This is a genomic window from Heyndrickxia vini, from assembly GCF_016772275.1.
Classification (GTDB): Bacteria; Bacillota; Bacilli; order Bacillales; family Bacillaceae_C; genus Heyndrickxia; species Heyndrickxia vini.
The window spans coordinates 2,536,788-2,652,130 of the sequence record NZ_CP065425.1; the positions used below are offsets into that span (position 1 = coordinate 2,536,788).

Consider the following 115,343-nt stretch of genomic DNA (forward strand, 5'->3'; position numbering starts at 1 on the left):
ACTGTGGGAGTAGTAATTTCCACCTTTTGTGATAATAGAGTAGATAATGCTGTAGCTGAACTGCCAAACGATATATTTCCTATCTCACCAAGAGCATCTCTTTCCATAGATGTTAAGTAATCATCCACATTTATTGTTTCTTTTTCTGTATTTTCCTCTCCATCATCCGCTGTACCACGTAAGAGAGCATCAATTTCATCTTGTGAGAGCATGTTATTCATCATCTTCTCCTCCTTTCACATCCTGTAATATTTGGACGGCCATTTTTTTGCCTCTTTTTCCTGTCTGTGCACTATATTTCGGAATTCCCTCCATTTTTACAATTACAGGGTCATTAATATTTTGATCCAATTGAATAACATCTCCTATATTTAAATTCAGAAAATCTTCAATTGTAATCTCAGTAGTTCCCAATTCAGCCACAAGTGGAATAACCGCTTGTTTAATATTTTTTTCAATTATCTCTGTTTCTTTAGGTTCTTTTTCTTTCAAGCTATTATTTTGCATCCAATAGTGGACTGATAGATTAGGAATAATTGGTTCCAACACGACATGTGGGATACAAAGATTAATCATTCCACTCGTTTCCCCAATTACAGTATTCATAGAAATAACGACAACTGTTTCATTTGGAGAAACCATTTGTAAAAATTGTGGGTTTACCTCAAAATCAACTAACATTGGCTCAATTTCAGTAATATTCGCCCATGCTTCAGTTAGATGTTCAAAGCCACGTTCAAATAAGTTCGACATAATTTTCTTTTCAATTTCAGTCAAATTATCAACCTTATTGACACTGGTCCCTTTTCCACCCATAACAAGGTCTAACATGGAGTATGCGATATTAGGATTGATTTCCATTATGATTCTTCCATCTAATGGCGGTACATCAAAGGAAGTTAATATTGTCATTTTCGGTACTGAACGAACAAATTCTTCAAATGGAATCTGATCTGTTGATGCTACCGATATTTGAACAAATGTCCGCAGTTGGGCTGAAAAATAAGTCGTTAATAATCTCGCAAAATTTTCATGTATTCTTGTTAAGCTTCTAATTTGATCTTTAGAAAAGCGCAAGGCCCTCTTAAAATCATATACTTTTACTTTCTTGGCTTCTTCCTCTTTTTTAATATCCTCAGCATTCATTTCCCCCGTTGACAAGGCACTTAACAGGGCATCAATTTCGCTTTGTGATAATACTTCACCTGACATCATTTACACCTCCCTTATTGGTTATTGGTTATTCATTGTATTACATAGGAGGTTATATATATTTTTACGACATTACCATTTTGTAAATAGTGATCAATTTTAGTTTTTAACGTATTTGTTAAATTTTCTTTGCCTTTTCTTCCTTTTAAATCATCAGAAGATACTTCGGAAAGTTCTTCAATAACGGAATCCTTCACTTGGAAATCACGTTTTTCTAACTCTTCTTTTGCTTTTTTATTATTTGTCTCTATTTTTAAGGCAATTTTAATAAAATGATTATCTTTTAAATTTGTCGTAATCTCAGGTACATCTAAAGAATTTTCTACAACTTCTTCAATAGTAGGCTCGGCAGTTTCTTTTTTTGTATCCATTTTATTAATAATTATAATTGCAATTGCACCGACTAATAATATTCCTAAAATAATCGTAATACTTGTGGCAACCATTTTATTCTTCATCATCTATCACCTCCTGATTTAACGTACCGATAATATTAATGGAACGGTAGAACTGATAGATTTTTTCTTGAATTTGCTCCACCGTTTCTAAAACGACGTATTTATGTCCATTTAATAATGTAATGGTCGTATCAGGAAAAGCTTCAATTGTTTCAATATAAAGGGCATTTAACATAAAACGTTGGCCTTTTAATTTTGTTACGCTAATCATATTTTTATCGGGACTAAGTCAAGAAACTTAGTCCCGTTCCTCCCTAATTATCGTTTTAGATTTATTAATTCCTGTAAAATTTCATCGGATGTTGTAATAATACGGGTATTTGCTTGGAAACCACGTTGAGCTACAATCATTTCAGTAAATTCTTCTGAAAGGTCAACGTTTGACATTTCTAGTGAACCGGATGCAAGCGTTCCGAGACCATTACCAGGGTTACCGTAATTTGCTGTACCGGAGTTAACAGTTGCTTGGAATGTATTGTTTCCGGCTTTTTGAAGCCCGGCTGGGTTGCTGAATTTGGCAAGTGCTAGTACACCAAGTTCAATAACTTTTCCGTTTGAGTATACACCGTTTACCTCACCCATCGAACCGATATTAAAGCTTTCGAGTGAACCTTGTTCTTGTCCATTTGGTGTAAACACAGCGTTTAGATTTTCTCCGCCATAGGTAAGTTTAGATAAATCTAAATTTATATTACCTGTTTCTGTATATTTCCCAGTGCCATCATTTAATTTTAGTTTTATATTAGTTCCATTTTGGGTCCATTTATTATTAGTTGCATCATAAGTAAGATTAATAGAAACTTTATTTGCATCAGGAGTATTTGCCGGTGGTGCATCTAATGATTTATCCTCAAACGTAAATTTCCATGACGTTCCATCACTTGAGCTAGTTTTTAATTCTAGTACATGTTTCACACCATTTCCATCAACCACTTCAATTTGTTGAGTTTGTTCTGTTGTTCCGCTAACACTTTTAGGCAAGTTACCAACTACTTTTATGTCGTCAGTCAGTTGTGAAGGAAAAATAGAATTCACATCTACGACAATATCTTTCAAATTCCCTGTACTATCGAATTGTTGAACTTTCAATCCATCACTATTTACTAGAGTACCAGTATTATCTAAATAGAAGTTTCCGGCACGAGTATATAGGTTTGAGTTGCCATTTTTCACGATAAAATAGCCGTCTCCGTCGATTGCTAAATCGAGTGATCGACCTGTTGTTTGTAAACTTGATTGAGTGTCAACGATGTCGATGGAAGCAAGGGTTGATCCTAAGCCGACTTGCATCGGGTTTTTACCGCCTTTTCCGGCAGTTGCTCCACTTGCACCTGAGACTGTTTGGTTCATTGTGTCTTTGAATGTGACACGACCTTTTTTAAATCCGTACGTATTTACGTTTGCAATATTATTTCCAATTACGTCTAATTTCGTTTGAAAATTTTTCATACCACTTATTCCTGAATACATGGAACGTAACATATTGTTTTCCCCTCTCGAAATGGTTTAGCTGTATCTGTCAGTCAACAGCTATCGACTTCCTTTTCGGTCCAGTCGATTAAATTAATTTACGATGATTGCACCGTTTATATTAGTGAATATTTGTTCACTTGCTTCTTGTAAATTCATTGCAGTGATAACCGTTTCATTTTTTGCACTGACAATTAATGCAGCATTTTTTACAATGACAAGCGATTCGCTTATCCCTTTATTTTTTGCTTCGGAAACTCTTTGACCAATTTTATCCCATTGTCCTTTGTCAATATGAATACCTCTTTGCATTAACCTTTCACTCGCATGTTTACTTATCGTCAATTTTGTTGATTGTTGCGATAAAGCATGATTTAAATGCTCTGAAAAGGGTGCTTGTACTTGATTTGACCTTCGTATTGAACTAGGGATTGTTTGCTTAGACGTAATTGGTTGTAATGGAACTTGACTAAATATTGGTCTATCCACTAAACCACATCCTTAATTTTCAATTTGTGTTAATTGCTCCGCTTTTATCTTTTTGTCATTATCTAAAACAAGCCACGTATTTCCGTCTTTTGCTGAAACAGATTTAACCTTTGCTTTTTGTTCTTTTCCGTCATCGTCAAGCCAAGTGACAGATTTTCCGATTAAATAACTTGCTTGTATTAATGAATTTTCTTTACTTTGTGTATTTACTTGGGAAATATTAGCGGGATCTAATTCAGTTCCATCGTCCAATATAAACTTGACTGAATTTTCAACAAAACGAACACCTTTAATAATTCCTTTCCCTTGTAAAATCTTCGTTCCATCTTCGGAATTTTTATCTTCCACTATTTTGTGCCATGTAATTTCTTTGCCAACGAATTGTGTATAAGTAATTAATTGGTTCTGCTGTTGCATCTCCACAAATGTTTCCATTGACTTACTCATATTAGTCATTTGCTCTAATGATGAAAAAGTGGCCATTTGTGCAATAAAATCTTTATCTTGCATTGGGTTTAATGGATCTTGATTTTGTAATTGCACCATTAATATTTTTAAAAAGTCATCTTTTCCTAAAATGTCCGAACCTGTTTTTCTTTTTGTATTTTGTGTACTAGAGTACATAAGATTTGGATCTATTGTGTTTGCCATATCATCACCTATATTTTCTCTTCTAGTAAACTTTCTTGTAAAAGGTCTGAAAAATGTATGTTATTTTCATCTTCCAGTTCATTAGTTTGTTTGGCTTGCTCCTGCTCGAATGCTTGTTTTCCAGATTCATTGCCGCCACGATCAAATCTTTGTGCTTCCGCCTCTCCATATATAACATCAATTTTGTCTACTTGAATATTCTGTTGTGTGAAAGCAGTTTTTAATTGATGTAGTTGAGAATCAAGTAATTCCTTAGCAGAACCAGTTGAGGCAAACATTTTTGCCGTTAACATTCCTTTATCCTGTAAAATCTCAATTCTCAATGAACCGAGATGCTCGGGATATAATTTAATTAACAGCTTGTTTGTGCCATCACCTTTAAGTAATTGTGATTTCCCAATGATATTAGAAAAATCTTTTATAAATTGCTGATAATCAACAGGTTTAGTTTCTTTATTTACATGAATCGTAAATTGCTCTATTTTTGACATGTGCTGCATTGCAACGGGATTTGATACTGGTTGCTCATGTATTTCAGTTTGACTACTACTTGAACTACCATTGGTGTTATTTTTAATAGCTTCTTGTTTATCGACAAGTACCCGTTGAAAGGTATTCTGTAAAATAGAGTTTTTATTATCATTGCTGTCTTTCGCAAGAATTGTTTCTAATTTGGAAATGACTGTTTGCATTGATTCTTTGAGAACCGATACGTTTTTTATATCACTTTTAGAAAGATCCATTTGTTTCGCCAAACCTTCAATCACTGCACCTGTTTTGGCAGCAACATGCAACAAATCCGGATTCAAATGTTTTAAAGTCTCCTTCGGCAAGCTTGAAAGAACGGTTAATAAATCCGCTGCACCTTTTATGTACTCACCGTCTTGCATTGATTTTTTCACTGACAATAATTGGTTTGATTGTATTGGATTATTTTTCATTAGTGAAAGAAGTTCATCAATGATTGCTGTTAATTGGTCTTTCCATTCATCTTTTTTCAAACCTATTACATCACTAATTTGATCCTCAGTCGGTTTTGTCTCATTAATTAATAATCCCGCACTATTTTCATCTTCCATGAATCCATTTTTTAATACTTTCAGGATTTCATTTAAAGCCTCTAATAAATTTTGTTCGCTATCCGCTGTCATTCCATTTTGTGAATTCGCAATCATATCAAATGCATTCTTGAATCCTTTTGGCTGTTGAATTTGACCAATTTGTCCTAATTTTTGTTGAACCGGGAGTTGAGCTGACATTTGTAATACTCCTATATTCACTTTTCCACCTCCTTCCAATCTCCTTAAATAATTTACCTAGTTTGTATTAGCACTAAGTAATTCAGTGTATTTAGCAGCACGGTCAGCAGGCATCTTTTCCATTACTTTTGCTAATACATCTGATTTCATATTTGATAAGATTTTTAATGCCTCTTTATCGTTCATATTCAATATGATCGGTGCTGCATTTTTAGCAGACATCGTTTCGTACGTACGGACTATTTCCGAAAAAGCTTTTTTGTTTTTTTCCTGAATTTGCTTCAATTCTGTAATTTCATCTTGAAGTCTCTTCTGTTCTAGCAAAAGTTGATTCTTTTCCGTATCCTGACTATCAATTTTAGATTGCAATTGTGTTAATTCAGCATTTTTATTCTCAATTTCTGCTTGTAAATCTACAATTTTATCTTCATATTTTTTTAGGCTTTTACCGCTTTTTGTTTCGCTATTTGCTGATGCAGCAAACGGAAGTTTTGTACTGATTTCTTTCGCCTTTTCAAATACATTTACACCAGCAACTTGAGCAACCACTAATCCGATAAAAATAGCAAATAATAGAGGAATTAAGACAACATATAAAAACCACTGAAACTTATTTTTTGTTTTTTTATCATTTTGTTCATTCATAACTTTGCCCACATGAATCACCTAGTTTCCACTGCGATGAAAATAAATTTGAGTTGAAATTTCATCAATTTGCTTGTTCTCCATTTCCTGTATTAGAAATAGATATTTTTCAAAATCTTTTTCTTTTAATTTTTCATATTTTTTCATTTCAATGTTTTTTTCTTGTAATTTCTGTTCATACCAATTCATTTGGTTTCTTGCATTTATGACTAGATCCTGATAGTGCTTAATAGATTTTTCTAAGTTGGTAATAAATCGTTGATGATGCCTAATTTCTTGAATAGATAGTCCGGTTTCTAATTTAGATGTTTGAAAGTCCAGCAAATCTTCCTTTTTCTTTAATAATTGATAAAGCTCTTCCGCTACATTTTCAAACCGTTTGACAGATTTCTGATAAGTTGAAAGGGCCTCATCTTTTTCCCTTTCTTTAAGGGATAATATTTTTTCGAATTTATATTGATATTTCATCAGCTATCCCCTATTCTGCAAGGTTTATAATTGCTTCAATGCTTTCTTCCATCGTAATTTTTTCATTTGTTTTTTGTTTTAAAAATGAAATGATTTCCGGATATCTTTCAATTGCTTCATCAATTTCTTTAGAAGCACCTCGTTTATAAGCTCCTATATTGATTAAGTCTTCCGAATTCATATACGTGCTTAAATATTCCCTTACTTTTTCAGCTGCATTTTTATGTGTATCTGTAGCTAAATGATTCATTAGTCGGCTAATACTTTTTAGTACATTAATGGCAGGAAATTGTCCTTTATTCGCTAAATTACGATCGAGTACAAAATGGCCATCTAAAATTCCTCTGACAGTGTCAGCTATGGGCTCATTCATATCATCACCATCAACTAATACTGTATAAAACCCGGTAATGGTTCCTTTTTCATTAGTCCCCGTTCGCTCCAATAATTTTGGTAAAATTGCAAAAACAGAAGGAGTGTACCCTTTCGTTGCGGGTGGTTCACCAACTGCAAGTCCGACTTCCCTTTGTGCCATTGCCACACGTGTAACAGAATCCATCATAAACATGACATTTAACCCTTTATCACGGAAATACTCTGCAATCGCAGTAGCTGTAAATGCACCTTTTATCCGCATAAGTGCAGGTTGATCTGAGGTGGCCGCTATAACGACAGATTTTGCTAGTCCTTCAGGTCCAAGGTCTCTCTCAATAAACTCCCTCACTTCACGGCCACGTTCTCCAATCAATGCAATAACATTAATATCCGCTTTCGTATTTCGAGCTATCATGCCAAGAAGTGTGCTTTTTCCTACCCCACTGCCGGCAAAAATACCGATTCTTTGTCCTTTTCCAACCGTTAATAAGCTATCAATTGCTCGTACACCCACTTCAATTTCCTCAGATATCGGGGGCCGTTTTAAAGGATTCGGTGGACTTTGTTCAGTCGGAACAGATTTCATCCCCTTCGGTAAGGAGGAACCATCCATTGGATTTCCTAAAGAGTCTATGACTTTTCCTTTTAGTGTTGGACCGACTTTTACCTCTAACGGCTTTGAAGTCGTTTCTACTAAACTACCAGGCGCTATTTCCTGTATATCAGAATAAGGCATTAAAATAACATTTTCGTCCTTAAAACCAACTACTTCCGCTTGGATTTTCCGAGTTTGTTTTTTTCCATTCAAATGAATCCAACATACATCGCCAATAGAGCTCTCCGGTCCTAATGATTCAATCATTAATCCGACCACACGTTTTACTTTTCCGTAACGCTTATATGTTTCAATTTCTGGAATCAATGATATTAAATCGCTTGCTTTCATGAGTGAACACCCTCAATAATTTCCATAAGTTTCAGCTTTAGCTCAGAAAGTTGGCTGTCAATACTTGCATCAATTCTTCCATGGCTCGTTTCTATCAAGCATTGATATTCATTTAATTGATCATCTGGATAAAGATAACATTGCTGATTATTTAGAAATAGTGCGTCTAATTCTTCTTTACTTTGAATAACTAGACTGAACTGATTTGGATGAATATAAATATGTACATCCTTATTTTCCCTTGCTTCTTTTACGACTTGTTTTACAAGAGATACGAATGATGAAGGATGTTCCATTAAGGTTTCCTGCAGTATTTTTTCGGCTGCCTTTATACCGAGGTCAAGAATTACCTTTTCGGACGATTCAATATGTCTTAGAAATTCTTGTCTCATTTCATCCGTAATTTGATTCGCTGTTTCAATTAGATGCTTATATTGGTCAAAGCCTTGTTTTTGCCCTTCCGAAAATCCATGCTGGTATCCTTCTGATTTGGCTTCTTCGACTAGTCTTGCTTTTTCCTCTATCCATTCATTTCGTTCAATCTCTACACTTTTTCTTATTTCTTCAGCATTTTGTTCCGCAGCAAGTAAAATCTCTTTCGCTTGGTGTTGGAAATGTTCAAGTATTTTCTTTTTTTCAATCTCCAACTGTCCGTCTAATTCAATCTCTCCATTTGGGTCGAATTGTGAAATGTCTTTAATTCCGATTACTTTTCCCACTCTATTTTCATTGACCGATGTACGTGATTTAATGATTCTAGACAATAATGTCGTCCCCTCCACCACGAGCAATGATAATTTCACCAGCATCTTCCAACCTTCTGATGATTGAAACAATTCTCGATTGGGCTTCTTCTACATCTTTCAAGCGGATAGGTCCCATATATTCCATTTCTTCTTTGAATGTTTCTACCATTCTCGTTGACATATTCCTATAAACAACATCTTTCACTTCATCACTTGAAACTTTTAAGGACAATAATAAATCTTCATTCTCACATTCTCTAATGACGCGTTGGATGGATCGATTATCCAATGTAACGATATCTTCGAAGACGAACATTCTCTTTTTAATTTCTTCAGCTAGTTCCGGATCTTGAATTTCAAGTGCATCCAAAATAGTTTTTTCCGTTGCACGGTCAACACCATTCAGCACTTCAACGACAGATTCGATTCCACCTGTTTGTGTGTAATCTTGTGTGACGGTAGCTGATAGTTTTTGTTCTAATATCGTTTCAACCTCACTTATAATTTCCGGAGAAGTTCGATCCATTAATGCAATTCGTCTCGCAATGTCTGCTTGAACATCCTGTGGCAATTCTGAGAGAATTTGCCCTGACTTTTCAGGTTCCAAATAGGAAAGAATTAAGGCAATAGTTTGCGGATGTTCATTCTGTATAAAATTCAGTACTTGTCCAGCATCCGCTCGTCTAGCAAAATCAAAAGGTCGAACTTGTAATGATGAGGTCAACCGATTAATAATTGTTGCAGCTTGATCTGCACCCAGTGCTTTTTCAAGCACTGTTTTCGCATATCCAATACCACCTTGAGAGATATAATCCTGCGCTAAAGCTAGATTATGGAATTCATCAAAGATGTCTTCCTTTGTATGAGATTCAACCTTTTTAACTCCCGAAATTTCCAAAGTTAACTTTTCAATCTCTTCTTCAGATAAATGCTTATAGACCGATGCAGATACATCTGGACCAAGTGATATGAGAAGGACAGCGGCTTTTTGTTTTCCGGTTAAACCTTTTTCTCTACTCGCCATTTTTATCCCCCTTTAATCCTCTGAAATCCAAGTTCTTAATAATTTAGCAAACTCATCTGGTTTTTCTTTAGCCATTTTTTCTAATTGTTTCTTTCTTAATGAGCTTTCTGTTTCATGTTCTTCATTCACATCAGCAATTCGAATTGGTTCCGGTTCATCGAGTATATCTTCATCTGTTGCTTCAGCATTTTTCTTTTTAGATCGGAGCATTAAAATAATTAGTACGATTATTACTAATAGAAGTAATCCACCAATGAGATACACCCACCATGGGATTCCCGTCTGATTGCTTGCAGTTTCTTTCATTTTTCCATCAAAAGGTTGAACAGAAACGGCAATTTTATTTTGAAGATCCTGATCGCTTATATTTGCAACTTCCTTTTTATCAATCGATGTTCTGATGATTGTTGATAATATTTTCGAAATGTCATCTCTTGTACTTTGTGGCAGTGAATTCAGATTTTTCGGATCTGGTGGTTCAAGCATTACTTGAATTCCAAGATCCCTTATTTTATATGGACTTTCTGCTATTTGTTTATGAATTTTATTCACTTCATAATTAACAGAATTCTGAACTTTTTCATAATCTCCGTTAGAATCGCTGCCAGCTACGTAACTACTTCCTAAAGAATCAGCTGGATCTTGTCCTTGAGGAACTCCTCCCGCTGCATTGCCTTTTCCTGAATAGGTTTCAGTAATGTTCTGAGCGCTTATTTCAAGACCCTTCATATTATCTTTATCGACTGGTGCAACTAAATTTTCTTCACGATTTTCTTGAGTAAAGTCAATGTCAGCAGTTACGGATGCTACAACTTTGTCATAGCCAATCATTGTTCCTAGCATCGATTGAACTTGCCTTTGAATGTCACGTTCAATCTGATGTTTTATATCCATTTGTTGAGTAAATGTATTTCCCGTACTATTGTCATTATTTAAATCAAAATACTCAAAATTCTGATTCATAATGACGATATTATCATTAGTGAGGTTAGGGACACTTTTCGATACCAAGTTATAAAGGGATTTTATTTGTGATTGATTAAATTCATAACCCGGTTTCGTTGTTAAAACAATTGATGCTGATGCCTCTGCATTTTTGTCATTTACAAATATTTCTTTCTTAGGCATATTAATCATTACCTTTGCATCTTCAACACCATCAATTTCCTTTATTAAGTTAGATAATTCTGTTTGCATAGCTTCCAATTTAACTACATCGAATTCATTATCAGTCATACCAAAACCTGCATTTTGGCTAAAGAAAGAATAATCAATACTTCCAGATTTAGGGATTCCCTCTGAGGCTAATTCAATTTTTAAAGAATCAACATTTTCTTCCGGTACTTTAATTGTTTTTCCACCATCGGCAATCTCTGATTGAATCCCTTTTGAATCAAGGCTTTCTTTGATTGAGCCTGCTTCGGTTGGTGATAAATTGCTATACAGCGGTACCATAGTCGTTCTAGTAGTAAAAAATGTAATAATTGCAATTAAAAATATAACTAGCAAAATGGAGGAGATACCTACTATCTTTTTTCTCTTTGATAAATTATTCCAAAACTCTTTCATCTTGACTGAATAGTTTTTTAATTTCTCATTCATTAACTATCCTCCAATATTAAACAAAAAAAGAATAAATATAAAAATGCGTGATTACAATTTATTAGACTTGCATTCTCATTGTCTCTTGATATGCTTCAACTACTTTATTTCTAATTTCCAATGCTGCTTGTAAGGTGATACTAGCTTTTTGAGCAGTTATCATTACTTGATGCAAATCAACATTCTCGCCTTTAGCCATTTTTTCTGTTAAAATATCTGAATCAATTTGTGACTGATTGACATCGTTAATGGACTTTTTTAGAAGATCGGAAAATTTGACTTGTGATTGTGTATTTGGCGATTGGATATTTTTTTGTTCCAACGGTCGTAAAATATTCGTAGCAACCGAATTAATATTTTGAATAGCCAATGATATTCCTCCTTTTATTTACCTATTTCTAAAGCTTTCATCATCATCGATTTGGATGCATTAAGAACGGTTACGTTTGCCTCATATGATCTGGTTGCACTCATTAAGTCCACCATCTCCCTAAGTGGATCAACATTTGGCAGGCTAACATAACCATCTTGGTTGGCATCAGGGTTCTCTGGGTCGTAAACTAATTTTGAAGGTGTATTATCTTCGACTATTTTAGTTACTTTTACTCCACCAGTACCGTTTTGATTATTGAGAGCTGTTTGAAAATGATTTGTAAAGGAATCAGATCTCGGCTCAAGAACGACCATTTTACGTTTGTATGGTTGCCAGACCCCGTTTACTAATTTTCCTCTTGTCGTGTCTACGTTAGCCATATTAGAGGAAATAACATCCATCCTTAAACGTTGAGCAGTAAGAGCAGAAGAAGTAATGCCCATTCCATTAAACATAGACATACTTATTTCCCTCCTCTAATCACTGTCTGTAAAGTTGAAAATTTCCCACTAATTCGATCAGATAACGCATCATAATATATTTGGTTCGTTGCAAGGTCGGACATTTCTTTATCAACATCCACCCCATTTCCATTTTCGTTATACTCAATATTTTGTTGTGTCGATATAAGGGAATCGCTTGCCATATTTTGAAATTCAAAGTGTCTTGAATCCGTTCGTATCGCTTCAAACGGTTGGTTTAACTGCTGATCAAACACCTGCTTAAAACTAACTTCCTTTGGTTTATAGTTCGGTGTGTCAACATTTGCTATATTATCGGCAATGACTTTTTGTTTTAATGAAGAATAATCCAAGGCACGTTCTAATGTATTAAAAGTAGTAGAAAATAAATTCAATTATGACACCTCTTACTTTTCTTAGACATTTTTTGATTTTTTATGACAATCTTCTTACAAACTATTATTATTTTAAAGTTAAATATACGGACTGTCCATGCTATGTATAAAAATTTCATTAAAATTTCCTTTATTTTAATTAAGATAGGACTTTTGGTATACGTCCGATTCTTTATTTAAAAACTCATTATTTGCTGATCTAATTTTAGCAACTTTTATTACTGTCAACTACTGTGTTTTATTGGTATTTTTTCATTTCATTTTTATTATAAAATTGCACTTTCATAGGTATTTATAACCATGTTTTTTTGTAATTGTTCCAAAGTTTTTTATTATTTAATATTATCCATGCATAATAAAACCACCAATGAATCAATCATTGGTGGTTGCATAATGTCGAGATTCGACGAAACCTTAATTTGATTTTAATTTTTCAAGTTCAACAAGGAATTTATCATTTAATACTTTGATATACGTACCTTTCATTCCTAAAGATCTTGATTCGATTACACCGGCACTTTCTAATTTACGTAGCGCATTGACGATAACAGATCGCGTAATACCCACTCTGTCAGCAATTTTCGAAGCTACTAGTAAACCTTCTTTGCCGTTTAACTCTTCAAAAATATGCTCGATTGCTTCTAGTTCACTATATGATAACGAACTAATCGCCATTTGAACAACCGCTTTGCTTCTAGCTTCAACTTCAATTTCCTCTGATTTTTCACGAAGAATTTCCATACCAACTACCGTTGCACCATATTCAGCAAGGATTAAATCATCATCATGGAATTTCTCTTGAAGACGAGCAAGAATTAAAGTACCTAATCTTTCTCCTCCACCGATAATTGGAACAACTGTTGTTAATCCACTTTGGAAAATTTCTTTATTTTCAACTGGAAATGCAGTATATTCACTATTCACATCTAAATTTGGCGATGTTTCATTTATGCTGAAAAGACTATTTGTATATTCTTCCGGAAATTGACGATCTTCTAACATCTTTGTCATACGCTCGTTTTCAACTTGTTGATTAATAGCAAAGCCCAATAATTTTCCACGACGGCTAACAACATAAACATTTGCCTCAATTACTTCACTTAAAGTTTGAGACATTTCATTAAAATTAACCGGTTTCCCAGCAGCTTTTTGTAACATTGCATTAATTTTTCTTGTTTTGTCTAATAAATTCATTTTTCTTCCTCCTAGTGGATTCATTACTTCATTTTGTATTTCATTTTTTTGAACTGATAAGGATTTTTTCATTTCTATGTTAATAATCCCGACTGTTGATTTTTCGCTCCAATCAACTTAGCAGCAAAATCAATAGTGTCCTTTAACATAGCTATTTCATTAAAGTATGAACTGACTTAAGTCTTTGTTTTGCGAAATTGCTCCGAGTTTTTCGTTTACATATTGAGGTGTAATATTAATTTTTTCCAGTGTTATGTCCGGTGCTTCAAACGATAAGTCTTCGAGAAGTTTCTCTAAAATTGTATGCAACCGTCTTGCCCCAATGTTATCCGTATTTTGATTTACTTCATATGCAATTTCTGCAATTCTAACAATAGCATCGTCAGAAAATTCAATTTGTATACCTTCTGTCTCCAATAATGCAATATATTGTTTTATTAATGCGTTATCCGGCTCAACTAAGATTTTCACAAAATCTTCAACAGTTAGTTTACCAAGTTCTACACGAATAGGAAAACGCCCTTGCAATTCAGGAATCAATTCGGATGGTTTCGCCATATGAAATGCACCTGCTGCAATAAATAAAATATGATCAGTTTTTACTGAACCGTATTTTGTCACTACAGTTGAACCTTCAACAATTGGCAAAATATCTCTTTGAACTCCTTCACGAGATACATCTGCTGATGAGGAGTTACTATTTTTACCGACAATCTTATCAATCTCATCTATAAAAATAATACCCATTTGTTCGGAACGAAAAACAGCTTCTTGTGTTACTTCATCCATATCGATCAACTTTTGTGCCTCATCGTTTGTTAAGATTTTACGTGCTTCCTTAACAGTTACTTTTCTTTTCTTCTTTTTCTTAGGCATTAAATTGCTAAATGCATCTTGCATATTCATTCCCATTTGTTCCATACCGGATCCTTGAAGCATATCGAACATAGAAGGTTGCTGTTCTTCAATCTCTACAGTAACTAATTCACTTTCCAGTTCACCATTGGCTAGTTTTTCTTCAATGCTTTTTCGGTATTCTTTCATTGGAACATCTTCTGAAGAATCTTCTTCCGATTCATTCGATTGATCATTTCCGCCAAAAATCATTTCAAAAGGATTTTTATAGTTCGATGATTTCTTTTTTGAAGGAACGAGTAATTCAACTAACCGACGATTCGCGTATTCTTCTGCTCTTTCCTTTACTTGAATCACTTTTTCTTCTTTTACTAAACGTACCGAAGTTTCAACCAAATCTCTCACCATTGATTCAACGTCACGGCCAACGTAGCCAACTTCTGTAAACTTGGTAGCCTCTATTTTTATAAAAGGGGCTCCAACTAACCGAGCCATTCTTCTTGCTATCTCTGTTTTTCCTACCCCGGTAGGTCCGATCATTAAAATGTTTTTCGGTATGATTTCATCACGAAATTTTTCATCTAAAAGGCTACGACGATACCTATTACGTAATGCAACTGCTACAGCTCTTTTGGCATCTTTTTGTCCGACAATATATTGATCTAATCGATCGACAATCTGTCTGGGCGTTAAACTCATTGCTTTATTCATATTGTTTGCCACATCAATTCACTCCTTAAATTCAGTTTAAATAAATTTCTTAGTGATTCGAGAAATGACATAACTTATTATAGTTCTTCGACAATAATATTAGTGTTCGTATACACACATATGTCTGCTGCAATATCCAGTGATGCCTTCGCAATTTCTTTTGCGGTAAGCATTTCACCTGCATGTTGTTTAAGTGCCCTTCCCGCCGATAGGGCATAATTTCCACCGAGCCTATAGCCAGAATTCCATCGTCCGGTTCAATTACTTCACCTGTACCGGAAATTAAAAGCATTTGGCTTTCATCCATTACGATTAACATCGCTTCTAATTTTCGTAAAATTTTATCGCTTCTCCATTGCTTCGCAAGTTCAACTGCCGCTCTTGTTAAATTCCCATTAAACTCCTGAAGTTTCCCTTCGAACATTTCAGATAAAGTAAATGCATCGGCTACGGAACCTGCAAAACCTGCCAACACTTTCCCGTTAAATAACTTTCTTACTTTTTTTGCGGTATGTTTCATTACTACTGCATTTCCAAAAGTAACTTGACCATCTCCCGCCATTGCTGCTTTACCTTTATGCTGAACAGCAAAAATCGTTGTTGCATGGAAATCTCCCATATGAACACCTCCGAATAATTAATGCAAATTAATTATTTATTTTTTGATTGGAACGAACTTATAGATTGACAGTTCTGAAAAAAACTTTATTTCATTTATCATCAATTTAAGCTCTTGGATGATAATTTAAATACGTTTTACGCAATTGTTCCTTCGTCACATGTGTATATATTTGAGTTGACGATAAATTTTCATGTCCAAGAAGTTCCTGTACTGTCCTTAAATCTGCACCATTATTTAGTAGATGAGTGGCAAACGTATGTCTAAGCATATGTGGATGCATTTTTCCAGTAAGTGCAGCTTTGCTAATCAAATTATTTAAAATATGACGAATTCCTCTAGTCGTTAACGGAGTTCCTCGATAATTGACAAAAAGATATTCGTGATTGGACTTGTTCATTAGTAAAGGTCTAGCATTCTTTATGTAATTGTTTAGTGCATCATTTGCAAAAGTCCCAAATAATACAATTCGTTCTTTTTTCCCTTTACCTTTAACATGAATCGTTTCAAAGTCAAAATCAATATCATTTAGTTTAATATTTGCACATTCACTTACACGAATTCCTGTGGAATACAACACTTCAAGAAGTGATAAATTTCTAAAGTCTAAGTTTGTATTTCCCTGACAAACTTCAAAAAGCTTTTCCATTTCCTCTTCATAAAAGAATTTCGGAATCTTTAGTTGTTTTTTTGATTGAGAAATTAACGTAAATGGATTTTCCTTAACTATCTTTTCCCTCATCAAAAATTTAAAAAAGCTTCGTAAACTAGAAATTTTGCGAGCTAAACTTGTTCTGCTATATTCCTTTTCATACAGTTTTGTTAAATACAACCTGGCATCAAAATATTCAACATCTTCAAGGTGTGAAATACCTTGTTCAACCATGAACATGTAAAAGTGTTCAATGTCTCTGCGATAAAATTTCACGGTGTATTCAGAGTAATTTCTTTCTACCTGAATATACTCAATAAAAGCATATAGATTCGTTTTCAAATCCTCATCCATATTAACACCTCATAAGGCTACTAAATATTATCACACTTTAGTAGCCCTTGCAATCAATGTTACAAACTTTTCACAAAGTTTTGAATTGTTCACTAAACAAGATTAATTAAATTCGACAAATTTTTTATTTATCCCCTAAAGCATTTTACAACACTCAATCAAAGAAATAAAGTATTTGCAATTTTTTTAGTTAATCAATCTTCTTAAATTTTTTCCCTTTTAGAACAAAAAAGGTGAGTATCGCAACTCACCCCACTACTTTAATTATTATTCCACAGTCTTTTCTTTATAATCACAATTCGTACATTGTACTTGGACACCTTTTTTTAGTTTCTTTTCAACTAAAAGCTGTTCACATTTCGGACATTTTCTTTCGATTGGCTTATCCCATGATAAGAAATCACATTCTGGATAACGATCACATCCATAAAAGATTCTTTTCTTTTTACTTTTTCTTTCAATTATATTTCCTTCATTACATTTCGGACATTTAACCCCAATTTCCTTTACGATTGGTTTCGTATTTCTACAGTCCGGAAAATTACTGCATGCCATGAATTTTCCGTATCGTCCCATTTTGAACACCATTGGGTTTCCGCATAATTCACAATCTTCGCCGGCTTCCTCATCCTTAATTTCAACTTTCTCCATTTCTGATTCGGCCTTCACTAGATTTTCATAAAAACCTTTATAAAAATCATCAATTATTTTTACCCACTCGATTTTTCCTTCCTCAATTTCATCGAGATTATGTTCCATTTTTGCTGTAAATTCCACATCTAAAATTTCAGGAAAGAATTCCATTATTAGCTCTAAAACAATTTCGCCAAGTTCAGTAGGGATAAATCTTTTATTATCAAGGGCTACATATCCTCTTTTTTGAATCGTATCTAATGTAGGAGCATATGTAGATGGTCGTCCAATACCTAGTTCCTCAAGCGTTTTTACTAAACGTGCCTCCGTATATCTAGGAGGTGGCTGTGTAAAGTGTTGTTTCGGATCAACCAAGTCTGATTTTACTATATCTCCTTCCACCATTTGAGGGAGAAATTTTTCCTTTTCTTCGGATTGGTCGTCTGTTCCTTCGACATACACTTTCATAAAACCAGAAAATTTCAATTTGGATCCATTTGCTCTAAAAACAATCTCACCATTATTTAAATCAACACTCATCGTATCCATAATCGCTTGAGCCATTTGACTAGCGACAAAACGTTCCCAAATTAATTTATATAATCTTAATTGATCACGGCTTAAAAATTCTTTAAGTACACTCGGTTCTCTCATCGTACTTGTCGGACGGATGGCCTCATGCGCATCTTGAGTATTAGATGATTTCTTTTCCTTTCGCTGCTCTGTGCGAATATATTCTTTTCCATATTGCTGTTGAATAAAATTTGCAGCTTCTTCTTGTGCAACCTCAGATATACGAGTAGAATCTGTTCTCATATAAGTAATTAGACCAACCGTTCCTTCTTTTCCTAAATCGATTCCTTCATATAGCTGTTGTGCTAACATCATCGTCTTTTTTGCTCTGAAATTTAGCTTTCTGGCTGCTTCTTGTTGAAGTGAAGAAGTGGTAAATGGCGGAGCAGGATTACGCTTTCTTTCCTTTTTTGATACAGAAGTAATTTCGAAATCTTTCCCTTTAATTTGGGAAAGAATAGATTTAACTTCCTTCTCCGACTTAAGCTCCACTTTTTTCCCATTTATACCGTAAAAGGAACCTTGGAATGTATCTTTTCCTTTTTTAAAATCGGCAACGATTGTCCAATATTCTTCAGGTATAAAATTTTTAATTTCATTTTCACGATCAATGATTAACCGAACTGCTACTGATTGTACCCGACCTGCACTTAATCCTTTTTTTACCTTTTTCCACAATAATGGACTGATGTTATATCCAACTAAGCGATCCAAAATTCGTCGTGCTTGTTGTGCATCAACTAAATCCGTATTGATTGGACGCGGATGTTTAAATGATTCTTTAATGGCATCTTTTGTAATTTCATTAAAAACAACTCGGCAATCAGAATGGATATCTACATCTAAACTATGTGCCAAATGCCATGCAATAGCTTCCCCTTCGCGATCAGGGTCAGCCGCCAAGTATACTTTCTTAGCTTTTTTTGCTGCAGTCTTCAGTTCCTTTAAAACAGGTCCTTTTCCTCGAATGGTTATATATTTCGGTTCAAAGTTATGTTCAGTGTCAACACCCATTTGACTTCTAGGTAAATCCCTAATATGTCCCATCGATGCTTTTACTTTATATTTCTTTCCTAAATATCGTTCAATGGTTTTCGCCTTTGCCGGCGATTCCACGATTACTAAGTACTCTGACATTAAGAAGCCTCCCAGAGGTTTTCATTATTTTTCTAGTTATATACTTTTCCAATATTTCCAATACGTAAAATCAAGTGTTCATATTAACCCTGATTTTTTTATTTGTCAATAAAGAGCAATAATTCAAAACTAGAAATCGTTTTCATAATTAGTTTTTTATTGCTAGTATCTGTTGGAAACAGTATAACAGATTTTCCAAAATTGCAACCTTTTTCTCTTAAACAGTTTATTTTTTATCATTTCATTCGAAAATTTTCAGTTTGTTTTCCTTAAGAAACTATAGATAAATCTAGATATATGAAAAAAAAGCAAGAAAATTACATCATTTAAATATTTGGCTTTGTAAAATCTTATTTGGTCATACAATAAGCAGATGGTTCACACCTATAGGTTAAGTTCAGTGATAATATCTTCACTTTTTAGTACCAATTTTGCTCCCTGCTGTATTAGCATATTTGTTCCTTTTGAAAGTGGGTCAAACATATTACCCGGTATTGCGAATACTTCTCTGCCTTCCTGTAATGCATATTCCGCAGTAATTAATGATCCACTTCTTTCCTCCGCTTGAATAATTAATGTTCCAATCGACAATCCATTTATGATTCGATTTCTCATTGGGAAATGCCATTTTTGAGGTTTTGTATGTGGAGGATACTCTGAAATAAGAAGATGCTCTTTTTTCATATTCTCTGCTAATTGTTTATTTTCCTGCGGGTAAACATGAAAAAATCCATTTCCTAATACACCAATTGTTTTTCCGCCAAATTGGATGGTGGTTTGATGTGCAATTGTATCTACCCCTTTTGCTAGACCACTGGTAATAATCACCCCTCTATTAATTAGACCAGGGAGCAGCTCTTCTATCACTTTTCTAGCATATCCATTTCCTTTTCGTGAACCTACAATTGCAAGGGAAGGTTGGTTTAGAAGGGAGGCATTACCTATTGTGTATAAAACGATAGGAGGGTTATAAACCTGCTTTAATCTAAATGGATATTCTTTATCAAAAATAGTTATTGGATGAATGTTATGGTTCATAAGAGTGGTTAAAATTTTGTCGGGATATAAATGGTGAAGATCGTTATAAAACTTGGAGAAGGCTTCTGATGAAAGCTGTGTGAGGTTTTTTAATGTGGGATCCGATAAGCGATATATATTTTTTAGACTTGGATCCGATTTAAGAATTGCTATTATTGCTTGCGATCCTATTCCCCTGCAATAATGAAGATGTATCAATTTTTTATTAAATTCTTCCATATAATTCTCCTTCGAATGGTAGTAAAATAGTCCCTCTTAAAAGAGGGACTATTCATTTAACTCTATCTTAATGTGTTTTACACTTTTCGTAAAGTCCTCTTTCTTTAAGAACTTCAATTAATGTTTCACCCATTACTGATGGTGTTGCTGCAACTTTAATACCGCATTCATTCATGACACGGATTTTTTCTGCAGCTGTACCTTTCCCACCGGAAATAATCGCACCAGCATGTCCCATACGTTTTCCAGGAGGTGCTGTTACACCGCCGATAAATCCAACAACTGGTTTTGTCATATTAGCTTTCACCCAGTTAGCAGCTTCTTCTTCAGCAGTACCACCGATTTCACCAATCATAATTACAGCTTCTGTTTCTGGATCTTCATTGAATGCTTTTAATACATCAATAAAATCAGTTCCATTAACAGGATCTCCACCGATACCTACAGCTGTTGTTTGTCCAATACCCGCTTGTGATAATTGATGAACTGCTTCATAAGTTAATGTACCAGAACGTGATACAACACCAACATGTCCTTTTGTATGAATGTATCCAGGCATTATACCGATTTTACATTCTTCTGGAGTGATAACACCAGGACAGTTAGGACCTACTAAACGAGTCTTTTTGCCTTCCATATAACGTTTAACTTTTACCATATCTAATACTGGAATATGTTCAGTGATACAGATTGTTAAGTCTAATTCCGCGTCAACAGCTTCCAAAATTGCATCAGCAGCAAAAGGAGCTGGAACATAGATAACAGAAGCATTAGCACCAGTAGCTTTTACAGCTTCTTCAACTGTATTAAATACTGGTACACCTTCAACTTCTGTTCCGCCTTTACCTGGTGATGTTCCACCAACGATTTTGGTACCATATTCTAGCATTTGTTTTGTATGGAAAAGAGCTGTTTTACCAGTAATACCTTGAACGATTACTTTTGTATCTTTATTAACAAAAACGCTCATTATATTCCCCTGCCTTTCTTATTATCTTGTTGTGCCTACTAATTCAACAATTTTTTGTGCACCGTCTGCCATAGATTCAGCTGCTACAATATTTAATCCTGATTCATTAAGAATTTTCTTACCTAAATCAACATTTGTTCCTTCTAAACGAACAACTAAAGGCAATTCTAAACCAACTTGTTTCGTTGCTTCTACAACACCTTCAGCAATAATATCGCACTTCATAATTCCACCGAAAATATTTACGAAGATACCTTTAACATTTTCATCAGATAAAATGATTTTAAATGCTTCAGTAACTTTCTCAGCAGTTGCACCGCCCCCAACATCCAAGAAGTTAGCCGGATCGCCGCCATAATGTTTAATGATGTCCATAGTAGCCATTGCAAGACCCGCACCGTTTACCATACAACCGATTTTTCCGTCTAATGCAATGTAGCTTAAATCATATTTAGAAGCTTCAATTTCTTTTGGATCTTCTTCTTCAAGATCGCGATATTCCAATACGTCTTTTTGGCGATATAGTGCATTAGAGTCAAAGTTTAATTTAGCATCTAATGCCATAACATTACCGTCACCAGTTACTACAAGTGGGTTAATTTCAGCAATAGAACAATCTTTTTCAACAAATGCAGTATATAATCCCATCATGAATTTAACCGCTTTATTTACAAGATTAGCTGGAATATTAATATTGAATGCAATTCTGCGAGCTTGGAATGCAGTCAAACCAACAACTGGATCAATTGTTTCTTTGAAGATTTTTTCAGGTGTTTTTTCAGCAACCTCTTCAATTTCAGTACCGCCTTCTTCGGATGCCATTAATACAACACGTGAAGTAGCACGGTCTAAAACAAGACCTACATAATATTCTTTTTGAATATCACAACCTTCTTCAATTAGAAGGCGCTTTACTTCTTTTCCTTCTGGACCAGTTTGGTGAGTTACTAATGTTTTTCCTAAGATTTCGTTTGCATATGTACGTACTTCATCCAAATTCTTAGCAACTTTAACACCACCGGCTTTACCACGACCACCAGCATGAATTTGTGCTTTAACGACACATACAGTAGTACCTAATTCCTTTGCTGCTTCCACTGCTTCTTCAACTGTGAACGCAACTTTACCATTTGGTACCGCTACCCCGTATTTTCTGAGGATTTCTTTACCTTGATACTCATGGATATTCATTTTCCATCCTCCTATCAAACTCTACAAAAAATAAACTGCGATTCCATTGTATAAAATGGATGAAAATATGTCTAGCTTTCTGACGAAATTAGAATGGTTTACAACGTTATTTTATCTATTTTATTACTAATTATTAATATTTTTCCGAACCATTCCATTTTTGGTAAGATAAAAACCCTTTTATATGAATATTTTGATTCATTTTACTAGTTTGCAATATTTCGATCTAAACGATAAATAAATGCAAAAACTTCTGCAACTGCCTCATATAATTCTTCAGGAATCGTTTCATTTAATTCCAGTTGTCCAAGTAATTCTACTAAATTATGATCTTCCTGGATTGGGATGTTTTTTTCTTTTGCGACCTCTATAATATTTTCAGCTGTTAAGCCTTTACCTTTTGCGATAACTTTAGGTGCATCCTGGACATCAGATTGATATTTTAAAGCAATTGCTTGTTGTCTTTTATTCGTTTCACTCATATTCGTATATCCACCCCTGAATATTGGTATTTCACTGGTTTAGAAAATGATTTTTGCACTTCATTATTAGTTGAAGACTCAAATTGGATGGATGATAATGAATAATTTAGATCTTTTAATCCTGTTTTTAACTTTGGAATAATTGATTGTGCCATTTCTTGAAGATGATCAATATTACTGTTTATTACCTTCATCGAAATAATTCGATTTTGTACCTTCATATCAACAATTGTTTCCTGCAAATTTTCCAGTTCTAAATAAAATAAAACATGGCAAAAATCAGGGTCTATTTTCCCGTCTTCTTTTCTCTTCCCGGACCATTGCATAGTTAGCTCGGTTTGAAATCCAAATAATTGGAATGGCATCTGATAAACAATATGTTGATAAGGTGTATTTGAGTTTGATAGCAATTGTTGTCCATTCATTTTATTGATAATCTGTTCCGCAAGTTCTTTTGTTTCCAATGAATGGTCAGTTTCTTGTACATACTTTACTAACAATGGCTTCATGCTATTTTCTAAATTTATTTTGCCTTCTTTATTTGCTAAAATATCCGCTTCGTAAAACAATCCCATTTTACTAGTTGTCTTTTTTAATAATGTTAATAAATTTTGTGGAAGAGTATTTTTATTCGTTTCTAAATCCTCTGATTGCAAGGACTGAACCACAGATAATAACTTCTGCTCATTCGTTTGATTTATGAATTGTTCCGCAAGCTTTTTTGCTACCAATGAATGGTCAGTTTCTTGTATATACTTTACTAATAGTGGCTTAATATTACTTTCTGTAATTATTTCATTATTTGTATTTGTTATGATATCCGAATTAAATAACAGTCCCATTTTACTAGTTGTTGCTTTTATAATTGACAATAAATTTTGCGGGATATTTTCTTTACTATTCGCTTCTACGTTTTTGGGTTGTAAAGATTCAATAGCCGACAATAATGATTGGACGGTTTTTGTTTTTGGCTCGGCATTTAATTGAGTTTCTAAATCGTTTAGCAATGTTTGTATTGGCGATTTTGGACTTAGTGCTTCTCTCAACGATTTATAAATTGACTCGGAAAAGGGATAATCTTTTTCCACCATATATTTTAACGTGTCCAACCCTTCCTTTGTATTTTGCTGATGCTCAATCCATTCCCCAACTCGTAAAATCGTTTCCTTTGGTAAAGGAATTTGTTCTTTTGCTAAAAATGCTGTCAATTCTTTAAATACTTTACTATTAGGAAGGGATAATTGTTTTAAAATTGAGTTTTGCGTTTGACTTTCAGTTGATACGGATGAAAGGATTTTAAGGTGAATTTCTCCCTCTTTTGTTGATGCTTGAAACCAATACTTACCCCCATTTATGATAGGTGCCTCAAGTTTTGCTAATATGTTTTGATTACCAACTTTAACAACTGCTGTTTGATTAGGATATATTTTACTAATATTTCCCACAAAAATGTCACCTGATTGGAATTCAAATAGATTTTGAAGGGGTTTCACATCTCCTCTTAAAATTGATTGGATATTCGATAAGATCATTCAATCCCCTCCATTTCACTAGAGTAATTATAATACTATCGTAAACTACTCTTTATATTTTTTTAAATATTTTACAAGAGTGAACAGTGGCCAAATATATTCGTAGCTATGATAATGAATATAAAATTCCCCACCCATTCCTTGACCTTTTGGATAGGAAACCCTCCAATCTTTAATATCGGCATGATTGATTAAAAAGTTAATTCCTTTTTGTATCGATGGAGTAACTTCGTCCGCTATAGTTATTAAAGATTCAAGTGCCCATGCCGTATGTGTTAGTGTGCTTACACCTAACGGGATATATCTTTTTATTTTATCACTATTGCATGACTCACCCCAACCCCCATCGACATTTTGGATGCCCTCAATCCATTTTTTGGCACGAATGATTGATGGATGGTTGGATCTCATCCCAACTGCCATTAATCCTTGGATCGCTGTCCAAGTACCATATATATAATAAATTCCCCAACGGCAATTCCAACTGCCATCATCTTCTTGGTGATGTATGAGCCATTTAATTGCTTTTTTAATCTGTACATCATCTTTATTAATACTTGTGTAATTACCCAGAAACTCTAAGGTTCTGCCCGTTAAATCTACGGATGATGCATCCAACAACAAACCTTCTCCATAAGGCAATAAATTCAGTAATGGATTATCAACGTTTTTTTCGAAAGCTGCCCATCCACCATCATCATTTTGCATGGATAATACCCAGTGAATTCCACGGTCCCACACGTTATAATAATATGGCTCTTCAATTACTAGTTGATGCAACGCACGCAAAGCTGCAATTGTATCATCTATATCTGGATTTATTGTGTTAACATTTGAAAATCCCCAACCACCAGGGAATATATTTGGATTATGCAACGCCCAATCCCCTAGTTTTACATGTTGTTTTTCTAATAAATAATTATTAGCTTGACGAATGTTTACCTCTGTATGGGGAATTCCGGCAAATTGGAGAGCCGACGAAATTAATGCAGTATTCCAAACATTGGCTGTCGTATACTGACAATGCTTATCCCCATTAATCGTGCAAATCATAGATTTCAGACCATCGATGGCTTTAATAATTTTTGAATCATTTTTATTCTTTCCCCGGGCAATGAATGCGAAAATCATATAGAAAGTTCCACTGAAATAGCTATAAAGTGTGCCATCCGGCTCGATATGGTCATTTAAATATTGCTCCAAATATTCCAATGCTTTTTCATGAACATCTTCCTTTAATTCCACAATTTGTTCAATTCCCTGTTCTATGAAATCAAAAATCGATCTCGTTTCATCGGTAAACTTGTTTTTATCGTTTGTTTTCCTTATCTTGAGATCAGCTAGAATTGGGGAATTTACCGGTTTCACAACTAATTTATAGTCTGCAATAATGAGTAAAGGAGCTAAATTTGCTCTGCCAAAAACAGATATATCAAAAAAATTAATTGGAAACTTTTCAGGAAGGAGGACTGCTTCTACTGGAATCGGAAAAGGCGAATCCCACTCAATTTGACCAGTTAACGATAATAAAGCAAGTGTGAACATATTTGCTTTTTGTAGTCCACCATTTATAATAATAAATTCTTTTGCTTTTATAAGATTAGAAGAATTCTTATCTACATAACCTGATAACAGCAATGCATAGTAAGCTGTAATGGTTAAGGATAAATTTCCTTTTCCTTCATCAACAAATAACTTCCAAGTCCCATCATTGTACTGTTCCTTTATAATACGATTAACTAGGCTTTGAATTAAACTTTCATCATTTTCCTCTAAAGTTCTTAATAATATAATCATATAGCAATCTGTTAATACCCCTGTTTCAAAAGGGTATTCCCAAGAACCATCATGAGATTGATCAGAAAGCAAACGCTCTATTATTTTATCCCTTTGTCTTACTACATTCTGCCTCATCCTTATCATCCTCTCTGGGAACTCATTATCTATATTTTTATTCTTAAAGACTCGTCTAATTTCCAAAAGAATTAGCTTTAGAATGTTGTTAATTAAACCGCAGCCTGAATACACTTCGCTTTCCGCGGGTGAGTAGTGAGCCTCCTCGCTCGTACCTCAGCACGGGGATCTCACATTGCTCACTTTTCCCGCAGGAGTCTACGTGTATTCAGGCTGCTCAGTACTTCTAAAATAGTTTTAATCTTATTAACAATAAACTAAAAAAGCCGCCTAAAATGAAATGAATGTAGTATATTAATAATGCTGCATTTTTGCATTTCTTATTTCTCTATTTCATAATGTAGGTAAGGAGTGATTGCAAATGGATAATTTTACATATTGGAACCCAACTAAATTAATATTTGGTAAGGGACAACTTGAACAATTGAAAGTAGAAGTTCCACAATACGGAAAAAAGGTGCTGCTTGTTTATGGTGGAGGCAGTATTAAGAAAAATGGTTTGTATGACCAAGTGGTAAGAAATTTAGAAGAAATCGGCTCACAGGTATTCGAATTATCTGGAGTTGAGCCGAATCCGCGAATCTCAACGGTAAGGAAAGGCGTAGATTTATGTAAAAAAGAGCAAATTGATTTCCTCCTCGCTGTTGGTGGTGGAAGTGTCATTGACTGTACAAAAGCAATTGCTGCAGGTGCAAAGTATGATGGGGATGCATGGGATCTCGTAACGAAGAAATCTTTTGCAAAAGATGCCCTTCCTTTTGGTACAGTATTAACAATTGCAGCTACCGGCTCCGAAATGAATGCAGGTTCGGTTATTACCAATTGGGAAACGAATGAAAAGTATGGCTGGGGTAGTTCGGTTACATATCCTAAATTTTCAATTCTTGATCCAGTAAACACAATGACTGTTCCAAAGGATCAAACAGTTTACGGCATGGTCGATATGATGTCACATGTGTTCGAACATTATTTTCATCTAACCGAAAACACACTTATGCAAGATCGGATGTGTGAATCTCTATTACTGACTGTCATGGAAACTGCTCCTAAATTAATTAATGACCTAGAAAATTATGAATACAGATCAACAATTTTATATACAGGCACGATGGCATTAAACGGAATGCTTTCAATGGGCTATCGCGGGGATTGGGCTTCACATAATATTGAACATGCCGTTTCAGCTGTATACGATATACCCCATGGTGGCGGATTAGCCATCCTGTTTCCAAATTGGATGAAACATAACTTAAAAGTTAAGCCTGCCCGTTTTAAACAGCTTGCTGTTCGGGTATTTGGCGTGAATCCTGATGGTAAAACCGACGAAGAAGCTGGTTTAGAAGGTATTGAAAAACTGAGGGAATTCTGGAATAGCATTGGAGCACCATCTCGATTAGGTGATTATAATATCGATGAAAATAAATTAGATGTTATGGCCGATAAAGCAATGGCTAATGGTGAATTTGGTAATTTCAAAAAGCTAAATCGTGAAGATGTTTTAGAAATCTATCGTCAATCATTATAAAAGAAAATAGGCTGACATTTGTCAGCCTATTTTCTCTTATTCACTTACTCTTTTCTTAAGTATGCCTACTAATAATGCTGTAACTACTGAACCAATTAAAATGGCTAGGACATACAAGAGAGGATTCCCATCAACTAAAGGAATAACAAATATTCCTCCGTGCGGTGCGCGAAGTCCAATTCCAAATAACATCGCTAATCCCCCCGCAATTGCAGATCCTACTACAGCTGAAGGAATCACACGTGCCGGGTCAGATGCTGCAAATGGGATGGCACCTTCCGTAATGAATGATGCACCCATAATATAGCAAGTAATCCCCGCTTCACGCTCTCTTTTTGTAAATTTATTACGAAATAGAGTTGTAGCAATTGCCATACCAAGCGGTGGCACCATTCCACCTGCCATAACAGCAGCATGTGGTGCATAATTTCCTGCGTCAATCATTGCAATTCCAAACGTAAAGGCAGCCTTATTAATTGGCCCTCCCATATCAACAGACATCATCCCACCAAGAATAATCCCAAGTAATACTAAATTTCCTGTACCTAAATTATTTAATAAATCGGTTAAGTATTCATTAAACAGACTGCAAGGTTTATTAATAACAAAGAACATGATGATACCTGTAATAAATATTCCAAATAGCGGATAAAGTAATACTGGCTTAATTCCTTCAAGGGCATCTGGTAATTTCGAGAATATTTTTTTCAGTAATACAACAACATAACCTGCTAGAAAACCTGCAATGAGTCCACCCAAAAATCCAGCTCCACCTTGGGCAGCCATAAACCCGCCAACCATACCTGGTGCCAAACCTGGACGATCAGCAATACTCATCGCAATAAAACCAGCTAAGACGGGAATCATTAAACCAAATGCATTACCGCCACCAATTGTATTAAGCGCTTCCGCAAATCGATTATATGTCTCATCCTTCGGATCAGCCGAGTGAATCCCAAACATAAAGGAGATCGCAATTAAAATTCCTCCACCAACAACAAAGGGCAACATATTTGATACACCATTCATGAGATGTTTATAAAAGCCGCTTCTTCCCTTATGGTCACTATTATCCTTTTTCTTTTCACCAGAACCGTTATAAATAGTCCCATCTTGTTTAACTGCTCTCTCTAGTAGCTCTTTCGGTTTACGAATTCCATCAGCAACTGGAACTTCAATAATATACTTGCCTTTAAAACGTTCCATTTCTACTTGCTTATCCGCAGCGATAATGATTGCGGAAGCTTGATTAATTTCTTCCTGTGTTAATACATTTTTTGCCCCACCAGAACCATTTGTTTCAACCTTAAATGGAATCCCTAATTCTTTTGCCTTCTCTTTTAACGAATCGGCAGCCATATATGTGTGAGCAATACCAGTTGGACAGGCTGTAACAGCAAGTACCATATTTTTTTCAATCGATGTTTCTACTGTTTCTTCCTCTACATCAAATTCATTAAATACAGCTATTATCTCTTCAGGAGAAGATGCACCCATTAATTTATTTCTAACCGCATCTTTCATTAATAACGAAGAAAGTTTTGATAGCGCCTCTAAATGTGTATTATTAGCCCCTTCACTAGCAGCTATCATAAAGAACAAATGACTTGGTTGTCCATCAAACGATTCATAATCCACACCTGCTGTCGATCTACCAAATGCGATGGCTGGTGACTTTACCGCATCTGTTTTTGCATGTGGGATGGCAATCCCGTCCCCAATACCAGTCGTACTTTGCTCTTCTCGCGCTAAAACAGCTTTTTCATATTTATCCTTATCATTTAATTTTCCAGCATGATAAAGGACATTTACCAGTTCATTTACGACTTCTTTTTTTGATGTTGATTCAATCCCCAATTTAATGGTTTCTAATGTAAGCAGTTCAGTAATTTTCATGTTGTTTATCTCCTTTTAAAGAGTTGTAACCTTTACTTGGTTTACTAGATTTGAAACCATTTCCTTTGTGCAAAGACCCATAGAAAACGCGGTTGCACTTCCTGAAGCAACTCCATTTCGAAATGCTTGTTCAACTTGCGCACCTGTTACAAAAGCAGCTAAAAATCCGCCAACTAAAGAATCTCCAGCACCAACAGAGTTTATCAGTGTCCCTTTTGGTACATTTGCATGATAGGCGTGTGTTTTAGTAATTAATAATGCACCTTTATCAGCCATTGAAACAATGACATTTTCAATTCCATTGTCCACTAATTTTTTTCCATAAAAATAAGCATCTTGAATGGTAGTAATTTCTTTATCAAAAAGTTCTCCAAGTTCATGATGATTAGGCTTAATTAAAAAGGGTTTAGCTTCTATTACATTTTTAAGGGCTTCTCCAGAAACATCCGCAACAAAAAGTGTCCCTTTCTGTTTCCCCTTTTCGATTAAGTCTTTATATATTGATGTAGGGAGTGTGCTTGGAATACTTCCTGAAAAAACGATAATATCTTCCGAATGAGCCGCGTCGAGTTTTTCTATGAATTTTTCAAATTCGGCAGGTCCAATATTGGGACCTGATCCATTAATTTCAGTTTCTTCATCTGCTTTCAACTTAATATTAATTCGAGAATCTCCAGCTACTTTCACAAAATCAACTTGGATTTGTTCGTCTTTTAAATAGTCTTCAATATACTTGCCAGTGAAACCGCCAACAAAACCAAGTGCCTTCGAATCTACTCCAAGTCTCTTTAATACTCGGGAAACGTTAATGCCTTTCCCACCAGGAACTTTATAATCTTCGTCTGTACGATTTAATGCTCCTAACTGAAAATCATTTACTTTAACGGTATAATCCAATGAAGGATTTAATGTTATTGTGTATATCATGATGTCACTACCTTAATGATTGTTTTTTCTTTATATAAATCTTGTGTTTCTTCATCTATATCATTTGTAATAATAGAGGCTTTAGAAATATCAGCAATTTCTGAAAAGGCGATTTCACCAATCTTTGAACGATCTGCAAGAACATAGCTTTCTTTTGAAAGTTCTAAAGCTTTTTTCTTCATAGCGGCTTCCTCTGGATCTGGTGTGGTAAAGCCTAGTGACGGGTGAATACCGTTCACTCCTAAAAAACATTTATCGAAACGGTAAGATTGAATACTAGCAAGTGCATCCTTCCCAATCATGGCATTTGTACTCGCCTTTAGAAATCCGCCGACCACATATGTTCTAATGCCTTTACTTAAAAGCGGCTCTATATTGGTTACACCATTAGTTACAACGACAATCTCCAATGCACTATCCAAGTATTGAATTAATTGGAGAGTTGATGTACCGGCGTCTAAATAAATACAATCACCATTTTCAATTAAACTGGCGGAGTATTTTGCAATTGCTTTTTTTGCCGAAAGATTTTTAGCTGACTTTTCAAGTATATTGGGTTCATCTAATTTCTTTTGAATTCGAGATGCACCGCCATGTACCCTTTTCAATGCCTTTTTTTCTTCTAACTGTACTAAATCCCGTCTGATGGTTGATTCTGAGGTCTTTGTTTCATCAACAAGCTCTTGGATACTTACAATATCTTTTTTCTTTAAAAGCTCAACAATCATTCGATGTCTTTCTGCTGTTAACATGGGTTTTTTCACCTCAGCTCCAATTGATAACGCATACAACTTCTTTCCTCTTTATAGTTTACATCCACTTTCGTTCAAAATCAACCACTTTCAGTCAAAATCATCCATAAACATTCAGGTTCAGTTACTAGCTTGTTGATTTCAAACACTAAAATTTAACAAAGAATACAATAAAAAACTATGAGAGTAGTCTCTCATAGTTGAAATTTTTATATATAGTTTTTTATCGGTGCAAAGGTTTTTCGATGGATTGAACATGGGCCGTATTTTTGAATTGCTTGGATATGTTCATTTGTACCGTAGCCCATATTTTTATCAAACAAGTAATTTGGATACTCATCGGCATATCGCTTCATTAAACGGTCTCTCGTTACTTTCGCGACAACGGAAGCAGCTGCAATCGATACACTTGATGCATCACCTTTAATGATAGCTGTCTGTGGGATCGGTATCGTTAATTTCATTGCGTCTATTAAACAATAATCAGGCATTGTTTGAAGGTCACTAATTGCTGCTATCATCGCTTTTTTCGTTGCTTCATAAATATTAACCTTGTCTATTTCTTGCGCCGTAATAATTCCCGTTCCTACTGCTACAGCTTCTTTCATGATGATCGTATAAAATTCATCGCGTTTTTTTTCAGATAATTGCTTTGAATCATTTAATCCTTCTAAGTAAAAGTGCTCAGGCAAAATAACCGCTGCCGCAATGACCGGGCCTGCAAGAGGCCCTCTGCCCACTTCATCAATACCAGCTATGTACTTAAAGCCTTGTTGCTTGATTTTCGTTTCATATTTCATCATCTGATCAAATTTTTTACGATTCATTTCCTTTACTTCCTGCTGCTTATTCCATTGATTTAGGAGATTTTGAACACCTTTACGTTCATCCATTTCTAGTATTTTAAAGAGCGGATCTTCCTTACTTACCACTGTTTTCAGCATTTCAGAAATATCTTTAATTGTCTTCGTTTTCATGGTCTGTCCCTCATCTTAATTTATAGAATAAAAAATCCCCACATTTAGGGGGATATAATTGCATTTTGTTCACCGGGTATATCGAATGACAAGGCTCCTAATTTATCCGAACGGATATCTCGAACAATTGTTTCTGCTGTTTTATCATAATCGACTTCCCCTTTTGCCATTAAACATCCACGTAATTCACCGATATGATTAAATAAATCGAGAACCTCAGAAGGTATTTCGGAAAAACTATATCTTTCCTTGAGTCGATTAGGATAATTTTCCTCAAGAAAACGTAATGCGTAAATTGAAATATCCTGAAGGTTTAAAATTGTATCTTTAATAGCCCCCGTTAAAGCTAATTTATACCCTACTTCTTGATCTTCAAATTTTGGCCATAAGATCCCTGGGGTATCAAGTAATTCCAATTCTTTCCCGACTTTAATCCATTGCTGTGATTTTGTAATACCTGGCATATTTCCTGTCTTAGCAATATTCTTCTTAGCAAGCCTATTAATCAATGTTGATTTCCCAACATTTGGTATCCCGATAATCATTGCGCGAATAGCTCTAGGTTTCATCCCTTTTGCTTTCATACGATCAAATTTAGGCTTCAATATTTCCTTAGCTGCATTTACAATCTCATGTAAACCACTGCCTGCTTGTGAATTTATTGATAAAGCTTTTCTGTCTAGCTCTGCATAATATTGCAACCATCTTTTCGTCGTATCGCGATCTGCTAAATCAGCTTTATTTAATAAAGTTAATCTCGGTTTTTGCTGGATAATCTCATCAAGCATTGGGTTTGCAGAGGAAACAGGAATTCTCGCATCCACCAACTCAAATACGATATCCACCAGTTTTAATTTCTCCGTAACTTCCCTGCGAGCTTTTGCCATATGCCCTGGGAACCATTGTATTGTCATGCTTTCAACTCCACATTTCTTATTTTACAAGGCGAATATCTGAAATTGGCCAATAAATTAATTTCGTATCACCAATTACTTTCTTCAATGGAACCGCACCAATATGCCGACTGTCTTTACTAAATCTGCGATTATCACCCATGACGAAAATTTCCCCTTCTGGAACCGTTTCTTGGCCGACTGGGGTATCTTTCAAAGTGAAATCTTCAGTAAGAGGACCTTCGGGTAAGTCTTTCTTATATTTATCTAAGTATGGTTCCTTATATGCTTTTCCATTTATATAAAGGGTATCATTTTTATATTCTATCTTATCCCCTGGCAGACCTATTACTCTTTTTATGTAGTCTTTCTTTTCAGGTGCATGGAAAACAACAATATCAAACCGATCTGGATTTCCTAGTTTATTAACGATCATCCGATCTCCATTTTGAAGTGTAGGCATCATGGAAGAACCATCTACAACAATTGGCGCAAATAAAAAATAGCGAATAATAACCGCAAGTGCCACCGCAATTAGTAGTGCTTTTGTCCATTCCCATAATTCGTTCTTTTGTTTTGACATGTTTCCACCGCCTATGTAAAATTGCCAAGCTATATATATTAATATATCAGCTAATCAATGATAAATGTAAATTTTTTTATGCCTATCATTATTTTATATCCAATTTACTTTATCCATAATCCGGATAAAAAAATTATTCATTAAAGTCGAAAAGGAGCTTGATATCAAGCTCCTTTTCTTCTTGTCCAGCACAAGTTGTCTATTAAAGACACTTACACTTTTCTTATTATCGAATTTCTTTAATACGAGCGGCTTTACCACGTAAATTACGTAGGTAGTAAAGTTTCGCACGGCGAACTTTACCGCGACGCACTACTTCAAGCTTCGCAATCTTAGGAGTGTGAACAGGGAATGTACGTTCAACACCAACACCATAAGAAATTTTACGAACTGTGAAAGTTTCGCTGATTCCACCACCACGGCGTTTAATTACAACACCTTCAAATAGCTGGATACGTTCGCGAGTACCCTCGATAACTTTAACGTGTACACGTACAGTATCACCAGGACGGAACGCTGGAAGATCAGAGCGAAGTTGATCTTTTGTAATTTCATCAATAATTTTGTGCATCGAATTCAACTCCTTCCAACAGATGCTCATACAAATCTTAACATGCAGCGGAACATCGTTTTCATGCGATTTATTAAAATAAATCACAAGGAATATCTTATCATATCAATTACTGTATTGCAATCACCTATTTATTATATCTTTAATCTTTCTTAGTCTGTTTCCACTCTTCAATCCATTTTTTGTGTTTCTCTGTTAATGGATAATTATCTAACAAATCAGGTCGTCTTTCATATGTTCGCTTTAAGGATTGTTTCTCTCTCCATTCATCAATATGCTTATGATTTCCTGATAATAGTACATCTGGAACACTCATCCCTCTAAAATCGGCAGGACGTGTATAATGAGGATGCTCTAACAGGCCTGAAGAAAAAGAATCTAGTATGGGAGAATCCTCATTTCCTAACACTCCGGGCAATAGTCGAACAACACTATCGATAATAACCATCGCTCCAAGCTCTCCACCTGTTAACACATAATCACCAATAGAGATTTCATCAGTTACGACATGCTCACGAATTCGTTCATCATATCCTTCATAATGTCCACAAACAAATATAAGATGCTGTTCCTTTGCTAATTCCTCTGATACTTTCTGAGTTAAAACTTTACCTTGAGGACATAAAAGAATCACTCTTGGTGGTTTACTATTTTCGTTATTTTGCGTTAGAGAATCAACCGCATCGAATATGGGTTGAGGCTTTAATACCATACCTGCTCCGCCGCCATAAGGATAATCATCAACCGATTGGTGCTTGTTGTCTGCAAACTCACGAAAATTAACGACATTGTATTGTACAGCATTTTTTTCTGCTGCTTTTTTTAATATAGAGGAACCGAAAACCCCAGAGAACATTTCAGGAAAAAGAGTAAGGACGTCTATTTTCATGTTAATAGCCCTTCCATTGGATCAATCGTTATAACTTTTTCTTCGATATCTACATTTTTTATTATTTCATCAATATACGGGATTAAGTATTCTTTTTTATCTGTACCTTTTACAATCCATACATCATTTGCTCCAGGTGTCAATATTTCTTTTACAATTCCTACTTCTTCTCCGTCTAGCGTAATAACTTTACACCCAATGATTTCATGAAAGTAATATTCCCCTTCATCGAGGTTAGTTAATTGTTCTTCAGAAATCTTTAATAATCCATTCTTCCATTTTTCAACCAAATTAATATTTTCGTACCCATCAAATTGTAATAGATCAAAGTTTTTATGTGTACGATGATTTTTAATCGTTAATTGAATGGGTTCTTGTTCATTTAGAAATAAATAAAGAAGATTTCCTTTTTGATATCGTTCTTCAGGAAAATCGGTTTTGGATATAACACGTACCTCTCCATTAAGTCCATGTGTATTTACAATTTTTCCTACATTAAACCAATTAGTCATGCACTCACCTCTAACGTATTTCTATGATGATTCCATCTTTGATAATAATCATTTGTTCTTTCACTAGTTTCTCCCAATCATCGCCAACTTTTACATCTACAATGGCTTGTACATCCTGTTCTTTAATTTCACTTCCAAGAGGCAATAGAGTTAGTTGCTCGATTTGAAAATCAACTAATTTTATTTTTTCTTTTCTGCTATTAATTTCTTTTTCAAAATGCGTTTTTAAACTAGTTGGAGAGAACTTTTTTGTACGTTCCAATTTTTTTAATTCAAAGCGTAATTGATCACATTCTTTTTGCATCGTGATTTTTTTTTGAATATACGATTGCTGCAATTCTTTTTTACTTTTTTCTGTGAGGACTTGCTTTATTGTTACCGTCTGAAGTAACTGCATTTTCCCCCTCCTTATTTGTTCTTTTACTAACTATTTTACTTTGGCATATGTGATGCTTTATTTTGATAAGGAGTTAAAAAGAGGTATGTATACGAATTTTGTATATAGAAAAAGGGAGGAATTGAACCCTCCCTTTTCTCATGCAGTGTAATAAATTCAGTGTGAGAATTCTTATTCTGCTTGATAAATCAAAGGAAATTATCCTTTGATTTCATTCGATAATTTCCAAATAAATTTTCTTATGATGTTTGGATCCTGCCGCAGCATAGACAACAGTTCGAATGGCTTTTGCAACTCGCCCCTTTTTTCCAATTACCTTTCCAATGTCCTGTTTATTAACTGATAGTTTATAAGTGATGTGATTATCTTCATCAGTTACAAAAACTTGAACATCTTCAGGAGAATCTACAAGAGGCTTTACAATCGTTTCAATCAACTCTTGCATTGAGTTCACGATTATTTGCTATATTTTGCGTTGTGGAATTTTTCCATGATGCCTTGTTTAGAAAATAGATTGCGAACTGTGTCAGATGGTTTTGCACCATTTTGTAACCATTTCATTGCTAGTTCTTCATCAATTTTAACTTCAGCTGGTTGTGAAACAGGATTGTAAGTTCCTACTGTTTCAATAAAGCGTCCATCACGTGGTGAACGAGAATCAGCTACAACAATACGATAGAAAGGAGATTTTTTTGCTCCCATACGTTTTAAACGAATTTTTACTGCCATTTTAAATAGCACCTCCGAATAGTTTTACACAAGATAGTATATTATCAAATATGTGTTTAGTTTGTAAAGTGTTTTTTCTTAACACTAAGTATTATATCAAAAATGATGAGAAAGGACAAACTACATAAATGGAAATTTAAAGCCTTTGCGTTTTCCTTTTTGTTGCATTCCTGTCATTTGTTTCATCATTTTTTTCATTTCTTCAAATTGCTTTAAAAGACGGTTTACTTCTTGGACCGAAGTTCCGCTCCCTTTGGCAATTCTCTTTTTTCTGCCAGCGTTAATAATCTCCGGATTGACTTTTTCCTTTTTCGTCATTGATTGAATAATCGCTTCAACATGACTAATCTGTTTTTCATCAATCTGAAGATTGCCCATGCCTTTAATTTTATTCGCACCAGGCATCATTTTTAATAGTTCGTCGAGTGGACCCATTTTTCGAACTTGACCTAATTGATCGAGAAAATCATCAAATGTAAAATTCATCGTCCTCAATTTCTGTTCAAGTTCTTTTGCTTTTTCCTCGTCAACATTTGCCTGAGCTTTTTCAATTAAAGAAAGCATATCCCCCATACCCAAAATACGGGATGCCATACGTTCAGGATGGAATGCTTCCAATGCATCTAATTTCTCACCCATACCGACAAATTTAATCGGCTTTTCTGTGACAGCACGAATGGAAAGGGCTGCACCACCACGAGTATCCCCATCGAGCTTCGTTAATACGACACCGGTAATGCCCAGTTGCTCATTAAAGCTATCAGCAACATTAACAGCATCTTGTCCAGTCATTGCATCAACAACGAGGAAGATCTCATCGGGATTAGATAGCTCTTTAATTTCTTTAAGCTCATTCATTAATTCCCCATCAATATGCAACCGACCTGCTGTATCAATTAATACATAATCATTATGGTCTTCTTTTGCCTTTTCAAGGGCCTGTTTGGCAATTTCAACTGGGCTGACTTGATCTCCTAAAGAAAACACAGGCATATTAAGCTGTTTTCCTAGCGTCTCAAGTTGTTTAATCGCAGCCGGACGATAAATATCAGCAGCAACTAACAAAGGATTACGATTGTATTTTTTTCGCAAAAGATTTGCAAGTTTTCCAGTCGTCGTCGTTTTACCGGCACCTTGCAAACCAACCATCATAATAACAGTTGGAGGGCGCTTCGATACTGCGATTTGACTTTGTTCCCCACCCATTAAATTCGTTAATTCTTCTTTAACTACCTTAATGACCTGTTGTCCAGGTGTTAAACTTTTCATAACTTCCTGTCCAACGGAGCGTTCGCTTACCTTTTTAACAAAATCCTTTACTACTTTGAAGTTAACGTCAGCTTCTAATAAAGCAAGGCGAACTTCACGCATCATTTCCTTTACGTCGCTTTCAGATACTTTTCCTTTGCCGCGTATTTTCTGTATTGTGTTCTGAAGTCGGTCGGATAGTCCTTCAAATGCCATTCATACCGCCTCCTATTCTAATATTTCAAGCGCTTCAATGAGTTTTGCTATTTCGTCCACTGAAGTAGTTTCCAATGCTTTTTTCATATTTTCAAGAATTACTTTTCTATCCTGAAACTTTTGGAATAATAATAATTTCTTTTCGTATTCCTCAAGCATGGCTTCTGTACGCTTGATATTATCAAACACTGCCTGCCTGCTCACTTCATATTCTTCAGCAATTTCACCAAGCGAGAAATCATCTAAATAATATAGGGACATATAGCTACGTTGCTTTGGAGTTAACAACGATTGATAAAAATCATATAGGTAATTCATTCTCGTTGTTTTCTCTAGCATTCTTCACACTCCCTTGTTAAGTGAAAAACCTTTACATATGAAGATTACACAGTATTTATTGATTTGTCAAGTAAATGTCCTTTATTCCTCGTTTTGCTCAATGATTGTTGAAAAAAGTCCATAAACATATTTTTCCGGATCAAATTCTTGTAAATCATCCATTTTTTCACCTAAACCAACAAACTTAACTGGGATTTCTAGTTCATTGCGAATAGCTAAAACAATTCCACCTTTTGCAGTTCCATCTAGTTTAGTCAATACAATACCGGATACATCTGTTACCTCTTTAAACGTCTTTGCTTGTACCATCGCATTTTGTCCTGTTGTTGCATCAAGCACAAGAAGTACTTCATGGGGTGCATTTGGAATTTCTCTTTCAATGACCCTTTTTACCTTTTCTAATTCATTCATCAAATTAACTTTGTTTTGCAAACGGCCCGCCGTATCACAAAGAAGAATATCAGCTTTACGAGCCTTTGCTGCCTGAATAGCATCATACATAACAGCAGCAGGATCAGAGCCTTCACCTTGTTTGATTACGTCTACACCAACACGTTGGCCCCACACTTCTAATTGATCGATAGCACCTGCCCTAAATGTGTCCCCAGCGGCCAAGATAACTTTCTTTCCATCAGTTTTATATTTATGAGCAAGTTTGCCAATTGTCGTTGTTTTCCCCACACCATTTACACCAACGAATAAAATAACAGTTAAACCTTCTGATTGAATATTGATAGTATTTGGTGTTTCCGTATCCCCTTGATAGATTTCAACAAGCTTTTCAGATATAACAGATTGAACTTCTGCAGGATCTTGAATATTCTTTTTCTTCACTTCCATTTTTAATTCTTCAACAAGCTCCATAACTGTATTGAAGCCTACATCTGCTCCAATAAGAATTTCTTCAAGCTCTTCAAAGAAGTCCTCATCTACTTTCCGATACCTTGCTACAAGGTCATTCACTTTAGAAGCAAAATTATCTCTTGTTTTTGATAAACCTTGTTTAAATTTTTCCGTTACAGAATCAGTTGATTTTGTAAATTTATCTTTTAGCTTTTTAAAAAAACTCATTTTTCAATCACTTCCTTGTTTATTCTTATTCGTCTTATGTTTCAACTAGTTCCTTAGATGATTCAAGTCTAACGGATACAAGTTTAGACACACCAGATTCTTGCATCGTGACACCGTAAAGGACATCGGCTTCTTCCATCGTCCCTTTTCGATGAGTGATTACGATGAATTGCGTTTCTTCGCTAAATCTTTTTAAATACTTGCTAAAACGATATACGTTCGCTTCATCTAGTGCAGCTTCCACTTCATCTAATATACAAAAAGGAACCGGACGAACTTTTAAAATTGCAAACAATAACGCAATGGCGGTTAATGCGCGTTCTCCTCCGGATAACAACCCCAAGTTTTGTAATTTCTTTCCGGGCGGCTGTGCAACAATATCTACTCCCGTATTCAATAAATCAGTTGGGTCTGTTAATTTTAATTCAGCACGGCCACCACCAAATAAAGCTTTGAAAATGGGTTCAAAATGGAACTTTACAGCTTGAAATGTTTGTTCAAAACGTTTTTTCATTTCTTCATCCATTTCATCAATAATTTGAAGTAATGTCTCCTTTGCCGAAACTAAATCTGATTGCTGTTCCATTAAAAACTGATATCGTTCGGATACGCGTTCATATTCATCAATTGCACCGATATTAACAGTTCCTAATTCTTCAATTGCCAATTTGATTAGTTTCACGCGTTTTCGAGCTTCTTCAATTGGAATTTGCAGTGGATATTTTTCTTTAGCCGCCTCGAAGGTTAACATATATTCTTCATTTAAGCGGTTAAGCCGGTTTTCTAAATCAACATCTATTCGATTAATTTTCACTTCTTCATCTTTAACTACTTCTACTAAACCTTTATGTTGCCTCTTTAGTTCCTTAATTGCTAATTCAGCATCCTCAAGTTTTGATTGTAATTGCATCCGTTCTTCTCTTCGAATTGAAATTAGCTTAGTCGTTTCAATCTTATCGGTTAGCTTTTTCTCTGCCGCCACTGACAATTCTGTTTCCCCAGAATGATTATTCGACATTTGGCCAACTAACCAGTTAAGCTCTTCTTCATAACTTGTTTTTTTCGTACTTACTTCTTCGCATTCCTCTTTTATAGTTGTAAGTTTTTCACGACTAGTTACAAGCTGTTCATTTTTCACTGCTAGTTCCGCTTTTAAATCACTGATTTCAGAAAGTAATTCATCCTTAGATATGTTTTGTGTATTTTTTTTCTTTGTTAAATTCTCAATTTCTTTATCAAGTTGTTCAATATTGTTGGTTATTTCCGTTAAAGTTGTAGTCAGTTCATTTATGCGGCGATCTACATTTTGAACAGTAGTATTCGATTCGTTTCGCTCCATATCGTAAATTTGGAGTTTTTCATTTAGATTTTTTTCGGCTAACTCAATTTGCCTCATTTCAGATTTCAATTCTTGTTGCTTTAAGCGAAGGATTTCTCCAGCACTTCTCATTTCTTCAAGTGCCTTTTCATTGCTATTTACATCTTGTTTAAGCGTTTTTACTTGCTGTTCAAGCTGATTTGTTTTTTCTTCCATCAATTTCGTTTTTTCTTTAAGATCTTCAAGCTCTCCTTTTCGGCTAATTAACGATGTAGAAGATTGTTTAACAGTTCCCCCCGTCATTGAGCCACCAGGATTAACAACGTCTCCATCCAATGTCACTAATCTATAGCGATACTGCAAAAGCTTGGCAATTTCATTTGCCCCTTGAAGATCTTTTGTAATGATTACATTTCCTAAAAGATTTGAAATGATTGTTTGATATTTTTGATTGATTTTTACAATATTAGCTGCAATACCAATAAACGCTTCATGCTTACCTATCAATTCCAATTGACTTGATGACAACCCTTTTCCTTTAATAATATTTAACGGTAAAAAGGTAGCACGTCCATATCGATTGGTTTTTAAATACTCAATCGCTTTTCTCCCATCGGCTTCTGTCGCAACAACGACATTTTGCATGGCTCCGCCTAATGCTGTTTCGATGGAAAGCTCATATTGCTTTGGAACATGAATAAGCTCTGCAACTGCACCTTCAATCCCCGAAAGCTTAGTATTTCTAGCTTTCAAAACTTCCCGAACTCCATGGAAGAAACCTGTGTAATCCTCTTCCATTTCCTCAAGGGTTTCTTTTCGGGACTTAGCTTTTTGTAAATATTGAAAAGCTTGATAAAGTGTCGTTTCTTGTTTTTGATATTGCTTTTTCAATGATTCTAGTTTTTTTTGATGTTCACGGAATGCATGTACTTGTTTCTCAATTTGAACATCGGCTATTTCTAGTTCGTTTTTTGTTTTCTGCTTCTCTTCTAAAATCATCTGTCTTTGTTCTAGATATTTTTTATTATCACCATCAAGCTTTACTTTTTTGGCTTCTTGCTGTCCTAATTGCTGCTCAAGTAAGGCCAACTCATTTTTATTAGTTGCCTTTTCATTTAAAAGTTCAATATAATCGCTTTTTAATGATTCAATCATTTCATCAATATTGATATTAAATTGATTCATTTGTTCGGTTTTTTCTTTTAATTTCTTTTTTAGTGAAGCAGCGGATATTGTGTGTTTATCATATTCTGCTATCAATGTTGTTTTTTGTTCTTCAAGTCTAATAAGCTTTGCCGAAAGCTCTTCAATATTTTTTTCGAATTGCTCTTTATTATTGCTTGCATTCTTTTTTCTTTCTTTTAAAACTTCCTTACGCCCTTCAAGTTTTTCAAGCTCTTCTGTCGCTGAAAGCAACACATTTTGCAAATCATTTATTGATTCATCCAACGCGGCAAGAGTATCGCGCATTTTTTCAAGAATAGCTTCTTCTTTTTGGATTTTAGATGACAGACCCAATTCCTTATCCTGATGATTTCCTAGCTCTTGCTTCAATGTTTCCCATTTTTGACTTAGCTCTTCGATTTCATGAACCGTTAGAGCGACCTCGAAATTTTCAAGCTCGGCTTTTTTATCTAAATATTCTTTAGCAAGGGATGCTTGGATTTTTAAAGGTTCCACTTGATTTTCCAATTCATGAAGAATATCGTTTACCCGATTTAGGTTTTCACCCGTTTCATTTAACTTCGATTCAGCTTTCTTTTTTCGGGTTTTATATTTAAGTACTCCCGCGGCTTCTTCAAAAATCGTTCTTCTTTCTTCCGCTTTACTGTTTAATATTTCTTCAACTTTCCCTTGGCTAATAATTGAGAAAGCTTCCCTGCCAAGCCCGGAATCCATAAATAAGTCGATAATATCCTTCAAACGGCAAGATTGTTTATTAATGGAAAATTCACTATCACCTGAACGATATACCCTTCTTGTTACACTAACTTCATTATAATCAATAGGTAATTGATGGTCTTCATTATCTAATGTTAAAGTCACTTCTGCGAAGTTTAATTGTTTTCTGGAATCACTACCAGCGAAAATAACGTCTTCCATTTTTCCGCCTCGAAGCGACTTTGCTGATTGCTCTCCGAGGACCCATCTGACAGCATCAATGATATTACTTTTTCCGCTTCCATTTGGGCCTACAACTGCAGTTACTCCAGAAACAAAATCGATCGTGATTCTTTCCGCAAATGATTTAAATCCGACAACATCTAAGCGTTTAAGAAACAAGAAACTCTCCTCCTATATCCTTTTCTTCCTTGCTGTTTTTTCTCTTAGGAGAAGTACAACATATTATTTTTCCTCGAGCGGTGATTTTAGTTTGCTTAAAGCAACTTGTGCTGCATGTTGTTCAGCCTCTTTTTTAGACCTTCCGGTTCCAATTCCTAATTCTTCCTTATTCAAAAGAACGCGTGAGACGAATTCTCTATTATGTGCCGGACCTCTTTCTTGAAGAACCACATATTCAAGTACACCAGCAGCATCCTTTTGAATGAATTCCTGTAGTTGACTTTTAAAATCCATCACATGAGAAAAAGCACCAGCATTAATTTTAGGGTAAACAACTTTTTCTAAAATTGAAATGACCTTTTCCAGACCTTGATCTAAAAAAAGAGCACCAATAAACGCCTCAAATACATCTGCAAGTAGTGCTGGGCGTGTCCGTCCACCAGTCAGTTCCTCACCCTTTCCTAATAATATAAGCTCTCCAAATTGTAATTCATTGGCAAAGGTTACTAGTGAAGGCTCACATACAATGGCAGCTCTTAATTTAGTTAACTTTCCTTCACTCATAGTTGGATACTTATTATAAAGGAATTGTGAAACAGTCAATTCAAGTACGGCATCCCCTAAAAATTCAAGTCGTTCATTATCCGCATGTAATTTCTTGCGATGCTCATTCACATATGATGAATGTGTAAATGCTTGCTTCAATAAGTTTAATTGATTGAATTGGATACCAATTCTCTCTTGAAATCGTTTGAATTTCTCATCTATCCTCATAGTTGTTTGTTTTTCTTTATCACGATTTATTTTACGCATAGGTCATCCACCTTGTTTATCTTTCTTTATTTAATACTTCATATAAATTTTATTAGAAAAACAGCCGAAGTGCAAAGTCCTCATTTAATATTTTTTTTAATATCATAGAAAAAGAGGTTGACCCTCCGAAAAAGTGTAGCACACCTTTGGGTCAACCTCGTTTTAGTAAATCGGAACGAACGATTATGCTTTAGCTTGTATGTAATTAACAGCGTCACCCACTGTAGCAATTTTTTCAGCATCATCGTCGGAAATTTCCATGTCAAATTCATCCTCTAATTCCATTACTAATTCAACAACGTCAAGGGAATCTGCACCTAGATCATCTTTAAAAGAAGCTTCTAAAGTAACTTTAGATTCCTCAACACCTAGACGATCCACGATAATTTTCGTTACACGTTCTAATACTTCTGCCATTCGGTTCACCTCCCCTCAAGACATTATAGAGGATATTATCGAAATAATAAAGCGAAACTTTACATTACCATTCCGCCATCTACATGAAGGGTTTGACCTGTCATATAATCTGAAGCAGAAGATGCAAGAAAGATAACGACGTTTGCGACATTTTGTGGTTCTCCAAAGCGTGCTAACGGAATTTGCTTCAGCATTTCACTTTGAACATCCTCTGGAAGTTTATCAGTCATTTCTGTAGTAATAAACCCAGGTGCTACTGCATTTACATTTATTCCTCGAGATGCCAATTCTTTTGCTGTCGTTTTAGTGAGTCCAATGACACCTGATTTAGCTGCAACATAGTTAGCTTGTCCAGGGTTTCCACTTACTCCAACAATTGAAGATATATTTATAATTTTTCCAGAACGCTGTTTCATCATTTGACGAGTAACACCTTTTGTACAAAGGAATACACCTTTTAAGTTTGTGTTAATAACATCATCCCACTCATCTTCCTTCATTCTCATTAACAAATTGTCACGAGTAATGCCGGCGTTATTTACAAGAATATCAATTTTCCCAAATAGGTCAATTGTTTCTTTTATCATTCCTTGTACTTCATCATTATTCCCAACATTGCACTGTATCGCCTTTGCTTCTCTACCTAAGCCTTTAATTTCCTCAACCACTTCATTTGCTCGTGCTTCACTGCCTGCATAATTCACTATTACATTAGCTCCTTCTCTTGCTAGTTCTAATGCAATTTCACGGCCGATTCCACGGGATGCTCCTGTGACTAAGGCTACTTTCCCTTCAAGTAACATCGTTTCTCCTCCATTCATTTTGCGGACCTAGTTACCGATTATAACTTTAATTCTTCGACGACTGATTGACAACTTTCAAAATCTTGGACTGAATAGGTTTTTACATTCCGATTAATTTTTTTAATTAAACCGGATAAAACTTTACCTGGGCCGATTTCAATAAACGTATCTACACCAAGCTCAAGCATCGTAAGCACGGAATCTTCCCATAAAACAGGAGAATACAATTGTTCAATTAGTTTTTCTTTAATATCAGATGCGTTGCTTATTGGTGCAGCAGTCACGTTGGCAATAACCGGAATATTTGAATCTTTCACCTTTACTTCATTAAGAACCTCAACAAATTTTTGTGCTGCAGGTTTCATTAATTCGGAATGAAATGGACCGCTGACTTGTAAAGGTAATACTCTTTTAGCTCCGTTTTCTTTCGCTGAAACACTTGCTTTCTCGACCCCTTTTACAGTTCCGGAAATGACAATTTGACCAGGGCAATTTAAATTAGCTAATTGTACAGAATCACCATTTGCTGTCACTTCATCGGTCACTTTTTGCAAATCGTTGCGATCCATACCCAAGACTGCCGCCATTGTACCTTCCCCATTCGGTACAGCTTCCTCCATATATTCTCCACGTTTATGTACCGCAAATACTGCATCTTCAAATTCTATCGCTCCAGCTGCAACAAGTGCTGTATATTCCCCTAAACTATGTCCTGCTGTGTAATCTGGACGAATGCCCGCTTCCTCTAAACATGTTAAAATTGCTATACTAGTCGTTAATAATGCTGGTTGTGCGTTAGTAGTTAAAGTTAATTTTTCATCCGGTCCATTAAAAATTATGTCAGATAATGAATAGCCTAATCGTTGATCTGCACTTTCAAAAATAGACTTCGCTTGATCGCTTTTTTCTACAACTGATTTCCCCATACCAATCGTTTGAGAACCTTGGCCTGGAAAGACAAATGCTATTTTCCCCATAATCATCTACTCCTTAATCGTTTCATTTTCTTTTTTGATTGTTTCTTTTATAATTCTCGTTACTTGATGACTGGCCATATCATTTGCTTGTCTAACTGCATTATAAAGTGCATTTGCATTGGATGAACCATGTGCCTTAATAACCGGTGATTTAAGGCCAAACAATCCCGCTCCGCCATATTCGGTATAATCCATCATATTTTTAAGATCCTTCAATTCATTTTTAACTAATCCGGCAGCTATTTTGCTTTTGAAATTTGTCATAAACGCTTTTTTTAATAATGAAAATAAAGATCCTGCCGTTCCTTCTATCGTTTTTAATACCATATTTCCGGTAAATCCATCGGTAACAACCACATCCGCAGGGCCTTGCAGCAGTTCTCTCGACTCAATATTACCAACAAAATGAAGTCCAGAATCTTTAAGTAATTCAAAAGCTTTCTTTGTTAACTCATTTCCCTTTTTCTCTTCTGTTCCAATATTTAACAACCCAACTCTTGGTCTTTCAATCCCACGTACCTTTTGTGCATATATTGAACCCATAATTGCATATTGAAGAAGGTGTTCCGGTTTAGCTTCAGCATTTGCACCAAGATCTAACATAACAAAACCTTTGCCATCCACTGTTGGTAAAGTTGGTGCGAGTGCAGGGCGTTCAATTCCATCAATTCTTCCTACTATAAATAGGCCGGCCGCCATTAAGGCACCTGTATTTCCAGCTGATATACAAGCATCTGCTTTCCCATCTGCAACCGCCTGTGCCATTAAAACCATCGATGCATTCTTTTTTCTGCGAACTGCCCTTACTGGTTCATCCGTTCCTTCAATCTTTTCATCAGTATGAACAATTTCCACACGAGAATTAGGTTCTAAATACTGTTGAATTTCCGATTCTTTTCCAAAAAGTATAATTTCAATATCTTTAAATTCTTTTATCGCTTTATTTACACCCAATACGATTTCTTTAGGGGCATTGTCTCCCCCCATTGCATCGATTGCAATTTTCATAATTTTCATCCCTTACTCATACTGTTATCGTTTCATAATTAGTGATCTTACTTACTATTACGAAACATTTCAAATTCACCTTTAAATACTAGTTCATTTCCAACAAAACTATCAACATTTACGATTGTATGATCCTTTTCATTATGTATATCACAAACCTTAGCTTTAGCAACCACACGTTCACCTTCCTTAACTGAACGAGTAAAATGAATATTAGCTTTTGCTGTTAATGCTAGCTCATCATTGATTACAGCAACTGCTAATGAATTTGCTTGAGCAAAAAGGTGATGTCCCCTAGCAATTGAATTCCGTTTAAAAACATGTTCTTTTTTCACTTCAAAAATTGAAATTGCGTTTTTATCAAGATCAATATCAATAATTTCACCAATAACTTCATCAATTGGCAGTGATTTTACTTCATCATCAAATCTTTTCTCAGCGACATTTTTTATTCTTTCCCTTAATTCTGGAATCGATAATTCTAATCGATCTAAACGAATGGTTTGCACGCTGACTTGAAATTGTTCTGCTAGCTCTTCATCAGTAATAAACGGATTGTTATTTATCGTATCCTGTAATCGTTTTTGCCGCTCTTTTTTAATCATTTTCATAAAAATCTCATCACCATTCACGATATTAGGACTTGGTACTAATAGTAGTATATAAAAAGAAAAAGCAGAATGCAAGAATGGAATTGCTATTCTGCTTCTCCTTTTAATCAAGTTTTTCACCGTCCATAACGCCGGATTCCTCTAAATACTTTCGTAAATAATGATATTTTTGATCCTGCCAAAAATCAATTTGGTTGATAAGTTGTACCGCATCGTTTCTAGCTACTTCCAAAGCCCGATAATCATGTACCATATCCGCTACTTTAAATTCTGGCAATCCACTTTGCTTCTTCCCGAAGAAATCACCAGGTCCACGCAATTCCAAATCTTTTTCACTCAAAACAAATCCATCGTTTGTTTCTGTCATAATCTTCATTCTTTCTTTCCCCACATCCGTTTTCGGATTAGCAAGTAAAAAACAGAATGATTGATCCTGTCCTCGTCCAACTCGTCCCCGAAGCTGGTGCAATTGAGATAGTCCGAATCTTTCGGCATCATAAATAACCATAATGGTTGCATTAGGAACATTCACTCCAACCTCGACAACAGTAGTAGAAACTAGAATTTGTATATCATTGTCACTATATGCTTTCATTACATTCTCTTTTTCGTCAGGATGTAATTTTCCATGCATTAGACCGACATTAAATTTGTCGTAATAATAATCCGAAAGCATTTGATAAACATCAATGGCATTTTGCAAATCTAATTTTTCAGATTCCTCTATTAAAGGACAAATGATATAGGCTTGTCTCCCTTTTACCAATTCCTTTTCAACAAAACGCAAAACCTTATCTAGCATTTCATTTTTCGCCCAATACGTTTCAATTTTTTTTCTTCCTGCGGGCATTTCATCAATAATCGAAACATCCATTTCACCAAAAGCTGTAATTGCAAGTGTTCTTGGAATTGGGGTAGCCGTCATGAAAAGTACATCCGGTGTTACACCTTTTTCTCTTAACACCCGACGCTGTTCTACTCCAAATCGATGTTGCTCATCCGTTATAACTAAACCTAGTTTATTGAAATGAACATCATCTTGAATAAGTGCATGTGTTCCAACTAAAACATTAATTTCACCTTGTTGGAGTCGTTCAAGCAAGCTCTTTCGTTTTTTCCCCTTTATTGAACTAGTTAGGAGTTCTATCTTCAAGCCAGCTTGACCTAACATGTTCTGTAATGATTCTGCATGTTGCTCTGCTAAAATTTCCGTAGGAACCATTAGGGCACCTTGGTATCCTGCAGTCCAACTAGCAAAGAGAGCACTGGCTGCAACAACTGTTTTACCTGAACCTACATCACCTTGAAGCAATCGATTCATTCGATAAGGAGATTTGAGATCAGCACAAATTTCATTGATCACTCTCTTTTGCGCATTTGTTAATGGAAAAGGCAATGTATCAAAAAAATCGCGGAGTTTATTCAAATGATAATGTTGACTGATTCCCCCCGTATGCTCCCTTTCAAATTTTCTAAGTGCTTGCATTTTTAATTGAAAAAATAAAAATTCTTCATAAACAAATCTACGTCTTGCCTGCTTGACATCCTCTTGGGAAATAGGAAAATGCATCATTTTCATCGCATCTCTTCTTGGGAGCAATTTATATTTTATAATTAAATCCTCAGGAAGATTTTCTTCAATTTGATTGCCATATGTTTGGAACGCGAGTCTAATAAACTTCCTTAAAGATTTAACTGTAAGCGAGCCTTTCACCGAATAGACGGGTTCAAAATCAGCGTTTTTTTGGTACGGCCCAATTTTTAATTCCTGGGCTGTAATTGCGCCACGATGACGATCCCATTTACCCGAAATCGTAATCGTATCTGATATGGAAATTTTCTTTTTTAAATATGGTTGATTGAAAAAAAACACTTTTACGAGATTTTTACCTACCAATAGATGGATAGTTAATCGAGAACGTTTCCGATTATAAAAGACAAGAGAAGGTTCGCTTTGAACCTTCCCTTCGACCGTTACTTTCTCATCGTGTTCAACTTCTTGCAAATCCCGCAAACGGTAATCGTCAAAACGATAAGGGAAATGTTCCAATAAATCAAGAATAGTAAAAATACCCATCACAGCTAATTGGCTCTCCGTTTCTTCACCAACGCCTTTAATATTTGATACTGAATTTTTCAGTTCATTATTCACGTTCATTTAAGGGCATCCCAAATATTTTAGCTTCTAATCTGCGACCAGTAGGTGTAGCCGCAAGACCACCTTGTGCAGTTTCCTTTAATGAAGTTGGCATACTCTGACCAATTTTGAACATGGCATCAATAACTTCATCACATGGTATTCGACTAGTAATCCCCGCTAATGCCATATCCGCTGCTACCATTGCATTTGCAGCACCCATCGCATTTCTTTTTACACATGGCACTTCTACTAGCCCCGCTACCGGATCACAGACGAGACCAAGCATATTTTTCAAAGTAATCGCCATTGCCTCTGCACATTGCGAAGGTGAACCTCCAGCCATTTCCACAATTGCTGCGGCTGCCATCCCTGCAGCAGAGCCGACTTCAGCTTGACATCCACCGGCCGCTCCGGAAATGGAAGCATTATTTGCTACGACAAAACCGAAAGCACCAGATGTAAACAAAAAGTGAACCATTTGCTCTCTTGTCGGATGAAGTTTATTTTTCACCGCAAACAATGTTCCCGGAACAACTCCAGCAGAACCAGCAGTAGGTGTAGCGCAAATAGTCCCCATTGCTGCATTTACTTCATTAGTAGCAACAGCTTTACTTACCGCATCTAATATCGTTTCACCAGATAAAAAATTTCCTTTTTCGATATATTTCTTCATTAATACTGCATCCCCACCTGTTAAACCAGAGTGAGAAGTAACGCCATTAAGTCCACGTTCTACAGCATCTTCCATCACTTTTAAACTTCTATCCATCTGATTAAAAATCTCTTCTTTTGATCTACCGGTTACTTCCATCTCTTGTTCAATCATTATGTCGGAGATTTTTTTATTCTGAGTTTCAGCTAACTCAACCAATTCTGCAACATTTCGAAACATGTAAAAACCTCCTTGCATTAAGTATTCGTAAGCGCTACCAAAATTTCACTTTTTATAAGTATTATCTACCATATACAATTAATCTACAACTCTCGCAACTTGTGTAATATTTGGCAGTTCTTGAATTTCCTTTAAAATATACTCATCAATATTATGGTCTACTTCAATGACCATTAAAGCCATCTGTCCAACATCCTTGCGTGATACTTCCATATGGCCAATGTTGATTTCATATTTTGATAAAATATTGGAAACAGCAGCTATCACTCCAAAACGATCGTTATGAACGACAAGAATCGCAGGATGATGTCCAGTTAATTTAAGATTAAAACCATTAAGTTCTGTTATTTCAATTTTGCCGCCACCAATAGATATCCCGACTAGTTCCATTTCTCCGTTTGAATCACCAATAACAATTTTCGCGGTATTTGGATGTTCAGGAATCGCAGTTTCAGCAATAAATTCAATTTCCATACCTTGTTCTTTCGCTAAATCAATTGAGTGAATAATTCGTTCATCAAAAGTGTCAAAATCTAATAAGCCGCCAATGATAGCAACGTCAGTTCCATGACCTTTATATGTTTCAGCAAATGATCCATAAAAATAAATTTTAGCCCAGTGTGGGACTCTCCCAAAAAGCGTACGTGCTACTCTACCAATTCTAGCAGCTCCGGCTGTATGTGAGCTTGATGGACCAATCATAACTGGACCAATAATATCAAACACACTTTTATATTTCATTAAAGTCACTCCCCTCGATGAAACGTTATATAGTATATGCTTATTTTTGAAAAAGGAAATAGAAGGGTTGCCCCTTCTATTTATTATATAGTCAAATGAACGTTTGGTAAATTTCTTTTTACCACCAGCATTATTCAATAGAAAAAATAAAAGAATAAAGTGGCTGTTCGCCATTATGAATTTCGACTTCGATGTCCTCATAATTTTGATTAATAAATGATACAACTTCTTCTACTTCGTTAGTTGAAACATCTGCACCATATATGAGAGTAACAATTTCATCATCTTCATCTAACATTTCAGAAAGAAGGGAAGTTGTTGCCGGCACTAAGTCTCTATTCGTCCCGACAATCTTACCATCAGCTATTCCCATATAGTCATCTTTAGAAATAGTGATTCCCTCGATTATCGTATCTCGAACAGCATACGTAATTTGACCGGTTTTCACATGTTGCAAGGCATCATTCATAAGGTTATTATTCTCATCTAATGTTTGAGATGGATTAAATGCCAATAAAGCTGCCATACCTTGTGGAACCGTTTTGGACGGAACGACAATAATTTCTTGTGATGCCACTTGTGCTGCTTGTTCTGCAGCCATAATAATATTTTTATTATTCGGCAGAATGATGATTTTCTTCGCGTTTACTTCATCAACCGCTTTTAAAATATCCTCTGTACTTGGGTTCATTGTTTGTCCGCCCTCAATAATTGCATTTGCGCCAATGCTTTTAAAGAGATTGCCAATTCCACTCCCCATAGAAACAGCAATAATTCCAAATTCTTGTTCTTCAACATGCTTTTGATCAGAAGATAAAGTATTATGCATCTCATCGATAATTGTACTATGTTGCTGTCGCATGTTTTCAATTTTCATATTAATCAATTGACCATATTGTTGTGCATAAGTTAATACTTCACCTGGTTGTTCTGAATGAATATGAACCTTTACAATTTCATCGTCAGAAATGACTAATAAAGAATCACCATAATGACTTAAATCATTTCTAAATGTATGTTCAGAAAACGGATGGGCAGCAAGCTTGTCTTCTGCAAACTTAACCATAAATTCTGTGCAATAGCCAAATTTTATATCTTCTGTATTCATAAAACTTTGGACGCTTTTATGATGTTCGGCATTAACCATATCATTCATTGATATAGATTGATTTGATGTATGTGATAATGTCTCACCTTTTAATTCAGCAAGAAAGCCTTCGTAGACAAATACAAGTCCTTGTCCTCCACTATCTACAACACCAACTTCTTTTAATACTGGTAGTAGATCCGGCGTACGTTTTAATGAATTTTTCGCTTCCTTAACTACTGCTTCCATTACATTGACTAGATCCGTTTCACTTTTTGCTACTTCAACACCTTTTTTTGCGGCGTCTTTAGCAACTGTTAAAATTGTCCCTTCAACAGGTTTCATTACCGCTTTATACGCAGTTTCTACCCCTGCTTCAAGTGCCAAAGCAAATTCTTTTGCCGAAATTTCTTTCTTATTTTCAATTGCTTTCCCTAGGCCGCGAAACAATTGAGAAAGAATAACTCCTGAATTTCCTCTAGCTCCCATCAACAATCCTTTTGAAAGCGCTGAAGCCACCATACCAATATGCTCTTGAACATTTTTTTGAACTTCTTTTGCCCCCGAAGTCATTGATAGGTTCATGTTAGTCCCAGTATCACCGTCTGGCACTGGAAAAACGTTAAGCGCATCAACAACATTTGCATTATTTGACAAATGATTGGCCCCCATGATCACCATCTCTGCGAAACGTTTTCCATCCAAGGATGTAATTGCCACGAATCTTTTCCTCCTTATTACGGGTTTGTCACCCTGACTCCTTGAACAAAAATGTTAATAGAGTCTGTTGATAAACCAACTGTCTTATCTAGTGTGTATTTTACTTTTGATTGTACGTTATGTGCAATTTCTGAAATTTTTGTTCCATAGCTAACTATTATATACATATCAATATGTACTTCATCATTTTCTTGACGTACAATGACACCGCGAGAGAAGTTTTCTTTACGCAAGATGTCAGTGATTCCATCTTTTATTTGGTTCTTTGATGCCATCCCTACTATTCCATAGCAATCAATAGCTGCGCCTCCTGCGATTGTTGCAACAACGTCATTTGAAATATCAATTTGACCAAAATTCGTTTTTATTTCAATGGACATTTGTCTTTCCCCCTTACCGGATAAGTAAATACAATCAAGCTATAGTCATTTTACTATAATATATAATTATAAAAAAGTACAATGATAAATGAGAGTTCAGCCGGCTCCGCTTTTATTTGCGTCAAGTATTTTTTCTTGAAAGTGGTGTGTTGAAGTATTGCATTATTATAGGTTGTATGATAAATTATTAAGGTATCTTTTTATGATGAATATTGAAGTGATGAAACATATGATATTTCTACTTCAGGGTAAGGAGGGAATTAATATGCCAAAAAAATGTGTTATTACTGGACGCAAAACTCGTTCCGGCAATTCTCGTTCTCACGCAATGAACGCTAACAAGCGTACATGGGGTGCAAATCTTCAAAAAGTTCGTATCCTTGTAGATGGTAAACCAAAGCGTGTATGGGTTTCTACAAGAGCTTTAAGATCAGGAAAAGTTGAACGTGTTTAATTTAATCTAAACAATACCTGATATAGCAAAAAAAAATGCCTTTTCGGCATTTTTTTTGTTTTAAGTGGAATATCTTAATCTATCCTTTTTTAAATGTTCCTAGCATTGCTCGGACAATACCACCTAAAAATCTAGGTAATTTAATTGTATAAAACTTCATAAATGTCCCTCCCCATCTATCTAACAACCGAATGGCACTTACAAATTACTAATCACCAATTTTTATACGAATCTAAAAATCAGTTTAAGTAATTACCCGACTACACGGGTTTACACTATAGTATTCAACACTAATAAAAATGAATCACCTGATCATTTATGATTACGTGATTTAATCATGACTTCTTATCATCATTAATATGCCTGAAGTAAAAGAAAAATGACCTGTTTCTTGAATAAGTTCATTACTAATACATAACGATGAACCCATGAAAGTTTGCTTATTCATAAGTGGATATTTAAAACCACGTAAAGTAATATCATTTACTATTTCGCTAAGAGGGACAAATGAAATATATTTTTTATCACTTCTATTTTCAATCATATACTCTCCGGGCAAATAGACGACTATGCTATTTTGTTTATCAATAATCTCTATATTGCATCCAATACATTCCGGACGAACTAATAGCATGGCGTTCGCAAAAAAGTGATCTGCCCTTCCCCCAGTTGCACCAAAAATCCTAATCTTTAATGGCTTTTGTTTTATAGCCCAGAGCAAGGCAAGTTCTAAATCCGTCTCATTTTTTTCAGGTTTAAACATTTTTATTTCATTTGTCACTTGATTTATTTCTTTCAATTGGTATTCCGTTACTGAATCAAAATCACCGAAAGCAATTGAAGGTATTATTTTCTGATTTAATAAATGAATAACTCCGTAATCTACCCCAACCCACTCGATGTCCGGAAAGTTAAATGAAGTTAATGAAGGAATTAGCTCTTCAGGTCCTCCTGCCATTATATGAATAGTTTTTTGCACTTTAGGAACTCCCTTCCTAGCTGTAAAATGAATAAAGTCAGCTAGTGATAGCTGACTCAAAATTTAACCTAATTGATCCTTTATTGCATTTATAGCTGCTGCTCGATCCTTTTGTTGAAAGATGGCTGACCCAGCAACAAGTACGTTTGCACCTGCATCGTAACAAAGTTTGGCAGTTTCGCTATTAACCCCGCCATCAACTTCAATTTCTATCGTTAAGCCTTTTTTATTTACCATTTCCTTCACCTGCTCAATCTTAGGTATGACAGAGTGAATAAAGTTTTGCCCACCAAAACCAGGGTTAACTGTCATCAGTAACACCATTTCAATGTCTTCTATAACGTGTTGAATGGTCTCTACTGGTGTTGCCGGGTTTATAACTACGCCTGCTTTAACACCAAACGAATGTATTAACTGGATTGTACGGTGCAAATGTTTAGATGCTTCGACATGAACCGTGATAATATCCGCGCCTGCTTTTGCAAATGCTTCAATATATTGGTCTGGATTTTCAATCATCAAATGCACGTCTAAAGGCAATTTTGTAATGGGGCGAATCGCTTCAACAACTAATGGACCCATTGTTATATTTGGAACAAAATGACCATCCATCACATCGATATGGATGTAATCAGCTCCTCCCCTTTCAACATCTTGTATTTCTTCGGCCAATTTTGAAAAATTTGCAGCTAAAATGGATGGTGCTATTTTTGCCATAATTTAATACCTCGGCTTTCTCTCTCTAATTTCCTGCAAAAACTGTAAATAATGTTGATATCGATAATCTGCAATTTCATTATTTTCAAGTGCATTTTTAATCGCACATTTTGGTTCGTTTACGTGTAGACACCCTCTAAATTTGCATTCACCGCTTCTTTGAGCCATTTCAGGAAAACAATTCGATAGATTTTCTGCATCTAATTCATCAAACTCTAATGCACTAAATCCTGGTGTATCAGCAACTAGACCGGATTCAATTTCAATTAATTCTACATGCCTTGTTGTATGTTTTCCCCGGCCAAGATGGGAGGAAATATGGCTTGTTTTTAACGCTAACTCGGGATTAATCGCGTTGAGTAATGATGATTTTCCGACGCCGGATTGTCCTGCAAACACGCTTATTTTTCCATCCAAATAGGGAATCAGCTCATTAATCCCCTCTTTTGTTTTCGAAGATGAAAGAATAATTTGATAGCCTATTTTTTCATAATCGTTTACAAAATTCATCAAAAGTGTTTTTTCCTCATTTGTTAAAAGATCTAATTTCGTCAAACAAATAATTGGAGTAATGTCATTCGATTCAATTATTACTAAAAAACGATCTAATAAAGTTGAACTAAAATCTGGTTCTTTTGCAGAAAATATGAGTATAGCTTGGTCTACATTCGCAATTGGAGGACGTATTAGTTCATTTTTTCTTCTTTTAACCTCCATTATATAGCCCTCTCGATTATTTTCTGCCTGATAAACAACCGCATCCCCTACTAGGGGAGTAATTTTATTTTTCCGAAAAACTCCTCTACCTCTGCATTGGATCATTTGATTATGATCTAATACATAGTAAAAACCACTTAATGCCTTAATAATTTTCCCTTCAGGCATAGCTTCGACTCCTTTAATACTATTCTTTCGGATATGAAACAGTATCCTCGAGTATAACTTTATTATCGCGCATGACTTTATATCTCGCTTTTTTTCCTTCTTCAATAGTAAATTCGAGATTTCTTTTCACGGTTTCGGTAATTGTAAACGAATCAATCGGTTCGTTTATATTGTGATTCATATCTTCAATAAAAATTTGAATATGTTGTGGCTTCGGTTCCTTTTCGTTGTCCCCGTCTCCATCTTCATCTTCATCTGATAATGACTCATATGGAATCTCGATTTCTTTTTCTACTGTTTTCGGTGGCTGTTCTTTAGGACCTTTAGAAATAACAACCTTCACTTTATCCCCTTTCACTAGCTCGGTTCCGGGTTCAGGTGATTGTGAAATGACTAGTCCTTCTTTAACAGTATCCGAATATTCCTCTTTGGACATATCAATCACTAATCCAGTATATTCCTCGTAATCTCTTAAACCCTTTTCATTATACTCTGTTAAGTCTTTTACTTTAATTTTTTCAGGCCCTTTGCTCACTGTAAACGTAAGAATTGTATTACTCGGAATAATTTCTCCGTTTGACGGTGGATCTTGATTGATTATTGTGCCAGCAGGACTATCATCATATACATCATTCCTAATAATATCCTGAAACGTAAATCCTTGTTCCTTTAGCATATCCATTACATCTTCATATTGTCGACCAGTATAATCGGACATGGTAATTTTTTCTTTACCATTACTAATATAAAGATCTATCTCTGTTCCCTCTTTAACTGCCTTTCCAGCTTTAGGATTCGTTTTTATAACTTTCCCTTCGGCAACATTTTCACTCGGGGTTTCATATTTTTTGCCGATTTTTAATTTCGCTTCCATGATTTTTTGTATCGCATCATTAACATTTTCATCTGCAACATCGGGAACTTTAACCTCTTTTGGCCCCATAATAGTAGGTAAAAGAATAATACTTAATGCAGCCAGTAAAACAATTAAAAATGTAATAATGCCAACAACCCATGGCCATTTTTTTCTTTTCTTTTTTTGCTTTTTATTCTTCTTTATACCGCTTTTCGCATCATTACCAGTTTGCTCGTCTGAAAGTTCACTTTTAGTATGAATCATTGTTTGATCTTGATTTTCATTATTTGCTATCGGTTGGATATTTGCAATAATTGGAATTGCTTTTGTTGCTTCATGATCCTCAGGTATGACAAACTTTGGTTCATTGATTCGATTTGAGTCCAATGCAGTACGAATACTTTCACCCATTTCATCTACGGTTTCAAATCGTTGAAAAGGGTCTTTTGAGGTTGCTTTTAATACAATATTTTCAACACTTTGTGGTATATTGGGATTCCATCTTTTTAAAGACGGAGTTTCTGTTTGCAAATGTTTAAGTGCAATTGATACTGCTGATTCACCAGAAAAAGGAAGTCTGCCTGTTAACAGCTCGAACATAACAATTCCTAATGAATAAATATCTGATTTTCTCGTTGCCATACCGCCGCGCGCTTGCTCAGGCGATAGGTAATGAACTGAACCAAGGACTGAGTTTGTCTGAGTAATAGAAGTTGCACTTAATGCCATTGCTATTCCAAAATCCGTTATTTTTACGATGCCATCGTGATCTATTAGAATATTTTGCGGTTTAATATCTCGATGAATAATTTGATGTTCATGCGCGTGTGATATTGCTGAAACTAATTGCTGCATAATATCAAGCGTTTTTTCTACTGATATCGGGTGATATTGTTGTATGTACTGCTTTAATGTCATGCCATCAACATATTCCATTACTATATAGTAAATATCGTCCTCTTCACCTACATCATAAATGTTTACGATATTCGGATGATTTAAGCTAGTTGCTGATTGTGCTTCCCGTTGAAAGCGATGTATAAATTCTTGTTCATTTGCAAAATCTAACCTTAATATTTTTATGGCAACATCCCGATCTAGAATAATGTCTCTGGCTAAATATACATTAGCCATACCGCCCCCGCCGATCATGCTGATAATTTTATAGCGGTCACTTATTCTTTTACCAATTAGCATTCATTACACCCGCTTTCAACATCAGTTGCAACTTTAATAAGGATAAGTGTAATGTTATCTTCACCGCCATTTTCATTGGCTAAATCAATTAATGTTTGTGCTTTCTCTTCAATCGTATTCCCATTCTCCAAAATTTCCTTTATTTGCAATTCGGTCATTTTGTCTGAAAGACCATCTGAGCAAAGAAGCAAATAATCTTCTTCTTCAATGAGGATCGTTTTAATATCAGCTTCAATTTTCTCTTCAGTACCTAAGGCTTTTAGGACTAAATTCTTTCTAGGATGATGTTCAGCATCTTCTTTTGTGATAATTCCCGTTTTAACTAATTCATTAACTAGTGAATGATCCTCAGTTATTTGTTTAAAACCATTTTCGTTGAATATATAACAACGACTGTCTCCAATATTTACAATTGTAGCAAAGTCATTTGTACAAATTGCAGCTACTAGTGTGGTCCCCATTCCTTCACATTCTGTATTTTCTCTTGAGTGATTTAATATTTCTTTATTAATTTTGTCCACTCTTTCAGAAAACCATTTTTCAGCAGATTCAGCCGTATCGATTTCCGAGGACTTTTCCCATTCATTATAAAAAAAGTCAACTGTCATTTTACTTGCTACATCACCGGCATTATGACCGCCCATCCCATCCGCTACAATAGCAAGGCGATCACCTGTTGAATTAACAAAAAATCCCCCATTGTCTTCATTACGTTGACGAATTTTCCCCTTGTCTGTTCGAAAAACAGCCCTCATATAGAGATCACCTCGTTTCTTTATAAAGAACCTATAAATGGTCCCTTTCTTCCTGTAAGAATGATTAATCTATTTCAAAAAGGATTACTTCGTTACTTTTACGACTTTATTCATCAATTTTCCTGCTTTTTATTTCTTAAATATAGCTCTAATTTACCGCTATTGAATTATGTCTATTTGTTTTACGTTTCCTTTTTTAAAGCATGCGATAAAAAATCCATCTCCTCCAAAATCTTGAGGAAATATTTGCACTTTATTCTCTTCTACAAATGGTGTAATTGCTTCCGGTAACTGCAATGGATATGCCTCAAATTCCGTTGATGTGAGCAAGAACTGATTGACGGTACCTTCGTTTTCAATCTTATCGACAGTACAAGTACTATAAATGAGTAATCCCCCAGGTTTTACTAATTGTGCAGCCTGCTGGAGTATTGCCTGTTGTATGGATTGTAAAGAAGTAATATCTTCTAATGATTTACTATATTTAATATCAGGTTTTTTCCGTAAAACACCTAATCCGGAGCAGGGTGCATCTACTAATACACGGTCAAAACTGTTTTTTTGAAAATGTTCGGTCACTTTACGACTATCTAATACTTCTGTTTCTACATTATTTAATCCTAGTCTTTTAGCATTATCATCAATAAGCTTTATTTTATGTTGATGTAAATCTAGAGCAATCACTTTTCCAGTTCCATTTAACTTTTCGGCTATATGTGTGGTTTTTCCACCCGGAGCTGCACAACAATCTAAAATGAATTGATCATTTTTAATATTCATCGCATTAGCTACTAACATAGAGCTTTCATCCTGTACGGTAATTAATCCTTCTGAAAAAGCTTTAGAGTGTGCTAGATTTCCTTTTAACGATCGAATACCTTCTGGGGTGATGGGACTCGGCATGATTTCAAATCCCTCTTTTTCCAACTTATCAATGACTTCTTCTCTAGTCGTTACCGTTGTATTTACACGAGCAGTTTGTATTGGTGCATTTAGATTTTCCTCACACATTTCCTTTGTTTTCTCTATACCAAACTGTTCAGACCATCTCCGAACCATCCATTCGGGGTGACTCGTTTCAATTGCAATCCTTTCAATTGGATCTTTAATTTCTGAAAGTGATGGGACACCATTTCTTTGGACTGCTCGCAAAACCCCATTAACCATTCCGGATATTCCACGATGACCTCTTTTTTTAGCGATTTCAACTGCCTCATAAATAATCGCTCGATCCGGTATTTTATCTAAATAAACCATTTGATATAAAGATAGCCTTAATAATATTTGAACCCATTTTTCTATCTTGTTATTTATAAATGGTTGTAAATAATAATCTAAGGTGAATTTCCTTTGTAATGTACCATATGTAATCTCAGTTAATAACCCTATGTCTGGCCCTGTAATATGATTTCTTTCGATCACGTGGTTTAGAAGTAAATTACTGTATGCTTGATTTTTCTCGACTGCCTCAAGTATTTCGAGTGCTGATTCCCGAACATTATGTTTTTTATTTCCCATATGATTCTCCTAATACAGTGCCGATTGATAGATGTGAACCCGCCCCATTTAAAAATTGTGCTGCAGTCATTTTTTTCTTACCTGATGGTTGCAATTCTTTGATTTTTATTCCCGTTAAGTTTCCAGTGGCAACGATGAAACCATCTTTCATTAACTGAATAATCGTTCCCGGTGATTTTTGTTCTGTTAATGCAATCGTTTCACTTTCCCATACCTTCATAACACTACCCTCAAGTGTTGTATAGGCTACAGGCCACGGATTTAACCCGCGAATATGATTGTATATTTCTTCACCGGATTTTGTCCAATCGATCTTTTCCTGTTCTCTTTTTATATTTGATGCAAAAGTAGCTAGTTCATTATTTTGAGAAATTGGTTTAATTTCGTCGTTAAATAGTCTAGGGATTGTTTCAGATAATAGTTCTGCTCCCGCTACACTTAATTTATTAAAAAGTGTTCCTACATTATCAGTTTCAGAAATTTGCACTTCTACTTGACTAATAATATCACCCGCATCAAGTTTTTCTACCATATACATAATGGTTATTCCGGTTTTCTTTTTTCCTTGAATAATTGCATAATGAACAGGAGCTCCCCCTCTAAGTTCTGGGAGAAGTGACGCATGAACATTAATACAGCCGAATTTTGGAGCATCCAGTAGTTCTTTTGGTAAGATTTGTCCGAATGCTGCAGTAACGATTAAATCCGGTTTCATTTCGATGATATTTTGTAACTCTATAGAATTACGGATTTTCTCCGGTTGCAAAACAGGAATTTGGTATTTTTCTGCTTCCACTTTAACTGGAGGTGGAGTTAAAACTCTTTTCCTTCCTACTGGGCGATCGGGTTGTGTAACTACAGCTATCACATCATACCCATCATTTATTAATCTTTTTAAAACAGGAACCGAAAAATCCGGAGTTCCCATAAAGACGACTTTTTTCATTCTTCCTCATACCCTTCCAATTCTTCTTCATCAATATATTTCAATACTTTTGTCGTAAATAATACGCCATGAAGATGGTCAATCTCATGTTGAATTGCGCGGGCTAGATAATCTTCTGCTTCTATATAAAAAGTACGTCCTTTTACATCTTGGGCTTTGACTTTGACATAGAATGGACGTGAAACAGTACCATATAATCCAGGAAAGCTTAAACATCCTTCAACATCTGTTTGTTCACCGCTTTTTTCAACTATGATTGGATTTATTAAATTAAGTCTGCCGGTATCATCACCAATATCAACGACGGCGACTTGTTGATCAATACCAATTTGCGGAGCTGCTAAACCAACTCCATCAGCAGACAGCATCGTTTCATACATGTCATTAAGTAGTACTTTTAATTGTTTATCAAATTGTGTAACCGGCTTACATTCTTTTTCTAATATATCAGCCGGGTGTTTTACGATTGTAAGAATTGCCAAGATCTTTCCTCTTTTCTATTTTTCTATGGGGCTTACTTGTCGCCTTCGCTTTGCTTTTTGTCCAGCTGTGGCTCCTAGCCTCCGCTTTTCTTTACATCATTATATAAGGATTGACATCTATGCTTATTGTTAGTCCGTCAGATGTGATTTGTTGCTGGTAATGTTCTAGCAAATAGCGGAGATGTTTGTTTAAATCCGGTTCTCGTTTGTATTTTAGCAAACATTGATAGCGATATCTATTATTAATCCTAGGAATAGGAGAAGTGGTAGGTCCAAGAATGATCGTATCATTTGATAATTTAGCTTGTAAGTGTTTCGTTATTTTTTCTGTAACAGATACTACTTTCATTAAATCCTCATGAATGACTGTTATTAATGTGATAAAGTAAAAAGGCGGATAGGAACCTAGTTTTCTCATCATCATTTCTCTTTGGTAAAATTGATCATAATCTTGAGCTCCCGCCAATTCGATACTATAATGTTCTGGTGTATATGTTTGAATGACTACTTCTCCCACCAATTGGTGTCTCCCCGCTCTTCCACTTACTTGTGTTAATAACTGAAATGTTTTCTCAGAAGCACGAAAATCAGGTAGGTGGAGCATTGTATCAGCACTTAATACCCCTACAAGAGTGATATTTGGAAAATCCAAACCTTTCGCAATCATTTGCGTTCCTAATAAAATGTCAGCTTTACCATCTTGAAAATGTCGAAGTAACTTTTCGTGCGAGCCTTTTCTACTAGTAGTATCAACATCCATCCGAATCACTCTTGCTTCCGGAAGCAGTTTACTTAGTTCCTCCTCAACTTTCTGTGTCCCTGTTCCAAAATATCTAATATGTTCACTTAAACATTCGGGGCATTGATCCGGAACCACTGATTCATATCCACAATAATGGCATTTCATTTGATTGGAAAAACGATGATAAGTTAGAGAAATATCGCAATGTGGACATTGAAGAACATACCCGCAGTCACGGCACATAACAAACGAAGAATGTCCTCGGCGATTTAAAAAAAGGACAGTCTGTTGTTTCTTATTTATTCGATCCTGAAGTTTTTCAAAAAGTTCCCGCGAGAACATAGATCGATTTCCTTCCCGTAATTCTTCCCTCATATCAACAATGGAAACGGAAGGCAGTTCTTGATTATTCATTCTTTTTTTCATAGAAAGCAGTGTATAAACCCCTTTTTGTGATCGTGCAAAAGACTCGAGCGATGGCGTTGCACTACCCAAAATGACTGGACATCGATGTAATTTCCCCCGATAAATCGCGACATCTCGTGCATGGTATCGCGGGTTTTCCTCTTGTTTATAACTATTTTCATGTTCTTCATCAATAATAATAATCCCTATACTTTCAAATGGAGCAAATATTGCTGATCTTGCACCCACGACTACTTTAGCTTCTTTTCTTTGAATTTTTCTCCATTCATCATATTTTTCTCCGATAGATAGTCCACTATGAAGGACTGCTACATCATTTCCGAAGCGACTTTTAAATCGTTCAACCATTTGGGGAGTTAACGCAATTTCTGGAACTAAAACAATGGCTTCCATTCCCTTGTTGATTACTTTTTGAATGGATTGTAAGTAAATTTCTGTTTTTCCACTTCCTGTAACCCCGTTTAACAGAAACGTCTCATGATAGTCTTCCTCAATCGATTTGATGATTGGATTGATTACTTGTTGTTGTTCCATTGTTAATTGAAAAGGTGTAGTTTTTTGAAATTGTCGATGTTCATAGGGATCGCGATATTCTTCTTTAATTTCTTCCTTTAGATACCCTTTATTTATTAATGATTTAATCGTCGTTGAGGTTGAATTTGTATCCTCTAATACCTTTTTAACTGGGATAGGTTTGGTCGAATTTAGAAGATATTCAAGAACTACTTTTTGTTTTAAAGCATTAGAAGGTAAATTCTTTATCACAGTAAGTAGTTCATCTTTCGACAATACACTTGTAATCATTCGGACAGTTTTTTTATTCGCTTTATTTTTTACGATATATTTTATTTCAACAGTTCCATTTTTAATATGTTCTTGTAACAAAGGTAAACTGTTGTTTTTCGAAGCAATATCCCAACGCAGCTCATCCTTTTTCCCAAAAAGTTCATCTAAAAATGGATTCATTCCCCTATCTAATCGATGAAAAACTTTTTCGTATTTTGCCTTCATTGCTGCGGGAAGCATAGCTTGATAGGCAGATATTTTCAAACATAAAACTTCTTCAGAAAGCCATTGTCCGAGATTTAGTAACTCTTCATTTAATACGGGTGTAATATCCAAGGGTTCATTAATGTTTCTTAGTTTTTTTACATCACTTTGATCTTTTTTTTCAATCACAAAGCCTTGAATCATTCGAGGACCAAATGGAACAGATACCCTCATTCCCGGTTGGATAAAATTTGTCCATTTTTCCGGAACTAGATAATCAAATAATTTATCAGTATTCATTGTAGGAACATCTACAATTACACTAACTATTTGCATTACTCTTTCCCTCTTTTTAGTTCGCGTGAAATTTCATGAAGAATTTCTTTCGCTGTTTCATTTTTACTTAATAGCGGTAATTCCTTTTTCGTTTGATCCTTTTTATAAATCGTAACAATATTTGTGTCACCGCCAAACCCTGCACCTTGTTTACTAACATCATTGGCGACAATAATATCCGCATTTTTTCTTTCTAACTTACTCCAAGCATTCTCGTCAACATTTTCGGTTTCGGCAGCAAATCCAACTAAAAATGGCTTGTCCTTTTTATGACCTAATTCATTTAATATGTCCTTCGTTCTCTCTAATTCAAAAACAAGATTTCCATCTTTTTTCTTCATTTTTTGTTCGAAAACATGTTTTGGTTTGTAATCGGCCACTGCAGCACTTTTAATGACTATATCGGCTTCCTTATAATGGCTCATAATTGCTTCATACATGTCTTCAGCACTTGTAATTTGAATATGGTTAACCCCGTTTGGGACATCTAGCCCTTCAACTCCAGTAACTAACATGACTTTAGCGCCTAATTTTACAGCTTCTTCTGCAAGAGCAAACCCCATTTTCCCAGATGAACGGTTAGTAAAATATCGGACAGGATCAATTTTTTCTTTAGTTGGACCTGCAGTTACTAATATCGTTTTTCCTGCTAATTCAGTAGATGGTACATTGAAGTTTTCCGAGATTAGGGATACTATTTTTTCCGGTTCTTCTAGCCTTCCTTTACCTACGTAACCACACGCAAGATGACCTTCGCTTGGTTCAATGAACTTATATCCAAAGTCTGATAATGTTTGTATATTTCGTTTTACAGCTGGGTGATCATACATATGTACATTCATTGCCGGAGCAATCCAAACAGGTGATGTCGTTGCTAGTAAAGTTGTAGAAATCATATCATCAGCAATGCCGTTTGCTAATTTCCCAATCATATTTGCTGTTGCTGGTGCAACTAACACGAGGTCTGCCCAATCTGCTAAATCGATATGTGCAATGACAGCTGAATTTTTCTCATCAAATGTATCAGTATATACATCATTACGGGATAATACTTGAAATGTAAGGGGTGTCACGAATTCACAAGCAGATGCACTCATAATAATTTTCACATTTGCTCCTGTCTGAGTTAATTTACTTGTTAATGCCGCTGCCTTATATACCGCAATTCCACCTGTGACACATAATAAAATATTTTTTCCAATCATGAAAAATCCCCCATTTTATGAGTGAGTTAATGTTTTATAATTATTATGAATGATTTTGAACTAGGTTAAAAGAAAAAACAACCCAAACATCATAGGTTGTTTTTCCTTTTTCATACTAGATCTTTATTATCTGTTTTTACAACTAGTGTTTTTGCATATATTTCTTCTAATGCCTTGCCAACGTACTTTTGTGATTCAAAATGTTCTAACGTTTCCTTACCATCTTCTTGAAGGTGACGTGCACGCTTTGCCGCTACCGACACAAGAGAATATTTCGAATCAATTATTTTTAACAATTTATCAATAGATGGATATAACATTCTATTCAACCTCCAGCATTTTTATATATCTTGGAGCAACTCGTTCTGTGCGACAGTGCTCCGCTTGAACAATTGCGTTAATACGATCACATGCAGCCTCAACTTGATCATTTTCAACAACATAATCATATAACCGCATAAGCTCGATTTCTTTCCTTGCTTCTATCATGCGATTATTAATTAAATCATCGGATTCAGTTCCTCTTGTTGTAATACGCGTTTGTAGCTCCGAAAGACTCGGTGGGGCAAGAAAAATAAAAAGTCCGTCAGGGAATTTCTCTCTTACTTGTTTTGCACCTTGAACCTCAATTTCTAAAAATACGTCTTTACCGGAATCCAATGTTTCCCTTACATAATCAACTGGGGTACCGTAATAATTGCCAACATACTCTGCATACTCCAATAGTTTATCTTGTTTAATTAGTGCTTCAAACTCTTCCCTAGACTTAAAAAAATAATCAACCCCATCGACTTCACCTTCTCGAGCTTTTCGTGTCGTCATTGAGATAGAATATTCAAACTTAGTCCCGCCTTGCGAAAAAATCGCCTTCCTTACGGTTCCTTTCCCAACTCCAGATGGACCAGAAAGAACAATTAATAACCCTTTTTCCTTCATTCAAAAATCCTACCCTTCTTCACCATTATCGTCCTTGCTACCTAGACGATGCGCAACTGTCTCAGGCTGGACAGCAGATAAAATAACATGATCATTGTCCATTATAATAACAGCCCTTGTACGCCTTCCATAAGTTGCATCAATTAAGCTTCCACGATCCCTTGCATCCTGAACTAGTCGCTTAATTGGAGCAGATTCCGGACTTACAATTGAAATAATCCGATTTGCAGAAACAATATTTCCAAATCCGATGTTTATTAGCTTTATAGACATCATTATCCCCCAAACAACTAATAGTCTATTTTACACCTTAAATCATGTTAGTAACCATGATTATTCAATATTTTGTACTTGCTCCCTTATTTTTTCCAGTGTTGTTTTCAATTCAACAACATAAGAAGAAATTTTTGAATGATTTGCTTTTGAACCAATTGTATTAACTTCGCGGTTCATTTCTTGAATCATGAAGTCAAGTTTTCTTCCAATTGGTTCATGAAGTAATATTGTATTTTCAAATTGCGACACATGACTTTCTAGCCTTGTAATTTCTTCATTTATATCTGCTTTTTCTGCAAATATACCTATTTCGGTTATTAACCTTCCCTCATCAATTACACCATCGGAAAGATCGTTCATGCGTTTTTGTAGTTTTGTTTGATATTGTTCAACAACTAACGGTGCTAGTTCCTTAATATACAATATACGCTGATTAAAATGTTTTATTTGATAAGATAAATCCTGAAAAAGTTCTTTCCCTTCAACTTCCCTCATTGCTTTTAGGTTTTGAACTGCTTCCCCAACAGCATCAAGGACCAGTTGATATATTTCTTCATTCTCATCTTCTTTTTCAACGATTTCCAGAAAATCTCCATTTAATACATCCCGCAATTGAATGTTATCGGGGAAATTATATTTCTGTTTTAAAGTGTTTATAAACTGATAATAATCATCAAGTAGATTCCAGTCAATATGTAAACTTTTATGTGAAAGTCCATCACCATCTATCGTAACAAACACTTCTATCCGTCCACGGTTAATGAATTTATTGATTACTTTTTTAATTTTATCATCAATTTTCATTAATTGTCTTGGCATCCGGATATTTATTTCACTAAAACGGTGATTAACAGATTTAATTTCGACAAATACTCCAAATCTCTCAGAATCTTTTTTGCTACTACCATAGCCAGTCATGCTAAACATCGATATTCTCACATCCCTTATACTACTGGTATTTATCATAATATAGAATATAATAAATGAAAATTAATGGACAAATATGTATATAGTATAGCGGATTTCAAACAAATAGAAAGGTAATAGAGAAATTCCCTATTACCTTTGGCATTATATCATATTTTACTCTTTTTTTCTTACAAAAAGTGAACCTGCTAGTAAAAAAGTTGGAACCGAGCTTAATCCAATGATTAATAACCAATCTTTCGGTTTAATCGGAAGAGTGTGGAAAATTTGTTGCAATGATGGTACGTATATTACGACTAACATGAGTACGATGGAAGAAATAACCGCCCAAACTAAGTACATATTGCCAAATGGATTGCGAGAAAATACTGATTTTTCACTTCTACAATCAAAGACATGGATAAGTTGTGTCAATACTAAAGTAGCAAATGCAATGGTTTGTGCATATTCAAGCTGATCTGGATTTTTTCGATAGATCGTTAAAAAGGCAAGCAAAGTGACGAAGCCTATTAGGAAACCTCGGGATATAACTTTCCAGCCAAGTTTTCTTGCAAATATCCCCTCTTTAGGATGACGTGGTTTACGTTTCATCACATCATCTTCAGGTTTGTCTAATCCAAGTGCCATAGCTGGCAACCCATCCGTGACAAGATTAACCCATAAAATTTGAATTGGTACGAGTGGCAATGGGAGCGACATGAGCATTGCAAATAACATAACCAAAATTTCACCAACATTGGATGCTAATAAATAACGGACAAATTTTCGAATGTTTTCGTAGATATTTCTTCCTTCTTTAATGGCCGCTTTGATCGTGGCGAAATTATCATCTAATAATATTAATGATGAGGCTTCTTTCGCAACATCTGTTCCCGTAATTCCCATTGAAATACCAATATCAGCAGATTTAATTGCCGGTGCATCATTAACACCATCACCTGTCATTGCAACGATATGACCTTGATTTTGAAAAGCTTTAACAATTTTCAATTTATGCTCTGGAGAAACCCTTGCAAAAACGGATACTTGTTCTACAATATTTTCTAATTCATCAACGGACATATCATTTAAAGATGCACCCTCGATTACTTTCGATTTTCCTTTTAAAATACCTAGCTGTTTCGCTATTGCTTTAGCTGTAATGACATGATCTCCTGTGATCATTACTGTCTTAATACCGGCCTCATGACATTCTTTAATTGCTTGTTTAACTTCCGGTCGCGGTGGATCGATCATCCCTTGGACCCCTACAAAAGTTAACCCCTTTTCTGCTTCAGATTCATGCATAATGTTGGTGTACTCTTGTATTGGCTTAAATGCAACTGCAATTGTTCTTAATGCCATTGAAGCTAAGTTTTCAATAGAAGATTGTATTCCTCTTTGTAATTCCGTTGATAACAATTGCATTTTCCCATCCCACAAAACTGATTCACTTAATCCAATTAAGACATCCGGGGCACCTTTAGTAATAACAAACCTTCTGCCATTTTTATCTTTCACGACAACACTCATCATTTTTCTCGTTGAATCGAACGGAAACTCCTTCTCTATTGTAAATTGTTTAAGGATTGAGTCCCTTGTCATTCCTGCCTTCATAGCGGAAACAAGCAACGCTCCCTCAGTAGGGTCCCCATCAATTATAAATTCTTCATCTTTCATTTGGATTTCAGCATGGTTACAAAGTAAACCGAAAGTTAATAGTTGGTATAGACTTTTTTCTTTATGCGGAACAATTTCTTCTTTTTCCTTATAAAAAATCCCTTCAGGTTGATAGCCTGTACCCGATACAGTCCAAGTATTTCCACCGCTCCACAAATGGGTAACTGTCATCTTATTTTGGGTCATCGTACCTGTCTTATCGGAACAGATGACCGATGCACATCCTAATGTTTCAACCGCTGGAAGTTTTCGGACGATTGCATTGTTTCGAATCATTCGTTGTACCCCAAGTGATAAGGCAACTGTAACAATTGCCGGAAGACCTTCAGGGATCGCCGCTACTGCTAAGGAAACACCTGCTAAAAACATCGTATACATATCATGTCCATGAACAACACCTGCAATAACAACAAGCAATGTGAGCAAAAGCGCTACAGTTATTAGTATTTTTCCAAGTTGCTCTAACCTTCGTTGCAGCGGAGTCATCATTGTTTCGGCATTTTGAATCATATCTGCAATTTTCCCCATCGCGGTATTCATACCAATTCCTGTGACGATTCCAACTCCATTGCCTCTTGTTACCATCGTCCCCATAAACGCCGTATTAGTTAAGTCTCCTAAACTGGCATTTTTCTCTGCGATTGGATTGATTGTTTTTACAGCTGGCACTGATTCACCCGTTAGTGCAGACTCTTCAATTTCTAGATTAGCTGTATGAACTAATCGGACATCCGCTCCTATTCGGTCCCCGCTAGAAAATTTCAGAATATCTCCAACGACTACTTCTTTTGATGGAATTTTTCCCCACTCACCATTACGCAATACGACCACTTGTGGCGCGGATAACTCTCTTAGTGCATTTAATGATTTTTCCGCTTTTCTTTCTTGAAAGAAACCTAAACAGCCATTAATCAACACAATCAAAATGATGGCAATTGCATCGATATACTCCCCTAACAAGCCAGAAATCAATGTTGCTGCTAAGAGGACTAACACCATAAAATCTTTAAATTGACTAATAAAAAGCATGAGTGCAGATTGCTTTTCCCCTTCTTGCAACTCGTTCCACCCAAACTGTTTTCGCTTTTTTTCAACGTCACTATCTGATAATCCTTGATCGATGTTCGTATTTAGCACTTTTTCAACATCTTTTTCCTTCATTTCATGGAACGTCATTCACAATACACTCTCCCCTTACCAAAACCGTAGTTGTCCACCTAATATCAAGTTATTCAGCCCTGTCCCAAAAAATGATATAATGATTAGAAATATTGTTGTAAGGGAATGTGAATTATGTCTTTTGACGGCTTATTAACAAGGGCAATGACAAATGAACTTGCCGATATACTTATTGGTGGAAGAATTAATAAAATCCATCAGCCATACCAAAATGAAATGATTATCGTTATTCGTGCAAACGGAAAAAACCATAAACTAATCATCTCTGCACACCCTAGCTATGCGAGGATTCAATTAACGAACGAACAACATGAAAATCCCCAGGAACCCTCCATGTTTTGTATGCTTTTACGAAAACATCTTGAAGGTTATTTTATCGAAAATATTTATCAGGCAGGTCTTGATCGCGTGATGATCATTGAAATTAAAGGGCGTAATGAAATTGGCGACATCTCTTATAAACAGTTATTCGTAGAAATCATGGGGCGCCATAGTAATATCGTCTTGGTAGATAAAGAAAAAAACATGATAATAGATAGCATTAAACATGTTCCATCATTCATTAATAGTTACCGTACTATTCTTCCAGGGCAAGAATATGTTTTCCCGCCAAAACAGGATAAAACAAACCCTCTTCATTTGACAGAGGACGAGATCGTACGAAAACTTGATTTTAATAGCGGCAAAATGGATAAGCAATTAGTTGAAAATTTTTCGGGACTTTCACCACTTCTAGCGAAAGAAATTGTCCATCGTGCGGGATTAGCCAATCGGACGACTATTCCAAAAGCTATGATGGACATTATGCAAGATATATCTACGTACAATAATTGTCCAACAATTATTCAAACAGCTAACAAAGAGGCATTCTACTTCATCCCGATTACTTTTTTAAACGGGGAAACGAAATCGTTTAGCACGATTAGTGAAATGCTGGATCGATTTTACTTTGGTAAAGCAGAAAGGGATCGTGTCAAACAACAGGGACATGATTTAGAAAGATTTATTAAAAATGAAAGAGAAAAAAATGAAACAAAAATAGTAAAATTAAAAGCAACATTAACGGAGGCACAAGAGTCCGATCGTTTTCAATTATATGGTGAATTATTAACTGCAAATCTTCATTTAGTCAAAAGAGGAATGTCTGAAATAGAGGTAATAAATTACTACGATGAAAATGCTTCTATAGTTAAAATAATTTTGGACCCTAGAAAAACTCCGTCGGGAAATGCACAAAGTTATTTTTCAAAATACCAAAAGGCAAAAACTGCCCTAGTTATCGTACAAGAACAAATCGAAAAAGCTCAGGAGGAACTGAAATATTTCGATAACTTATTACAACAAATGGAATCTGCATCACCAAAGGATATTGAAGAAATTCGAATGGAACTTGCAGAAGAAGGATATATCCGCCTAAAACAAAAACGCGGAACGAAGGCAAAGGTGCAAAAAATAACACTTGAGACCTATACGGCTTCAGATGGAACGGAAATTTTAGTTGGGAAAAATAATAAACAAAACGATTACCTAACAAATAAAGTAGCTGCAAAAGATGAAATTTGGTTACATACAAAAGATATTCCAGGATCACATGTAGTCATTCGCAGTAAAAATCCAAGCGCTGAAACGATTGTAGAAGCTGCAAATCTTGCTGCCTATTATAGTAAAGCAAAAGAGTCCTCTTCCGTTCCGGTTGACTATACAAAAGTGAGATTTGTGAAAAAACCAAATGGTGCAAAACCTGGTTTTGTCATTTACGAACAACAGCAAACAGTATATGTAACACCTGATGCGGATAAAGTATTAGAAATGAAAAAATAATTATGGTTAAATATTTACTCATTATTTCATGTGTACCATTTTTAAAACATTATTAAAAGATGATCTCTAAATTGAATAGAGATCATCTTTATTTTCATTCATCGCTATTTTGTTAAACCGTGTTAGTTATTAATTAATCATTGTTATTCTGTTCCTGTTAATTTCTTTGCTGTTTCAAAGAATATTACCAATTACTTTTTCCAATTCTTTGGATTTTCACGCCATTCTTTAAGTGTTTCAAGATCTTCTTCTAAAATCACACCTTTTTCAAGGGCGACATCAATTAAATCTGTATACGTCGCTAAAGAATAAGCCGGTATTTTTGCTTCCATCAATTGTTCTTTACCTTGTGAAAGTTCATAAGAGAAAATTGAAACGACACCCAAGACCTCGCAACCAGCGTTTCTTAACGCTTCTACTGCTGTAATAACACTGCCGCCAGTTGAGATTAAATCTTCCACAACGACGACCTTTTTACCTTCAGAGACTTTTCCCTCTATTTGATTACCTTTCCCATGTGCTTTCGCTTTCGAACGTACATAGCACATCGGAAGCTGCATAAGATCACTAACCCAAGCCGCATGAGGAATTCCAGCTGTTGCCGTACCTGCAATGATTTCTACATCTGGGAAGTAATTCGTAATTAATTTAGTTAAGCCATTGGCAATTTCTTTTCGCAGTGAAGGATACGATAATGTCAGACGATTATCACAGTAAATTGGTGAGAGAATACCTGATGACCAGGTAAATGGTTCATTTGGTTTCAGAAATACTGCCTCTATTGATAAAAGTTGTTCCGCAATTAAATTCGAATTAGTCATTTCCATTTCCCTCCCATAATTGTTTCACCTTTAAATATGTTTGTAGTGGTTCCTTTGACTTGGTGATTGTTCTTCCTACAACAATTGCGGATGAACCGATATTTCTTGCTGATTGAGGGGTAACTACACGTTTTTGATCATCAAGCGAATCTTCTTCAAGACGAATTCCAGGAGTTACACGGATAAACCCTTTATTGGTAACTTTTTCAATTTCCTTTGCCTCAAATGCAGAACAAACAACCCCATCTAAACCCGCTTGATAAGTGAGTTTTGCATAATGAAGGACAGACTGTAACAAGGAATGCTCAATAAGCTGTTCATTTCTCATTTGTTCTTCAGATGTACTTGTTAATTGTGTCACAGCAATTAATAATGGTCTTTTTTTACCTAATTCTGTTCCTTCTTCCAATCCGGTAAGTGCTGCTCTCATCATATTTAATCCACCGGCTGCATGCACATTTACCATGTCAATATTTAGTTGTGCTAACCCCTTCATCGCATGATGAACCGTATTCGGTATATCATGAAGTTTCAGATCAAGAAAAATTTTATGACCATACTCCTTTAAATTCCCAATTAATTCCGGACCTGTTTGGTAAAATAATTCCATTCCTACTTTTACATAAAGGGATTCTGAATCGAATGCACGTAAAAAATCGATCGTTGAATCATAATTAGAAAAATCAAGTGCAATGATTGGTGTATTAATCATGATTCTTCCAGCTCCTTCCAACCAATTCCGAAATATGTGAAAATCCTAATTCATCCAGTTTATTAGGTAACTCATTTATTAATTTCTGACAAATAAATGGATCTATAAAGTTTGCTGTCCCTATGGCTACAGCACTTGCACCTGCATAAAAGAATTCGATCATATCATCAACAGATTGAATACCACCCATGCCGATAATTGGTATTGACACTTGTTGGCTGACTTCATATATCATTCGGACTGCGACCGGTTTAATTGCAGGACCAGAAAGACCACCTGTCCTGTTTGCTAATATCGGCTTTCCTGTTCGAATATCAATATTCATTCCTAAAAGCGTATTAATCATTGTTAGTCCATCAGCCCCAGCTTCTTCTACTGCCTTTGCCATATCAACAATATTGGCAACATTAGGGGAGAGTTTCACATACACAGGAACTTCCGAAACTTGCTTCACCTGTTTCGTTAAATCATGAGCAACTTCAGGAATAGTTCCAAAAGCAATTCCACCCGTTTTTACGTTAGGACAAGAGATATTAAGTTCAAGTGCTTTCACATTTGGGGCTTTTGATATTTGTTTAGCTACTTCTACATAATCCTCAGTCTGTGAACCAGCAACATTCGCAATAATCGGTACATCAAATTGTTCTAACCACGGAAGTTCATTTTCTAATACCGATTGAAGACCTGGATTTTGCAATCCAATCGCATTTAACATTCCAGCAGGAGTTTCGGCAACACGTGGTGTTGGATTCCCAAATCTAGCCTCATAGGTTGTTGCCTTTATCATGATAGAACCGAGTATACTTAAATCATAGAACTGACTATATTCTTTTCCAAAGCCGAAGCAGCCAGATGCAGGCATGATTGGGTTTTTTAACGACAATCCAGGTAATTCTATATTCAAGCGACTCATATCATCACCTCTCCAATTTTGAATACCGGACCATCACTGCAAACTTTTCGATATTTCGTACCGGACGGATCATCTGCTAGGTGACAAACACATGCAAAACATGCGCCAATTCCACAACCCATTCTTTTTTCTAATGAAATATATCCTTCAATCGCTGGATATTTATTTTCCAACGCTTTTAACATCGGCATTGGCCCACATGAATAAAGACAGTCAAAAGAGAGATCCTCTTGGTCCAATACATCCGTAACAAAGCCTTTTGTTCCTAATGAACCATCTACTGTTGCCACATATGTTTTTCCTAAACTACTAAATTCGTCCATATAAAACACTTTACTAGCCGTTTCATGACCTAATACATGGAAAACCTCCACGCCTTGCTTGACAAGTTGCTTGGATAGTTCATAGAGGGGAGGAACTCCAATTCCTCCGCCAACTAACAAGGCTTTCTCCCCTTTTTTTCGTTCAATCGGAAAGCCGTTTCCTAATGGTCCAAGAACATCAATTGTTTCACCGGCTTTTTTATGGGAAAGCATACGAGTGCCTTTTCCGTCTGCACGATAAATCATAGTAAATCGTTTATGTCTATGTTCAATTTCAGCTATACTGATAGGTCTTCTTAATAATGGTTCAATAGATTCCGAGATTCGTAGGTGAACAAATTGACCTGGTTGTTTCATTTCATTAACAAGCTCACCTTCAAGACTTAATTCAAATATTTGCGAAGCAATCTCCCTATGTGAACTTATTTTCATCTTCTCTTGCTGAATCATATCGTTACCACATCTTTTTTGACCTCATTTGCTGGCATTGCTTCTGATGAAAACGTCATTGATTCAAGCACTCTTAAGATGGCCTCAGCCGTATCTAATGATGTTAAACATGGAATATTATTTTCCACTGCTTCACGGCGAATTCTAAATCCATCACGTTCAGGCTGCTTACCTTTTGTCAATGTATTAATGACAATTTGAACTTTGCCATTTTTAATAACATCTAGCAGTGTAACACCATCTGAACCGATTTTATCAACAACATCTACTTTTAATCCTGCTCTTTGAAGGCTACCGGCAGTACCACTTGTTGCCATAAGTGTAAAGCCAATTGCGTCGAATCGCTTAGCAAGCTGGGTCGCCTCCTCTTTATCCTTATCAGCAACAGTAAACAATACCGTTCCATAATTTTGAATTTTCATCCCTGAAGCAACTAGGCCTTTATACAATGCCTTTTCCAACGTCATATCTTTCCCCATTACTTCACCAGTAGATTTCATTTCTGGTCCTAATGTTATATCAACTCTTCGAAGCTTAGCAAAAGAGAAAACTGGTACTTTCACATACACACCTTTCTTCTCCTTAACAAGGCCTGTTCCATAACCTAATTCTTTTAGGCTATGACCCAATATCACTTTCGTTGCTAGATTTGCCATTGGAACATTCGTAATTTTACTTAAAAACGGAACTGTTCTGCTTGAGCGTGGATTTACCTCAATCACATATAGTTGATCATTTGATATGACGTACTGGATATTTAATAATCCAATTATATTAAGTCCTTTTGCTAGTTTCGTTGTGTATTCAACGATTTTCTCCTTCATACTCTCTGAAATACTTTGTGTTGGATACACAGCGATTGAATCCCCGGAGTGAACACCCGCACGTTCAATATGTTCCATAATTCCCGGAATTAATACGTCTTCTCCATCAGAAATGGCATCCACTTCGATTTCTTTTCCAACTAAATAGCGATCGATTAATACGGGATGATTCGGATTTACTTGTACAGCGTTTTCCATATAATGGTATAATTCTTGCTCATGATACACGATCTCCATTGCTCTGCCTCCTAATACATAAGAAGGACGAACTAACACTGGATAACCGATGTCATTAGCTATTTTCACTGCCTGTTCCACTGAAAATGCTGTTTTTCCAAGTGGTTGACGAATAGTCAATTGCTCCAAAGCTTGCTCGAATTTGTCCCGATTTTCGGCGCGATCAAGGCTTTCTAATGATGTTCCTAGGATCTTGACTCCTCGTTCTACTAGTTGTGAAGCAAGATTAATCGCTGTTTGTCCGCCAAATTGGACAACTACCCCTTCAGGTTTTTCAAGATCGATAATATGCATAACATCTTCAATTGTTAATGGTTCAAAATAAAGTTTATCTGAGATGCTAAAATCAGTAGAAACCGTTTCGGGATTGCTATTAATAATGATTGCCTCATATCCCGCCTCTTGAATTGCCCAAACTGAGTGGACAGTTGCATAATCGAACTCGACTCCTTGCCCAATGCGAATGGGACCTGATCCCAAGACAACGACACTTTTTTTATCCGTTACGATTGATTCGTTTTCTTCTTCATAGGTACCGTAAAAATATGGTGTTTCCGATTCAAATTCTGCCGCACATGTATCAACCATTTTATAAACGGGGATTAGATGGTGTTGCTTTCTCCACTCGTATACGATTTTCTCATCTGAATCCCAAAGATTCGCAAGCTTATAATCAGAAAATCCATATTCTTTTGCTTGTTTGGCTGCATCTTTGTCAAATGGATGATTGATTAATTCTTTTTCGAAGCGGATAATTCTTTGTATTTTATATAAGAAGAATAGGTCTATTTGACTCCATTCATGAATCGTTTCTATCGTTACACCTCTGCGAAGTGCTTCGCTTAAATAAAAAATTCGTTCGTCACCCGCTTTTCGAATTCTCTTTTCAATTACTTCATCACTAAATTGATCTGCATCAGATAATTCAAGATGATACGTATTGCTTTCTAAGGAACGAACGGCTTTTAATAATGACTCTTCGAAATTTCTTCCTATTGCCATTACTTCCCCTGTTGCTTTCATTTGTGTCCCTAGTCGACGGTTAGCGGACTCAAATTTATCAAATGGCCAACGAGGGATTTTTGTGACGACATAATCTAATGCCGGTTCAAAACATGCGTATGTTTTTCCTGTTACAGGGTTTATCATCTCGTCTAAAGTTAGTCCTACAGCAATTTTTGCAGCTAATTTTGCAATTGGGTAACCAGTAGCTTTCGAAGCAAGAGCAGATGAGCGGCTTACCCGCGGATTTACTTCAATGATATAGTAATTGAAACTGTATGGATCGAGAGCTAATTGGACGTTGCAGCCTCCTTCAATTCCTAGGGCACGAATAATTTTTAATGAAACATTTCGCAATAAATGGTATTCTCGATCACTTAATGTTTGACTTGGAGCGACAACAATAGAATCGCCTGTATGGATTCCTACTGGATCGATATTTTCCATATTACATACGACAATTGCATTGTCATTGGCATCACGCATGACTTCATATTCAATTTCTTTATAACCCGCAATGCTTTTTTCTAATAGACATTGGTGAACTGGACTGTTATTTAACCCGCTGGCGACGATATCCTTTAGTTCTTCATCGTTTTCACAAATACCACCACCTGTACCTCCTAATGTGTATGCAGGACGGACGATAACTGGGTAACCAATATGTTTAACAAATTCGAATGCCTCATCAAGCGAATGAATAATGTCACTTTCCGGTACAGGCTCATTTAAATCTCTCATCAAGCTGCGAAATTCATCACGATCCTCCGCTTGTATAATGGCAGATAATTTTGTTCCTAACACTTCCACGTTGCATTCCTCAAGAATACCTGCTTGTGCTAATTCCATCGCCATGTTTAACCCTGTCTGCCCACCTAATGTTGGCAGGATGGCATCAGGTTTTTCCTTGCGAATAATCCGGCTTATAAATTCTAAAGTTAAAGGTTCAATGTATACAACATCTGCAATTTCAGTATCTGTCATAATCGTTGCGGGGTTAGAGTTTACAAGAATAACACGGTAACCTTCTTCTTTTAATGCTAAGCATGCTTGTGTACCTGCATAGTCAAATTCTGCTGCTTGGCCGATAATAATAGGTCCTGAACCGATTACTAAGATACTTTTAATGTCTTTACGTTTAGGCATGTTGTTTCACCGTTCCTTTCCATTCTTCGATGCGTGATAAAAATTGATCAAATAAGAAATTCGTATCTTCAGGTCCAGGTGATGCTTCTGGATGATATTGAACAGTAAATACTGGGTGAAGTTGATGTTCCAGCCCTTCAACTGTTTGATCATTTAAATTTATTTGAGTTACACGTAATTGTGTTGCTTGGATTGATTGTTCGTTTACTGCATATCCATGGTTTTGTGATGTGAAAAATACTTTTCCTGAGTCTAAATCTTTTACTGGATGATTTGCACCACGGTGTCCGAATTTTAATTTATACGTATCTGCTCCACTTGCTAAGGCAAATAATTGATGACCTAAACAAATGCCGAAAATTGGCAGCTTCCCTAATAACTCTTGAATCATCTTGATTGCTTCAGGAACATCTTTCGGATCACCAGGTCCATTCGACAGCATGACACCGTCCGGCTTTAATGCCAGAATTTCTGTAGCCGATGTATTATATGGTACGACCGTTACATCACAATCTCGTTTATTCAGTTCTCTTAAAATTCCGTGCTTAGACCCAAAATCAACGAGCACAACATGGTGCCCACGCCCAGGACTTGGATACGCTTTTTGAGTAGAAACTTGTTCTACTTGATTTGTCGGAAATTCTTGGTTTTTTAATTGCTCTATCACTTCAGAGGGTTCTGCAGATATTTCACAAATGGCACCTTTTAATGTCCCATATTGACGAATGATCCGTGTCAATTTTCTCGTATCTATTCCTGAGATACCCGGGATATTTTTTAGCCTTAAAAATTCGGATATCGTCATATCATTTCGCCAATTTGATGGAAACTCAGCTGCTTCCTTAACGATTAATCCTTTAATCGCAGGTTGAATGGACTCATAATCATCACGATTAATTCCGTAGTTACCGATAAGTGGATAGGTTAAAGTAACGATTTGACCGCAAAATGATGGATCTGTGATTGTTTCCTGATAGCCCGTCATCCCTGTTGTAAAGACAACTTCACCCATCATTTCAATATCACTTCCAAATGCTTTTCCGATCATGACTGTACCATCTTCTAAAATTAATTGTCGTTTCATTTTCCAGCACCTCCGTCATTCCATTTCAATTCTCCGTCAACAAACGTTGCAACAGGCCACCCTTTACAGTGCCATCCAGTAAAAGGTGTATTTTTTCCTTTTGATTCAAACTCTAAAGGATTAATCATTTTTTCATTTTCTAGATTGATTAACGTGATATCTGCTGCAGCTCCTACTTTTAATTTTCCTGATGGCAATTGAAATGCCTTAGCAGGAGCAATCGTTAACCAATCAACCAATTGTTGTAAAGTAAATATCCCTTTTTCAACGAAATGTGTGTAAAGTAGTGGAAATGCCGTTTCCAAACCGACAATTCCAAATGGAGCTCTGCTCATTCCTTTACTTTTTTCCTCACTAGTGTGTGGCGCATGATCAGTCGCAATGAAATCAATCGTTCCGTCTAACAGCCCTTCAAGGAGTGCTTCGCGATCTTCCTTTCCTCTTAAGGGAGGATTCATTTTATAATTTGTATCAAGACTCGGAATATCTTCATCACATAAGAGTAAGTGGTGTGGTGTTACTTCCGCCGTGACATGAATTCCCGCTCTTTTTGCATCCCGGACAACGCGAACAGATTCTTTTGTGCTTATGTGGCAAACATGATAATGGCACCCAGCTGCTTCTGCAAGGAGAATATCTCTCGCAATATGAACAGACTCACAAACAGAAGGAATCCCAGGAATATTATGTTCTTTTGAAAAATCTCCTTCATGTACTGCACCGCCGTAAATAAGTGAATTATCTTCACAGTGTGCAACAACTGCCATGTCAAGATCAGCGGCTCGTTTCATCGCTTCAAACATTGTTGCTGCTGTTTGGACCCCAACGCCATCATCGGTAAAAGCGAATGCACCATTTTCTTTTAATCCTGCAAAATTTGTCAATTCTTCACCTAATTGCCCTTTAGTAATTGCTGCATATGGTAATACCTTTACATGTGCCGTTTCTTCAATGCGATTCATTAACCATTCCATCTGTTCAGGTGTATCCGGAACCGGCTTCGTATTTGGCATACATGCAACGGTAGTAAACCCGCCTTTTGCTGCGGCCAATGTTCCAGTTTCTATCGTTTCTTTATGCTCTCCACCCGGCTCCCTTAAGTGAATATGTAAATCAATAAATCCTGGTGTTAGTAAACTGCCATTTGCTTCAAAAACCGCTTCATCATATATTTCTAGGTTTTTGCCAATTTCTTTTATTACACCGTTATGAATACGAATATCTGCCTGTGTTTCTTTTCCATTTCCTTCCAAAGTTTTTCCGTTTTTAATAATGTAATTCATGTAAACAACCCCTAACCGAATTTTCTAATGCTCGTTTAATGACCGCCATTCGAATATATACGCCATTTTCCATTTGCTTAAAAATTCTTGATTTGTCGCTCTCAACTAATTCATCTGCAATCTCAACATTTCTATTGATTGGTGCTGGATGCATAATAATACTTCCGTTTTTCATTCTGCTTTCGCGTTCCACCGTTAAGCCATATTGTTCATGGTATTGTTTTGATGTATAAGTTGATTGTCCTTGATGTCTTTCATGTTGAATTCTGAGAAGCATGACAACATCTGCTTGTTCGATCGCTTGATTAATAGGTACATAGTTTCCTAGTGAAAATGTGTTGTCAAACCATTCAGGCGGACCAGAAAATACAACATTTGCCCCAAGTTTTGTTAAAGCTTCCATATTTGATCTGGCTACTCGGCTATGAGAGATATCGCCAATTATCGTAATATTTAAGCCGCTGAAACTGCCGAATTCTTGTTTGATCGTAAATAAATCTAGCAATGATTGGGTCGGGTGCTGGCCACAGCCATCTCCTCCATTAATAATTGGAATATTTATTTTCGGTATTAGTTCTTTATAATAATGTTCCTGATTATGGCGAATAACTGCTAGATTCACACCAAGCGATTCTAATGTTTTTACCGTATCGTACAATGTCTCCCCTTTTTGCAGGCTAGACGTACTAGTTTCAAACGGAATGACCTCCAATCCTAACTTTCTTTCCGCCATTTCAAAACTGCATTTCGTTCTTGTGCTTGGTTCAAAAAATAGATTTGCTGCATACATTTTTTTAGGAGAAGACCACGTACTGCCGTTCTTAAACATTTGAGCATCTAGCAAAATTTCATTAATATCTGCATTTGTTAAATTTGCCATTGTTAATAGATGACACATAGTAAATTCCTCCTTTATAAAAAAACGCCCTATTTTTTAGTTAGGGCGTTTTTAAATTCAATGTGTAGCCATATGAACACATTGAATTAAACACCCTTGGAAGCCTCTCTGGACTTCGCTTAAAAGGTGATATGTTTATTTTTCATTTTCAACTTCACTAAACAGGTCTAATTCTGAATCCTCTGTTGGTCTGCCAGGTAAGACTAGGTTTAAAATCACACCTAGTATTGCAGCTAATGCCATTCCTGATAGCTCAAATCCTTCGGTAAATCTTATGAAAGCTCCACCAATTCCGATGACTAGGATGACGGAAGAAATGAGTAAATTACGATTATCAGCAAAATCGATTTTATGCTCAACAAGCATTCTTAGACCGCTTGCAGCAATAATTCCAAATAATACGATTGATACACCACCCATTACAGCTGTTGGGATGGAACTTAATAGCGCACTAATTTTTCCAATAAAACTGAAAGCTAGAGCAAGGACCCCGGCACCGCCAATTACATATACACTATATGCTCGAGTGATTGCTAGGACCCCGATATTTTCACCGTAAGTAGTTGTAGGCGGGCCACCAATTAAGGATGCGATAACTATTGAAACTCCATCACCTAATAGGGAACTATCTAGGCCCGGGTCTGCTACTAAGTCGCGGTTTACTACTTTACTCAATACGATTTGGTGTCCGATATGTTCGGATAAAGTTACAATGGCGACTGGCACCATTAGCATCACAACTTGCCAAGAAAACGTTGGTTCATATGATACGAAAGGGAAGACAAAATCTGGTAAAGCAAACCACTTTGCTTCAATGACACCAGAAAAGTCTACTAATCCAGCAAATATAGAGATAATATATCCTCCTATTATTCCTATGAGTATCGGGATTAGTTGAAAAAATCCTCTAAAAAATGTTGAACTGATAATGATGATTGCAATTGTGCAAAGTGCAACAACGATATGTTTTGTACTATAAATTAGATCGGCTTGGGCTGCACCGGGATTTTCGTACATCGCCATGCCTACCGCAGTTCCAGCAAGACCTAGACCAATAACAATTATTACTGGTGCTACGACTATCGGAGGCAAGAGTCTCATCAACCATTTATATCCTAATTTATTTATTAGTAAAGCAACAAAACCGTATATGATGCCCGCAAAAAAGGTTCCCAGCATAGCTGCTCCTGGACCACCTAATGCCTTTGCACTTATTAGTGGAGCAATGAAAGCAAAAGAGGAACCTAAGTAGGCAGGTACCTTTCCTCTTGTAATAAGAATATAAGCAAGTGTTCCTAGTCCACTCGATGCCAGTGCAACCGCTGGACTTAAATGAACGAGTAGCGGAACTAAAACCGTTGATCCGAACATCGCGAACAAATGTTGGATGCTTAGGCTAATCCATTGGGATGTATTTGGTTTTTCATTGATGTCTAGTATGATGTCTGCATTTTTTCCCATTATTCAAACTCCTCTTTACTATAAGATTTACCTAACAACGGTTCTTATACAAAAAAACCTCTTTATAGCAAGAAGCCACAAAGAGGTTAGTCTATCATTAAATAGAAATGAAATTCAATAATAGATATCCACCTTTGTCAGCCTCTCTGGACTGCTTTTAAAAGGATTTATTTAATTTTCATAAATACTTACTTGATCTAATTCATCCACTTCATCAAGGGCAACAACAATTCGTTCAGAACTTGATGTTGGAATATTTTTCCCAATAAAATCTGCACGAATAGGTAATTCTCGATGTCCGCGGTCTACCAGAACGGCTAATTGAATTTGTGATGGCCTTCCAATGTCCATCAATGCATCCATTCCTGCTCGAACTGTTCGACCCGTATATAATACATCATCCACTAATATAACCTTTTTGTTATTTATATCAGTTGGAATATGTGAACCTTTCACTTCAGGTACTGCATTTTCAGTCTTTTTCGTTAAATCGTCACGATACAATGTAATATCCAAAACTCCAACTTGCATGGACTCGCCTTCAATTTGTTCAATCCTTTCAGCTAATCGCTTAGCTAAATGAATTCCACGGGTTTTAATACCTACGAGGATACAATTTTCAATCCCCTTATTTCTCTCAATTATTTCATGGGCAATACGGGTAAGTGCCCTGCGAATAGCTTGTTGATCAAGGACAACTGCTTTTTGAGACATTTTTCTCACCTCTCAAATAAAAACCCTCTCACCGGGAGGCGAGAGGGAAGACGAATGCATACTTTCCTTACAAATAGCGTGTTAACTATTATCCGTTTCCTTCTCAGCCTCACTGGACTGTATTAAAGGGCTTATTAAATTATTTTAAGAATACTATTAGATCGTATTTCTGTCAACTACTTTTTAAGAGACTCTATCAGTTGAAGAAAATCTTCTGGCAAAGGTGCTTCGAATTCCATGTATTTTTCCGTACGCGGGTGTATGAATCCCAAAATTCCTGCATGTAATGCTTGTCCATTGAATGACAATGTTTTTCTTGGTCCATACTTAGGATCACCCGCAAGAGGAAATCCAATGTATTTCATATGAACACGAATTTGGTGCGTGCGACCAGTTTCTAATTCACATTCCACAAAGGTAAAGTCAGTAAAACGATTGAGTACACGAAAATGAGTAACTGCATGTTTTCCATTATCTACTACGGTCATTCTTTGCCGATCATCCGGATCCCTGCCTATTGGAGCATCTATCGTTCCATAATCATGAGGAATGTTTCCATGGACAATTGCAAAATATTTTCTTGTTACGGATTTATCAACCAATTGATTTACTAATCGCTCATGTGCAAAATCATTTTTAGCAACCATTAATAATCCAGAAGTATCTTTATCAATCCTATGCACAATTCCAGGTCTTAACACCCCATTAATCCCAGAGAGATCATTACAATGGGCCATTAAACCATTTACTAGCGTACCTGTAGTATGACCTGGAGCGGGGTGGACTACCATTCCTTTTGGTTTATTAACAACCAACACATCTCCATCTTCATAATAAATATCAAGATTCATTTCCTCAGCTTCTACATCTAAGTTTTGTGGTTCTGGGATTTCAATTTCTAATTGATCATTAATGATACATTTATAATTTGCTTTAATCTTTTTTCCGTTTACAGTTACATAACCCTCTTTAATCCATTGCTGTACCTGTGAACGGGACCATTCTTCTTGTAAAGTAGAAATAATTTTATCTATTCGTTCATTATTTTCACTTTCAAGAATGATGTGTTCCATTTTTTCCATATGTTTTCTCCTTTGATTGTCGTTCTTCTCTCAGCATTTGAATGAGAAGCAGAACAACCCCGATCGTTAATGCTGCATCCGCGATATTAAAAATTGGAAAATCGATAATTTCTGCATAAAGAAAGTCAATTACTTCTTTCCGAAAAAGTCTATCAATAAAGTTCCCAATTGCACCGCCAAGCATAAAAGCAAGACTAATTCCTAATAAAGGCTTTCCTTTTGCATGCTTTTGGATGTAATAAATAATTCCCCCAGCCACGATAATCGTTATTAGGTAAAATAACCACATCTGGCCCTGTAATATTCCCCATGCGGCACCTTGGTTCCGGTGAGACGTTATTGAAAAAACATTGTCAATGATAGGAATCCTTTCCCCAATTTCCATGTTTTTCTCAACTAGAATTTTTGTTAACTGATCTAAAGCTATAACAAATATAGAAATTATGTAGTATATCACAAAGGATACCCCCGTATCTTTCATAAAATCAGCATTTCTTCCTTTGAATTGTAGCATAAAACGGGGGATATAGAAAAGATTATTTGGCCATTAACTAAAGGGAATCGTAATTTTCCCAAATGACCAAAGCTGATTCCATTCGTCCGAGGTTTTTAATGTGGGTATAGTTTCTAGCCATTCTTTTGGAATGGGTTCGCCATTTTGTTCACATTTCCCATAATTTCCTTCATTCCATTTTGATAGGGCGGTATTAATGTCCTTTAATTCATCATTAATCAGCTCTTTTATTAAGTCATCATTCGTTACGTATGAATTTAATTCGACTTTTAGATCATGAAGTAAATGATATAAATGTTGATGTTCATCTTTAAGGTACATTGATATTCCCTCCTTAATAGGTTGATTTTAGCTTACCCTTATTATTTAATTATTTATCGAGTAACTCTTTCATAAAGTTACAGAAAATAGAAAACCCTCGAAGAATTACCTACGAGGGTTAGAAAAAATAGTTATATTATGCGTTATGGTAAGAATCTTTAACTACAGATGCACATCTTGGACATAATGTTGGGTGCTCCTCAACTTTTCCTACATCCGGTGTAACAACCCAGCAGCGCTCGCATGTTTCACCATCAGCTTTTTCAACCAATATCGCCGCGTGTTCAAGCTTTAGAGCTTGATCTGGTGCATCTTCAATAGATCCTGCGATTTCAAATCCAGAAACGATAAATAATTGGTTCATGTTTTCTGAAATGGAATCTAATAATTGTTTTGTTTTTTCATTTACAAATAAAGTGATTTTTGCAGTTAATGATTTTCCAATAACCTTTTCATTACGTGCCTCTTCTAAAGCTTTTAAAACATCATCACGAAGATTTAGAAATTCTCCCCATTTACTTTTAAGCTCTGTTGCATTTGGCAAGTCAACGAAAACAGGCATATCCACTAATTGGACGCTTTCTTCGTCCGTACCAGGAATATATGCCCATACTTCATCTGCAGTATGCGACAGGATTGGTGATAATAGTTTAGTTAACGCTGTTAAACAATCATACAGTACGGTTTGCATTGCTCGCCGTTCGTAATTGTCTTTTGCTTCAATATATAAAACATCTTTAGCAAAGTCTAAATAGAATGAACTTAAATCTAAAGTACAGAAGTTATTGACTGCATGGTAAATACTTGAAAATTCATAGTTTTCGTAAGCATCATGAGCATGTTTAATTAAATCATTCAACTTCACTAACATATATTGATCAACTTCACGTAAATTTTCATAAGCAATTTTATCTGAAGAAGGGTTAAAATCAGCTAAATTTCCTAATAAGAAACGGAATGTGTTGCGAATTTTGCGATATACCTCTGATACTTGTTTCAAAATAGCATCGGAAACACGGACATCCGCCTGATAATCAACAGAAGCGACCCATAAACGGATAATATCTGCTCCTAATTGATTGATTACTTTTCCTGGTAAAATTACATTACCTAGTGACTTACTCATTTTTCGTCCTTCACCATCAAGTGCAAATCCGTGACTTAACACCCCTTTATATGGTGCTTTCCCTGTTACAGCCACAGCCGTTGTTAATGAAGAGTTAAACCAGCCACGATATTGATCAGAACCTTCTAAATATAAATCTGCAGGGCGCTGCAGGTCATCACGTTCAAATAAAACTGCTTGGTGGGATGATCCAGAATCAAACCATACATCCATAATGTCATTTTCTTTAGTGAATTTACCGTTTGGACTTCCAGGATGGGTGAAACCAGCTGGTAATAATTCATTTACATCTCTTTCAAACCAAACATTTGAACCATGTTCACGGAAAAGGGTTGATACATGTTCAATTGTTTCATCTGTAATAATTGGTTCACCGTTTTCTGCATAGAATACCGGAATTGGTACACCCCATGCACGTTGTCTTGAAATACACCAGTCGCCACGGTCACGAACCATATTAAATAGTCGAGTTTCTCCCCATGTTGGTACCCATTTTACTTCTTGGATTGCCTTCAATAATTCCGGACGGAATTTATCGATTGAAGCAAACCATTGTGCCGTTGCACGGAAAATTACTGGCTTTTTCGTTCTCCAGTCATGTGGATAAGAATGGGTAATAAAGCTTAATTTTAATAGCGCACCAACTTCTTCTAGTTTTTCGGAGATTGGTTTATTTGCTTTATCATAAAATAACCCTTCAAATCCAGGTGCCTCTGAAGTCATGACACCTTTATCATCAACAGGACACAGAACATCTAAACCGTATTTTTTTCCTACAAGAAAGTCATCTTCCCCATGTCCAGGTGCAGTATGAACACAACCAGTACCTGAATCAGTAGTAACATGTTCACCTAACATCACTAATGAATCACGCTCATATAATGGATGCTTCGCTAAAATATATTCTAATTCCTTACCTACGATAGTTTTAACGATTTGCGGAGAGTTCCATTCAAGAACTTCAGTTACTTCTTCAAGCAGTGCTTCTGCAACTAAGTATTTTTCATTTTCAACATTGACAACGACATATTTTAAATCTGGATGAACGGTAATTCCTAAGTTTGCTGGAATTGTCCAAGGTGTTGTTGTCCAAATGATAATTTTTGTTTCATTATCTAAAACACCTTTTCCATCACTCACATCAAATGCTACATATATAGACGCTGAACGTTTATCTTGGTATTCAATTTCAGCTTCTGCTAAAGCTGATTCACTTGATGGAGACCAATAAACTGGTTTTAGTCCTTTATAAATATAGCCTTTCTTTGCCATTTCTCCGAAAACTTTAATTTGTTGCGCCTCATATTCAGGTTTTAATGTTAAATATGGATTTTCCCAATCACCGCGGACACCTAAACGCTTAAATGCAGTCCGTTGATTATCCACTTGTTGATAAGCATATTCAGCACATAACTGACGGAATTCGGCAATTGTCATCTCTTTTCTTTTTACACCTTTATTTGTAAGCGCCTGTTCAATCGGAAGACCATGTGTATCCCAGCCTGGAACATATGGAGCTTGATAGCCAGTCATTGATTTGTAGCGTACAATAAAGTCTTTTAATGTTTTATTTAATGCATGACCCATATGAAGATCACCGTTTGCATATGGAGGTCCATCATGCAGAACAAAAAGCGGTCTTCCTTCGGTTTTTTCTTGAACTTTTTGATAAATATTCATTTCTTCCCATTTTGCCTGGATTTCTGGTTCTCTTTTTGGGAGATTTCCGCGCATTGGGAAGTCTGTTTTTGGCATTAATAGTGTATCTTTATATTCCATGTTCTTTCCTCCTAAAATTTTAACTATATGGCTTGTTGATTTTTGCTCTAGACACTCACTTTCCACAGATTGTCTTTCAATTTATTGACAATTAAATAGGCGGTCATACAAATAAATAGAAAAAGCCTTCTCATCCCTGGAAGGGACGAGAAGGCTTTCCCGCGGTACCACCCTAATAGATATCATTATTTAAGATATCCTCTTAAACATTCTTATCGTGAATGAATCGCTTGTAATTACTTATCAATTTGATGTTCAATACAAGAACTCTAGGGTGATTTTCCAATTCTTCTCTTATACCAAGCTTTCACTATCCTTGGTTCGCTAATTATTATAAGACGTTGAACAATTGTACTGTCCCTGTCATCGTTTAAATATATATTTGATATAAATTATAAGTGATTCAATTTCAAAACGTCAAGGTTCATTTAATTTCTTCTTCAATATTTAATTCTGTCGCATCGACATCAAATTCCATTAAATTATCCCAATCATCATTTTTAAGTAGATCCAGTTGCGCCTCTATTAGCATTTTGAAACGGGTCCTAAATACTTTTGATTGCTTCTTTAGCTCTTCAATTTCTAAAGCAATTTTACGGGCTTTTGATAATGCTTCATTCACGATACGATCCGCATTTTTTTCAGATTCCCTAATAATTAACTTTGCTTCTTTTTGTGCATTCCCACGAACTTCTTCAGCTGCTTCCTGAGCAACAACGATGGATTTATGTAATGTTTCCTCAATATTCGTAAAATGTCCTAGGCGTTCATTTAGCGAGGATAGTTTTTCTTCTAATTCTTTCTTTTCACGTATAATCAGCTCGTAGTCTTTGATGACTTGATCAAGGAACTCATTCACCTCATCTTCATCATACCCACGAAAGCCTTTACTAAATTCCTTATTATGTATATCTAATGGCGTTAAAGGCATCCTGCCACCTCCAGTATGTTTTCAATACATTTTTTAAACGCTTTTCTCTTGCCCGATTCATGGGGCTGGCCAAGGTACTTTTGTTATTCTCTTTAATTATACTTTTTTTCGACAGTTTGTGGGGATATTCCTGCAATTTTATCAAATTATTTCAATACTCCAACTTGTATTCGCCATTTTTCTTTTTTGGTCTGTCCTTCAATGACAATTATTTTACTTCTGCCAAAGCCCCTAACAGAGAACATATCCCCTTCACCACAAATAAACGATGTTTGTTCAGTAATTCGCCAATTAACTTTTACCTGTCCATGATGAATAAATGTTTGAGCTTTCTGCCTCGAAATGTTATAAATTGATGATAAAACGGCATCCAATCTTAACGAACTTACAGTTGTTTGTTTTTCATGCCATGTTTCACTAATTGAAATAATATTATTTATACTCATTTCCTTTAATTCAATTGAGGCTTTTCCTACCTGACGAAATTCTAATCGTATATAGTCTTCTAAATTTTTCACAATCAAAAATTGAATCCGATTACCATCAATTAGTATGTCCCCGAATTTTTCCCTTTTTATTCCTAAAGACATGAGGGTTCCTAGCACTTGTCGATGTGTGATAGTAACAAATTTACTTGGATATATTATTTCAAATAAAGCAATTTGAAAGTCTTCTTGAGTAGGAGAATAATATTCAGGATAGATAATGACCCTTTTTCTTTCACAGTATTCATGTCCACCAAACTCCTGAATTCTTACCTGTTGTCCAATACCAATTATAGATTGCACAATATGAATTTGTCGCGGATCTAAAAAATCAGTTAGCTTCGGTGCATAGCTGTCTTCGACATATTGTTTCCAATTGATAACTTGATCAATAAATTCTTTCTCTTCCGGCCTAAAATGTTGATAAATATTATCCATAAAATCCCCTAAAAACATTAATAGTCAATAATAGATTAAGGTAGGCAGACACTAAATAATCCAGAAATAAAGTGCCCTAACACCCCTTCCAGCAAGATTTAACACAATTATTGCTATGATTGGTGAAAAATCAATCATTCCAAATGGTGGGATAATTCGACGAAATTGTTCTAAATATGGCTCGCATATACGTGCAAACATCTGGCCAATTGACGATTGTTGAGCATTAAACCATGACATAAATATATAAATAATAATTATGTATGTATAAATCTCAATAGCTTTTATTAAAATTCCAAACAAAATTTCCATTCTTACTAAGACCACCTCGAATCAAAATCATTTTGCTGAATTAATTCAGTAATATTTCCTGAAACCTCAACATTATCTGGAGTACTTAAAAATATATCGGTTCCAATTCTTTGGATGTCTCCACCAATTGCATATACGGTTCCGCTTAAAAAATCGATTATACGTTTTGCTTGATCACGATCAATCCTTTGTAAATTCACAACAACTGCTCGTCTATTCTTTAGATGATCAGCAATTTCTTGTGCCTCTGCATATACTCTAGGCTCAACTAATATGACTTTCGAAGATTTTTGAACACTTTGTAAGCTAACAACATTTTGCTTTTGATGTTGTGACTTAGTATACTGTTCGGGCTCTATTTCATTTTCCATCTTTTCATCTTCAGTATATTCATATTCATCGTCCAATAAAAAAAATGATTTTATTTTCGTTTTTAATCCCATACGAACACCTCCAATTTATCCGACTAATGACGTACCGATTCTTACAATAGTCGCCCCTTCTTCAATAGCAATAGTATAGTCATTTGACATTCCCATGGATAATTCATTACATGGTGCATACTCAAGTTGCAATGCTTGAACCTCATTTTGCAATTCTTTTAACCCACGAAAACATTTACGTATACTTGCTTCATCATCTGTTAAAGGCGCCATCGTCATTAAACCTACGATCTTTATTTTGTTTAAGTTTTTTAAATTATGAATAAAATCTATCACATCTACAGGATTAATACCATGTTTAGAATTTTCTCCAGAAACATTTACTTGGATAAAACAGGAAATATGTTTCTCTGCTCTTTTATTAATTTCTTCGGCTAATGAAAGACGATCAAGCGAATGAATATAGGAAACTTTATCAATGATATTTTTTACTTTGCGTGTTTGAAGAGTTCCAATAAAATGCCATATAGCGCGTTCTTTCAATGTTTCCCATTTTTCAATTAAACCATCGTCACGGTTTTCACCTAAGTTTATAATACCTGTTTCAACTGCTTCTTCCGCACGTTCAGTCGTTACATATTTTGTTACTGCAACTATAGTTACTTCATCGGAGTTTCTCCCAGACTTTTTACAGGCTGCATCTATTTTTTCTCTAATTGCTGAAAAGTTTTCAGACACTTTCATGATGAAGCTCCTTTCATACCAATAAAACTTAACATTCTTCCTGTTTTTCCATGATCTCGTCGATGGGAAAAAAACTCATCTCGATCACAACTTGTACAAAAGTTCGTTATATGAATATTTTCAGGGGAAACACCTGATAATTCAAGTATTATTTGATTCAGTTTTCTCAAATCAAGTTTAAATTGCCCTGGAGATATTTCTTCATATGGCATTTCGGTATTCGGCTGCATCCATTTGTTTATTTTTGTAATCACCCGATTATCAACAATGTAACAGTCCTTACAAATGGAGGGCCCAATAACAGCTTGGATATGTTCTACAGGAATCCCTTCGCCTGTCCATTTTTCCACCATTTCTTTCCCAATCCCATTTACCGTACCTTTCCATCCTGCATGGGCAATTCCAATCATATTATATTTCGGAGCAAAAAAATAAAGGGGTACACAATCGGCAAAACAAAGTGTTAGCAATGTATTATTTTTATCTGTATACAAACCATCTGTATTCTTTAGACTACTTTGATAATCAAGGGCACCTTTTCCTGATTGAGAGTCATTTACTTTCACAATCTGAATATCATGAGTTTGTTCAGCCCCTACCCAGTTATTAATATCGAAATCCAGTTTAGAAGCAAGTATCTGTCGATTTTGTTGAACATCAGTTAATGCATCACCAACATGAAAACCACAATTTAACTGTTGAAATTCATTTTTACTTTGACCGCCATTCTTAGTTGTAAACCCAGCAACTAGGTTTGAATTTAGTCGATTCCAGTTCTCTATAATAAAATATTGTTCTTCCTTTTTTTCAAATGGCTCAAACATATGATTTACTCCTATATTTTCCGAAAGATTCTTTTTAATAGTGTATCATAAATTTAACTTATGTTCATTTGATAATTCTGTTTTCACTATAAAGTAACTGATAAAAAAAGCTTATCTCTACGTCAAACAGATAAGCTTGATAAATAAGATCAAATTATTTAGGTTCTTGTAATTGTTGTTGCATATAGCTCTGATCACGAAAACGTACTAATATTACATCCGCTCCTATTTTGACAATACTGTTCCAAGGAATTATAAATTCTTCTTCTTTTCCGAAAAAGCCAAAAACCTTTCCTGAACCGCCAACGATTATACTTTCAATTTTTCCCGTATCTAAATTTATATCTATATCTCCGATGTTTCCTAATTTCCGTCCGTCCGATATACTGACAACATCTTTTAGTTGAAATTCCGAAATACGTACCATCGATAACCTCTCCTTCAAGTCTTTCCGTATTATTAAGTGCCAAATTATAATATATGTATATGCATCGAAAAGACATTTTAAGAAGAAAACAATCGGATTCATTATAGAAATAAATTATGGACAAGTATCCTGTTCATTTTCCAGGATACTTGTCCACTTATTGTATATTCTTATTCATTTGTTTAATTGCCGCTTTTTCCAATCGAGATACTTGTGCTTGGGAGATGCCAATTTCCTCCGCCACTTCCATTTGTGTTTTCCCTTGAAAGAAACGCTTACGGATAATCATTTTTTCACGATCATTTAATCTCCGTAATCCCTCTTGTAAAGCAATTTCTTCTACCCACTGTGTATCACGGTTTTTTTCATCCCCAAGTTGGTCCATCACATAAATTGGATCCCCTCCATCATTGTATATAGGTTCAAACAATGATACAGGGTCTTGAATTGCATCTAATGCAAAAACAATTTCTTCATGTGGAACTTCCAATACTTTAGCAATTTCCTCGGCTGTAGGTTCCCTCGAGGTTTTGCTCATTAATTTCTCGCGTACTTGGAGAGCTTTATACGCAATATCACGAAGTGACCTTGAAACACGTATTGGATTATTATCACGTAAATATCTTCTTATTTCTCCTATAATCATCGGTACAGCATAAGTAGAAAATCTTACATTTTGACTTAAATCAAAATTATCAATAGATTTCATAAGTCCAATACAACCGACCTGAAAGAGGTCATCGACATATTCGCCACGGTTATTAAAGCGTTGGATTACACTTAATACGAGCCGTAAATTACCGTTTACAAGCTTTTCTCTTGCAAATAAATCACCTTCATGCATTTTTTTCAATAATTCTCGCATTTCTTCGTTTTTTAGCACTGGAAGCTTAGATGTATCTACCCCACAAATTTCTACTTTATTCCTCTTCAAGTCATTTCCCTCCTCATAGGAGCTGCTGTTCAAAATTAAGTATCTCCGCAGGTGGGAAAATTATGCATGGGTAGAAATTTGAGTAAGCACTAACTTTTGTAAAGTTATTGATGTAAAAAGGTTTTTATTATAGAAAAATTTTTTAAACCATTTTATTAAATTCCTTTTTTAATCTTTTGATAATTCTTTTCTCAAGTCGAGAAATATACGATTGTGAGATTCCAAGCATATCCGCTACGTCCTTTTGCGTTTTCTCTTCTCCGCCTTGTAACCCAAACCGAAGTTCCATTATTTGCTTTTCTCTCGGGGTTAACTGATGTAATGCACTGAATAGTAGCTTTTTATCAACATTTGCCTCAAGATCCTTTGTTATAATATCTTCCTCTGTTCCAAGAACATCCGACAGTAATAATTCATTTCCATCCCAATCAATATTAAGCGGCTCATCAAAAGATACTTCCGAACGAATTTTATTATTTCTCCGCAAATACATTAATATTTCATTTTCGATACAGCGGGAGGCATAGGTAGCTAGTTTTATTTTTTTCTCAGGATTAAAAGTATTAACTGCTTTTATAAGGCCAATTGTTCCAATACTAATTAAGTCCTCGATATTTATCCCGGTATTTTCAAACTTTCGAGCAATATAGACAACTAATCGTAAATTACGTTCAATTAATAAGGATCTCGCTGCCATATCACCTTTTGGAAGTTTCTCGATTAATACTTCTTCTTCTTCTTTTGTTAACGGTGGCGGCAGTGCTTCACTTCCTCCAATATAATAAATTTCATCTGTTTTAATCCCCAGTTTAATTAAAATTTTGTACCAAAAGTATGATAATTTTATTCGAAAATTTTTCACGTTTTGTCCCCCTTCTAAATGGTTGTTGTTAGGAGTATAGTAGTAATACCTTATTTAATCTGATCGTCAGGATGCCGATTGTATCGGTATTCCCGTTAACATTTTCGGATGAACAATACATTGGAACATGTCATCACTCGATAAACGTTGATTAGTAAAAGAAATTAGCGCTTTTTTTACGAGCCAACTTTCATATTCTTTTTCGATAATCAAATTGTCTGGTTTATAAGCTAATAATAATTGATTACTTTTTCCAACTACTTTAGCTGGTATAAAACGGATTTTTTCACTCCATTCAGGTGATAAGGAAGTTTTTCCTTGAATAAATTTATCTGAATGGTCAGTGATTTCCCTAATTTCTTGAGGGAATTGATCAAGGGCATCTTGTATCGAAACAATCATCACCGGCTGTTTCGATAATGGATCGTATAATTGATTTCCACTATCGATAAGTCCCTTTAGTTGCAGAGAAATTCCGTTTATTTTTATTTTCACGTCAACTAATTGGTCAAATTGAATATTCGCCATTTCAAAATCTTCAATTCGTTGTTTAGAAAAAAACCATGCGATCGGCAAACCGAAGAGGACGAATATCCAACTAATAGGATCACCAAACCCTTTTACACTTGCAAGTAATACCGAATTTTTTAATTGAAAGTCAAAATGAATGAAATAATGGGTTCCGATTAACAATCCCCCAATCAAAAATGTAACGAAATAAAATGTTAAAAGGTTTGAAAAGAAATACTTAAAGCGTTTGAAACCAAATGCGGAGTAAACTATAAAAATGGAAAATATTAGTTTGACGATTGGATGACCTGCGTAAGAAGAAAATGGTGTTAGACTCATTACAATGAGCAAAGAGCCAATAAACCCTCCAACAAATATCCTCCATAAAGAGGTCCGACGTTTTAATATAATGGCTGTCAACCATAGAAGCATTGCATCAACGAGTAAGTTTAATAGCCATATAACGTCCATATAGACAACCAATTATATCCCCCCATTTGATGTGGTATTTTGATTGTATCGTACATACCTGTTAAAAGTGTGTCATTTTTTGTGCGTGAAATTAGAGAAGTTTTCAATGTTTATTTCGAAATTTGTCAAATGAAAGATATGCTCATGAAATGGAATGTTTGTACTTTTAAACCGGGGTATATGTTTACAAATAAATAAAACCGGATAAGTTTCCTTATCCGGTTTAGATATTTTTATTAATTTCTGCGATTTCTATTTCTTAAAAACGTTGGAATATCTAACGTATCTTCAGCATGTTGAGTATTATTACGAACAGGTTCTTGTATTTCTTCACGTTTTTGTTCGCGTTTTACAGTCGGTGCAACATTCTGTTTTGGTTGTCCTGTTCCAAATGAAGGACGTTGTTGTTGCTGTTGTTGAGTCTGTACACTTGCCTCATTAAACCCTGTCGCAATAACAGTTACGATAATTTCATCTTTTAAACTATCGTTAATGACAGACCCGAAAATCATATTTACTTCTTGATCAGATGCAGATGCTACAATATCAGCTGCCTCTTGAACTTCATACAGGCTTAAATTCACACCACCCGTTATGTTCATCAAGACGCCTTGTGCACCTTCAATTGATTTTTCTAATAGTGGTGAAGAAATTGCTTTCTTCGCTGCCTCAGTCGCACGATTTTCTCCTGTAGCAATACCGATTCCCATAAGTGCAGATCCCTTATTTGTCATAATTGTTTTAACATCTGCAAAATCAAGGTTGATTAATCCCGGTGTTGCAATTAGATCTGATATCCCTTGGACACCTTGACGTAATACATTGTCCGCTTCACGGAATGCCTCTAACATTGGTGTACTTTTATCAACAATTTCTAATAAGCGATCATTAGGAATAACGATGAGTGTATCGACAGCTTCTTTCATTGCAGCAATACCGCCGGCTGCTTGTGTTTGACGTTTTCGACCTTCGAAAGTAAACGGTCTTGTGACAACACCAACAGTTAAAGCGCCTAGGTCCTTTGCTATTTTAGCAATTACAGGTGCGGCTCCTGTACCTGTACCACCACCCATACCTGCGGTAACAAATACCATATCCGCTCCTCTAAGAGCTTCCTCAATTTGTTCCTTACTCTCCTCAGCAGCTTTTTTGCCAACTTCAGGATTGGCTCCGGCACCTAAACCTCTTGTAAGTTTTGCGCCAATTTGCATTTTTATTTCTGCTTTTGATAGGTTTAAAGCTTGCGCGTCAGTATTAACAGCTATAAATTCAACACCTTGAACATCATGTTCAATCATACGGTTCACAGCATTATTACCGCCACCGCCTACGCCAATTACTTTTATCGTCGCTAATGAATCTAAATTTGTATCGAATTCCAGCATGACAAATCCTCCTAATTCGTCGATATTCCAACAAGACCTTAATTTCTTTGGCTTGACCAGTCCGTGAAGAATTTTTAACGAATATTTATTCTATCATCAAACATTTACTCACTTACTTCTTTTATTACTCAAAGAAGTAACCAAAGAATTTCTTCATTCTTGTGGAAATTTTCTCGTCTTGTTGTTTTTCACTTTTTTGTTTAGGTTGCGGCTTTTTAACTGATTTTTTTTCAATTTGCTCTAGTTGAACAGGTGATGCACTGACATTACGTCCTTGCAATCTAGCATTCTTATACGCGTATTGAATCAATCCTACCGCAGTTGTATATTGCGGTTCTCTTACACCAATATAATCAGGAATAGCTACCCTTACACGATTTTGGAATACAGATGCAGCTAACTCCATTACCCCTGGAAGATTAACCGTACCACCAGTTAAAACAATACCACCCGGCAAATCCATAATTCCCATTCGTTTTAATTCCTGTAGAACAAAATCAAAAATTTCTTCTAATCTAGCTTCTATAATATCAGAAATTTCTAATTGGTTGAATTGTTGGTGTTGGTCACTGCCAATTATCGGTACACTGAATACTTCATCTGACATTGCATCAATACTGTATGCATGTCCATTTTTAACTTTAATGCGTTCTGCATCTTCTGTTGAAGTTCTTAATACGATGGATAAATCTTTTGTTATATGTTCACCACCGATTGGCATTACGCTTGTTTCTTTAATAAAGCCATTTTCAAATACAGCGAGGGTAGTAGAACCTCCGCCAATATCTACTAGAACAGTGCCAAGATTTTTTTCATCTTTAGATAAAGCTACAGCACCGGCTGCTAATGGTTGAAGGACGATTTCGGTAATTTCTAAACCCGCCCTCTCAACACATCGTAATGTGTTATGTAAAATTGTTTTGGATCCTGTAACAATGGTGCCTTCCATTTCTAGTCGAACACCAATCATTCCGCGTGGATCATTAATTTCATCCAAGCCATCTACTATAAATTGCCTTGGGATTACATTGATAATTTCGCGCTCCGGGGGAATAGAAATGACTTGTGCAGCATCCATTACCCTTGCCACATCTTCATCGGATATTTCTCTATTTTCACTTGAAACGGCTACAACCCCATGACAGTTTTGTAACATTACATGATTGCCTGCAATTCCAACGATCACATGGTTTATATTCATGCCAATCATTCTTTCCGCCTGCTCAACAGCCTTCCTAATTGAATGGACTGTTTCATCTATGTCAACAATTGATCCTTTTCGAATTCCTTCAGATTTTACATTCCCAACACCGATGATATTTAATGAATCATCTACCATTTCACCAATTATTACCTTTACGGTGGATGTACCGATGTCAAGACTTACATATATGTCATTGTTGTTCATACTTTGGCACCTCCCTTTGCCTATATTATTTAAAAAATGAATTATTTAAATTTTTTAATAGGATATCAGAAAATACTATCTATAAGATATATATATTATAAAAGAATTCGTCATAAGAAAAGATTTCCCTTTAAAAAGTTTAAACTTTTTTCACATTTTCACTTTTAGATGTCCATTTCGCTAATAAAATTCGCCTTATTACTGCAATATTTTGAAATAGCCTTACACCGAATGCAAAAATTGCAGCTAAGTATAAGTCTACACCAAGATGTACTCCTAGAAAAGCTAAACTTGCAGCAAGAATTATATTAAAAAAGAAACCTGAAACGAACACAAGGGTTTCATATATATTTTGTAAGTAAGCGCGAATTCCACCAAACAATGTATCAAGTGCCGCCAAAACGGCGATGGAAAGATAATTGGCATACTCATCAGGGATTCGTATATCAGTTAGTAATCCTAAAATCACTCCCAAGATCAGTCCAAAAATTGGCAGCCACATATTTTATCTCTCCTTTTTTGATATATTTTCTATATAATGAATCGCTATTCTTACAGTTATTCAACTGACTCCATCCCATTTATAAGGATACTATCTTCAAAAGCTGGTATAATAAGTGATTTTTTGGGCTTTGAAATTGAGATTTTTAAGTTTCCTACAACAAATTCATCAATTACTGGGGACACTTGTATACGATTATATAATTTATTTGCGTTATCCATATTTTCTGTAATAATTTTTATTTGAAAAGGATAGTTTTTAATTGAGTGTCCATTTATTTTTGTTTTTCCATTAATATCACGGATGACTGTTGTATTAATCAATCTTTCCCCGTCAATCGAAATTTGTTCGGCACCATACATATTTAAATCATTTACTAGGCGTTTTAAAAGAATCGGAGAAACATCAGCGACAGGTTGTCCAAGCAACAAAGCTTCTTTTAAAAGAGAAATGTTGATCACAATACCCGGACCTTTTATGTCTGTTTGCCCCGCTTCTTTTTTTAATTCTTCCAGCGTTTCTTGTAAAGCAATCTCTTTACTGTCTTTTATTTTCGTTTTATACTTAGAAATCCGTTCTTCATTGGATCTAACCTCTTCAAGCAATTTCGATTGTAAGTCTTGCTCTTTAATTAAATCGTCTCTTAATGCCCAAATGTCTCTAGTATCCCTTACTTTCGGCTCTTTTACTGTTTGAAATTGGATAGCAAGCATGAAGCCGATGATTACTGAAATCAATGTCATACTTATTGTGAATTTTGACCTCACTCCTTTCCTCCTTTGCTTTCACTAAGATTTACCTAAAATCGGTCCGATTTGTATTTGATCATTTTTTTCAATCGTAAAGATAATATTATCATTAACGAGTTGATCCTTTACACCGCCGGTAATCGACAAGGCCGATGCTAATACACTTGGATCTCCGATTGCAGAAATTCGAAAAGGTTCTGGAAAAGGAACACCATCTACGGTAATTACCGGTCCATTACAAATGATATATGAATTATGGTTTATTCTTTGACCATTTATTGCTATTGCTTGGGCACCAGCAACATATAATTCGTTAATTACTTTGAAAACATGGTGGTCATGTACGATATAACTATTGACATTTTCTTTTTTCGGATCATATGCACCATCTTCTAGTGTAACGTTTATTCCTTTTCCTCTAACTTTTACTTTGCCCAAAAACATTCTGTATTTCTCTGCATCTTCTGCAAGATTAAAAAAGACTTTTTCCTCCTTAGATAAATCCTTTTCCATTGTCCGTACGGTATTTTGCTTTTTTTCCAAATCCGTTTGCAATGTGCGGTTATCCTTCTTTAGTTTGATCAATTGTTTTCTCAATTCTGTTTCTCTTGCAAATTGCGGATCTGTAAGTTTTTCACTACCCGATTTTTCTTTGTTAGCTAGTTTATAGGAAAAAGCCAGCATGAAGCCTAACACAATACAGACGAGAGCGAGTATAACACTTTTTCCTTTTGACTTTTTACTCGCCATTTTTGCCTTTTCCCTCCGCTTTAAAAGCTTTAAAAACTGATCCAACTTCCAAATCGATTATACCTTTTACATTCGGGTTAAGCTGAGAAACAATTGAAGGGTAATAAATGATTTTACTAGCCAATGTTCTCATCGTCGCCGAAACTTCAAAACCATCATTCATATATAACGTGATATGATAATTATCCGTTTTCTTAGGGTCATAATGAATTTCCGAAATTGAATTTAATATTTCCTCCGGAAGTTGCTGAAGCTGTTCAACCATCTCATTAAGTATATTTCCCTTTTTAAAATCCGTTAGAATAGGAATGTTAGTCACTAAATTATCTTGTTGTTTGTTTAGAACCTTTCCGTTTTCAAGAACCGGAAAAAGTTTTTTCCCATTAGATATGTATGCAATTTTAGCATGCTCCGTAATTTCAACAACAATACTATTTGGAAAAGTAATTTTCACTGAAGCCTTTTTTACTTCTGGAATTGATTTGATCTTTGCAGCAGTTTCCTCTTTATTTACTTTCCATACATTCGTCTTTTTTGTTAATCCCGATTGCTTTATGATTGTTTCATCACTAATCGTTTTATTGCCTCCAACGTTAATTTTATTCACATGACTAAGAGGGGATTGAAAATAGATAATTAACAATATTAGTAAAAAAAATACGGAAATTAAAAAGATGAGACGGCGATTTGTTTTTCTTTTCCGCTGTTCTTTTAATTTTGGAATTCGGTCTTCTAACGATACTACTTTTCCTTCGGACACAATTTCCCCCCCTAAATTAATATCACTTAAGTTTTTCATTTCTATCATACTATATTCTAAACCAGTTTAATCTCTAGTAAAAGAATAATTATACGATTGTAATATAACTGTAGATAAAAAGTCCTAAACGTAAACAAAACCCTTAAAAAAGGGTTTTGTATTTACTGTGAATTATGATATTTATAATCTCGCATATCTGCTAATATTTAGTAAAACTCCTATTGCCATTAGCATCAATGTTAAAGATGACCCTCCATAACTTAAAAACGGTAAAGTAATCCCGGTAACCGGCATTAAACCAGTAACAACTCCAATGTTAATCATAACCTGTATCGCAACCATCGATATGATTCCAACTGCTAAGAAGCTGCCATAAAGATCTGGTGCTCCGAGCGCAATCCGAATCCCCCTCCATAATAATAAGGAGAACAATAATAGAACAAAGGTGCCGCCAATAAATCCTAATTCTTCAGACAAAATCGCAAAAATGAAATCGGTTTGTGGCTCAGGCAAATAAAAGAATTTTTGCCTGCTTTCACCTAGCCCTAGACCAAATAATCCGCCCGGTCCGATAGCAAAGAGAGACTGGATGATCTGAAATCCCGAACCTTGCGGGTCCTGCCATGGATCTAAAAAAGAGGTGATTCTAGCCATACGATACGGCGCGGATAATATTAAAGCGACAAAACCACCAACACCTATTGAACCTAATATGACAAAATGGAATATTCTCGCTCCGGCAATAAAAATCATAACAATACAAGTACCTAGCATGACCGTGCCTGTACCTAAATCAGGTTGCAACATAATCATGCCAAAAGCAAGAAAAACAAGTGATAAAGATGGAAGCAAACCTTTTTTTATAGTCGTAATATATTTTTGTTGTTCAGATAAAAACTTGGCCAAAAAAGCTATCATCGCTAATTTTATGAATTCGGAAGGTTGAATAGAAAAAGCACCAACACCAATCCAGCTCCTGGAACCATTTCGTTCCATTCCAATTCCCGGAATTAATACCATTACTAGCAATAGAAAACAGACAATTAAAATGACTTTTGCCCATGATCTCCATGTCCAGTAATCTACATTCATAATGAAAAACATAGCGATAACACCGATCCCAGCAAACAAAAGCTGCCGTTTTGCAAAAAAGAAGGAGTCATCGAATTTAAAATTGGCCCAAATCGCACTAGCACTATAAACCATAATAAGTCCAACAGTCAATAATGTGAGTGTAACAATAATTAACATAAAATCGGGATTCGATTTTTTTACTGGCAAAGTCAACACCTCGAGAGTGAAAGATTAGAGCTCGTTTTTTGTTCATTCTCAAGATGTTCATCCTTAAGCAGTTTGACAAGCCCTTATTTTAGCTTATGCACTGCATCAATAAAAATATCACCGCGAACTTCAAAAGTTTTATATTGATCCCAACTTGCACAAGCAGGTGACAGTAAAATAACATCTCCAGGCATTGACAAGTCATATGCTACTGGTACTGCCTTCTCAACATTATCGACACGTTTAATGATTTCTATTCCTGCTTTCCGAGCAACTTCCTCAAGTTTATTAGCTGTTTGACCGAAAGTAATTATCGCTTTAACATTTTTTAGTGAAGGGATTAATTCATCAAAACCATTCCCGCGATCAAGTCCACCTGCTAACAAAATAATGGGCTCATTAAATGCATTTAATGCACTTTGAGCTGCTAATATATTCGTTGCTTTAGAGTCGTTAAAAAATCTTCTTCCGGAAATTTCATCAACAAATTGGGTACGGTGTTTCACACCTTTAAAGGTCGTTAATACGTTCCTAATCGCTTGATTACTTACGCCTAATAGCTTAGCGGCAGCCACAGCTGCCAATATATTTTCAAGATTATGGTCTCCCGGTAAAGTAATATCACTCTTTGGCATAATTTCCTCGCCTAGAAAAGAAACCATTCCATTTATAATTGAACTACCATTTTCAAGATATGTAGTTGTTGAGAATGGAATTAATTTAGCCTTTGAGAACGAAATTAGCTTCATTAGTTCAGCTTGATCAGCATTCACGATTAAGTAATCATCTTCAGATTGATTTTTTGTAATATTAGCTTTTGCCTTTGCATATTCTTGTTTTGTTCCATGATAATCTAAATGCGCTTCATAAATATTTGTAATTACTGCAATATGCGGTTTAAATGATTGAATTCCCATTAATTGAAAGGATGACAATTCCACGACCATTTGATTATCTACTGTTGCTTTTTGCGCTACCTCTGAAGCAACCGTTCCAATATTCCCCGCAATTAGTGGCTGAAATTCATTATCGGCCTGTAGCATATTAAAAATTAATGTAGTTGTTGTTGTTTTTCCATTTGTACCTGTAATACCTACCATTTGTGCATCGGAAATTTGATAAGCAAGTTCCACTTCGGTTATGACCGGAATCCCCCTATTAATTGCACCAGCAACTAAAGGATTCGTATATGGAATCCCTGGATTTTTTACGATTAATTCAAAACCTTCATCCAATAATTCAATCGGATGGCTTCCGCAAATTACTTTTATTCCTTGCTCCAAGAGCCCTTGTGCCTCCGGATTTTCATCAAGAGGTTTAAAATCATTTACTGTAACAAAAGCTCCCAACTTATGTAGTAGTGAGGCAGCACTTACCCCACTTTTCGCAAGTCCCAATACTAATATTTTCTTATGCTGATATTGATTAGTCTTTTTCAATTACACCCACACCTCGATATAAATCGCTAAAATCGCGCATAATAACCCTACTGTCCAAAATGTTACTACAACTCTCCATTCTGACCAACCACCTAATTCATAATGGTGGTGTAATGGACTCATTCGGAAAATTCTTTTTCCCGTTGTTTTAAAAGAAATGACTTGTAAAATAACAGATAAGGTTTCAATGACGAAAACCCCACCAATTATAATAAGTAAGATTTCTAGCTTTGTTAATATCGCAATTGTAGCAATGGCGCCTCCAAGTGCCAATGAACCGGTATCCCCCATAAACACTTTTGCAGGGTGTGCATTAAAAACTAAAAATCCTAATACTGCACCGACAACAGCAACAGCAAAAACAGCCACTTCAAATTGTGATTGGTTCCATGCTAACACTGCTAGTGCACCAAACGCAATGGCGCATGTACCGGAAACTAGACCATCAAGTCCATCTGTTAAATTTACAGCATTCGAAAATCCCACTAACCAAAAAATGATAAAAACTAAATAGAACCATCCTAAATCGAATGAATAGTCAAATCCAGGTATTGTAATTACAGTGGAAAAATTGGATTGACGAAATACAATATAAAAAATGACCGATATAATAATTTGTCCAAGTAACTTTTGTTTTGAAGTTAACCCTAAATTTCTTTTTAATACAACTTTAATAAAATCATCTAAAAAACCTAATAAACCAAAGCCAACAGTAACTAATAATAGCAAATATGTTTTTACAGTCGGTTCGGATAATTTTCCTGTCATTACAATTGTTGTAATAATAATTGATAAAAGAATAACTATTCCACCCATGGTAGGTGTTCCCGTTTTCTTTTGATGCGATTTCGGTCCTTCCTCGCGAATACTTTGCCCAAATTTTAATCTTCTTAAAAAAGGAATGAAAATAGGAGAAAGTAGTGCAGTGATTAAGAAGCCCATTAAAATTGTAAAAAATATTGCTTGCTCCATCATTTTATCCCTTCCTACTCTTATCTAAATATTTTTTGATTGTCTCAATTACTTTTAACCGTTCATCTTCTACAGCTATATCATATGTATAGTTTGAGCCGTTCAGAAGTGAAGGTGAATAAAATGCAAATTTAGTCATTGTTTCACACTCTTTTTGATTTGTTTTTCCATTGTAATCCTCACATAAAGCAAGAAATGTTGCAATAGGCCGATTGACAAAAAATACTGGGAAATGATTAGGTGTATAAGATGGAAGTGGTTCATTCTCCTTCCAAATTGCTGCAATGGCCCCATTTTCAATTGCTCTATCTAAATTTTTATCATTTATCGGAATAAATAGCCCTTTTGGTTGCGGGATATCTGAGAAAATAGATACTAGTTCAAACGTAATGTCCGATTTATTAATCCCCCTCATACTTACTGAAAGTTGATTAATATCACTAAACGATAGCATTTATCCATTCTCCTTTACCGCTTCTAATGCAACAACACGATCATCAAAATCAAGAATTTGATCTCCAATTTGTTGATAGGTTTCATGACCTTTACCAGCAATTAAAACGACATCCCCACTTTTTGCGTGTTTTATACCGTAAAAAATTGCTTCTCGACGGTCAACAATCGTTTGATAATTCTTTCCCACCACACCTGCTTCCATATCTTTTAAAATTTGGACAGGGTCTTCACTTCGTGGGTTATCGGAAGTAAAGATTGGATCAGAAGCATACTGACAGGCGATTTGCGCCATTATTGGGCGTTTTGTTTTATCCCTGTCACCACCACAGCCAACGATTACAAAAATTCTCTTTTTAGCGAAATGTTGAATCGTTTTTAACACGTTTTCGAGACTGTCGGGTGTATGTGAATAATCAACGATGATTGGAAAATCCTGTCCTCCATGAACTAACTCAAATCTCCCAGCAACACCTTTGATTGATTCAACTGAATGGATAATTTGTTCCATTGGAATATTAGAAACATATGCCGCAGCAATAGCCGCCAACACATTATATATACTAAACTTTCCAATTAATTGAATATGCAATACATGTTCCCCTTCCGGAGAATGCAATGTAAAAGTCGTACCTTTCGCACTAATTTCAATATTTTTAGCATAAAAATCAGCTTCATGGTCAATTCCATAGCTAATAATATGTGCAGCTGTTTCTTTTTGTATTTTCTCCGAAGCAGGGTCATCTGTATTAAGTACAGCATATTTCGGGCGATTAAGATCATATGTATTTCCAAGTTGAGAAAATAATAAGCTTTTTGCTCTACGATACTCTTCCATCGTATGATGATAATCTAAATGATCTTGTGTTAAATTCGTGAATACAGCGATATCATAATCGCAACCATATACTCGCCCTTGATCTAAAGCATGTGAGGAAACTTCCATAATAGCAGAATCTACATTTAAATCAACCATTTGTTTAAATGTTTTTTGAAGTGTCATACTATCAGGAGTTGTATTTTTTGTTTCCAGAATTTGTTCCGCCATTTTTATATACATCGTTCCAATTAGGCCAGTTGTTTTATTAGCGTCTCTGAAAATTTGATCTATTAAATGACTTGTCGTAGTTTTCCCATTGGTTCCGGTTATTCCGATTAAATGCAGTTTTTTCGTTGGCTGATCATAAAATGTATCTGCAAGTATGGCCATTGCTCTTTTCGTATTTTTGACAATAATAACTGGGATGGAGACATTAACAGGGTATTCAGCAACAATTGCTACCGCACCTTTTTCCTCAGCTTCTTTTGCAAACGTATGGCCATCAACTGTAAGACCTTTTATACAAATGAATAATGATCCCTTTGTAACTTTACGATTGTCTTGAACAATATCGGTAACTTCTGGGTTTTCATTTGGTTGTTTTATTAGTGGCAATACTTTTAATAGCGTATGTAATTTCATTTTTTAATCCTCCAATAGTTCAACCTATGGAAAAAACATCATTCCATAAATATAGGAAATTCTCTTTCCCTTATATGGAATAAAAATCAATTCCACTAGGTAGATAAAAAACAGTCCTTATCTATTTTACTAAAAAAAAGCGATTGATGCTATTTCTTTAGCAAAAAGAAGCAGCATACAGTTGCTGCTTCTTTCAACAAAAATGTAAAATTCTCGATACTAATTCATATAAACACGTATCGTAGCGCCTTCTTCCACTTTTGTTCCTGGTTGAGGGTCTTGTCTAATAACTGTTTCTCCGTTCCCTGAAACATCTAATTTTAGATTATCTAATTGTTCTAATAAGCCTTTTTTCGTTAATCCTTTTAAATCAGGCACTTTTATCATTGGAGTATCCAAATAAGGTGTAATTTCTTTTTCCATTTGATTTTTTCTAGGTTTAACGCCCATTGCACGAAGACTATCTCCAATGATTGTACCGGCTATAGGTGCTGCTACTTGCCCCCCAAATAGAACGGTGTTTTTTGGATTATCTACGGCTAAATAAACAACGATTTGCGGATCGTCAGCAGGGGCAAAACCAATGAATGAAAGAACATAGTTATTTTCTAAATAACCTCCTCCAGGCTTTGGCTTTTGGGCTGTACCCGTTTTTCCCCCTACGCGGTATCCCTCAACAAATGCTTTTTTCCCTGTACCTTTTGCGACAACACTCTCCAATGCTCTTCGCACTTCTTTTGAAGTTTCCTTTGAAATAACCTTTCTCTTTGCAACTGGCTTTTTTTCCATAACCGTTTTCTTTGTTTTCGGATCAACGAGTTCTTTTGCAACAAATGGTTCAAATAATGTTCCACCATTTACTGCAGCAGAAACAGCAGCTACCTGTTGAATAGGGGTAACGGAAACTCCTTGTCCAAATGCAGTTGTTGCCTGTTCAACCGGTCCCACTTTATCCATATTGAATAGGATTCCTTTCGATTCTCCAGCTAAATCAATCCCCGTTTTTTCGCCAAATCCGAAATTCCGAATATATTTAAACAATTCCTCTTTTCCAAGTCTTTGTCCCAATTCTACGAAGCCCGGGTTACAAGAATTTTCTACTACTTCTAAGAAAGTCTCTTGTCCATGTCCTCCCCGTTTCCAGCATTTCAGATTAGCATTTGCTACTTTAATACTCCCTTTATCATAGAATGAATCCTTATCTAAATCGACTTTCCCTTCTTCTAATGCGGCTGCCAATGTAATAACCTTAAAAGTTGAACCTGGTTCATACGTACTCCAAATAGGCAAATTCCGATTATATACTTCTTGTTTTACATCTTGAAATTTAGCGGGATCAAATGTCGGTCGGCTCGACATCCCTAAAATTTCACCTGTTTTTGGATTCATCGCAATCGCAATTAGTCCATCAGGAGTATACTTCGTTTCGGCATTATCCAACTCTCTTTCGATGATTGTTTGGACCTTCGTATCAATTGTCAACTTTAAATCGAGACCATCTTTAGGCGGTTTATAATCATCCGACATATCAGGCATTCTTCGCCCTTTTGCATCGGAATAAAATTGGACTGAGCCTTTTTCACCTTTTAACTCTTCATCATAAAATAGCTCAAGTCCCATCAATCCTTGATTATCTACACCAGTAAATCCTAAGACGTGTGATAAATAGCTATCATATGGGTAGTATCTTTGTGAATCTTCTCCAATATAAACACCTTTTAATTTTAAATTTCTTACTTCATTTGCTTTGTCCGTAGAAATTTTTCTCCCAGCTTTAATTCTTTCCATCCGAGAATTTGTTGTAATTTGCTTATAAATTTTCTCTTTCGATGCATTTAAAACCGAAGCTAATTTTTCTGCTGTATCCCCAGGGTTCACTACTTGTCTTGGTACAACAAATACTGTAGGTGCACTTTTATTTTCTGCAATTGGAACATTATTCCGATCAATTATCTTTCCTCTCTCAGGTTCAAACGGAATTTCTCTGCTCCATAATTCCTTCGCACCGCTTGTTAACCAGTTTCCTAGTGCTAATTGGACATACCCCAGCCTTACGTCAATAACACCAAATATTAATATTCCAACAAACAGAGCAATCACTAATCGTTTTCTTACAGTTACATTGGATACACGTTTCACGTAAACGATCCTCCTCTTTATTCTAGTTCCGATAAAAAATGAGACATAATCATCTATTTTCACATTTCTCAACTAGAATATATGCTTGTACATGCAGCAATAGAACAAGGCCGACCTTTTCAATAGGCCAGCCTTGTTCTAATCAAGAGGAGAATCATCTTCCTTTTTCTTTTTATCTTTCTTCTGTGTTTCCGTTTTTTCCGCAGATTGGAAGTTTACTACTAGATGGTCCCCAACCTTAATTGGCGAAGACGGGCTAATATTTTGCTTTGTGACATAACCGGTTCCAATCATATTAAGCTTTAATTCTAGTAACTCGACCACTTTTAATACATCTCTTTTTGACCAATGGATCATGTCAGGAACAGAAGGCTTACCATTTGTTTTTAGTATGACCTTTTCTCCTTGGAGTAAAGTAGAACCAGCTTTTGGCAATTGATCACTAACCTCGGCACCATCTCCAATTGTAATAGCCTCAAATCCCAGATTTTTCAATGTACTAACTGCATCACTTACTGATTTCTTACGTACATTTGGAATCTTATTAATCTCTGATTTCGCCATCTTTGCAGGTTTAATATTTAAGTATTGTAAACTATTTTTCATGACTGGATTAAATATAGATTTTACAACATTTGATGCATTTTCATAAGACGTCTTCGGCTGCTTGACTGTAACATAAACAATTAATTTTGGATCTTTCTTTGGTGCCATACCGAGGAAAGAGAAAATATAGTCACTTGAACCAGTCAAATAACCGCCACCATTGGGATTCGGAATTTGCGCTGTTCCTGTTTTACCAGTTACAGAGTACCCATCGATATCATATATTTTACCTGTTCCATGTTTAGCAGTTACTACTGTCCGCAAAATATCCCTAACCTCTTTAGCCGTATCTGCACTAATGGGTTTACCAAGTGATTCCGGTTTTGTTTCTTCAACCTTATCAGTATTCGGATCTACTATTTTGTCAACGATATACGGTTTCATCATGACTCCATCATTTGCAATGGCAGTCGCTGCCTGAACCATTTGAATAGGAGTAACAGTTGTTCCTTGACCATAGGTCGTTGTATATTTTTCTTTTGGCCAATTGTATAATATTTTTCCGGCAGCTTCATTCGGTAAACCAATATTTGTTGGGACACCGAAATGGAAGCGATCTAAATACGTCCGGAACGTATCTTTACCAATCTTATCAAGTAAATTTGCAAACGCTACATTTGAAGAGCGTTGAACTCCTTCTAAATACGTTATCCGATCCCAACCTTGCCCATAGTTCCAATCTCTAATAGGGATCGGATCATTTTTAACCTTATATGTTCCAGACATATATGTTTCATTTGGATTAAACACACCTTGTTGGACTGCTGTTGCTAATGTGAATATTTTCATTGTTGAGCCCGGTTCAATCGGCTCTTCAACCGCTAGATTTTGCCATTTTTTTTCGATGCCATCTCGTGTCATCGAATCAAAGGTTGGTCTTTGTGACATACCTAAGATTTTTCCTGTTTTCGGATCCGCCACAATTGCCACTATTTCTTTCGGATTATATTTTTTGTCAACCTGGGTCATTGCATCTTCTAAAAAGGTTTGAATTTTTTTATCGATTGTTAAATAAATATCTTTACCGTTTTTTGGTTTTTTCACCTTTTCCTTGGAACCGGGAATTAAATAACTCCAGTAATCTCCTTCAAACTGGATTTTTCCATCTGTCCCTTGAAGATCCTTATCATAATATTGTTCAATTCCCATTTTACCTTTTGTTTTTTTCCCGATTTCTATTTCACCTGTTTTTTTATTCAGTTTCTCTGGCTTTTGGGCAAAACCAATGACATGTGAAGCAAACACGCCATTTGGATAATACCGTTTAGGTTCCCTGGCAAATATAATTCCCGGGAGTTTTAATTTTTCAATTTTTTCCTTCGTTTCATATGGTACATCTTCCCCAGCTTTTCCGAATTCAACTTGCTTTGCCCCTTTTTTCGTTAATCGTTTATATATTTCGTTTTCCGGCATATCAATATATTTCGCAAGTTTTTCTGCTGTTTTTTGCGGGTCTTCTACATGGTTTGGATGCTTTGGATCGATTGTCATATTCTTATCAAGAACCGCTTGCAGGCGAAAAGAAGTTGTATCCTCTGCAATGACTTCACCATTTATGTCATATATATTGCCTCGTTTTGATTCAATGTCTTTACTTTTTAAATACTGTTGTATTGCTAATGAAGCTAGTGGTTTTCCTTGAACTTGGCCGGATACTTGAATCGTTAACATTCGGACGATCAGTACAAAAAAAAGAGCAGGCCGAATATTAGAAATAATATCGCTGCTCCTATGTTCATGCTAATTTTACTTTTTCTCATTGTCCCTCAACAACCTTAATATTTTTGTCATTCATTTTTAATCCCTGTTTTTTAGCAATTTCTCGTATACGGTCATAGCGGCTTAAATCACTAACTTGCATTTTTAAATCTTCAGTTACCTTTTTCTGTTTTTGAACGGAGGCTTCCATGAGCTGAATATCTTTATTCACTTTATAAATAGTCGCTTGTGTTGAAATAACTTTAATAGCCATAATGCAAATAAATGCAATAACAGCAATAGCTATAAGCTTTTCACCTAGTGTGATTTGACTGCGCTTATGTATTGGTTGAATTTGTGGTTCTGTATGAATCTTCGGTTGTATATATGGTTGTTGTTGTTTTCTTGCTAAATTACTCAAATTATGGACCCTCCATTCATCATTTCTTAATTTTTCTCAGCAATTCGCAGTTTCGCAGATCGTGATCGATTATTCTCCTCAAGCTCCGAAACATCTGGAACAATTGGTTTTCTAGTAATAATTTTTAATTTTGGCTTATACTCTTCGGGTATGATTGGCAATCCTGGCGGCAATTCCGGACCAGTACTCGCTTCTTTATAAATTGATTTACATATTCGATCCTCTAACGAGTGGAAAGTAATTACACTAATTCTTCCACCTGGATGTAATAGTTCAATAGCCTGTTTTAATGAATCCTCAAATACACCTAATTCATCATTTACAGCGATTCTTATTGCTTGGAAAACCCTTTTTGCGGGATGACCGCCTTTACGTCTTGCCGGTGCAGGTATGCCCTCTTTAATTAATTCTACTAATTCACCAGTTGTTTTAATTGGACCATTTTCTCTTGCTGCTTCAATTTTCCTTGCAATTTGCTTCGAAAATTTCTCTTCACCATATTTGAAAAAAATACGTACTAAATCTTCATACGGCCATTCATTCACAACGTCATATGCTGAAATGTCACCTTGTAGATCCATACGCATATCGAGAGGTGCGTCATGGTGGTAGCTAAAACCACGTTCAGGTGTATCTAATTGAGGAGATGAGACCCCAAGGTCATATAATATCCCGTCCACTTTCTCTACACCAATATGGTTCAGTTCTTCTTTAATATAACGGAAATTACTTTTAATAAATGTTACTTGATTTTCATGTTTTTTAAGTTTTTCTTTTGCATGTTCGATTGCTGTCTCATCCTGATCAAAGGCAAATAATTTTCCTTTAGCAGATAGCTGTGATAATAAATATTCACTATGTCCCGCTCCGCCAAGTGTACAATCTACATATACCCCATCTGGTTTGATATTTAATCCATCGACTGTTTCTTCTAATAACACTGTAGTATGTTTAAACATGTTGTATCACCTTTCTAAACGAATAATATTTTAGAGTTATCCTATGGTGGTTAAGAATTATATGTCAAAGCCAATCATATTTTCTGCAATTTCTGCAAATGATTCTTCAGACTCTTCAAAGTAGTCTCCCCATAATTCTTTACTCCAAATCTCAATTCGATTAGAAACTCCTAAAACAATACATTCTTTTTGTAATTGTGCGTAACTGACGAGTGGAGAAGGAATATTGATCCTTCCTTGTTTATCAAATTCACTTTCGGAGGCGCCTGAAAAGAAAAAACGGGTAAATGCGCGAGCATCTTTTTTCGTTAATGGGAGGGCTTTTAATTTCTCTTCAACTTGTTTCCATTCTTCAAGCGGGTAACCAAATAAGCATCGATCCAATCCTCTTGTAATAACAAAAGTATCACCGAGGAGTTCTCTAAACTTTGCAGGAACGATTAAACGTCCTTTTGCATCAATGTTATGTTGGTATTCCCCCATGAACATAGTACAAGCCCCCACTTTCTATAAATAATGTACCACATTCCCCCACCTTTCACCACCTCTTTTTAATATTTTCTATGTGAATGGAAAATTCCTGCTAATTTTATTAAATTTCATAATAAAAGTTGTTTTAGTATATATGGTGTTTTTTGGAATAAACAATGGACCGTTCCTTTCGCTCCAATCCACTCTGCGCTTTGTTCAAGGCTTCAA

Annotated in this window: 112 protein-coding genes, 2 pseudogenes and 1 other annotated feature (1 of these 115 only partly in view); of the genes and pseudogenes, 3 read left to right on the plus strand and 111 right to left on the minus strand. The window is 35.6% G+C overall.

Annotation, left to right across the window (positions count from 1 at the left end):
• From fliY to I5776_RS12800, 28 genes and pseudogenes are all read right to left on the minus strand, one after another.
• Positions 1 to 224 carry the beginning of a flagellar motor switch phosphatase FliY gene (gene fliY / locus I5776_RS12665; RefSeq protein ID WP_202776770.1) on the minus strand. 955 nt of this gene lie to the left of the window's left edge, so 224 of the gene's 1,179 nt are visible here — the first part of the coding sequence; it begins with the start codon at positions 222 to 224; the stop codon falls past the left edge of the window.
• Positions 214 to 1,212, minus strand: coding sequence for a flagellar motor switch protein FliM (gene fliM / locus I5776_RS12670; protein WP_202776771.1), 999 nt, complete (start codon positions 1,210 to 1,212; stop codon positions 214 to 216). The genes fliY and fliM overlap by 11 nt, the downstream gene beginning before the upstream one ends.
• Positions 1,213 to 1,244: 32 nt before the next feature.
• Positions 1,245 to 1,673, minus strand: coding sequence for a flagellar basal body-associated protein FliL (fliL, locus tag I5776_RS12675; protein WP_343066387.1), 429 nt, complete (start codon positions 1,671 to 1,673; stop codon positions 1,245 to 1,247).
• On the minus strand, positions 1,660 to 1,881 hold the full coding sequence (locus I5776_RS12680) for a flagellar FlbD family protein (protein ID WP_202776772.1): 222 nt from the start codon (positions 1,879 to 1,881) through the stop codon (positions 1,660 to 1,662). Before I5776_RS12680 ends, fliL begins: the two co-directional genes overlap by 14 nt.
• 47 nt (positions 1,882 to 1,928) lie before the next feature.
• The gene (locus I5776_RS12685; protein WP_202776773.1) at positions 1,929 to 3,152 is read right to left on the minus strand and encodes a flagellar hook protein FlgE; all 1,224 of its coding nucleotides are present in this window, start codon (positions 3,150 to 3,152) and stop codon (positions 1,929 to 1,931) included.
• Between the two features lie 81 nt (positions 3,153 to 3,233).
• Complete coding sequence (locus I5776_RS12690; RefSeq protein ID WP_246483782.1) at positions 3,234 to 3,629, minus strand: TIGR02530 family flagellar biosynthesis protein; 396 nt, start codon at positions 3,627 to 3,629, stop codon at positions 3,234 to 3,236.
• Positions 3,630 to 3,641: 12 nt separating this feature from the next.
• On the minus strand, positions 3,642 to 4,280 hold the full coding sequence (gene flgD, locus I5776_RS12695) for a flagellar hook assembly protein FlgD (RefSeq protein ID WP_202776774.1): 639 nt from the start codon (positions 4,278 to 4,280) through the stop codon (positions 3,642 to 3,644).
• A gap of 8 nt (positions 4,281 to 4,288) precedes the next feature.
• The gene (locus I5776_RS12700) at positions 4,289 to 5,560 is read right to left on the minus strand and encodes a flagellar hook-length control protein FliK (RefSeq protein ID WP_202776775.1); all 1,272 of its coding nucleotides are present in this window, start codon (positions 5,558 to 5,560) and stop codon (positions 4,289 to 4,291) included.
• 36 nt (positions 5,561 to 5,596) lie between these two features.
• Positions 5,597 to 6,184, minus strand: a complete 588-nt coding sequence (locus I5776_RS12705; RefSeq protein ID WP_202776776.1) for a MotE family protein — start codon at positions 6,182 to 6,184, stop codon at positions 5,597 to 5,599.
• A 21-nt stretch (positions 6,185 to 6,205) separates the two neighbouring features.
• Positions 6,206 to 6,652 carry a flagellar export protein FliJ gene (gene fliJ, locus I5776_RS12710; protein WP_202776777.1) on the minus strand — a complete coding sequence of 149 codons (447 nt, stop codon included), beginning with the start codon at positions 6,650 to 6,652 and terminating at the stop codon, positions 6,206 to 6,208.
• A gap of 10 nt (positions 6,653 to 6,662) precedes the next feature.
• Positions 6,663 to 7,973 carry a flagellar protein export ATPase FliI gene (gene fliI / locus I5776_RS12715; protein WP_202776778.1) on the minus strand — a complete coding sequence of 437 codons (1,311 nt, stop codon included), beginning with the start codon at positions 7,971 to 7,973 and terminating at the stop codon, positions 6,663 to 6,665.
• The gene (gene fliH, locus I5776_RS12720; protein WP_202776779.1) at positions 7,970 to 8,737 is read right to left on the minus strand and encodes a flagellar assembly protein FliH; all 768 of its coding nucleotides are present in this window, start codon (positions 8,735 to 8,737) and stop codon (positions 7,970 to 7,972) included. The genes fliI and fliH overlap by 4 nt, the downstream gene beginning before the upstream one ends.
• Positions 8,730 to 9,743 carry a flagellar motor switch protein FliG gene (fliG, locus tag I5776_RS12725; RefSeq protein ID WP_202776780.1) on the minus strand — a complete coding sequence of 338 codons (1,014 nt, stop codon included), beginning with the start codon at positions 9,741 to 9,743 and terminating at the stop codon, positions 8,730 to 8,732. The genes fliH and fliG overlap by 8 nt, the downstream gene beginning before the upstream one ends.
• 12 nt (positions 9,744 to 9,755) lie before the next feature.
• Positions 9,756 to 11,345, minus strand: a complete 1,590-nt coding sequence (fliF, locus tag I5776_RS12730; RefSeq protein WP_202776781.1) for a flagellar basal-body MS-ring/collar protein FliF — start codon at positions 11,343 to 11,345, stop codon at positions 9,756 to 9,758.
• A gap of 61 nt (positions 11,346 to 11,406) precedes the next feature.
• Positions 11,407 to 11,667 (minus strand): flagellar hook-basal body complex protein FliE, encoded by a 261-nt coding sequence (gene fliE, locus I5776_RS12735; protein ID WP_425490382.1) that lies wholly within the window; start codon positions 11,665 to 11,667, stop codon positions 11,407 to 11,409.
• Between the two features lie 62 nt (positions 11,668 to 11,729).
• Positions 11,730 to 12,179, minus strand: coding sequence for a flagellar basal body rod protein FlgC (flgC, locus tag I5776_RS12740; protein WP_202776782.1), 450 nt, complete (start codon positions 12,177 to 12,179; stop codon positions 11,730 to 11,732).
• A gap of 2 nt (positions 12,180 to 12,181) precedes the next feature.
• Complete coding sequence (gene flgB, locus I5776_RS12745) at positions 12,182 to 12,574, minus strand: flagellar basal body rod protein FlgB (protein WP_202776783.1); 393 nt, start codon at positions 12,572 to 12,574, stop codon at positions 12,182 to 12,184.
• 414 nt (positions 12,575 to 12,988) lie between these two features.
• Positions 12,989 to 13,768, minus strand: a complete 780-nt coding sequence (gene codY, locus I5776_RS12750; RefSeq protein ID WP_202776784.1) for a GTP-sensing pleiotropic transcriptional regulator CodY — start codon at positions 13,766 to 13,768, stop codon at positions 12,989 to 12,991.
• A 159-nt stretch (positions 13,769 to 13,927) separates the two neighbouring features.
• Positions 13,928 to 15,334, minus strand: a complete 1,407-nt coding sequence (gene hslU, locus I5776_RS12755) for an ATP-dependent protease ATPase subunit HslU (RefSeq protein ID WP_202780790.1) — start codon at positions 15,332 to 15,334, stop codon at positions 13,928 to 13,930.
• Between the two features lie 77 nt (positions 15,335 to 15,411).
• A pseudogene (gene hslV, locus I5776_RS12760) lies at positions 15,412 to 15,953 on the minus strand (ATP-dependent protease subunit HslV).
• 106 nt (positions 15,954 to 16,059) lie between these two features.
• Positions 16,060 to 16,959 carry a tyrosine recombinase XerC gene (xerC, locus tag I5776_RS12765; protein ID WP_202776785.1) on the minus strand — a complete coding sequence of 300 codons (900 nt, stop codon included), beginning with the start codon at positions 16,957 to 16,959 and terminating at the stop codon, positions 16,060 to 16,062.
• 267 nt (positions 16,960 to 17,226) lie between these two features.
• Complete coding sequence (gene topA / locus I5776_RS12770; protein ID WP_202776786.1) at positions 17,227 to 19,302, minus strand: type I DNA topoisomerase; 2,076 nt, start codon at positions 19,300 to 19,302, stop codon at positions 17,227 to 17,229.
• A 384-nt stretch (positions 19,303 to 19,686) separates the two neighbouring features.
• On the minus strand, positions 19,687 to 20,559 hold the full coding sequence (dprA, locus tag I5776_RS12775) for a DNA-processing protein DprA (RefSeq protein WP_202776787.1): 873 nt from the start codon (positions 20,557 to 20,559) through the stop codon (positions 19,687 to 19,689).
• Between the two features lie 67 nt (positions 20,560 to 20,626).
• Positions 20,627 to 21,529, minus strand: coding sequence for a succinate--CoA ligase subunit alpha (gene sucD, locus I5776_RS12780; RefSeq protein ID WP_202776788.1), 903 nt, complete (start codon positions 21,527 to 21,529; stop codon positions 20,627 to 20,629).
• A 21-nt stretch (positions 21,530 to 21,550) separates the two neighbouring features.
• Positions 21,551 to 22,720 carry an ADP-forming succinate--CoA ligase subunit beta gene (gene sucC, locus I5776_RS12785; RefSeq protein WP_202776789.1) on the minus strand — a complete coding sequence of 390 codons (1,170 nt, stop codon included), beginning with the start codon at positions 22,718 to 22,720 and terminating at the stop codon, positions 21,551 to 21,553.
• Between the two features lie 206 nt (positions 22,721 to 22,926).
• The gene (locus tag I5776_RS12790) at positions 22,927 to 23,202 is read right to left on the minus strand and encodes an EscU/YscU/HrcU family type III secretion system export apparatus switch protein (RefSeq protein ID WP_202776790.1); all 276 of its coding nucleotides are present in this window, start codon (positions 23,200 to 23,202) and stop codon (positions 22,927 to 22,929) included.
• A complete protein-coding gene (locus I5776_RS12795) occupies positions 23,199 to 24,734 on the minus strand; it encodes a hypothetical protein (protein ID WP_202776791.1) in 1,536 nt (511 codons plus the stop codon). Before I5776_RS12795 ends, I5776_RS12790 begins: the two co-directional genes overlap by 4 nt.
• A gap of 45 nt (positions 24,735 to 24,779) precedes the next feature.
• Positions 24,780 to 26,648, minus strand: a complete 1,869-nt coding sequence (locus tag I5776_RS12800) for a terpene cyclase/mutase family protein (RefSeq protein WP_246483783.1) — start codon at positions 26,646 to 26,648, stop codon at positions 24,780 to 24,782.
• 361 nt (positions 26,649 to 27,009) lie between these two features.
• On the opposite strand from I5776_RS12800, the gene I5776_RS12805 reads away from it, so the two are divergent.
• Complete coding sequence (locus I5776_RS12805; RefSeq protein ID WP_202776792.1) at positions 27,010 to 28,173, plus strand: iron-containing alcohol dehydrogenase; 1,164 nt, start codon at positions 27,010 to 27,012, stop codon at positions 28,171 to 28,173.
• A gap of 36 nt (positions 28,174 to 28,209) precedes the next feature.
• Here the strand turns inward: I5776_RS12805 and I5776_RS12810 are convergent, their stop codons facing one another.
• The 27 genes from I5776_RS12810 to I5776_RS12940 form a co-directional block, all read right to left on the minus strand.
• Positions 28,210 to 30,069 carry a PTS fructose transporter subunit IIABC gene (locus I5776_RS12810; protein WP_202776793.1) on the minus strand — a complete coding sequence of 620 codons (1,860 nt, stop codon included), beginning with the start codon at positions 30,067 to 30,069 and terminating at the stop codon, positions 28,210 to 28,212.
• A gap of 15 nt (positions 30,070 to 30,084) precedes the next feature.
• The gene (gene pfkB, locus I5776_RS12815; protein ID WP_202776794.1) at positions 30,085 to 30,996 is read right to left on the minus strand and encodes a 1-phosphofructokinase; all 912 of its coding nucleotides are present in this window, start codon (positions 30,994 to 30,996) and stop codon (positions 30,085 to 30,087) included.
• Positions 30,993 to 31,748 carry a DeoR/GlpR family DNA-binding transcription regulator gene (locus tag I5776_RS12820; protein ID WP_202776795.1) on the minus strand — a complete coding sequence of 252 codons (756 nt, stop codon included), beginning with the start codon at positions 31,746 to 31,748 and terminating at the stop codon, positions 30,993 to 30,995. Before I5776_RS12820 ends, pfkB begins: the two co-directional genes overlap by 4 nt.
• Positions 31,749 to 31,957: 209 nt before the next feature.
• A complete protein-coding gene (locus tag I5776_RS12825) occupies positions 31,958 to 32,725 on the minus strand; it encodes a ribonuclease HII (protein WP_202776796.1) in 768 nt (255 codons plus the stop codon).
• Between the two features lie 44 nt (positions 32,726 to 32,769).
• A complete protein-coding gene (gene ylqF, locus I5776_RS12830; RefSeq protein WP_202776797.1) occupies positions 32,770 to 33,639 on the minus strand; it encodes a ribosome biogenesis GTPase YlqF in 870 nt (289 codons plus the stop codon).
• A 19-nt stretch (positions 33,640 to 33,658) separates the two neighbouring features.
• Positions 33,659 to 34,201 carry a signal peptidase I gene (lepB, locus tag I5776_RS12835; RefSeq protein ID WP_202776798.1) on the minus strand — a complete coding sequence of 181 codons (543 nt, stop codon included), beginning with the start codon at positions 34,199 to 34,201 and terminating at the stop codon, positions 33,659 to 33,661.
• A 226-nt stretch (positions 34,202 to 34,427) separates the two neighbouring features.
• Positions 34,428 to 34,772, minus strand: a complete 345-nt coding sequence (rplS, locus tag I5776_RS12840) for a 50S ribosomal protein L19 (protein WP_066230267.1) — start codon at positions 34,770 to 34,772, stop codon at positions 34,428 to 34,430.
• Between the two features lie 142 nt (positions 34,773 to 34,914).
• Entirely contained in the window at positions 34,915 to 35,661 is a 747-nt protein-coding gene (gene trmD, locus I5776_RS12845; protein ID WP_202776799.1) for a tRNA (guanosine(37)-N1)-methyltransferase TrmD, read from the minus strand.
• Entirely contained in the window at positions 35,658 to 36,173 is a 516-nt protein-coding gene (gene rimM, locus I5776_RS12850; RefSeq protein WP_202776800.1) for a ribosome maturation factor RimM, read from the minus strand. The genes trmD and rimM overlap by 4 nt, the downstream gene beginning before the upstream one ends.
• Before the next feature lie 10 nt (positions 36,174 to 36,183).
• Positions 36,184 to 36,570: a YlqD family protein gene (locus I5776_RS12855; RefSeq protein ID WP_202776801.1), complete on the minus strand. Its 387-nt coding sequence runs from the start codon at positions 36,568 to 36,570 to the stop codon at positions 36,184 to 36,186.
• Positions 36,571 to 36,781: 211 nt separating this feature from the next.
• The gene (locus I5776_RS12860) at positions 36,782 to 37,015 is read right to left on the minus strand and encodes a KH domain-containing protein (protein WP_202780792.1); all 234 of its coding nucleotides are present in this window, start codon (positions 37,013 to 37,015) and stop codon (positions 36,782 to 36,784) included.
• Positions 37,016 to 37,026: 11 nt separating this feature from the next.
• The gene (rpsP, locus tag I5776_RS12865) at positions 37,027 to 37,299 is read right to left on the minus strand and encodes a 30S ribosomal protein S16 (RefSeq protein ID WP_066230256.1); all 273 of its coding nucleotides are present in this window, start codon (positions 37,297 to 37,299) and stop codon (positions 37,027 to 37,029) included.
• A 120-nt stretch (positions 37,300 to 37,419) separates the two neighbouring features.
• Positions 37,420 to 38,763: a signal recognition particle protein gene (gene ffh / locus I5776_RS12870; protein ID WP_066230253.1), complete on the minus strand. Its 1,344-nt coding sequence runs from the start codon at positions 38,761 to 38,763 to the stop codon at positions 37,420 to 37,422.
• Between the two features lie 12 nt (positions 38,764 to 38,775).
• A complete protein-coding gene (locus I5776_RS12875) occupies positions 38,776 to 39,102 on the minus strand; it encodes a putative DNA-binding protein (RefSeq protein WP_202776802.1) in 327 nt (108 codons plus the stop codon).
• Between the two features lie 81 nt (positions 39,103 to 39,183).
• The gene (gene ftsY / locus I5776_RS12880; RefSeq protein WP_202776803.1) at positions 39,184 to 40,173 is read right to left on the minus strand and encodes a signal recognition particle-docking protein FtsY; all 990 of its coding nucleotides are present in this window, start codon (positions 40,171 to 40,173) and stop codon (positions 39,184 to 39,186) included.
• 34 nt (positions 40,174 to 40,207) lie between these two features.
• Complete coding sequence (smc, locus tag I5776_RS12885) at positions 40,208 to 43,774, minus strand: chromosome segregation protein SMC (protein WP_202776804.1); 3,567 nt, start codon at positions 43,772 to 43,774, stop codon at positions 40,208 to 40,210.
• 63 nt (positions 43,775 to 43,837) lie between these two features.
• Entirely contained in the window at positions 43,838 to 44,587 is a 750-nt protein-coding gene (rnc, locus tag I5776_RS12890) for a ribonuclease III (RefSeq protein WP_202776805.1), read from the minus strand.
• A 183-nt stretch (positions 44,588 to 44,770) separates the two neighbouring features.
• Entirely contained in the window at positions 44,771 to 45,004 is a 234-nt protein-coding gene (locus I5776_RS12895; protein ID WP_202776806.1) for an acyl carrier protein, read from the minus strand.
• Between the two features lie 59 nt (positions 45,005 to 45,063).
• Positions 45,064 to 45,807, minus strand: a complete 744-nt coding sequence (fabG, locus tag I5776_RS12900) for a 3-oxoacyl-[acyl-carrier-protein] reductase (RefSeq protein ID WP_202776807.1) — start codon at positions 45,805 to 45,807, stop codon at positions 45,064 to 45,066.
• A gap of 38 nt (positions 45,808 to 45,845) precedes the next feature.
• The gene (gene fabD, locus I5776_RS12905; RefSeq protein ID WP_202776808.1) at positions 45,846 to 46,784 is read right to left on the minus strand and encodes an ACP S-malonyltransferase; all 939 of its coding nucleotides are present in this window, start codon (positions 46,782 to 46,784) and stop codon (positions 45,846 to 45,848) included.
• A gap of 6 nt (positions 46,785 to 46,790) precedes the next feature.
• Positions 46,791 to 47,792, minus strand: a complete 1,002-nt coding sequence (gene plsX, locus I5776_RS12910) for a phosphate acyltransferase PlsX (RefSeq protein ID WP_202776809.1) — start codon at positions 47,790 to 47,792, stop codon at positions 46,791 to 46,793.
• 47 nt (positions 47,793 to 47,839) lie between these two features.
• The gene (fapR, locus tag I5776_RS12915) at positions 47,840 to 48,403 is read right to left on the minus strand and encodes a transcription factor FapR (RefSeq protein WP_202780793.1); all 564 of its coding nucleotides are present in this window, start codon (positions 48,401 to 48,403) and stop codon (positions 47,840 to 47,842) included.
• A 103-nt stretch (positions 48,404 to 48,506) separates the two neighbouring features.
• Positions 48,507 to 50,561, minus strand: a complete 2,055-nt coding sequence (gene recG / locus I5776_RS12920; protein ID WP_202776810.1) for an ATP-dependent DNA helicase RecG — start codon at positions 50,559 to 50,561, stop codon at positions 48,507 to 48,509.
• A complete protein-coding gene (gene sdaAA / locus I5776_RS12925) occupies positions 50,548 to 51,435 on the minus strand; it encodes an L-serine ammonia-lyase, iron-sulfur-dependent, subunit alpha (protein WP_202776811.1) in 888 nt (295 codons plus the stop codon). The genes recG and sdaAA overlap by 14 nt, the downstream gene beginning before the upstream one ends.
• Positions 51,436 to 51,513: 78 nt before the next feature.
• Positions 51,514 to 52,176 carry an L-serine ammonia-lyase, iron-sulfur-dependent subunit beta gene (gene sdaAB, locus I5776_RS12930; RefSeq protein ID WP_202776812.1) on the minus strand — a complete coding sequence of 221 codons (663 nt, stop codon included), beginning with the start codon at positions 52,174 to 52,176 and terminating at the stop codon, positions 51,514 to 51,516.
• Positions 52,177 to 52,306: 130 nt separating this feature from the next.
• Positions 52,307 to 53,983, minus strand: coding sequence for a DAK2 domain-containing protein (locus tag I5776_RS12935; protein WP_202776813.1), 1,677 nt, complete (start codon positions 53,981 to 53,983; stop codon positions 52,307 to 52,309).
• Between the two features lie 17 nt (positions 53,984 to 54,000).
• Positions 54,001 to 54,363 (minus strand): Asp23/Gls24 family envelope stress response protein, encoded by a 363-nt coding sequence (locus I5776_RS12940; RefSeq protein ID WP_202776814.1) that lies wholly within the window; start codon positions 54,361 to 54,363, stop codon positions 54,001 to 54,003.
• A 265-nt stretch (positions 54,364 to 54,628) separates the two neighbouring features.
• On the opposite strand from I5776_RS12940, the gene rpmB reads away from it, so the two are divergent.
• A complete protein-coding gene (rpmB, locus tag I5776_RS12945) occupies positions 54,629 to 54,817 on the plus strand; it encodes a 50S ribosomal protein L28 (protein ID WP_202776815.1) in 189 nt (62 codons plus the stop codon).
• A 79-nt stretch (positions 54,818 to 54,896) separates the two neighbouring features.
• Here the strand turns inward: rpmB and spoVM are convergent, their stop codons facing one another.
• From spoVM to I5776_RS13025, 16 genes are all read right to left on the minus strand, one after another.
• Complete coding sequence (gene spoVM, locus I5776_RS12950) at positions 54,897 to 54,977, minus strand: stage V sporulation protein SpoVM (RefSeq protein ID WP_040341495.1); 81 nt, start codon at positions 54,975 to 54,977, stop codon at positions 54,897 to 54,899.
• A gap of 171 nt (positions 54,978 to 55,148) precedes the next feature.
• Complete coding sequence (locus tag I5776_RS12955; RefSeq protein WP_202780794.1) at positions 55,149 to 55,775, minus strand: thiamine diphosphokinase; 627 nt, start codon at positions 55,773 to 55,775, stop codon at positions 55,149 to 55,151.
• Between the two features lie 84 nt (positions 55,776 to 55,859).
• Positions 55,860 to 56,513, minus strand: coding sequence for a ribulose-phosphate 3-epimerase (gene rpe / locus I5776_RS12960; protein ID WP_202776816.1), 654 nt, complete (start codon positions 56,511 to 56,513; stop codon positions 55,860 to 55,862).
• A gap of 3 nt (positions 56,514 to 56,516) precedes the next feature.
• The gene (rsgA, locus tag I5776_RS12965; RefSeq protein WP_202776817.1) at positions 56,517 to 57,398 is read right to left on the minus strand and encodes a ribosome small subunit-dependent GTPase A; all 882 of its coding nucleotides are present in this window, start codon (positions 57,396 to 57,398) and stop codon (positions 56,517 to 56,519) included.
• Between the two features lie 19 nt (positions 57,399 to 57,417).
• The gene (gene pknB / locus I5776_RS12970) at positions 57,418 to 59,451 is read right to left on the minus strand and encodes a Stk1 family PASTA domain-containing Ser/Thr kinase (protein ID WP_202776818.1); all 2,034 of its coding nucleotides are present in this window, start codon (positions 59,449 to 59,451) and stop codon (positions 57,418 to 57,420) included.
• A complete protein-coding gene (locus tag I5776_RS12975) occupies positions 59,445 to 60,206 on the minus strand; it encodes a Stp1/IreP family PP2C-type Ser/Thr phosphatase (protein WP_202776819.1) in 762 nt (253 codons plus the stop codon). Before I5776_RS12975 ends, pknB begins: the two co-directional genes overlap by 7 nt.
• A gap of 159 nt (positions 60,207 to 60,365) precedes the next feature.
• On the minus strand, positions 60,366 to 61,724 hold the full coding sequence (rsmB, locus tag I5776_RS12980) for a 16S rRNA (cytosine(967)-C(5))-methyltransferase RsmB (protein WP_202776820.1): 1,359 nt from the start codon (positions 61,722 to 61,724) through the stop codon (positions 60,366 to 60,368).
• Positions 61,714 to 62,670, minus strand: a complete 957-nt coding sequence (gene fmt / locus I5776_RS12985) for a methionyl-tRNA formyltransferase (protein ID WP_202776821.1) — start codon at positions 62,668 to 62,670, stop codon at positions 61,714 to 61,716. The genes rsmB and fmt overlap by 11 nt, the downstream gene beginning before the upstream one ends.
• Positions 62,667 to 63,146, minus strand: a complete 480-nt coding sequence (gene def, locus I5776_RS12990) for a peptide deformylase (RefSeq protein ID WP_202780795.1) — start codon at positions 63,144 to 63,146, stop codon at positions 62,667 to 62,669. Before def ends, fmt begins: the two co-directional genes overlap by 4 nt.
• Positions 63,147 to 63,243: 97 nt before the next feature.
• Positions 63,244 to 65,646 (minus strand): primosomal protein N', encoded by a 2,403-nt coding sequence (gene priA / locus I5776_RS12995; protein ID WP_202776822.1) that lies wholly within the window; start codon positions 65,644 to 65,646, stop codon positions 63,244 to 63,246.
• Complete coding sequence (gene coaBC, locus I5776_RS13000) at positions 65,646 to 66,851, minus strand: bifunctional phosphopantothenoylcysteine decarboxylase/phosphopantothenate--cysteine ligase CoaBC (RefSeq protein WP_202776823.1); 1,206 nt, start codon at positions 66,849 to 66,851, stop codon at positions 65,646 to 65,648. Before coaBC ends, priA begins: the two co-directional genes overlap by 1 nt.
• Before the next feature lie 110 nt (positions 66,852 to 66,961).
• On the minus strand, positions 66,962 to 67,171 hold the full coding sequence (gene rpoZ, locus I5776_RS13005; protein ID WP_202776824.1) for a DNA-directed RNA polymerase subunit omega: 210 nt from the start codon (positions 67,169 to 67,171) through the stop codon (positions 66,962 to 66,964).
• A gap of 1 nt (position 67,172) precedes the next feature.
• Positions 67,173 to 67,787: a guanylate kinase gene (gene gmk, locus I5776_RS13010; RefSeq protein WP_202776825.1), complete on the minus strand. Its 615-nt coding sequence runs from the start codon at positions 67,785 to 67,787 to the stop codon at positions 67,173 to 67,175.
• A gap of 9 nt (positions 67,788 to 67,796) precedes the next feature.
• A complete protein-coding gene (remA, locus tag I5776_RS13015) occupies positions 67,797 to 68,060 on the minus strand; it encodes an extracellular matrix/biofilm regulator RemA (RefSeq protein ID WP_202776826.1) in 264 nt (87 codons plus the stop codon).
• 60 nt (positions 68,061 to 68,120) lie between these two features.
• Positions 68,121 to 68,981, minus strand: coding sequence for a YicC/YloC family endoribonuclease (locus I5776_RS13020; protein WP_343066389.1), 861 nt, complete (start codon positions 68,979 to 68,981; stop codon positions 68,121 to 68,123).
• Between the two features lie 165 nt (positions 68,982 to 69,146).
• A complete protein-coding gene (locus I5776_RS13025) occupies positions 69,147 to 71,825 on the minus strand; it encodes a calcium-translocating P-type ATPase, SERCA-type (protein WP_202776828.1) in 2,679 nt (892 codons plus the stop codon).
• Between the two features lie 117 nt (positions 71,826 to 71,942).
• Between I5776_RS13025 and I5776_RS13030 the strand changes: the two genes are divergently transcribed.
• Positions 71,943 to 73,649: an Rqc2 family fibronectin-binding protein gene (locus I5776_RS13030; RefSeq protein ID WP_202776829.1), complete on the plus strand. Its 1,707-nt coding sequence runs from the start codon at positions 71,943 to 71,945 to the stop codon at positions 73,647 to 73,649.
• Between the two features lie 191 nt (positions 73,650 to 73,840).
• On the opposite strand, the gene pyrE is transcribed toward I5776_RS13030, so the two are convergent.
• The 40 genes and pseudogenes from pyrE to mraZ form a co-directional block, all read right to left on the minus strand.
• Positions 73,841 to 74,470, minus strand: a complete 630-nt coding sequence (gene pyrE / locus I5776_RS13035; protein ID WP_246483784.1) for an orotate phosphoribosyltransferase — start codon at positions 74,468 to 74,470, stop codon at positions 73,841 to 73,843.
• Complete coding sequence (gene pyrF, locus I5776_RS13040) at positions 74,463 to 75,182, minus strand: orotidine-5'-phosphate decarboxylase (RefSeq protein ID WP_202776831.1); 720 nt, start codon at positions 75,180 to 75,182, stop codon at positions 74,463 to 74,465. The genes pyrE and pyrF overlap by 8 nt, the downstream gene beginning before the upstream one ends.
• Positions 75,175 to 76,095, minus strand: coding sequence for a dihydroorotate dehydrogenase (locus I5776_RS13045; protein WP_202776832.1), 921 nt, complete (start codon positions 76,093 to 76,095; stop codon positions 75,175 to 75,177). Before I5776_RS13045 ends, pyrF begins: the two co-directional genes overlap by 8 nt.
• Positions 76,092 to 76,865, minus strand: a complete 774-nt coding sequence (locus I5776_RS13050; RefSeq protein ID WP_281397309.1) for a dihydroorotate dehydrogenase electron transfer subunit — start codon at positions 76,863 to 76,865, stop codon at positions 76,092 to 76,094. The genes I5776_RS13045 and I5776_RS13050 overlap by 4 nt, the downstream gene beginning before the upstream one ends.
• Positions 76,865 to 80,077 (minus strand): carbamoyl-phosphate synthase large subunit, encoded by a 3,213-nt coding sequence (carB, locus tag I5776_RS13055; protein WP_202776834.1) that lies wholly within the window; start codon positions 80,075 to 80,077, stop codon positions 76,865 to 76,867. The genes I5776_RS13050 and carB overlap by 1 nt, the downstream gene beginning before the upstream one ends.
• The gene (locus tag I5776_RS13060) at positions 80,070 to 81,161 is read right to left on the minus strand and encodes a carbamoyl phosphate synthase small subunit (RefSeq protein WP_202776835.1); all 1,092 of its coding nucleotides are present in this window, start codon (positions 81,159 to 81,161) and stop codon (positions 80,070 to 80,072) included. Before I5776_RS13060 ends, carB begins: the two co-directional genes overlap by 8 nt.
• Entirely contained in the window at positions 81,158 to 82,444 is a 1,287-nt protein-coding gene (locus I5776_RS13065; RefSeq protein ID WP_202776836.1) for a dihydroorotase, read from the minus strand. Before I5776_RS13065 ends, I5776_RS13060 begins: the two co-directional genes overlap by 4 nt.
• Complete coding sequence (locus I5776_RS13070; RefSeq protein ID WP_202776837.1) at positions 82,428 to 83,342, minus strand: aspartate carbamoyltransferase catalytic subunit; 915 nt, start codon at positions 83,340 to 83,342, stop codon at positions 82,428 to 82,430. The genes I5776_RS13065 and I5776_RS13070 overlap by 17 nt, the downstream gene beginning before the upstream one ends.
• Before the next feature lie 135 nt (positions 83,343 to 83,477).
• Entirely contained in the window at positions 83,478 to 84,803 is a 1,326-nt protein-coding gene (locus tag I5776_RS13075; RefSeq protein WP_202776838.1) for a solute carrier family 23 protein, read from the minus strand.
• A gap of 171 nt (positions 84,804 to 84,974) precedes the next feature.
• Positions 84,975 to 85,517 carry a bifunctional pyr operon transcriptional regulator/uracil phosphoribosyltransferase PyrR gene (gene pyrR / locus I5776_RS13080; protein WP_202776839.1) on the minus strand — a complete coding sequence of 181 codons (543 nt, stop codon included), beginning with the start codon at positions 85,515 to 85,517 and terminating at the stop codon, positions 84,975 to 84,977.
• Positions 85,518 to 85,693: 176 nt separating this feature from the next.
• Entirely contained in the window at positions 85,694 to 86,599 is a 906-nt protein-coding gene (locus I5776_RS13085) for an RluA family pseudouridine synthase (protein WP_202776840.1), read from the minus strand.
• Complete coding sequence (gene lspA, locus I5776_RS13090) at positions 86,571 to 87,056, minus strand: signal peptidase II (protein WP_202776841.1); 486 nt, start codon at positions 87,054 to 87,056, stop codon at positions 86,571 to 86,573. The genes I5776_RS13085 and lspA overlap by 29 nt, the downstream gene beginning before the upstream one ends.
• Positions 87,057 to 87,146: 90 nt before the next feature.
• Positions 87,147 to 87,434 (minus strand): TraR/DksA family transcriptional regulator, encoded by a 288-nt coding sequence (locus I5776_RS13095; protein ID WP_202776842.1) that lies wholly within the window; start codon positions 87,432 to 87,434, stop codon positions 87,147 to 87,149.
• A gap of 136 nt (positions 87,435 to 87,570) precedes the next feature.
• A complete protein-coding gene (gene ileS, locus I5776_RS13100) occupies positions 87,571 to 90,339 on the minus strand; it encodes an isoleucine--tRNA ligase (protein WP_202776843.1) in 2,769 nt (922 codons plus the stop codon).
• 138 nt (positions 90,340 to 90,477) lie between these two features.
• Positions 90,478 to 90,715 (minus strand) — a binding site (T-box leader).
• A gap of 48 nt (positions 90,716 to 90,763) precedes the next feature.
• Positions 90,764 to 91,270 (minus strand): DivIVA domain-containing protein, encoded by a 507-nt coding sequence (locus I5776_RS13105; RefSeq protein ID WP_202776844.1) that lies wholly within the window; start codon positions 91,268 to 91,270, stop codon positions 90,764 to 90,766.
• 146 nt (positions 91,271 to 91,416) lie between these two features.
• Complete coding sequence (locus I5776_RS13110; protein WP_202776845.1) at positions 91,417 to 92,193, minus strand: YlmH family RNA-binding protein; 777 nt, start codon at positions 92,191 to 92,193, stop codon at positions 91,417 to 91,419.
• A 51-nt stretch (positions 92,194 to 92,244) separates the two neighbouring features.
• Positions 92,245 to 92,505: a YggT family protein gene (locus I5776_RS13115; protein ID WP_202776846.1), complete on the minus strand. Its 261-nt coding sequence runs from the start codon at positions 92,503 to 92,505 to the stop codon at positions 92,245 to 92,247.
• Between the two features lie 5 nt (positions 92,506 to 92,510).
• The gene (locus I5776_RS13120; RefSeq protein ID WP_202776847.1) at positions 92,511 to 92,948 is read right to left on the minus strand and encodes a cell division protein SepF; all 438 of its coding nucleotides are present in this window, start codon (positions 92,946 to 92,948) and stop codon (positions 92,511 to 92,513) included.
• A 15-nt stretch (positions 92,949 to 92,963) separates the two neighbouring features.
• Entirely contained in the window at positions 92,964 to 93,632 is a 669-nt protein-coding gene (locus I5776_RS13125) for a YggS family pyridoxal phosphate-dependent enzyme (RefSeq protein WP_202776848.1), read from the minus strand.
• A complete protein-coding gene (pgeF, locus tag I5776_RS13130) occupies positions 93,629 to 94,456 on the minus strand; it encodes a peptidoglycan editing factor PgeF (RefSeq protein WP_202776849.1) in 828 nt (275 codons plus the stop codon). Before pgeF ends, I5776_RS13125 begins: the two co-directional genes overlap by 4 nt.
• Positions 94,457 to 94,610: 154 nt before the next feature.
• Positions 94,611 to 94,883, minus strand: a complete 273-nt coding sequence (locus I5776_RS13135) for a YlmC/YmxH family sporulation protein (protein ID WP_202776850.1) — start codon at positions 94,881 to 94,883, stop codon at positions 94,611 to 94,613.
• Between the two features lie 157 nt (positions 94,884 to 95,040).
• Positions 95,041 to 95,817: an RNA polymerase sporulation sigma factor SigG gene (sigG, locus tag I5776_RS13140; protein WP_202776851.1), complete on the minus strand. Its 777-nt coding sequence runs from the start codon at positions 95,815 to 95,817 to the stop codon at positions 95,041 to 95,043.
• Positions 95,818 to 95,959: 142 nt separating this feature from the next.
• Entirely contained in the window at positions 95,960 to 96,679 is a 720-nt protein-coding gene (gene sigE, locus I5776_RS13145; protein ID WP_066230086.1) for an RNA polymerase sporulation sigma factor SigE, read from the minus strand.
• Between the two features lie 66 nt (positions 96,680 to 96,745).
• Positions 96,746 to 97,672 carry a sigma-E processing peptidase SpoIIGA gene (spoIIGA, locus tag I5776_RS13150; protein WP_202776852.1) on the minus strand — a complete coding sequence of 309 codons (927 nt, stop codon included), beginning with the start codon at positions 97,670 to 97,672 and terminating at the stop codon, positions 96,746 to 96,748.
• 224 nt (positions 97,673 to 97,896) lie between these two features.
• Positions 97,897 to 99,045 carry a cell division protein FtsZ gene (gene ftsZ / locus I5776_RS13155; RefSeq protein ID WP_202776853.1) on the minus strand — a complete coding sequence of 383 codons (1,149 nt, stop codon included), beginning with the start codon at positions 99,043 to 99,045 and terminating at the stop codon, positions 97,897 to 97,899.
• A gap of 124 nt (positions 99,046 to 99,169) precedes the next feature.
• Positions 99,170 to 100,453 (minus strand): cell division protein FtsA, encoded by a 1,284-nt coding sequence (ftsA, locus tag I5776_RS13160; protein ID WP_202776854.1) that lies wholly within the window; start codon positions 100,451 to 100,453, stop codon positions 99,170 to 99,172.
• A 139-nt stretch (positions 100,454 to 100,592) separates the two neighbouring features.
• Entirely contained in the window at positions 100,593 to 100,955 is a 363-nt protein-coding gene (locus tag I5776_RS13165; protein WP_202776855.1) for a small basic family protein, read from the minus strand.
• Between the two features lie 56 nt (positions 100,956 to 101,011).
• The gene (locus tag I5776_RS13170) at positions 101,012 to 101,722 is read right to left on the minus strand and encodes a DUF881 domain-containing protein (protein ID WP_343066390.1); all 711 of its coding nucleotides are present in this window, start codon (positions 101,720 to 101,722) and stop codon (positions 101,012 to 101,014) included.
• 21 nt (positions 101,723 to 101,743) lie between these two features.
• Positions 101,744 to 102,454, minus strand: coding sequence for a DUF881 domain-containing protein (locus I5776_RS13175; protein ID WP_202776856.1), 711 nt, complete (start codon positions 102,452 to 102,454; stop codon positions 101,744 to 101,746).
• Complete coding sequence (locus I5776_RS13180) at positions 102,444 to 103,214, minus strand: cell division protein FtsQ/DivIB (RefSeq protein WP_202776857.1); 771 nt, start codon at positions 103,212 to 103,214, stop codon at positions 102,444 to 102,446. Before I5776_RS13180 ends, I5776_RS13175 begins: the two co-directional genes overlap by 11 nt.
• Before the next feature lie 180 nt (positions 103,215 to 103,394).
• Positions 103,395 to 104,465, minus strand: a complete 1,071-nt coding sequence (gene spoVE, locus I5776_RS13185) for a stage V sporulation protein E (protein WP_425490383.1) — start codon at positions 104,463 to 104,465, stop codon at positions 103,395 to 103,397.
• A 113-nt stretch (positions 104,466 to 104,578) separates the two neighbouring features.
• Positions 104,579 to 105,934: a UDP-N-acetylmuramoyl-L-alanine--D-glutamate ligase gene (gene murD, locus I5776_RS13190; RefSeq protein WP_202776859.1), complete on the minus strand. Its 1,356-nt coding sequence runs from the start codon at positions 105,932 to 105,934 to the stop codon at positions 104,579 to 104,581.
• Positions 105,935 to 106,909, minus strand: coding sequence for a phospho-N-acetylmuramoyl-pentapeptide-transferase (gene mraY, locus I5776_RS13195; protein ID WP_202776860.1), 975 nt, complete (start codon positions 106,907 to 106,909; stop codon positions 105,935 to 105,937).
• A 1-nt stretch (position 106,910) separates the two neighbouring features.
• The gene (locus I5776_RS13200; RefSeq protein WP_202776861.1) at positions 106,911 to 107,360 is read right to left on the minus strand and encodes a UDP-N-acetylmuramoyl-tripeptide--D-alanyl-D-alanine ligase; all 450 of its coding nucleotides are present in this window, start codon (positions 107,358 to 107,360) and stop codon (positions 106,911 to 106,913) included.
• Positions 107,361 to 108,821: a UDP-N-acetylmuramoyl-L-alanyl-D-glutamate--2,6-diaminopimelate ligase gene (locus I5776_RS13205; protein ID WP_202776862.1), complete on the minus strand. Its 1,461-nt coding sequence runs from the start codon at positions 108,819 to 108,821 to the stop codon at positions 107,361 to 107,363. It abuts the gene before it with no gap.
• Between the two features lie 219 nt (positions 108,822 to 109,040).
• Entirely contained in the window at positions 109,041 to 110,960 is a 1,920-nt protein-coding gene (locus I5776_RS13210; RefSeq protein ID WP_202776863.1) for a stage V sporulation protein D, read from the minus strand.
• A 138-nt stretch (positions 110,961 to 111,098) separates the two neighbouring features.
• Positions 111,099 to 113,326 (minus strand): annotated as a pseudogene (locus I5776_RS13215) (penicillin-binding protein).
• Entirely contained in the window at positions 113,323 to 113,685 is a 363-nt protein-coding gene (gene ftsL, locus I5776_RS13220; protein ID WP_202776864.1) for a cell division protein FtsL, read from the minus strand. The pseudogene I5776_RS13215 and the gene ftsL overlap by 4 nt, the downstream one beginning before the upstream one ends.
• 26 nt (positions 113,686 to 113,711) lie before the next feature.
• Positions 113,712 to 114,644 (minus strand): 16S rRNA (cytosine(1402)-N(4))-methyltransferase RsmH, encoded by a 933-nt coding sequence (gene rsmH, locus I5776_RS13225; RefSeq protein ID WP_202776865.1) that lies wholly within the window; start codon positions 114,642 to 114,644, stop codon positions 113,712 to 113,714.
• A 57-nt stretch (positions 114,645 to 114,701) separates the two neighbouring features.
• Positions 114,702 to 115,133 carry a division/cell wall cluster transcriptional repressor MraZ gene (mraZ, locus tag I5776_RS13230; RefSeq protein WP_066230044.1) on the minus strand — a complete coding sequence of 144 codons (432 nt, stop codon included), beginning with the start codon at positions 115,131 to 115,133 and terminating at the stop codon, positions 114,702 to 114,704.
• Between the last annotated feature and the right edge of the window lie 210 nt (positions 115,134 to 115,343).

Excerpts from the sequence above, each read along its gene's own strand:
- I5776_RS13205 (WP_202776862.1), bottom strand. The coding sequence starts at position 108,821 with ATGAAATTACATACGCTATTAAAAGTATTGCCACTAATAAAACAACCA.
- I5776_RS12855 (WP_202776801.1), bottom strand. The coding sequence starts at position 36,570 with ATGCAGTTACTTCAGACGGTAACAATAAAGCAAGTCCTCACAGAAAAA.
- I5776_RS12810 (WP_202776793.1), bottom strand. The coding sequence starts at position 30,069 with ATGAAAATTACTGAACTGCTTACATTAGAAACCATTAAATTGGGGATT.
- ftsZ (WP_202776853.1), bottom strand. The coding sequence starts at position 99,045 with ATGCTGGAATTCGATACAAATTTAGATTCATTAGCGACGATAAAAGTA.
- I5776_RS13065 (WP_202776836.1), bottom strand. The coding sequence starts at position 82,444 with ATGAATTACATTATTAAAAACGGAAAAACTTTGGAAGGAAATGGAAAA.
- sdaAB (WP_202776812.1), bottom strand. The coding sequence starts at position 52,176 with ATGAAATATAAAAGTGTGTTTGATATTATTGGTCCAGTTATGATTGGT.
- rsgA (WP_202776817.1), bottom strand. The coding sequence starts at position 57,398 with ATGCCTGAAGGGAAAATTATTAAGGCATTAAGTGGTTTTTACTATGTA.
- pknB (WP_202776818.1), bottom strand. The coding sequence starts at position 59,451 with ATGCTAATTGGTAAAAGAATAAGTGACCGCTATAAAATTATCAGCATG.
- codY (WP_202776784.1), bottom strand. The coding sequence starts at position 13,768 with ATGAATTTATTAGACAAAACAAGAAAAATTAATGCAATGTTACAAAAA.
- I5776_RS13115 (WP_202776846.1), bottom strand. The coding sequence starts at position 92,505 with ATGGAAATTTTGTTTGGAATTTTAATAAAAGCTATTGAGATTTATACA.
- I5776_RS12955 (WP_202780794.1), bottom strand. The coding sequence starts at position 55,775 with ATGGCAGGAGGACCTGAAGAGCTAATTCCTTCATTAACTTCATTTAAC.
- I5776_RS13120 (WP_202776847.1), bottom strand. The coding sequence starts at position 92,948 with ATGGGATTAAAAACGAAAATAAAATCATTTTTTTTATTGGACGATGAA.
- rsmH (WP_202776865.1), bottom strand. The coding sequence starts at position 114,644 with ATGTTTAAACATACTACAGTGTTATTAGAAGAAACAGTCGATGGATTA.
- lepB (WP_202776798.1), bottom strand. The coding sequence starts at position 34,201 with ATGTCAAAACAAAAGAACGAATTATGGGAATGGACAAAAGCACTACTA.
- pyrF (WP_202776831.1), bottom strand. The coding sequence starts at position 75,182 with ATGATTAATACACCAATCATTGCACTTGATTTTTCTAATTATGATTCA.
- I5776_RS12705 (WP_202776776.1), bottom strand. The coding sequence starts at position 6,184 with ATGAATGAACAAAATGATAAAAAAACAAAAAATAAGTTTCAGTGGTTT.
- I5776_RS13110 (WP_202776845.1), bottom strand. The coding sequence starts at position 92,193 with ATGGATAATATTTATCAACATTTTAGGCCGGAAGAGAAAGAATTTATT.
- I5776_RS12895 (WP_202776806.1), bottom strand. The coding sequence starts at position 45,004 with ATGGCAGAAGTATTAGAACGTGTAACGAAAATTATCGTGGATCGTCTA.
- pyrE (WP_246483784.1), bottom strand. The coding sequence starts at position 74,470 with ATGACTAATTCGAATTTAATTGCGGAACAACTTTTATCAATAGAGGCA.
- carB (WP_202776834.1), bottom strand. The coding sequence starts at position 80,077 with ATGCCTAAACGTAAAGACATTAAAAGTATCTTAGTAATCGGTTCAGGA.
- flgC (WP_202776782.1), bottom strand. The coding sequence starts at position 12,179 with ATGTCTATGTTTAATGGAATGGGCATTACTTCTTCTGCTCTTACTGCT.
- rpsP (WP_066230256.1), bottom strand. The coding sequence starts at position 37,299 with ATGGCAGTAAAAATTCGTTTAAAACGTATGGGAGCAAAAAAATCTCCT.
- flgD (WP_202776774.1), bottom strand. The coding sequence starts at position 4,280 with ATGGCAAACACAATAGATCCAAATCTTATGTACTCTAGTACACAAAAT.
- pyrR (WP_202776839.1), bottom strand. The coding sequence starts at position 85,517 with ATGTCTCAAAAAGCAGTTGTCCTTGATCAACAAGCTATTCGCAGGGCA.
- fabD (WP_202776808.1), bottom strand. The coding sequence starts at position 46,784 with ATGGGGAAAATAGCATTTGTCTTTCCAGGCCAAGGTTCTCAAACGATT.
- I5776_RS12860 (WP_202780792.1), bottom strand. The coding sequence starts at position 37,015 with ATGCAAGAGTTGATTGAAACGATTGTAAAGCCTCTTGTAGATTCTCCT.
- I5776_RS12795 (WP_202776791.1), bottom strand. The coding sequence starts at position 24,734 with ATGATCTTATCGAATATCCAATCAATTTTAAGAGGAGATGTGAAACCC.
- recG (WP_202776810.1), bottom strand. The coding sequence starts at position 50,561 with ATGAACGTGAATAATGAACTGAAAAATTCAGTATCAAATATTAAAGGC.
- trmD (WP_202776799.1), bottom strand. The coding sequence starts at position 35,661 with ATGAAAATAGACGTCCTTACTCTTTTTCCTGAAATGTTCTCTGGGGTT.
- I5776_RS13085 (WP_202776840.1), bottom strand. The coding sequence starts at position 86,599 with ATGGAAAAAATGGAACACATCATTCTTGAAAGTGAAAATAATGAACGA.
- spoVM (WP_040341495.1), bottom strand. The coding sequence starts at position 54,977 with ATGAAGTTTTATACAATTAAATTACCTAGATTTTTAGGTGGTATTGTC.
- I5776_RS13175 (WP_202776856.1), bottom strand. The coding sequence starts at position 102,454 with ATGGCGAGTAAAAAGTCAAAAGGAAAAAGTGTTATACTCGCTCTCGTC.
- I5776_RS13165 (WP_202776855.1), bottom strand. The coding sequence starts at position 100,955 with ATGTGGCTGCCAATTTTTGGACTGATCTTGGGAGTGATTTTAGGATTA.
- ftsA (WP_202776854.1), bottom strand. The coding sequence starts at position 100,453 with ATGAACAACAATGACATATATGTAAGTCTTGACATCGGTACATCCACC.
- xerC (WP_202776785.1), bottom strand. The coding sequence starts at position 16,959 with ATGGATGAGGATTTGAAAACGAATCTATATGCTTTTATTGAGTATATT.
- plsX (WP_202776809.1), bottom strand. The coding sequence starts at position 47,792 with ATGAAAATTGCAATCGATGCAATGGGGGGAGACAATGCCCCTAAAGAA.
- ylqF (WP_202776797.1), bottom strand. The coding sequence starts at position 33,639 with ATGACAATACAATGGTTCCCAGGGCATATGGCAAAAGCTCGCAGGGAA.
- I5776_RS12825 (WP_202776796.1), bottom strand. The coding sequence starts at position 32,725 with ATGAAAACGAAGACAATTAAAGATATTTCTGAAATGCTGAAAACAGTG.
- ileS (WP_202776843.1), bottom strand. The coding sequence starts at position 90,339 with ATGGAATATAAAGATACACTATTAATGCCAAAAACAGACTTCCCAATG.
- I5776_RS13070 (WP_202776837.1), bottom strand. The coding sequence starts at position 83,342 with ATGTGTCATCTATTAACAATGGCAAATTTAACAAATGCAGATATTAAT.
- I5776_RS13200 (WP_202776861.1), bottom strand. The coding sequence starts at position 107,360 with ATGCTATCGTTTAGTGATATTAATCAACTTTCAGTAAGTATGAGGGGG.
- fabG (WP_202776807.1), bottom strand. The coding sequence starts at position 45,807 with ATGTTACTTGAAGGGAAAGTAGCCTTAGTCACAGGAGCATCCCGTGGA.
- sucC (WP_202776789.1), bottom strand. The coding sequence starts at position 22,720 with ATGAATATCCATGAGTATCAAGGTAAAGAAATCCTCAGAAAATACGGG.
- ffh (WP_066230253.1), bottom strand. The coding sequence starts at position 38,763 with ATGGCATTTGAAGGACTATCCGACCGACTTCAGAACACAATACAGAAA.
- rpmB (WP_202776815.1), top strand. The coding sequence starts at position 54,629 with ATGCCAAAAAAATGTGTTATTACTGGACGCAAAACTCGTTCCGGCAAT.
- fliI (WP_202776778.1), bottom strand. The coding sequence starts at position 7,973 with ATGAAAGCAAGCGATTTAATATCATTGATTCCAGAAATTGAAACATAT.
- I5776_RS13105 (WP_202776844.1), bottom strand. The coding sequence starts at position 91,270 with ATGCCTTTAACGCCATTAGATATACATAATAAGGAATTTAGTAAAGGC.
- I5776_RS13025 (WP_202776828.1), bottom strand. The coding sequence starts at position 71,825 with ATGACGTTCCATGAAATGAAGGAAAAAGATGTTGAAAAAGTGCTAAAT.
- I5776_RS12805 (WP_202776792.1), top strand. The coding sequence starts at position 27,010 with ATGGATAATTTTACATATTGGAACCCAACTAAATTAATATTTGGTAAG.
- priA (WP_202776822.1), bottom strand. The coding sequence starts at position 65,646 with ATGCAAATAGTTAGTGTAATTGTAGATGTTCCTACAATGAATACTGAT.
- I5776_RS13075 (WP_202776838.1), bottom strand. The coding sequence starts at position 84,803 with ATGGGAAAAAATGCAGACATCATACTAGACATCAATGAAAAACCAAAT.
- I5776_RS12820 (WP_202776795.1), bottom strand. The coding sequence starts at position 31,748 with ATGTTAACAGCAGAAAGACATCGAATGATTGTTGAGCTTTTAAAGAAA.
- I5776_RS13030 (WP_202776829.1), top strand. The coding sequence starts at position 71,943 with ATGTCTTTTGACGGCTTATTAACAAGGGCAATGACAAATGAACTTGCC.
- rnc (WP_202776805.1), bottom strand. The coding sequence starts at position 44,587 with ATGCGTAAAATAAATCGTGATAAAGAAAAACAAACAACTATGAGGATA.
- fliG (WP_202776780.1), bottom strand. The coding sequence starts at position 9,743 with ATGGCGAGTAGAGAAAAAGGTTTAACCGGAAAACAAAAAGCCGCTGTC.
- I5776_RS12875 (WP_202776802.1), bottom strand. The coding sequence starts at position 39,102 with ATGCTAGAGAAAACAACGAGAATGAATTACCTATATGATTTTTATCAA.
- coaBC (WP_202776823.1), bottom strand. The coding sequence starts at position 66,851 with ATGATTGGAAAAAATATTTTATTATGTGTCACAGGTGGAATTGCGGTA.
- I5776_RS12975 (WP_202776819.1), bottom strand. The coding sequence starts at position 60,206 with ATGAGGGCTGTTTTTCGAACAGACAAGGGGAAAATTCGTCAACGTAAT.
- mraZ (WP_066230044.1), bottom strand. The coding sequence starts at position 115,133 with ATGTTCATGGGGGAATACCAACATAACATTGATGCAAAAGGACGTTTA.
- rpoZ (WP_202776824.1), bottom strand. The coding sequence starts at position 67,171 with ATGTTATATCCATCTATTGATAAATTGTTAAAAATAATTGATTCGAAA.
- I5776_RS12790 (WP_202776790.1), bottom strand. The coding sequence starts at position 23,202 with ATGAGTGAAACGAATAAAAGACAACAAGCAATTGCTTTAAAATATCAA.
- remA (WP_202776826.1), bottom strand. The coding sequence starts at position 68,060 with ATGTCTATAAAGCTAATAAACATCGGATTTGGAAATATTGTTTCTGCA.
- fliF (WP_202776781.1), bottom strand. The coding sequence starts at position 11,345 with ATGAATGAGAAATTAAAAAACTATTCAGTCAAGATGAAAGAGTTTTGG.
- pgeF (WP_202776849.1), bottom strand. The coding sequence starts at position 94,456 with ATGTTTGAGCCATTTGAAAAAAAGGAAGAACAATATTTTATTATAGAG.
- spoVE (WP_425490383.1), bottom strand. The coding sequence starts at position 104,465 with ATGTTAATTATTGTTACACTCACATTATTGACTGTTGGACTTATTATG.
- pfkB (WP_202776794.1), bottom strand. The coding sequence starts at position 30,996 with ATGATATACACAATAACATTAAATCCTTCATTGGATTATACCGTTAAA.
- I5776_RS12685 (WP_202776773.1), bottom strand. The coding sequence starts at position 3,152 with ATGTTACGTTCCATGTATTCAGGAATAAGTGGTATGAAAAATTTTCAA.
- I5776_RS12800 (WP_246483783.1), bottom strand. The coding sequence starts at position 26,648 with ATGAGGCAGAATGTAGTAAGACAAAGGGATAAAATAATAGAGCGTTTG.
- topA (WP_202776786.1), bottom strand. The coding sequence starts at position 19,302 with ATGTCAGAGTACTTAGTAATCGTGGAATCGCCGGCAAAGGCGAAAACC.
- fliM (WP_202776771.1), bottom strand. The coding sequence starts at position 1,212 with ATGTCAGGTGAAGTATTATCACAAAGCGAAATTGATGCCCTGTTAAGT.
- rpe (WP_202776816.1), bottom strand. The coding sequence starts at position 56,513 with ATGGCAAAAATAGCACCATCCATTTTAGCTGCAAATTTTTCAAAATTG.
- ftsY (WP_202776803.1), bottom strand. The coding sequence starts at position 40,173 with ATGAGTTTTTTTAAAAAGCTAAAAGATAAATTTACAAAATCAACTGAT.
- sdaAA (WP_202776811.1), bottom strand. The coding sequence starts at position 51,435 with ATGTTTCGAAATGTTGCAGAATTGGTTGAGTTAGCTGAAACTCAGAAT.
- mraY (WP_202776860.1), bottom strand. The coding sequence starts at position 106,909 with ATGATGGAGCAAGCAATATTTTTTACAATTTTAATGGGCTTCTTAATC.
- hslU (WP_202780790.1), bottom strand. The coding sequence starts at position 15,334 with ATGAATAAAGCAATGAGTTTAACGCCCAGACAGATTGTCGATCGATTA.
- sucD (WP_202776788.1), bottom strand. The coding sequence starts at position 21,529 with ATGAGCGTTTTTGTTAATAAAGATACAAAAGTAATCGTTCAAGGTATT.
- fliL (WP_343066387.1), bottom strand. The coding sequence starts at position 1,673 with ATGATGAAGAATAAAATGGTTGCCACAAGTATTACGATTATTTTAGGA.
- gmk (WP_202776825.1), bottom strand. The coding sequence starts at position 67,787 with ATGAAGGAAAAAGGGTTATTAATTGTTCTTTCTGGTCCATCTGGAGTT.
- I5776_RS13095 (WP_202776842.1), bottom strand. The coding sequence starts at position 87,434 with ATGTACCTTAAAGATGAACATCAACATTTATATCATTTACTTCATGAT.
- rimM (WP_202776800.1), bottom strand. The coding sequence starts at position 36,173 with ATGACTAATTGGTTTAATGTAGGAAAAATTGTAAATACACATGGACTT.
- I5776_RS13020 (WP_343066389.1), bottom strand. The coding sequence starts at position 68,981 with ATGACTGGCTATGGTAGTAGCAAAAAAGATTCTGAGAGATTTGGAGTA.
- fliJ (WP_202776777.1), bottom strand. The coding sequence starts at position 6,652 with ATGAAATATCAATATAAATTCGAAAAAATATTATCCCTTAAAGAAAGG.
- I5776_RS13125 (WP_202776848.1), bottom strand. The coding sequence starts at position 93,632 with ATGAAAGTGTCTGAAAACTTTTCAGCAATTAGAGAAAAAATAGATGCA.
- rsmB (WP_202776820.1), bottom strand. The coding sequence starts at position 61,724 with ATGGGAAATAAAAAACATAATGTTCGGGAATCAGCACTCGAAATACTT.
- dprA (WP_202776787.1), bottom strand. The coding sequence starts at position 20,559 with ATGGAAGAATTTAATAAAAAATTGATACATCTTCATTATTGCAGGGGA.
- I5776_RS13060 (WP_202776835.1), bottom strand. The coding sequence starts at position 81,161 with ATGAAACGACAATTAATTTTAGAAGATGGTACAGTCATGATCGGAAAA.
- I5776_RS12940 (WP_202776814.1), bottom strand. The coding sequence starts at position 54,363 with ATGTCCATTGAAATAAAAACGAATTTTGGTCAAATTGATATTTCAAAT.
- fapR (WP_202780793.1), bottom strand. The coding sequence starts at position 48,403 with ATGAAAATGATTAAAAAAGAGCGGCAAAAACGATTACAGGATACGATA.
- fmt (WP_202776821.1), bottom strand. The coding sequence starts at position 62,670 with ATGAAAAAAGTCGTCTTTATGGGAACTCCGGATTTTTCGGTTCCTGTT.
- I5776_RS13045 (WP_202776832.1), bottom strand. The coding sequence starts at position 76,095 with ATGAGTCGCTTGAATATAGAATTACCTGGATTGTCGTTAAAAAACCCA.
- I5776_RS13135 (WP_202776850.1), bottom strand. The coding sequence starts at position 94,883 with ATGGTACGTATTTCGGAATTTCAACTAAAAGATGTTGTCAGTATATCG.
- I5776_RS12680 (WP_202776772.1), bottom strand. The coding sequence starts at position 1,881 with ATGATTAGCGTAACAAAATTAAAAGGCCAACGTTTTATGTTAAATGCC.
- rplS (WP_066230267.1), bottom strand. The coding sequence starts at position 34,772 with ATGCACAAAATTATTGATGAAATTACAAAAGATCAACTTCGCTCTGAT.